This is a genomic window from Streptomyces sp. NPDC028722 (assembly GCF_040637655.1).
Taxonomy (GTDB): domain Bacteria; phylum Actinomycetota; class Actinomycetes; order Streptomycetales; family Streptomycetaceae; genus Streptomyces.
Window position 1 is genome coordinate 510,870 of sequence record NZ_JBEZWU010000001.1, and the last position, 98,917, is coordinate 609,786.

The 98,917-nt window shown below is 73.6% G+C and carries 75 protein-coding genes and 3 tRNA genes (1 of these 78 running past the window's edge); 44 read left to right on the plus strand and 34 right to left on the minus strand.

The genetic code is table 11. The features are described from left to right. Nucleotides 1-40, plus strand: the 3' end of a protein-coding gene (locus AB0F03_RS02310) for an aldose epimerase family protein (RefSeq protein ID WP_361985583.1). It extends 953 nt beyond the left edge of the window; 40 of the gene's 993 nt are visible here — the last part of the coding sequence; its start codon lies off the left edge, out of view; it ends in the stop codon at nt 38-40. An 82-nt stretch (nt 41-122) separates the two neighbouring features. Here the strand turns inward: AB0F03_RS02310 and AB0F03_RS02315 are convergent, their stop codons facing one another. After that, nucleotides 123-2,564 (minus strand): glycoside hydrolase family 3 C-terminal domain-containing protein, encoded by a 2,442-nt coding sequence (locus AB0F03_RS02315; RefSeq protein WP_361985586.1) that lies wholly within the window; start codon nt 2,562-2,564, stop codon nt 123-125. A 100-nt stretch (nt 2,565-2,664) separates the two neighbouring features. On the opposite strand from AB0F03_RS02315, the gene AB0F03_RS02320 reads away from it, so the two are divergent. Continuing rightward, nucleotides 2,665-3,246 carry a TetR family transcriptional regulator gene (locus AB0F03_RS02320; RefSeq protein ID WP_361985589.1) on the plus strand — a complete coding sequence of 194 codons (582 nt, stop codon included), beginning with the start codon at nt 2,665-2,667 and terminating at the stop codon, nt 3,244-3,246. Nucleotides 3,247-3,444: 198 nt separating this feature from the next. After that, entirely contained in the window at nt 3,445-4,710 is a 1,266-nt protein-coding gene (locus AB0F03_RS02325) for a pyroglutamyl peptidase (protein WP_361985591.1), read from the plus strand. A gap of 10 nt (nt 4,711-4,720) precedes the next feature. Here the strand turns inward: AB0F03_RS02325 and AB0F03_RS02330 are convergent, their stop codons facing one another. Both AB0F03_RS02330 and AB0F03_RS02335 read right to left on the minus strand, forming a co-directional pair. Beyond that, nucleotides 4,721-5,527, minus strand: a complete 807-nt coding sequence (locus AB0F03_RS02330; protein WP_361985594.1) for an EI24 domain-containing protein — start codon at nt 5,525-5,527, stop codon at nt 4,721-4,723. A 37-nt stretch (nt 5,528-5,564) separates the two neighbouring features. Next, the gene (locus tag AB0F03_RS02335) at nt 5,565-6,002 is read right to left on the minus strand and encodes a MarR family transcriptional regulator (protein WP_361985597.1); all 438 of its coding nucleotides are present in this window, start codon (nt 6,000-6,002) and stop codon (nt 5,565-5,567) included. An 88-nt stretch (nt 6,003-6,090) separates the two neighbouring features. Here AB0F03_RS02335 and AB0F03_RS02340 point away from each other — a divergent pair, with 88 nt between their 5' ends. Beyond that, a complete protein-coding gene (locus tag AB0F03_RS02340) occupies nt 6,091-7,125 on the plus strand; it encodes an NADP-dependent oxidoreductase (RefSeq protein WP_361985599.1) in 1,035 nt (344 codons plus the stop codon). 133 nt (nt 7,126-7,258) lie between these two features. After that, nucleotides 7,259-7,678, plus strand: a complete 420-nt coding sequence (locus tag AB0F03_RS02345) for an organic hydroperoxide resistance protein (RefSeq protein WP_361985602.1) — start codon at nt 7,259-7,261, stop codon at nt 7,676-7,678. Nucleotides 7,679-7,878: 200 nt separating this feature from the next. On the opposite strand, the gene AB0F03_RS02350 is transcribed toward AB0F03_RS02345, so the two are convergent. Continuing rightward, entirely contained in the window at nt 7,879-8,766 is an 888-nt protein-coding gene (locus AB0F03_RS02350) for a hypothetical protein (RefSeq protein WP_361985605.1), read from the minus strand. Nucleotides 8,767-8,966: 200 nt separating this feature from the next. Between AB0F03_RS02350 and AB0F03_RS02355 the strand changes: the two genes are divergently transcribed. The 8 genes from AB0F03_RS02355 (at nt 8,967) to AB0F03_RS02390 (ending at nt 19,372) form a co-directional block, all read left to right on the plus strand. Beyond that, a complete protein-coding gene (locus AB0F03_RS02355) occupies nt 8,967-10,124 on the plus strand; it encodes a mandelate racemase/muconate lactonizing enzyme family protein (RefSeq protein ID WP_361985608.1) in 1,158 nt (385 codons plus the stop codon). Then, nucleotides 10,121-11,125 (plus strand): alcohol dehydrogenase catalytic domain-containing protein, encoded by a 1,005-nt coding sequence (locus tag AB0F03_RS02360; protein WP_361985610.1) that lies wholly within the window; start codon nt 10,121-10,123, stop codon nt 11,123-11,125. The genes AB0F03_RS02355 and AB0F03_RS02360 overlap by 4 nt, the downstream gene beginning before the upstream one ends. A 131-nt stretch (nt 11,126-11,256) precedes the next feature. After that, entirely contained in the window at nt 11,257-12,255 is a 999-nt protein-coding gene (locus tag AB0F03_RS02365) for a hypothetical protein (protein WP_361985612.1), read from the plus strand. 4 nt (nt 12,256-12,259) lie between these two features. Then, nucleotides 12,260-13,369 carry a multiple monosaccharide ABC transporter substrate-binding protein gene (gene chvE / locus AB0F03_RS02370; protein ID WP_361985615.1) on the plus strand — a complete coding sequence of 370 codons (1,110 nt, stop codon included), beginning with the start codon at nt 12,260-12,262 and terminating at the stop codon, nt 13,367-13,369. A 41-nt stretch (nt 13,370-13,410) separates the two neighbouring features. Beyond that, nucleotides 13,411-14,961, plus strand: a complete 1,551-nt coding sequence (gene mmsA, locus AB0F03_RS02375) for a multiple monosaccharide ABC transporter ATP-binding protein (RefSeq protein WP_361985618.1) — start codon at nt 13,411-13,413, stop codon at nt 14,959-14,961. Then, entirely contained in the window at nt 14,958-16,202 is a 1,245-nt protein-coding gene (gene mmsB / locus AB0F03_RS02380) for a multiple monosaccharide ABC transporter permease (RefSeq protein ID WP_361985620.1), read from the plus strand. The genes mmsA and mmsB overlap by 4 nt, the downstream gene beginning before the upstream one ends. 25 nt (nt 16,203-16,227) lie before the next feature. Continuing rightward, nucleotides 16,228-17,382 carry an aldose epimerase family protein gene (locus AB0F03_RS02385; RefSeq protein WP_361985623.1) on the plus strand — a complete coding sequence of 385 codons (1,155 nt, stop codon included), beginning with the start codon at nt 16,228-16,230 and terminating at the stop codon, nt 17,380-17,382. 103 nt (nt 17,383-17,485) lie between these two features. Continuing rightward, nucleotides 17,486-19,372: an aminotransferase class I/II-fold pyridoxal phosphate-dependent enzyme gene (locus AB0F03_RS02390; RefSeq protein ID WP_361985626.1), complete on the plus strand. Its 1,887-nt coding sequence runs from the start codon at nt 17,486-17,488 to the stop codon at nt 19,370-19,372. 152 nt (nt 19,373-19,524) lie between these two features. Here AB0F03_RS02390 and AB0F03_RS02395 read toward each other — a convergent pair whose 3' ends face one another. Further along, on the minus strand, nt 19,525-20,175 hold the full coding sequence (locus tag AB0F03_RS02395; protein WP_361985629.1) for a DUF4360 domain-containing protein: 651 nt from the start codon (nt 20,173-20,175) through the stop codon (nt 19,525-19,527). A 300-nt stretch (nt 20,176-20,475) separates the two neighbouring features. Beyond that, on the minus strand, nt 20,476-20,934 hold the full coding sequence (locus AB0F03_RS02400) for an Rrf2 family transcriptional regulator (protein WP_361985631.1): 459 nt from the start codon (nt 20,932-20,934) through the stop codon (nt 20,476-20,478). Nucleotides 20,935-21,009: 75 nt separating this feature from the next. Between AB0F03_RS02400 and AB0F03_RS02405 the strand changes: the two genes are divergently transcribed. The 3 genes from AB0F03_RS02405 (at nt 21,010) to AB0F03_RS02415 (ending at nt 25,964) form a co-directional block, all read left to right on the plus strand. Next, the gene (locus AB0F03_RS02405) at nt 21,010-23,964 is read left to right on the plus strand and encodes a beta-galactosidase (protein ID WP_361985634.1); all 2,955 of its coding nucleotides are present in this window, start codon (nt 21,010-21,012) and stop codon (nt 23,962-23,964) included. A 117-nt stretch (nt 23,965-24,081) separates the two neighbouring features. Beyond that, nucleotides 24,082-24,738 carry a toxin-antitoxin system, toxin component family protein gene (locus AB0F03_RS02410; RefSeq protein ID WP_361985637.1) on the plus strand — a complete coding sequence of 219 codons (657 nt, stop codon included), beginning with the start codon at nt 24,082-24,084 and terminating at the stop codon, nt 24,736-24,738. Next, the gene (locus tag AB0F03_RS02415) at nt 24,735-25,964 is read left to right on the plus strand and encodes an MAB_1171c family putative transporter (protein ID WP_361985640.1); all 1,230 of its coding nucleotides are present in this window, start codon (nt 24,735-24,737) and stop codon (nt 25,962-25,964) included. Before AB0F03_RS02410 ends, AB0F03_RS02415 begins: the two co-directional genes overlap by 4 nt. A 37-nt stretch (nt 25,965-26,001) precedes the next feature. Here the strand turns inward: AB0F03_RS02415 and AB0F03_RS02420 are convergent, their stop codons facing one another. Next, the gene (locus tag AB0F03_RS02420) at nt 26,002-26,847 is read right to left on the minus strand and encodes an SMP-30/gluconolactonase/LRE family protein (protein WP_361985642.1); all 846 of its coding nucleotides are present in this window, start codon (nt 26,845-26,847) and stop codon (nt 26,002-26,004) included. After that, nucleotides 26,844-27,617, minus strand: coding sequence for an IclR family transcriptional regulator (locus tag AB0F03_RS02425; RefSeq protein WP_361985645.1), 774 nt, complete (start codon nt 27,615-27,617; stop codon nt 26,844-26,846). The genes AB0F03_RS02420 and AB0F03_RS02425 overlap by 4 nt, the downstream gene beginning before the upstream one ends. 157 nt (nt 27,618-27,774) lie before the next feature. On the opposite strand from AB0F03_RS02425, the gene AB0F03_RS02430 reads away from it, so the two are divergent. Beyond that, on the plus strand, nt 27,775-28,332 hold the full coding sequence (locus tag AB0F03_RS02430) for a hypothetical protein (RefSeq protein ID WP_361985648.1): 558 nt from the start codon (nt 27,775-27,777) through the stop codon (nt 28,330-28,332). A 9-nt stretch (nt 28,333-28,341) separates the two neighbouring features. On the opposite strand, the gene AB0F03_RS02435 is transcribed toward AB0F03_RS02430, so the two are convergent. Then, a complete protein-coding gene (locus AB0F03_RS02435) occupies nt 28,342-29,217 on the minus strand; it encodes a hypothetical protein (RefSeq protein WP_361985651.1) in 876 nt (291 codons plus the stop codon). A gap of 328 nt (nt 29,218-29,545) precedes the next feature. On the opposite strand from AB0F03_RS02435, the gene AB0F03_RS02440 reads away from it, so the two are divergent. Further along, a complete protein-coding gene (locus tag AB0F03_RS02440; protein ID WP_361985654.1) occupies nt 29,546-30,991 on the plus strand; it encodes an acyl-CoA synthetase in 1,446 nt (481 codons plus the stop codon). After that, the gene (locus tag AB0F03_RS02445; RefSeq protein WP_361985657.1) at nt 30,984-32,393 is read left to right on the plus strand and encodes a carboxyl transferase domain-containing protein; all 1,410 of its coding nucleotides are present in this window, start codon (nt 30,984-30,986) and stop codon (nt 32,391-32,393) included. The genes AB0F03_RS02440 and AB0F03_RS02445 overlap by 8 nt, the downstream gene beginning before the upstream one ends. Before the next feature lies 1 nt (nt 32,394). On the opposite strand, the gene AB0F03_RS02450 is transcribed toward AB0F03_RS02445, so the two are convergent. Then, nucleotides 32,395-36,054 carry a S8 family serine peptidase gene (locus AB0F03_RS02450; protein ID WP_361985660.1) on the minus strand — a complete coding sequence of 1,220 codons (3,660 nt, stop codon included), beginning with the start codon at nt 36,052-36,054 and terminating at the stop codon, nt 32,395-32,397. Between the two features lie 224 nt (nt 36,055-36,278). On the opposite strand from AB0F03_RS02450, the gene AB0F03_RS02455 reads away from it, so the two are divergent. The 5 genes from AB0F03_RS02455 to AB0F03_RS02475 all read left to right on the plus strand — a co-directional run bounded on the left by AB0F03_RS02455 (nt 36,279) and on the right by AB0F03_RS02475 (nt 44,803). Next, a complete protein-coding gene (locus tag AB0F03_RS02455; RefSeq protein ID WP_361985663.1) occupies nt 36,279-36,701 on the plus strand; it encodes a CU044_2847 family protein in 423 nt (140 codons plus the stop codon). After that, the gene (locus tag AB0F03_RS02460; RefSeq protein ID WP_361985666.1) at nt 36,701-38,458 is read left to right on the plus strand and encodes a trypsin-like peptidase domain-containing protein; all 1,758 of its coding nucleotides are present in this window, start codon (nt 36,701-36,703) and stop codon (nt 38,456-38,458) included. Before AB0F03_RS02455 ends, AB0F03_RS02460 begins: the two co-directional genes overlap by 1 nt. Before the next feature lie 41 nt (nt 38,459-38,499). Next, complete coding sequence (locus AB0F03_RS02465) at nt 38,500-39,588, plus strand: MoxR family ATPase (RefSeq protein ID WP_361985668.1); 1,089 nt, start codon at nt 38,500-38,502, stop codon at nt 39,586-39,588. Beyond that, entirely contained in the window at nt 39,578-43,597 is a 4,020-nt protein-coding gene (locus AB0F03_RS02470) for an SAV_2336 N-terminal domain-related protein (protein WP_361985671.1), read from the plus strand. Before AB0F03_RS02465 ends, AB0F03_RS02470 begins: the two co-directional genes overlap by 11 nt. 168 nt (nt 43,598-43,765) lie before the next feature. Beyond that, on the plus strand, nt 43,766-44,803 hold the full coding sequence (locus tag AB0F03_RS02475) for a rod shape-determining protein (protein WP_361985674.1): 1,038 nt from the start codon (nt 43,766-43,768) through the stop codon (nt 44,801-44,803). A 39-nt stretch (nt 44,804-44,842) separates the two neighbouring features. On the opposite strand, the gene AB0F03_RS02480 is transcribed toward AB0F03_RS02475, so the two are convergent. The 7 genes from AB0F03_RS02480 to AB0F03_RS02510 form a co-directional block, all read right to left on the minus strand. Continuing rightward, entirely contained in the window at nt 44,843-45,802 is a 960-nt protein-coding gene (locus AB0F03_RS02480; protein WP_361985677.1) for an anti-sigma factor RsbA family regulatory protein, read from the minus strand. Beyond that, nucleotides 45,799-46,110, minus strand: coding sequence for an STAS domain-containing protein (locus AB0F03_RS02485; protein ID WP_361985680.1), 312 nt, complete (start codon nt 46,108-46,110; stop codon nt 45,799-45,801). The genes AB0F03_RS02480 and AB0F03_RS02485 overlap by 4 nt, the downstream gene beginning before the upstream one ends. Nucleotides 46,111-46,482: 372 nt before the next feature. Then, nucleotides 46,483-47,802: a serine/threonine-protein kinase gene (locus AB0F03_RS02490; RefSeq protein WP_361985683.1), complete on the minus strand. Its 1,320-nt coding sequence runs from the start codon at nt 47,800-47,802 to the stop codon at nt 46,483-46,485. Nucleotides 47,803-47,912: 110 nt separating this feature from the next. Beyond that, on the minus strand, nt 47,913-49,175 hold the full coding sequence (locus AB0F03_RS02495) for a M20 family metallopeptidase (RefSeq protein ID WP_361985686.1): 1,263 nt from the start codon (nt 49,173-49,175) through the stop codon (nt 47,913-47,915). A gap of 681 nt (nt 49,176-49,856) precedes the next feature. Further along, a tRNA-Ile gene (locus AB0F03_RS02500) sits at nt 49,857-49,933 on the minus strand. 176 nt (nt 49,934-50,109) lie between these two features. After that, nucleotides 50,110-50,182 (minus strand) — tRNA-Asn (locus AB0F03_RS02505). A 6-nt stretch (nt 50,183-50,188) separates the two neighbouring features. Continuing rightward, nucleotides 50,189-50,261, minus strand: a tRNA-Asn gene (locus AB0F03_RS02510). A gap of 159 nt (nt 50,262-50,420) precedes the next feature. Here AB0F03_RS02510 and AB0F03_RS02515 point away from each other — a divergent pair. The 4 genes from AB0F03_RS02515 (at nt 50,421) to AB0F03_RS02530 (ending at nt 56,031) form a co-directional block, all read left to right on the plus strand. Further along, on the plus strand, nt 50,421-50,726 hold the full coding sequence (locus AB0F03_RS02515) for a YtxH domain-containing protein (RefSeq protein ID WP_361985689.1): 306 nt from the start codon (nt 50,421-50,423) through the stop codon (nt 50,724-50,726). Nucleotides 50,727-50,800: 74 nt separating this feature from the next. Continuing rightward, nucleotides 50,801-52,252, plus strand: a complete 1,452-nt coding sequence (locus AB0F03_RS02520) for an FGGY family carbohydrate kinase (protein WP_361985692.1) — start codon at nt 50,801-50,803, stop codon at nt 52,250-52,252. A gap of 117 nt (nt 52,253-52,369) precedes the next feature. Then, on the plus strand, nt 52,370-54,103 hold the full coding sequence (locus AB0F03_RS02525) for an ABC transporter ATP-binding protein (protein ID WP_361985695.1): 1,734 nt from the start codon (nt 52,370-52,372) through the stop codon (nt 54,101-54,103). Continuing rightward, nucleotides 54,103-56,031, plus strand: a complete 1,929-nt coding sequence (locus AB0F03_RS02530) for an ABC transporter ATP-binding protein (protein ID WP_361985698.1) — start codon at nt 54,103-54,105, stop codon at nt 56,029-56,031. Before AB0F03_RS02525 ends, AB0F03_RS02530 begins: the two co-directional genes overlap by 1 nt. 32 nt (nt 56,032-56,063) lie before the next feature. On the opposite strand, the gene AB0F03_RS02535 is transcribed toward AB0F03_RS02530, so the two are convergent. From AB0F03_RS02535 to AB0F03_RS02555, 5 genes are all read right to left on the minus strand, one after another. Next, nucleotides 56,064-57,281, minus strand: a complete 1,218-nt coding sequence (locus AB0F03_RS02535) for an RNA polymerase sigma factor (protein ID WP_361985833.1) — start codon at nt 57,279-57,281, stop codon at nt 56,064-56,066. Nucleotides 57,282-57,510: 229 nt separating this feature from the next. Beyond that, nucleotides 57,511-59,418 carry a DNA primase gene (gene dnaG, locus AB0F03_RS02540; protein ID WP_361985701.1) on the minus strand — a complete coding sequence of 636 codons (1,908 nt, stop codon included), beginning with the start codon at nt 59,416-59,418 and terminating at the stop codon, nt 57,511-57,513. A 47-nt stretch (nt 59,419-59,465) separates the two neighbouring features. Then, complete coding sequence (locus tag AB0F03_RS02545; RefSeq protein ID WP_361985703.1) at nt 59,466-60,731, minus strand: FAD-dependent oxidoreductase; 1,266 nt, start codon at nt 60,729-60,731, stop codon at nt 59,466-59,468. A 103-nt stretch (nt 60,732-60,834) separates the two neighbouring features. Continuing rightward, nucleotides 60,835-62,178, minus strand: a complete 1,344-nt coding sequence (locus tag AB0F03_RS02550) for a deoxyguanosinetriphosphate triphosphohydrolase (RefSeq protein WP_361985706.1) — start codon at nt 62,176-62,178, stop codon at nt 60,835-60,837. Between the two features lie 53 nt (nt 62,179-62,231). Next, complete coding sequence (locus AB0F03_RS02555; RefSeq protein ID WP_361985709.1) at nt 62,232-63,089, minus strand: sirohydrochlorin chelatase; 858 nt, start codon at nt 63,087-63,089, stop codon at nt 62,232-62,234. 154 nt (nt 63,090-63,243) lie between these two features. On the opposite strand from AB0F03_RS02555, the gene AB0F03_RS02560 reads away from it, so the two are divergent. The 3 genes from AB0F03_RS02560 (at nt 63,244) to AB0F03_RS02570 (ending at nt 67,049) form a co-directional block, all read left to right on the plus strand. Beyond that, nucleotides 63,244-63,924, plus strand: coding sequence for an ElyC/SanA/YdcF family protein (locus tag AB0F03_RS02560; protein WP_361985712.1), 681 nt, complete (start codon nt 63,244-63,246; stop codon nt 63,922-63,924). A 101-nt stretch (nt 63,925-64,025) separates the two neighbouring features. Continuing rightward, nucleotides 64,026-66,209 (plus strand): molybdopterin oxidoreductase family protein, encoded by a 2,184-nt coding sequence (locus AB0F03_RS02565; RefSeq protein ID WP_361985715.1) that lies wholly within the window; start codon nt 64,026-64,028, stop codon nt 66,207-66,209. Nucleotides 66,210-66,218: 9 nt separating this feature from the next. Then, complete coding sequence (locus tag AB0F03_RS02570) at nt 66,219-67,049, plus strand: arylamine N-acetyltransferase (RefSeq protein WP_361985717.1); 831 nt, start codon at nt 66,219-66,221, stop codon at nt 67,047-67,049. Between the two features lies 1 nt (nt 67,050). Here AB0F03_RS02570 and AB0F03_RS02575 read toward each other — a convergent pair whose 3' ends face one another. After that, the gene (locus AB0F03_RS02575; protein ID WP_361985720.1) at nt 67,051-67,512 is read right to left on the minus strand and encodes a gamma-glutamylcyclotransferase family protein; all 462 of its coding nucleotides are present in this window, start codon (nt 67,510-67,512) and stop codon (nt 67,051-67,053) included. A gap of 137 nt (nt 67,513-67,649) precedes the next feature. On the opposite strand from AB0F03_RS02575, the gene AB0F03_RS02580 reads away from it, so the two are divergent. From AB0F03_RS02580 to nirD, 6 genes are all read left to right on the plus strand, one after another. Continuing rightward, nucleotides 67,650-69,299, plus strand: coding sequence for a M4 family metallopeptidase (locus AB0F03_RS02580; protein WP_361985723.1), 1,650 nt, complete (start codon nt 67,650-67,652; stop codon nt 69,297-69,299). 244 nt (nt 69,300-69,543) lie between these two features. Then, nucleotides 69,544-70,059, plus strand: coding sequence for a hypothetical protein (locus AB0F03_RS02585; protein WP_361985726.1), 516 nt, complete (start codon nt 69,544-69,546; stop codon nt 70,057-70,059). Nucleotides 70,060-70,211: 152 nt separating this feature from the next. Beyond that, nucleotides 70,212-70,883 carry a class F sortase gene (locus AB0F03_RS02590; protein WP_361985728.1) on the plus strand — a complete coding sequence of 224 codons (672 nt, stop codon included), beginning with the start codon at nt 70,212-70,214 and terminating at the stop codon, nt 70,881-70,883. Between the two features lie 109 nt (nt 70,884-70,992). After that, on the plus strand, nt 70,993-72,207 hold the full coding sequence (locus AB0F03_RS02595; RefSeq protein WP_361985731.1) for an FAD-dependent oxidoreductase: 1,215 nt from the start codon (nt 70,993-70,995) through the stop codon (nt 72,205-72,207). After that, nucleotides 72,208-74,817, plus strand: a complete 2,610-nt coding sequence (gene nirB / locus AB0F03_RS02600) for a nitrite reductase large subunit NirB (RefSeq protein ID WP_361985734.1) — start codon at nt 72,208-72,210, stop codon at nt 74,815-74,817. Next, nucleotides 74,814-75,179: a nitrite reductase small subunit NirD gene (gene nirD / locus AB0F03_RS02605; RefSeq protein WP_361985737.1), complete on the plus strand. Its 366-nt coding sequence runs from the start codon at nt 74,814-74,816 to the stop codon at nt 75,177-75,179. The genes nirB and nirD overlap by 4 nt, the downstream gene beginning before the upstream one ends. A gap of 8 nt (nt 75,180-75,187) precedes the next feature. Here the strand turns inward: nirD and AB0F03_RS02610 are convergent, their stop codons facing one another. The 5 genes from AB0F03_RS02610 to AB0F03_RS02630 form a co-directional block, all read right to left on the minus strand. Beyond that, nucleotides 75,188-76,021 carry a carbohydrate ABC transporter permease gene (locus AB0F03_RS02610; protein ID WP_361985740.1) on the minus strand — a complete coding sequence of 278 codons (834 nt, stop codon included), beginning with the start codon at nt 76,019-76,021 and terminating at the stop codon, nt 75,188-75,190. Beyond that, nucleotides 76,014-76,916 (minus strand): sugar ABC transporter permease, encoded by a 903-nt coding sequence (locus tag AB0F03_RS02615; protein ID WP_361985743.1) that lies wholly within the window; start codon nt 76,914-76,916, stop codon nt 76,014-76,016. The genes AB0F03_RS02610 and AB0F03_RS02615 overlap by 8 nt, the downstream gene beginning before the upstream one ends. Beyond that, entirely contained in the window at nt 76,913-78,160 is a 1,248-nt protein-coding gene (locus AB0F03_RS02620) for a sugar ABC transporter substrate-binding protein (RefSeq protein ID WP_361985746.1), read from the minus strand. Before AB0F03_RS02620 ends, AB0F03_RS02615 begins: the two co-directional genes overlap by 4 nt. A 233-nt stretch (nt 78,161-78,393) precedes the next feature. Continuing rightward, on the minus strand, nt 78,394-81,114 hold the full coding sequence (ppdK, locus tag AB0F03_RS02625; protein ID WP_361985749.1) for a pyruvate, phosphate dikinase: 2,721 nt from the start codon (nt 81,112-81,114) through the stop codon (nt 78,394-78,396). Nucleotides 81,115-81,592: 478 nt separating this feature from the next. Continuing rightward, entirely contained in the window at nt 81,593-82,813 is a 1,221-nt protein-coding gene (locus tag AB0F03_RS02630) for an ROK family protein (protein ID WP_361985752.1), read from the minus strand. Between the two features lie 120 nt (nt 82,814-82,933). Between AB0F03_RS02630 and AB0F03_RS02635 the strand changes: the two genes are divergently transcribed. From AB0F03_RS02635 to AB0F03_RS02645, 3 genes are all read left to right on the plus strand, one after another. Continuing rightward, nucleotides 82,934-84,367: a hypothetical protein gene (locus tag AB0F03_RS02635; RefSeq protein ID WP_361985754.1), complete on the plus strand. Its 1,434-nt coding sequence runs from the start codon at nt 82,934-82,936 to the stop codon at nt 84,365-84,367. Beyond that, nucleotides 84,364-86,301 carry a glycogen debranching N-terminal domain-containing protein gene (locus AB0F03_RS02640; protein WP_361985757.1) on the plus strand — a complete coding sequence of 646 codons (1,938 nt, stop codon included), beginning with the start codon at nt 84,364-84,366 and terminating at the stop codon, nt 86,299-86,301. The genes AB0F03_RS02635 and AB0F03_RS02640 overlap by 4 nt, the downstream gene beginning before the upstream one ends. A gap of 601 nt (nt 86,302-86,902) precedes the next feature. After that, entirely contained in the window at nt 86,903-88,471 is a 1,569-nt protein-coding gene (locus AB0F03_RS02645) for a CDP-alcohol phosphatidyltransferase (RefSeq protein ID WP_361985834.1), read from the plus strand. On the opposite strand, the gene dusB is transcribed toward AB0F03_RS02645, so the two are convergent. Beyond that, on the minus strand, nt 88,472-89,602 hold the full coding sequence (gene dusB, locus AB0F03_RS02650) for a tRNA dihydrouridine synthase DusB (RefSeq protein WP_361985760.1): 1,131 nt from the start codon (nt 89,600-89,602) through the stop codon (nt 88,472-88,474). Between the two features lie 62 nt (nt 89,603-89,664). Next, nucleotides 89,665-90,543: a helix-turn-helix transcriptional regulator gene (locus AB0F03_RS02655; RefSeq protein ID WP_361985763.1), complete on the minus strand. Its 879-nt coding sequence runs from the start codon at nt 90,541-90,543 to the stop codon at nt 89,665-89,667. A 115-nt stretch (nt 90,544-90,658) separates the two neighbouring features. Here AB0F03_RS02655 and AB0F03_RS02660 point away from each other — a divergent pair, with 115 nt between their 5' ends. Together AB0F03_RS02660 and AB0F03_RS02665 are read left to right on the plus strand one after the other, a co-directional pair. Further along, the gene (locus AB0F03_RS02660) at nt 90,659-92,071 is read left to right on the plus strand and encodes an MFS transporter (RefSeq protein WP_361985836.1); all 1,413 of its coding nucleotides are present in this window, start codon (nt 90,659-90,661) and stop codon (nt 92,069-92,071) included. Between the two features lie 99 nt (nt 92,072-92,170). Further along, nucleotides 92,171-93,622, plus strand: coding sequence for an MFS transporter (locus tag AB0F03_RS02665; RefSeq protein WP_361985765.1), 1,452 nt, complete (start codon nt 92,171-92,173; stop codon nt 93,620-93,622). A 105-nt stretch (nt 93,623-93,727) separates the two neighbouring features. On the opposite strand, the gene AB0F03_RS02670 is transcribed toward AB0F03_RS02665, so the two are convergent. Further along, on the minus strand, nt 93,728-94,207 hold the full coding sequence (locus AB0F03_RS02670; protein ID WP_361985768.1) for an OsmC family protein: 480 nt from the start codon (nt 94,205-94,207) through the stop codon (nt 93,728-93,730). Between the two features lie 161 nt (nt 94,208-94,368). Here AB0F03_RS02670 and AB0F03_RS02675 point away from each other — a divergent pair, with 161 nt between their 5' ends. Further along, nucleotides 94,369-95,040 (plus strand): hypothetical protein, encoded by a 672-nt coding sequence (locus AB0F03_RS02675; protein ID WP_361985771.1) that lies wholly within the window; start codon nt 94,369-94,371, stop codon nt 95,038-95,040. 93 nt (nt 95,041-95,133) lie between these two features. Here the strand turns inward: AB0F03_RS02675 and AB0F03_RS02680 are convergent, their stop codons facing one another. Beyond that, a complete protein-coding gene (locus AB0F03_RS02680) occupies nt 95,134-95,733 on the minus strand; it encodes a TetR/AcrR family transcriptional regulator (protein WP_361985774.1) in 600 nt (199 codons plus the stop codon). Nucleotides 95,734-95,759: 26 nt separating this feature from the next. Continuing rightward, on the minus strand, nt 95,760-96,770 hold the full coding sequence (locus AB0F03_RS02685) for an aldo/keto reductase (RefSeq protein ID WP_361985777.1): 1,011 nt from the start codon (nt 96,768-96,770) through the stop codon (nt 95,760-95,762). 253 nt (nt 96,771-97,023) lie between these two features. Between AB0F03_RS02685 and AB0F03_RS02690 the strand changes: the two genes are divergently transcribed. Then, nucleotides 97,024-98,094: a chitinase gene (locus tag AB0F03_RS02690; RefSeq protein WP_361985780.1), complete on the plus strand. Its 1,071-nt coding sequence runs from the start codon at nt 97,024-97,026 to the stop codon at nt 98,092-98,094. Nucleotides 98,095-98,144: 50 nt separating this feature from the next. Here the strand turns inward: AB0F03_RS02690 and AB0F03_RS02695 are convergent, their stop codons facing one another. Beyond that, nucleotides 98,145-98,714 (minus strand): TetR family transcriptional regulator, encoded by a 570-nt coding sequence (locus tag AB0F03_RS02695; protein ID WP_361985783.1) that lies wholly within the window; start codon nt 98,712-98,714, stop codon nt 98,145-98,147. Between the last annotated feature and the right edge of the window lie 203 nt (nt 98,715-98,917).

Here is a 98,917-nt window from a genome sequence, read left to right on the forward strand (position 1 = left end):
CGGGTTCGGAGCACGGGGGCGGGACGGGGCCGGCGACTGATGTTGCCCCGGTCCAGGGGTCAGGTCCTGGACCGGGGCTGTTCTCGGGGGGTGTCCCGCCCGGTGGGGGGACTTGTCCCGGATCAGACGTTAATCGGTGCGGTGAGCCTGCGGTCGGCGATCGAGCGTCCGGCGGTGATCTCGTACGAACCCTTCACACATGCCCACGCCTTCGCCGTCTCGTCCCAGACCTCGAAGGCGCGGCGCTGGAGTTCGACGGTGACCTCGGTGCTCTCGCCGGGGCCGGCCCCGGCGGAGGCGAAGCCGGCCAGCCGGCGTGCGGGGCGTTCGGGGCCGGGGCCGGTCGGGGCGACGTAGATCTGGACGACCTCGCGGCCGGGCCGCTCGCCGGTGTTGCGCAGGCGGACGCGGACGGTGGTGCCGTCGACATCCAGGGACTCGTAGGCCCAGTCGGTGTAGCCGAGGCCGTGGCCGAAGGGGTACGACGGGGTGCGGCCGGCCTTCTCCCAGGCGGCGTGACCGATGAACACGCCTTCGTCGTAGCGGAGTTCGCCGTCGGTCGGGACGACCTGGGTGACCGGGGCGTCGGTGAGGGAGCCCCAGGTGGTGGGCAGCCGGCCGCCGGGCTCGTGGGCGCCGGTGAGGACGTCGGCGAGTGCGGCGCCGCCCTCCTGGCCGGGGAACCAGCCGAGCAGGACGGCGGCCACCTCGTCCCGCCAGGGCAGTTCCACCGGGGAGCCCGCGTTGACGACGACGACCGTGTTCGGGTTGGCGGCGGCGACCGCGCGGACCAGGTCGTCCTGGCGGCCGGGGAGCCGCAGGTCGCGGCGGTCGAAGCCCTCGGACTCCACGCGGTCGGTGGTGGCGACCATGACGACGGCCGTGTCGGCGTTCCGGGCGGTCTCGACGGCCTCGGTGATCAGCTCGTCGGCGTCGCGCTGGGGACCGGAGTGGGCGAGCGCGAACGCGACGACCTTCATCGGGAGGTCCTCGGGGAGCCGGACGACATGGGTGAGGGAGACGTCGACCGGCTCGCCCGCGGTGAGGCCGGGCCGGGCGCGGGGGACGGGGGCGCCGAAGAACGCCTCGAAGGGGTCGCCGTCGCCGGGGCGCTGGTCGTCGTCGTAGTACGTCGTCCCGCCGACGGTGAGGGTGAAGTCGCCGGTGCCCTTGATGCCGAAGGTGTGCGTGCCGGACTCGCGCGGGGTGAAGGTGCCGGTCAGCTCGATGGTGTGGAGGGTCTCGTGGGTGACGCCTTCGGGGAGGTCGGTGCCCATCCACTGGATCAGGCCGCCGGGGGCGGAACGGGTGCCGATGACCTCACCGGCGGCGTCGCGGCAGACGGCCCGCAGGGTGAAGCCGGCGTCGGCGACGGGGAGTTCGGTCGCGGGGTCGGCGCCGACGGCGTAGCGGAGGGTGCCGTCGGCGAGTGCGGCGGTGAGACCGTCGAGCGGGGAGACGACCCGGGCCGGGAAGACGGTCGCGGAGCCGCCGCCGAGGATGCGGGCGTCGCGGGCGGCGGCGCCGATCAGGGCGACGGTGCCGTGGGGTTCCAGGGGCAGGACGTGGCGCTCGTTGCGCAGGAGGACGAAGGAGCGGCGGGCGATCTCGCGGGCCAGGGCCTCCCCGTCGACCGGTGCGGGCAGTGCGGTGACCACGGGTTCCGCGCCGTCCAGGATGCCGGCGCGGGCGGCGAGCCGCAGTACCCGGCGGACGGCCGCGTCGACCGTGGCCTCGTCGACCCTGCCGTCCCGCACGGCCCGGGCGAGCGCCTCGCCGTAGACGGTCCGCGGTCCGGGCATGGCCACGTCCAGGCCGCCCTCGATGGCGCCCGTGGTGTCCCGGGCGGCGGTCCAGTCGGAGACGTTGACGCCGTCGAAGCCCCACTCGCCGCGCAGGACCTCGTTGACGAGGTGGTGGTGTTCGGTCATCGTCGTGCCGTTGACCGTGTTGTAGGCGGTCATGACGCCCCACGGGCGGGCGTCGCGCACGATCGCCTCGAAGGGGGCCAGGTACAGCTCGCGCAGGGCCCGCTCGGGGACCAGGTTGTTCACGGTGAGACGGTCGGTCTCGGCGTCGTTGGCGACGAAGTGCTTGACGGTGGTGCCGACGCCGCCGGACTGGACGCCGCGGACGTAGCCGGTGCCGATGGCGCCGGTCAGGTACGGGTCCTCGCTGTAGCACTCGAAGTGGCGTCCGCCGAGCGGGGAGCGGTGGAGGTTGACGGTGGGGGCGAGCAGGACGTGGACGCCCTTGCGGCGGGCCTCCTGGGCGAGCAGCACACCGGCGCGGCGGGCGAGTTCCGGGTCCCAGGTGGCGGCGAGCGCGGTCGGTGAGGGCAGGGCGACCGAGGGGTCGTCGACGGTCCAGCGCACGCCGCGGACGCCGATCGGGCCGTCGGACATGACCAGGGATTCCAGGCCGATCCCGGGCAGCGCGGGCAGGCTCCACATGTCCTGGCCGGCCAGGAGGCGTGCCTTGGTGTCGAGGTCGAGGGTGTGCAGGGCGGCCTCCACGACCGCCTCGCGGGCCTGGTCGGCCGGGGTGGACTGGGCTCCCGCCATCGGTTCCTCCTCGTCGGGTCCGTGCAGGTGCCTCCATCGTGCATCGCCTCCTGTGGCGCGGTAGGTTTTGTTATCCGGCCGTTATGTTCGGTTCGAGGGGATGTCGTACGGTGACGTCATGAGCGCGAGGGTGCGGAGCGAGGAGCGGCGCGCGGAGATCGTCGGCGCGGCCCTCGAGGTGATCGCCGAGCGCGGTTACCGGGGAGCGAGCCTGGCCGCGGTGGCCGAGCGGGTGGGGCTGACCCAGCAGGGCCTGCTGCACCACTTCCCCACCAAGGACGCCCTGCTGGTGGCCGTGCTCCGGGAGCGCGACCGGTGGGACGCGGTGCCGGGCACCCCGTGGCGGACGGACCTGCTGGCCGCGCTGGTCGAGTACAACGCGATGCGCCCGGCGATCGTCCAGACCTTCTCGGCGCTGCTCGGCGAGAGCGTCACCGAGGGCCATCCGGCGCGCGCCTACTTCACCGAGCGCTACGCCCGCGTCCGGGAGAGCATGGCCGCGGTCCTGCGCACCGAGTACGGTGACCGGCTGCCCAACGGACTCACCCCGGAACGCACCGCGCCGCTGCTCGTCGCCGTGATGGACGGCCTCCAGTACCAGTGGCTGCTGGACCCGGAGTCCGTCGACATGCCGGGCGCGTTCCGCGACTTCCTGCGGCTGCTGGGCGAGCCGGCGGCCTGAGCGGTCCAGGCCTTCCCGCGGCCGTCACGCTCGGCGGGCGGCCCAGGTGCGGTCGAGGAGGGGGAGCTACGCGGCCCCGGCCCGCGGCACCCGTGCCCGGCCCCGGCCGGCGGCATGGCGCGGGCCGCTCCCGCCGGGCCATACTGCCGCCGTCCACCGCATCACGCGCCCCACAGCGACGGAAGGACCCGAACTCCCTTGACCCGCATATGTCTTCGCCTCGGCATCGTCGGACTGGCCCTGCTGGCCGGCCTGTCCGCGCCCGCCACCGCGGCCTGCGCCGGTACGACGGCGCCCTCCCCCACCGTCGAGGAACAACGGCTCGACCAGGCCGTACCGCGGGAGATCCTGCGGCGCTCCGGGTTCGACGGGGTGGCGCCCGGGTTCCGCCGCGGGCTGGAGCGGGCCCACTCCTACGCGCGGGCCCGCGGCCTCGTCGTACGGGAGGGGACCGCGCTGTGGCGGCGGGCCGTGGCGCGGGCGCAGGGGCGGGGGCCGGCGGGGGGCGACCTGAGCCGGGACGACGACCGGCCGCTGTACTGGGCACGGCTGGGGATGAGCCGGGAACTGCGCCTCTGGGAGCCGGGGTTCACGCTCACGGACGGGCAACGGGACGCCCTGCTGAACGAGTTGGAGCGGACCTCGCGCGGGCAGACCGGCATCCACTACCCCGCGACGAGCCGGCTGCGGCGGGTGCTGCTCACCGGCTTCGACCCCTTCACCCTCGACCGGGACATCCGCATCTCCAACCCGTCGGGGGCGAGCGCGCTCGCGCTGGACGGCACGGTGATCGAGACGGACCGGGGGCCGGCGCGCGTCGAGACCGCCGTGTTCCCGGTGCGCTGGCAGGACTTCGCCGAAGGCACGGTGGAGCGCGCCCTGCGGCCTTACCTGCCGGAGGTGGACCTGTTCACGACCGTGAGCCAGGGCCGCGTCGGCCGGTTCGACATCGAGCGCACCAACGGGGCCTGGCGGGGCGGCTTCCCGGACAACGACAACGTCTCGCGGACGGAGCCCGTCCCGGTCGCCGATCCGGCCTCGCAGCCGCAGTGGACGAGCACGACCCTGCCGTACGCCGCCGTCGTGGCCGCCCGGACGGGACGCTTCCCCGTCTACGACCACACCGAGGTGACCGAGATCCCGGCGGGAGGCACGGACCCCGTCGTACGGCCGGACGGACCGACCCCCGGCTCCACCGCCCGCGCCGGGGGCGGCGGCGACTACCTCTCCAACGAGATCGCCTACCGGGCCACCCTGCTGCGGGACCGGCTCGGGCTGCACGACACCCTGCCCGGCGGGCATGTGCACACGCCGGTCCTGACGTTCGGCGCCGGCAACACCGATCCGGCGACAGGTGCGGTCACCGACCCGGAGTTCGTCCGCAACCGGCTGGACATCATCGCGCAGGTGCGGTCCATCGTGACGGTCGCGGTCGGCGCCGCGGCGCGGGCGGCGCACGGCTGACGCACCCGGGTCAGCGGGAGACGTCCTCCGTGTCCGGCAACCCGGCGGTGGCCGCGGACGCGCCGGCGGCGCTCTCCTCGCCCAGCAGGTCGCGGGCGAGGAAGGTGGCGCCGGCCACCGCGCCGGGCATCAGGAACACCGCGACGAACGGCACCAGGAAGGCCAGGCCCAGAGGGGTGCCGAAGCCCCAGACCAGGGTCTTGCGGGAGCGGAGCAGGGTGAGGCGGGTACGCAGGTCGACGCCCCGGCGCTGGAGCGCCACGGCGGCGAGTTCCTCGGTGAGGAAGAAGCCGGTGACGAAGAAGCCGAGCACGGGGACGACGGTCTGCCCGACGAACGGCAGGAAACCGAGGCCGAAGAGCAGCACGCCCCACAGGGCGGCGCGGACCAGGATGCGCAGGCTGTCACGGGCGGAGATCCACAGCTCGCGCCAGAGCGGGAGGTCCGAGCGGGGCGCCGTGCCGTCGGGCGAGACGTCGGCGTCGGCCTTCTCCGACAGGTTCTCGTAGAAGGGCTGGCCGACCAGCAGCGTGACGGCCGTGAACGTCAGCACGGCCAGCAGCAGGCCGAGGGCGAACAGGACCGCGGTCAGCAGGCCGCGGAACAGGCCCTGCCAGGGGCTGGACCAGTCGTCCGCGAACGGGGTCGCCCAGGTGACCGCGTCCTCGCCCCACACGGCGAGCGCGACCAGCGCGGCGGCGTACAGCACCAGCGTGATCAGTCCGGGCAGCAGCCCGAACCCGTACTGCCGCCCGTGCCGGACCACCCACCGCTGGCCCTTCAGCAGATAACCGAAACCCACCCCGAGATCGCGCATGACAAGGACTTTACTGGCTCGGCCCCGGGGCCGAGCCTCAGTCGTCGAGCATGCGGCGGAGCAGGTCCCGCAGGGAGCGGCGCTGCTCCTCGGACAGGCCGGCGAGGGGTTCGCGGGCGAAGTGCAGGCCCTCGCGGAGGTCCCGGGCCACACGCCGGCCCTCCTCGGTCGCGGCGGCCACCTTCACCCGGCGGTCGGCCGGATCGGGGCGGCGCTCCGCCAGCCCGCGGGCCTCCAGGCGGTCCACGATCCCGGTCACGTTCGACGGCTCGCACTTCAGCTTCTGCGCCAGCTTGCGCATGGGCAGCGGCTCCAGGGAGAGCAGGCTCAGGAGGCGGGCCTGCGGGCCGGTCAGCGCGTGCTCGCCCGCCGCCTTCTCGTAGTCCGCGTAGAAGCGGGCCACGACGTCCCCGATCAGCTCGACGACCTCCAGGGTGAGCGCGTCGGGTCGGGGGGGCTTCGGTGGGGTGGACATACCCACCAGGATACCCGGTTACTTGACATCATGAAATATCCATGAGCATGGTTGTTTCAGGTACTGAAGTAAAGAGAAAGGCGCTGTCATGATCAACCGCGAGTGGCACCTGCTCAGCCGTCCCGTCGGCTGGCCCAAGCCCGAGGACTTCGCCCTCGTCGAGACGCCGGTCCCCACGCCGGGTGAGGGCCAGGTGCTGGTGCGGAACAAGTACCTCTCCGTCGACCCGTACATGCGCGGCCGGATGAGTGCCGCGAAGTCGTACACCGCCCCGTTCGAGCTGAACAAGGTCATGCAGGGCGGTGCGGTCGGCGAGGTGATCGAGTCCCGCGCCGAGGGCATCTCCACCGGCGACCACGTCCTGCACTTCTTCGGCTGGCGCGAGTACGCGGTCGTGGACGCGCGCAACGCCGTCAAGGTGGGTCCGGCGGCCGTGCCCGCCGTCAAGGTCGACGCGGGCGCGGCGGACGTACCGCTCTCCACGTACCTCGGCGTCCTCGGCATGACCGGGCTGACCGCCTACGCCGGCCTGCTGCGCACCGCCTCCTTCAAGGAGGGCGACATCGTGTTCGTCTCCGGGGCGGCGGGTGCCGTGGGGAGCCAGGTCGGACAGATCGCCAAGCTCAAGGGCGCCTCCCGGGTCATCGGCTCCGCCGGGTCCGACGAGAAGGTCAAGCTCCTGGTGGAGGAGTACGGCTTCGACGCCGCCTTCAACTACAAGAACGGCCCGGTCGCCGAGCAACTGCGGCAGGCCGCGCCCGACGGCATCGACGTCTACTTCGACAACGTCGGCGGGGACCACCTCGAGGCCGCCATCGGCTCGCTCAACCAGGGCGGCCGGATCGCCGTCTGCGGCATGATCTCGGTCTACAACAACACCGAGCCCGCCCCCGGCCCGAAGAACCTCGCCCGCCTGATCCAGACCCGCGGCCGCATCGAGGGCTTCCTGGTCGGCGACCACTATGACCTCCAGCCCCAGTTCGTCCAGGAGGTCGGCCCCTGGGTCGCCTCGGGTGAGCTGAAGTACCGCGAGACCGTCGTCGAGGGCATCGAGAACAACCTGGAGGCGTTCCTCGGGGTCCTGCGGGGCGACAACATCGGCAAGATGGTCGTCAAGCTCTGACGGCCGCCGTCCGTGACGGCCGCCCCGTTCCCGGGCGGCCTTCCCGTTGCTTTCGGCATGCGGTAAATTCTTTCCGAAATCCGTCGGCGATCGTGGGCGCGAGTCGCGGCGGACCGAAGAGGAAGACAACCGCATGCCCATCACGCAGTCCGACGTCCTGTACACCGCCGTCGCCACCGCCGAGAACGGCCGCGACGGGCGGGTCGCCACCGACGACGGCGCGCTCGACGTCGTGGTGAACCCGCCCGAGGAGATGGGCGGCAACGGCGCCGGCACCAACCCCGAGCAGCTGTTCGCCGCGGGGTACAGCGCCTGCTTCCAGGGGGCGCTCGGTGTCGTCGCGCGGCAGGAAGGCGCCGACGTGTCCGGGTCCACCGTCACCGCGAAGGTCGGTATCGGCAAGAACGAGGACGGGTTCGGGATCATCGTGGAGATCTCGGCGAGCATTCCCGGCGCCGACGAGGCGACGGCGCGGGCGCTGGTCGAGAAGGCTCACCAGGTGTGCCCCTACTCGAAGGCGACGCGCGGGAACATCACCGTGACGCTGGTCTGACGGCCGCTGCGGGGGCCCTGCGGGGGCGGGGCGTCGTGTGCGGGGTGCGGTGAGCTGCCGGGCTCGGGTCGTGGTGGGCTGATCGCGCAGTTCCCCGCGCCCCTTAGGGGGTTGGGGGTGGCCGTTGGGCGGGGGGTGCGGTGAGCTGCCGGGCTCGGGTCGTGGTGGGCCGGTCGCGCAGTTCCCCGCTTGGGGGCGGGTCAGGTGCACCACCAGAGGAAGCGGTCGCAGGTTCTGGTGGGGGTGGGGGCCGGGGTGGGGGCCGTGGTCGTGGGGGTGGCCGTCGGGGTGACGGTGGGCTGGGTGGCGGCCGGGGGCGCGGGGTCGCCACCCGCGGCCGTACCGGAAGGTGTCGTCGTCGGCTGTCCGGACCCGTCCGTGTGCTGAGCGGACGGGGAAGCGGAACGCTCGTCCCGTGGGGACTCCGAGGCCGACGCGGAGGCCGACGCGTCGGCGGACGCGGAGCCGCGCGCGCCCGGGGTCGCGGCGGAGACGGCATCCGGCGGGGCCGCCGTGCGGGCCGGTGCCGCCGGTGAGGCGCCGCCGTCCGCCGCCGCGTCCCCGGCCGGGGCCGGCGTGTCCCCGGTGAACGGCGAGAAGGGCATGTCCGTGCCCAGTTCGGCGAGGCTGAGTCCGCCCGCCGCGAGGACGAACCCGGCGGCGACCAAGGCCGTACGGCGGCGCCTGCGGCGGTGTGCGGCGGCCTTGCGGTCCCGCCGGCTGTCCTCGGCCCGGCCACGGGCCCGCCGTCCGTCGGGCACGACCGCGTCCTCGGCGACCGCAACGCCCTCGAAGGCTTCGGCCGGTTCGGTGGGTTCGTCCGCGGGCTCCTGCTCCCCGTGAACGAAACCGTCGCCGGCTTCGGCGGGCCGGTCCGTGGGCTCCGGCGCGCCGTACGCGTGCCCGCCGGCAGCCGCGGCGCCCCCGGCGGCGTCGGCTTCGAACGGCTGGTTCGTGGCTTGCGGGGGCGTGTACGCGTATGCCTCGTACGCCGTCGGCGGCGCCTGCGCGTACGTGGCCGGTGTTCCGCACCCGGGGCAGGCCAGGGCGCCGTTGAGGTGCCGTTGGCACGGGTGACAGAAGTTCATGACGCCGGAAGACTAGAGTCCGCACGACCCGGCTTCCAGGTGAGACTGTGAAGGTTTCGTGCGGGACCGAAAAAGTTTCCGGTCGCCGTGCCGAAACCGTTACCTGTTCGACCCATTGACACCCCTACCGCACCGTCCTTACTGTCACGCCAGCATTTCGAACGTGTGACGAAATCTCGAACAGCTGAGGGGCAACTGTCGTGCGCATCACCGGAATCAGCACGCACGTGGTCGGTACACCGTGGCGGAATCTGACCTACGTCCAGGTGCACACCGACGAAGGGATCACGGGCGTCGGCGAGACCCGGATGCTCGGTCACACCGACGCGCTGATCGGCTACCTGCGGGAGGCCGAGGCCAACTACATTCTCGGTTCGGACCCGTTCGCCGTCGAGGACCTGGTGCGCCGGATGAAGTACGGCGACTACGGCCGCGCCGGCGAGATCGTCATGTCGGGCATCGCGGTCGTGGAGATGGCCTGCTGGGACATCAAGGGCAAGGCGCTGGGCGTGCCGGTGTGGCAGCTGCTCGGCGGGAAGGTCACCGACAGGGTCAAGGCGTACGCCAACGGGTGGTACACCACCGAGCGGACCCCGGAGGCGTACCACAAGGCCGCGCAGGGAGTCGTGGAGCGCGGTTACCGGGCGCTGAAGATCGACCCGTTCGGCACGGGGCATTTCGAACTGGACCACCGGGAGACCCTGTACGCCGTCTCGCTCATCGAGGCCGTACGGGACGCCATCGGCCCGGAGGCGGAGCTGATGCTGGAGATGCACGGCCGCTTCTCCCCCGCCACCGCCGTCCGGCTGGCCAAGGAGATGGCGCCGTTCACGCCGGCCTGGCTGGAGGAGCCGGTGCCGCCGGAGAACCTCAAGGCGCTGGAGAAGGTCGCGGCCAAGGTCGACATCCCGGTCGCCACCGGTGAACGCATCCACGACCGGATCGAGTTCCGCGAGCTGTTCGACAGCCAGGCGGTGGACATCATCCAGCCCGACGTCGGCCACATCGGCGGCATCTGGGAGACCCGGAAGCTGGCCGCGACCGCCGAGACCCACTACATGCTGGTCGCCCCGCACAACGTGGGCGGGTCCGTGCTCACCGCCGCCTCCCTCCAGGTCGGCTTCACCTCCCCGAACTTCAAGATCCTGGAGCACTTCAACGACTTCGCCGACGCGGAGATCAAGAAGGTGGTCAAGGGGGCGCCGGAGGTCGTGGACGGGTACTTCCACCTGTCCGACGCGCCCGGTCTCGGCGTGGAGCTGGACGTCGACGCGGCGGCCGAGTTCCCGCAGCAGCAGGCCCGGTTCGACCTGTGGGCCGAGGGCTGGGAGCAGCGCAAGCCGAAGGGCACGCAGTGAGTTCCCAGATCCTGGTCGAGGCGCCCGGTGTCCACCGGGTGGAGGCGCACACGCCCCGCGACCCGGGCCCCGGTGAGGCGCTGGTGGCCGTGCACGCGGTCGGGATCTGCGGCAGCGACCGCGAGGTGTACCAGGGCAACCGGCCCGAGGGGTACGTGCGTTACCCGCTCACCCCCGGACACGAGTGGTCGGGGACGGTCACCGCGGTGGGGCCCGGGGTGCCCGGCACGCTCGCCGGCCGCAAGGTCGTCGGCGAGGGCTTCCGCAACTGCCAGGTGTGCGAGCGCTGTCACGCGGGCGAGACCACGCTGTGCACGGCCGGGTACGAGGAGACCGGATTCACCCGGCCCGGCGCCATGGCGGCCACGCTGACCCTGCCGGCCCGGCTGCTGCACGTCCTGCCGGACGACGCCGACCTGACGGCCGCGGCGCTGCTGGAGCCGGCCGCCTGTGTGGCCGCCGCCGCGCTGAAGGCGGACGCCCGGCCGGGTGAGCAGGTCGCGGTGGTGGGCACGGGCACGCTGGGCATGTTCGCCGTGCAGTTCCTGCGGGCCGTCTCGCCCGCGGAGCTGCTCGTCGTGGGCACCCGGAACGACCGGGAGGCACTGGCCCGGCGGTTCGGGGCCACCGGTTTCCGGCTGAAGGACGAGGAACTGCCCGCCGGTTTCGACGTGGTGATCGAGACCGCCGGGTCCGCGTCCGCCGCGCGCACCGCCGCCGCACTGCTGCGACGCGGCGGCCGCCTGGTCCTCACCGGGATCCCGGCGCCGGGCGCGGACGGGCTGGACCCGACCGATCTCGTCGTACGGCAGCTGGAGGTGCAGACGGTCTTCGGGGCGCCGCCGGACGCCTGGGCGCACACCGTGCGGGTGTTCGGCGCCGGGCTGCTGGACCCGCTGCCGCTGGTCACGCACGAGCTGCCGCTGGCCGAGTTCTCGCGGGCCATCGAGCTGGCCGGGGCCGGCGACCCGGCGGTGGGCAAGGTGCTGCTCCGCCCCTAGGGGCTGCCGCCCGAACAGTCGTACGCCGGCCGGGACGCGACCTGACGGCGCCCCGGCCGGCGTACTACCAGCGCCTCGCCGTACCCAGAGCCGCGAACCTTGTCCGATATATCGAACACGAAGGACAGCTTGTGACCGACGCTTCCGCCCCGGCAGTCCGCAGGCCCGGCGAGCAGGTGCTCGCCGCACTCGGCCTGGGGGCGCCCGCCCTCGACCCCGCCGACGCCTCCGCCCGCAGCTTCCCGGGCGGTGGCCGCTGGCGCACCGAGATCCCCTCGTGCGAGGGTCCCGAAGCGCTGGCGGTCATCCTGAAGGAGGCCTCGCGCCTCGACGTGCCGATCCACCGGATCAGCCAGGGCAGCGGCGTGTGGATGCTCACCGACGCCGAGATCACCGAGATGGTGGACGCCACCGCCGAACGCGGCATCGAACTCTGCCTGTTCACCGGCCCGCGCGGCACCTGGGACATCGGCGGCTCGGTGCGGTCCGACTCGCGGGGGGCCGGACTGCGCGCCCGGGGCCACGACGCCGTGGCCGGCTGCGTCGAGGACGCCGTCCGCGCGACCGAACTGGGCGTCAAGTGCCTGCTCGTGGCCGACGAGGGCGTGCTGTGGACCCTGCACCGGGCCCGCGAGGCGGGGATCGTCCCGGCCGACACCACGCTGAAGGTGTCGGCACTCATCGGTCCCGTCAACCCGGCCTCGTACGCCGTCTACGAGCGGCTCGGCGCCGACTCCGTCAACGTGCCCAGCGACCTGACGCTGGACCACCTCACCGAGATCCGCCGGGTGTCCGGCGCCCCCATGGACATGTACATCGAGGCCCCCGACGACCTCGGCGGCTACATCCGGATGTACGAGGTCGCCGAGCTGATCCGGCGCGGCGCACCGCTCTACCTGAAGTTCGGCCTGTCCAAGGCCCCCGGTATCTACCCGTCGGGCACCCACCTCAGGGACCTGACCCTGCACACCGCCCGGGAGCGGGTGCGGCGCGGCCGGCTCGCCCTGGACCTGCTCGCCCGGCACGGCGCGGACGACGGCATGGCGCCCCTCGGCTCCCGGCTGCCCGGACCGCTCCACCGCTTCCCCGCCGAAGCATCCGCTCCCCTCCACGAGACCGACAAGGACTGATCCCATGCGCAACCGCAGAGCCGCACTCGCCGCCACCGCCGCGGCCGCCTCGCTCGCCCTGACCCTGACCGCCTGCGGACAGAGCGGCGACGGCGGCAGCAAGGAGAAGCCCGGTGACACTAAGGGCGCCACCATCGGCATCGCGATGCCGACGAAGTCCTCCGAGCGCTGGATCTCCGACGGCAAGAACGTCGTGAAGGACCTGGAGGCCAAGGGCTACAAGACCAAGCTGGTCTACGGCGAGGACGACCCCGAGCAGCAGGTCTCGCAGATAGAGAACCTGATCACGCAGGGCGTCAAGGGCCTGATCGTCGCGGCCATCGACAACAAGTCCCTGAACAGCGTGCTCCAGCAGGCCGCGGACGCGAACATCCCGGTCATCTCCTACGACCGGCTGATCCTCGGCACCAAGAACGTCGACTACTACGCCTCCTTCGACAACGAGAAGGTCGGCAGGCTCCAGGGCTCGTACATCGCGCACAGGCTCGGCCTGGACAGCGGCAAGAAGGGCCCGTTCAACATCGAGCTGTTCGCCGGCTCCAACGACGACAACAACACCCGGTACTTCTTCAACGGCGCGATGAGCGTCCTGAAGCCGTACATGGACAAGAAGCAGCTCGTCGTCCGCTCCGGCCAGACCGCGCTCAACAAGGTCACCACCCTGCGCTGGGACGGCGCCACCGCCCAGCGGCGCATGGACGACATCCTCACCTCCTCGTACAAGAGCGAGCGGGTCGACGCGGTCCTCTCGCCGTACGACGGCATCTCCATCGGCATCCTGTCCGCGCTGAAGTCGGACGGCTACGGCTCCGGGAACAAGCCGCTGCCGGTCATCACCGGCCAGGACGCCGAACTCGCCTCCGTGAAGTCGATCATCGGCGGACAGCAGACGCAGACCGTCTACAAGGACCTCCGCAAGCTCGCCGAGGTGGCCTCCACGATGGTCGACGACGTCCTGAAGGGCAAGAAGCCGCAGGTCAACGACGTCAAGTCCTACGACAACGGCAGCAAGGTCGTTCCCGCCTACCTGCTCCAGCCGGTCAGCGTCGACAAGACCAACTACGCGGACGTGCTGGTCAAGGGCGGCTACTACACGGCTTCTCAGCTGAAGTAGTCCCGGCCGCCCGATCCCACCACTGACTGAAAGGCACGACCATGGCGGGACCCGTCCTGGAAATGCGCTCGATCGTCAAGACCTTCCCCGGTGTCACAGCGCTCTCGGACGTCACACTGACGGTACGTCAGGGCGAGGTCCACGCCATCTGCGGTGAGAACGGCGCCGGGAAGTCCACCCTGATGAAAGTGCTCTCCGGCGTCCACCCGTACGGCAGTTACGAGGGCGACGTCCTCTTCGAGGGCGAGCCCTGCCGCTTCAAGGACATCCGGGCGAGCGAGCAGCACGGCATCGTCATCATCCACCAGGAGCTGGCGCTGGTGCCGTACCTCTCCGTCGCGGAGAACATCTTCCTCGGCAACGAGCACGCCACGCGCGGCTTCATCAACTGGAACGACACGCTCAGGCACGCCACCGAACTGCTGCGCCGGGTCGGCCTGAGCGACCATCCGGAGACCCGCGTCGCCGACATCGGCGTGGGCAAGCAGCAGCTCGTGGAGATCGCCAAAGCGCTGTCCAAGAAGGTGAAGCTGCTCATCCTGGACGAGCCGACGGCCGCCCTGAACGACGAGGACAGCGGCAAGCTCCTCGATCTGATCCTGGAGCTGAAGAAGCAGGGCATCACCTCGATCATCATCTCCCACAAGCTCAACGAGATCCGCAAGGTCGCCGACTCGGTGACGATCATCCGCGACGGGCACTCCATCGAGACGCTCGACGTGAAGTCGGCGGGGACGACCGAGGACCGGATCATCAGCGGCATGGTCGGCCGCGACCTCGACCACCGCTTCCCCGAGCGCACCCCGCACGAGGCGCAGGAGGGCACGGCCCCGGCCCTGGAGATCCGCGACTGGACCGTGCACCACCCGATCGACCAGCAGCGCAAGGTCGTCGACCGGGTGTCGCTCCAGGTGCGGCGCGGGGAGATCGTCGGCATCGCGGGCCTCATGGGCGCCGGCCGCACCGAACTCGCCATGAGCGTCTTCGGGCGCTCCTACGGCCGGTACGCGGGCGGCACGGTCCTCAAGGACGGCGCGGAGATCCGCACCCGGACGGTCCCCGAGGCCATCGGACACGGCATCGCCTACGTCACCGAGGACCGCAAGCACTACGGCCTCAACCTCATCGACACCATCAACCGCAACATCTCGCTGACCTCCCTGCACAAGGTGGCCCGGCGCGGTGTGGTCGACGAGCACGAGGAGCGGCGGGTCGCCGAGCGGTTCCGCACGTCCATGAACATCAAGGCGCCGACCGTCTTCGAGCCGGTGGGCAAACTCTCGGGCGGCAACCAGCAGAAGGTCGTCCTCAGCAAGTGGATCTTCGCGGGTCCCGACGTGCTGATCCTGGACGAGCCGACGCGCGGCATCGACGTCGGCGCCAAGTTCGAGATCTACACGGTCATCGACCAGCTGGCGGCCGAGGGCAGGGCGGTCGTCTTCATCTCCTCCGAGCTGCCGGAGCTGCTCGGCATGTGCGACCGCATCTACACGATGGCCGCGGGGCGGCTGACCGGCGAGTTCTCACGGGCCGAGGCATCCCAGGAATCGCTGATGCGCCAGATGACGAAGGACAAAGAGGTAACCCGATGAGCACGGACGTGACCGCCAAGACCCCGGCACCGGCGCCGCCCGGGAAGAGCGGCGGCCAGGCCACCGGCGGCCTGCTGCACCTGATCCTGGACGGCCTGCGCAACAACATGCGGCAGTACGGCATGCTGATCGCGCTCGGCCTGATCGTGATCCTGTTCTCGGTGTGGACCGGCGGCGATCTGTTGCTGCCGCGCAACGTCTCCAACCTGGTGCTCCAGAACAGCCACATCCTGATCCTCGCGATCGGCATGATGCTGGTGATCATCGCGGGCCACATCGATCTGTCGGTCGGCTCGCTGACGGCGTTCACCGGCGCGTTCGCGGCCGTCCTCACGGTGGAGCACGGCGTGGCCTGGCCCCTCGCCCTGGTGCTGTGCCTGCTGGTGGGCGCGGTGGCCGGCGCGGTACAGGGCTTCATGATCGCCTACTTCGGCATACCCTCGTTCATCGTCACCCTCGCCGGGATGCTGATCTTCCGCGGCCTGACGGAGATCTTCCTGGAGGGCCAGACCCTCGGCCCGTTCCCGGACGGGCTCCAGAAGATGGGCAACGGCTTCCTGCCGGAGACCGGCCCGGACACGAACTACCACAACCTCACCCTGCTGCTGGGCATCGCCCTGATCGTCTTCACCGTCCTGCGGGAGATCCGCGACCGGCGGCGCCAGCAGGAGTTCTCCCTCGACGTGCTGCCGGGCAACATCTTCCTGCTCAAGCTCGTCGCCATCACCGCCGCGATCCTCGTCGTCACGATGCTGCTCGCCAGCTACAAGGGCGCCCCGATCGTGCTGATCATCCTCGGTGTGCTGGTGGTCGGCTACGGCTACGTCATGCGCAACGCCGTCTTCGGCCGCCACATCTACGCCATCGGCGGCAACCTGCCGGCGGCCAAGCTGTCCGGCGTGAAGGACAAGAAGGTCACCTTCTACGTCTTCCTGAACATGGGCGTGCTCGCGGCCCTGGCGGGTCTGGTGGTCGCCTCCCGCCTGAACGCGGCCTCGCCGAAGGCGGGCCTCAACTTCGAACTCGAGGCCATCGCGTCATCGTTCATCGGTGGTGCCTCCATGAGCGGCGGTGTCGGCACCGTCCTCGGCGCCATCATCGGCGGTCTCGTCCTCGGCGTGCTCAACAACGGCATGAACCTCCTCAGCGTCGGCACCGACTGGCAGCAGGTCATCAAGGGCCTGGCCCTGCTGGTGGCGGTCGGGTTCGACGTGTGGAACAAGCGCAAGTCCGGTTCGTAAGCGCCCAGACAAGGGAGCCGCATCCATGGAACTGAACAGACGCACGGTCATCGCAGGCGCCGCCGCGGCGGGCCTCGCCGCCACCACCCTCGGCACGGGCAGCGCCCGGGCCGCCACCGGGGGCCGGAAACCGGTGAGGGAGCCCTTCGGCACGCTCACCGACGGCACGAAGGTCCACCGCTGGTCGCTGGAGAACGGCGGCACCCGGCTGAAGGTCCTGTCGTACGGCGGCATCGTCCAGTCGCTGGAGATACCGGACCGGCACGGCCGGCACGCCGACGTCGTCGCCGGCTTCGGCGACATCGCCGACTACGAGGCGAAGAGCCCGTACTTCGGCGCCCTGATCGGCCGTTACGGCAACCGCATCGGCAAGGGCCGGTTCACGCTGGACGGCACCAGCCACCAGCTGTCCGTCAACGACGGCGTCAACCACCTGCACGGCGGCGCCAAGGGCTTCGACAAGCACGTGTGGCACGTCGAGCCGTTCACCGAGGGTTCCGACGTCGGCCTGCACCTGCACTACACCAGCGTCGACGGCGAGATGGGCTACCCGGGCACCCTCCGGACGAAGGTGACGTACACCCTCACCCGGCACGGCGACTGGCGCATCGACTACGCGGCCACCACCGACCGATCCACCATCGTCAACCTGACCAGCCACGTGTACTGGAACCTGGCCGGCGAGGGCAGCGGCACGATCGAGGACCACGAGCTGACGATCGCCGCCGCCCGCTACACCCCCACCGACTCCGGCCTGATCCCCACCGGCGAGCTGGCCGGGGTCGCGGGCACTCCCTTCGATTTCCGCCGGGGCAAGCCGGTCGGCCGGGACCTGCGGGCGGGCCACGAGCAGCAGGTGACGGCCAAGGGGTACGACCACAACTGGGTCCTGGACAAGGGCGTCACCGCCCGGCCCGAACACGTCGCCACGCTCCGCGACCCGCGCTCCGGCCGCACCCTGCGGATCGCCACCGACCAGCCGGGCCTCCAGTTCTACTCCGGCAACTTCCTCGACGGCACCCTGACCGGCACCGGTGGCCGCACCTACCGCCAGGGCGACGCCCTCTGCCTGGAGACCCAGCACTTCCCGGACTCGCCGAACCACCCGGATTTCCCCTCGACGGTGCTCCGGCCGGGGCAGACGTACCGGACGACGACGGTCCACACGTTCGGGGCGTGAAGCGGCTCACACAGCCGCCGAGTTGAACGCCACTGACGCCTCCTGCGTACCAGTGGGCGGCCCGTGCTCCCCCCCGCACGGGCCGCCCCGGACGGAGGTTCCCTTGCCTGACAACGTCACCTCGTTGTTCCGCGACGCCGCCGCGCACAGCCCGTCGATGGCGGCGCTGACGCGGGAGAGCGACGGGTCGGGCCCGGTGGACTTCTGCATCCCGTGCAACCCGTACTTCCCCACCCCCGCCATGTTCGAGGAGATGGGGGCCCGGCTGCGCGAGATCATCACGTACTACCCGAGCAGCGCCGACACCATCACCGCGGAACTGTGCGGCCTGCTTCAACTGCCCCCGCAGTGCGTGGCGATGGGCAACGGTTCCACGGAGCTGATCACCTGGATCGACCACCTCCTCGTCCGCGAGTCCCTGGCGATCCCGGTGCCCGCCTTCGGCCGCTGGACCGACCAGCCGATGGAGACGGGCAAGCGGGTCGACATGTTCCCGCTCCAGGAGGCGAACGGCTTCGCCCTGGACCTCGGCCGGTACGCCGAGTTCATCCGCGCCCGGGGCACCCGGGTCGCGGTGGTCTGCAACCCGAACAACCCCGACGGCGGCTATCTGCACCGCCGGCAGGTCGTGGAGTTCATGGACGCCATGGCGGACCTCGACCTGGTGATCGTGGACGAGTCCTTCTTGGAGTTCGCCGACGCGGAGGCCGAGCCGAGCGTCGTCCAGGAGGCCATGCTCCGCCCCAACGTCGTCGTGCTGCGCAGCCTCGGCAAGAACTTCGGCCTGCACGGCGTGCGCTTCGGCTACCTCGTCGCGAACCCGGCGCTCGCGGGCCGGATCCGCTCGATGCTGCCGAAGTGGAACCTCAACTCCCTGGCCGAGCACGTGGTGTTCATGCTGCGCGAGCACGGGGCCGAGTACGCGCAGAGCCTGGAGCAGATCCGCCGCGACCGGCTGGACATGGCCGGCCGGCTCTCCGCGCTCCCCGGCCTCACGGTCTACCCCTCCCAGGGCAACTTCCTCTTCGTGCGCCTGCCCGTCGGTGCCGAGGGCACGGTGGTCCGGGACCGGATGCTCACCGAGCACCGGATCATGGTCCGCGAATGCGGCAACAAGATCGGATCCTCCAGCCGCTTCCTGCGGCTCGTGGTGCGCCCCCAGGTCGACGTGCGTCGCCTGGTGTCCGGCCTGGAACAGGTGCTCCACGGGTCCAGGAGGGGAGCCGCCGTACCCGGGCCGGGCGCCGGGACCAGCTACAGCTCGGGTACGGCGGCGGTCGACCGGCTGGTCAGCGAGACCAACGGGGCGGGTCTGCCGGGGCTGGCCGCCCGTGCCGTCGCCCCGGCCGCCCCGGCCACCGGCACGGGCGGGGCCGTCGCCCCGGCCGCCCCCGCCCCGGCCACCGGCACCGGCATGCCGCTCCCCGCCGCCGTACCGCCGGCCGGCACGGGAACACCGATCCCGGCGGCGGCCTCCCTCCCCCAGCCGTCCCCCGCTCCCTTCTCCCAGCCGACGTACCCCCCGGCCCCCCAACCGGTGTCGGCCCCGGCCCCCCAACCGGTGGTGACCCCGTCCCCCCAACCGGTGGTGACCCCGTCCCCCCAACCGGTGTTCACCCCGACCCCCCAACCGGTGTTCACCCCGGCTCCGCAACCGGCGTACGTCCAGATGCCGGCCCCTCTGCCGACACCGGCACCCGCACCGGCACCCGCGCCGCCCGCCTATCCCGCCCCGGCTCCGGTACCGCTGCCCACGCCGGTCCCGCTGCCCACCCCGCCCCCCGCGCCCGCGCCCCTGGCCCCCGCGGCGTTCGCCGCCCCCGGCCCCACTCCGCCCGGTGTCCCGGCCCGCGGCGGGCTCACCGCGGCACAGGTCCGCGGGAGGACGGCCCCGGCTCCGGCCACGGGCCTGACGCCCGCCCCCGCGACGGGCTGGCCCAACGCCCAGAGCTGGCCGAACGCGGCGGGCACGGGACAGGCGGCCGGTTAGCGGCCGTCCCCGGCCCGACGCGACCCGCCGGCAGGACCCGCCCGGCCGCGCCGCACGGCCCAGCCGCACCGCCCGGCCGCGCCGCGCCGCACCCGCCGGAGCCCGCGGTCCCTCTCCGTGAGGGCCGCGGGCTCCGGTGGTCTCCGTAGGGGTCAGGACTTCGGGCAGTCCTTCCAGGCCATGTGGTACACCGTGCTGATGTCCCCGTCGGTCGAGTCCATCGTCATGAAGCTGACCTTGTCGGGGGCCGCGGTGCCGGCGTTCACCCGCAGCTCGGTGTTGATGTTGAAGTTGCGCAGCACCCCGCAGGGCGCCCAGACGAGTTGGGCCCAGTCGGTGGAGTCGGTGGCCTGCCAGTCGTCGTTGTAGGGGCCGCCGAACGGGTGGGTCCGGGGCACGGTGCTGGAGGAGCCCTGGAAGTAGTACGACGCCTTCTGCGTGGCCGTGGCGCCCCGCTGGAGCGAGGCGAAGCCGCGGTAGTCCGCGCTGGCTATCGCGTAGGTGAAGCCCTGCGGGACGTGGACCACCAGGTTCAGCTGGCAGTTCTTGCGGAAGGCCGTGGGGTCGGAGTTGCCGCCGGCCTGGGCCAGGTAGGCGCTGTAGGTGACGGTGAAGGCCGTGTTGTCCGGTGAGACCGCCACGGCGGCCGTACCGGCGGGGCAGCCGGAGCCGTTCACCGTCGCCACATCGATGACGATCTTGTCCGGGGGCGGGTCGTCGAACACGGAGGAGGGATTCTGGGCGGGCAGTGCGGTGGTGAGCAGAGCGGCCACGGCGCCGCTCAGGAGGAGTCCACCGGTCATGGTTTCTCCCGGGTTGTCGGGTGGGGGGTGCGCCTCCCTCCGGAGTCCGTCCACAGGTGAAGGATCTGTGTGTCATCTGTGAAGCGGGGAGGGAGGCGTGGGCATCGTAGGGAGCCCGGCCCGGGCCCGGCAGGGTGAACTCCGGCCATTCACACCGGGGTTTTCACGGTGCCCGGCCCAGCGCTCACCCGCCCAGGACGCCCCGGGGCACCAGCGAATTTCTTGATCATGCCGGGTCCGACGACGGACATCCGCGGGGGGAAACCCGCGTGTCCCCCGGCTGGACGAGCGGCAGAGTCTCTAGGGGTTCTCCCAGGCGGCCGGTTCCGCCGCGAGCGTCCGGACGGGTTCGGGCAGGGTGTCCGCGGCGAGGTCGGCGAGGGTGACGCCCTCCAGGATGCGGCGGACGTTGGCGCGCAGGGCGATCCACAGGGGCAGCAGGGGCTGGGCCGTACCCGTGTAGGCGAGGCCGGTCGGGCGTTCGCCGCGTACCGACACGATCGGGCCGTCGACCGCGCGGATGACGTCCGCCACGGTGATCGCCGCCGGGTCCCGGGCGAGCCGGTAGCCGCCGCCCCCGCCGCGCCGGCTGTCCACGATCCCGGCCCGCCGCAGGTCGCCCAGGATGCCCTCCAGGAACTTGTGCGGGATCTCCTGTACGGCGGCGATCCGCTCCGCCTTCACCGGGCCGTCACCCTGCCGTACGGCCAGCTCCAGCACCGCCCGTACCGCGTAATCCGCCCGCGCCGAGATCCTCATGCGTCCATTGTGGGGCGTCCTTGCGTGCAGAATGGCCGCACCCGCGCCCCGTAAGATCGCCCGGGAGGATCCACCTTGGCGCTCAGCAGACGTACCTTCAGTGCCCTGACCGGCTCGGCCGCGCTCGGTCTCGCCATGGGCGGCAGCGGCGGCCCGGGGGCGCCCTCGGCGTACGCGGGCGCCGGTGTGCCGACCGGCCCGGCGCCGGCCCCGCCGGGCGCGGACGGTGCCCGGCACACCATCGGCTACGACCGCCACTCCCTGCTCGTGGACGGGCGGCGGCTGGTGGTCTGGTCCGGGGAGATGCATCCGTTCCGGCTGCCCAGCCCCTCCCTGTGGCGGGACGTGCTCCAGAAGATGCGGGCCCACGGCTTCAACGCCGTGAGCATCTACGTGGCCTGGAACTACCACTCCCCCGCGCCGGGCCGGTACGACTTCACCGGCGTCCGGGACCTCGGCCTGTTCCTGCGGACGGCCGCAGAGACCGGGCTGTACGTCATCGTGCGGCCGGGCCCGTACATCAACGCCGAGGTCGACGGCGGTGGCTTCCCCGGCTGGCTGACGGCGGCGAAGGGCACGGCCCGCACCGACGACCCGGCCTATCTCGCGCACGTCGACGAGTGGCTGACCCGGGTGAACCGGATCGTGCGCGAGCACCTGTTCACGCGGGGCACGGGGACGGTCCTGCTGTACCAGATCGAGAACGAGTACGACGCCCATGTGAGCGAGGCCGCCGGCCGGAACTACCTGGCCCACCTGTACCGGAAGGTGCGGGCCGACGGGATCGACGTGCCGCTGTTCCACAACGACAAGGGGCGCAACGGGTACTGGGTGCCCGGGTCGTTCGACACCGGCGGGGAGCGGGGCGGCTGGCTGTACGGGTTCGACGGGTACCCCTCGCCCGACCGGACCCCGCCGGACTGGGGGCACTACGGGCCCGGCGGGCCGAAGGGCGGGGCCACGGCGTCGCCGTCCACGCCCGGGTTCGTGCCCGAGTTCGGGGGCGGCTGGTTCGACCCGTGGGGCGGGGCCTGGTTCGACGGCAAGGGGTACGCCGAGTCGCGGCGCACCCGGGACGCGGCCTACGAGCGCCGCTTCTACCTGACCAACCTCGCCAACGGCCTCACCCTCCACAACGTGTACATGACGTTCGGCGGCACGTCGTGGGGCTGGCTGCCCGCGCCCGTCGTCTACACGTCGTACGACTACGGCGCCGCCATCGACGAGGCCCGCAACGTCACCGACAAGATCGCCCCGCTGCACCAGCTGGGGCACCTGCTGCAACGCGTGCCCGCCTTCGCCAGGCTGGACCGGGCGGCCGACGTGCGGGCCGAGGGCCTGAAGGTCTACCACCTCACCAACCAGGACACCGGCACCCACGTGTACGTCGCCCGCAACGACGGCACCGACGAGGTCACCAGCGACCTGCCGACCGACGCCGGCCGGCTGCGGATCACCGTGCCCGGCAAGGACGCCAGGCTGCTCACCACCGGACTGCCGCTGGGCGCGCGGACCCTGGACTACGCCACCGTCGCGCCCATGCTGTGCCTGACGGCGGGCCGCCAGGACATCGCCGTGTTCGCGGGCCGGCGCGGCGAGATGGCCGAGCTGGTGCTGAGGTGCCCGGCCGAGCCGTACGTGCAGCGGCTGGACCCGGAGGCCGCCTGGGTCTACGACCGGGACCGGCTCCACGTGAGCGCCCCGCTCGGCCGGGGCGGCCTGATCCGGGTGCTGGTGCGCAAGGGCGAGACCGACACCCCGCTGCTGCTGCTCTTCGCCGACGACGCCACCGCCGTCCGCCTCTTCCCGTACGACACCCCGTCCGGAACCCTGCTCGTGTACGGCCCGGCCCTGCTGCGCCACGCCGAGGTGCGCGGCTCCGAGGTCCATCTGACCGGTGACATCAGCGAGGCGTCCGGCCTGGAGGTGTGGGGTCCGCGCGGGATCGACACCCTGGTGTGGAACGGCCGCCGCCAGGCCACCCGGATCACCCTCTCCGGCAGCGTGAAGACCACCGGCGACCTGCCGGCCGTCCCCGAGGTCCGGCTGCCCGCGCTGGGCGGCTGGCGGATGCGCACGGAGAACCCGGAGGCGGGCCCGGGCTTCGACGACTCGACGTGGCGGGCCGCGGACAGGACCTCGTCGTACAGCACCACGGCCGTCCCGGCCGGGCAGCCGGTGCTGTTCGCCGACGACTACGGCTTCCACTACGGAGACGTCTGGTACCGGGGCACCCTCACCGGCACCACCGGCGTCGAGGCGGTCTCGCTCGCCTACAGCAGCGGCACCCAGGGCCTGCTGATGGCCTGGCTGGACGGCGAACCGCTCGGCACCCACCGCATGCCCGTGCCCGACAAGGAGACGACGATCCGCAAGGGCACCTGGACGGACACGGCGATCTTCCCGGTGCGCGCGCGGCTGCGCTCCCCCGGCCGGCACGTGCTGTCCGTCCTCGTCCGGCGCATGCAGCACGACCAGGACGGCAAGTCCCTCGACACGCACAAGGCGGCACGCGGGCTGACGGCCGTCACCTTCGAGGGGGCCTCCCCGAAGGTGCGCTGGCGCATCCAGGGCGAGGGCGCTCCCGACCCGGTGCGCGGGCCGATGAACAACGGCGGGCTGCACGGGGAGCGGAAGGGCTGGCACCTGCCCGGCTTCCGGGACCGGGACTGGGAGAAGGTCACCTTCCCGCGCGCCGTGCGACGGCAGGGCGTCACGTGGTACCGGACCGACTTCCGGCTGTCGGTGCCGGCCGACGTCGACGCCTCAGTGGGGCTGACCCTGGAGGACGACCCGTACCGCGCCTACCGCGCGCAGATCTTCCTCAACGGCTGGAACCTGGGCCAGTACATCAACAACGTGGGCCCGCAGCACACCTTCGTCCTGCCCAACGGCATCCTGCGCACCCGGGGCACCAACACCCTCGCGCTGGCGGTCCTCTCGGAGTTCACCACGCTGTCGGGGCCGGGGTCGGTGCGGCTGACCCTGCTGGGCACGGCGACGGGCGGAGTGCCGGTCACGCCCGTCTGACCGCACTGCGGAACAGATCGTTCCGCGCGGGACGGCGGTCACCGGATCGCATGACGCGGACACGCCCGGACGCGTACGCTCGGACCGGCCGGACACCGCGGACGGGAAGGGAGAGCGATGAGCTTCGGCGGCGCGCGAGAAGGAGCCGCACGCCTGGCCGCACGCCTGCGGCGCCCCCGTCCGCGCTCCGCGATGCGCTCCCTGGCCCGGGACCTCGCCACCGCCGTCCGCGCCCGGCCCCGGCAGCCCGACGGCGTACGCGAACTGTGCCTGGCACTGTGCGAGGAGATGGGCGCGCTGCGCGGCGGACGGCCGGTGGAGGTGCGCTTCGAACGGTTCCCGGACGAGATCGAAGTCACCGGACTGTGGGTGGAGTTCACCGACTTCGACCTGGTCATCGTGGAGGAACGCGCCGAAGCCGTGCAGCAACTGGTCATCCTCGGCCACGAACTGTGGCACCTGCACGCCGGACACCGCCACCAGCACCTGACCGGGGCCGCCGCCCGCGCCCTCGCCGGCACCCCCGGCTGGCGGGAGACGGCCCTCACGGTGGCCGCCCGCAATGGTTCCCGGGAGGCCGACGAGGCCGAGGCCGACGAGTTCGGGCACCGGCTGGCCACCCTCTTCCGGGACCGTCTCTCCCGCACCCGCGGCCTGCCCCTCGACCCCGTCCAGCGTTCCCTCGGCTACCGCGGACGGGAACGGGCGGGTGAGCGCGAAGGGCGTCCCCCGGAGGCGGACCACGCGGCGGGCACAGGTGGAGCCACGCGGTGACCCGGCTGGCGCTGGATCCCTCGGGACTCCTCGGCGAGTTCTACATCTCCTTCTGGGTCCCCACCGCCGTGCTCACCACCGCCCTGGTGATCAAGCTGCCCTCGATCATCCGGTTATGGCGGGACCCGCTGCTGCGCGCGGTCGGCGGCCTGCTGCTGCTCGCCTGTGCGGTGTTCGCGTTCTGCGCGCCCTCCACCATCGCCGGGGTGAACCGGCTGACCGGCGTGCCCAACATCTCGGCGCCCTGGTGCTACTCGCTGATCACCGCGTTCTGCGGCTCCTGCCTGCTGCTCATCATCACCTGGCGCAACGGCCTGTCCGACCGCTCGGCCGCCACCCGCCGCGCGAGGCGCTGGGTGATCGCGGTCTACTCCGGGGTGATCGCCGCCCTGTGGACGCTGTTCCTGCTCGCCGACGCCCCCGAGGAACGGCTGCGGGACCTCGACACCTACTACGCCACCACGCCGTTCATGCGCGAGGAGATCCTGCTCTACCTCCTCGCGCACTCCGCCGCCTGCCTGATCACGTCCCGCCTCGTCTGGAACTGGGTGCGCGCCGAGGGCCTGGACGCCTGGCTGCGGTGGGGACTGAAACTGCTGGGCGCCGGCTACGTGCTCAACCTGATCTTCGACGCGGCCAAGCTGACCGCCGTCGTCGCCCGCTGGTGCGGCCGTGACCTGGACTGGCTCAGCACGGACCTGGCCCCGCCGGTCGCCGCGCTGTCCGCCATCGTCATCGCGGCCGGCTTCATCCTGCCGCACGCCGGGCAGTACCTGCGCGACCGCTGGCGGATCCGGCTCGCCCACCGTGAACTGGGGCCCCTGTACCGGCTGATGCGCGCCGCGAGCGGTGACGGCGTGCCGTTCGTGCTGCGCGCCACCCCCGAACTCCGGCTCACCCGGCGGGAGACTTTCATCCGGGACGTGCTGCTGCCGCTGGCCCGGCACATCGACACCGGCCTGGGCAGCCGGTCCTACGACGCCGCGCTCGGGCTCGGTCATCCCCCGGAGCGGGCCCGGGCGCTGGCCGCCGCGGTGAGCATCCTCGACGCCGTCGGCGCCGGGGGCCGTACGCCGGCACCGCCCGGACAGGCCGCCGGGCCCGACACCACCGGCCTGCTCCAGGAGATCGGGGCCGTCTCCCGCGCCCTCGGCCGTCCCGGCGACATCGAGGCGGTCCGCGCCCGTGCCACCGCCCCGGCGAAGAGCGTCGCCGCACACGAGTGAGGGACGTCCTGCCCGGCGGACCCGCCGCCGGTCGGGCTCAGCCCGTGAACGCCGGCTGGGGCAGGCCCCGGCCCGCGTCCGGGATCACCAGGAGCGAGCCGGACAGGGGGTGCGGTGCCGGCAGGCCCGTACGGGCCGTCGTGATGTACAGGTCGGTCAGCGCGGGGCCGCCGAACGCGCAGGCCGTCGTGCGCGGCGCGGGCACCCGGATCACCCGGTCGAGCACCCCGTCGGGCGTGTACCGGCGCACCGCGCCGCCGTCCCACAGCGCCACCCACACACAGCCCTCCGCGTCGACCGTGAGGCCGTCCGGGTAGCCCGCGCCCTCCTCGATCTCCACCAGGGGGCGGCGGTCGCGCACACCGTCCGCGTCGTGGTCGAAGACGTCCACGCGGCGGGTCGGGGTGTCGACGTAGTACATGAGGCTGCCGTCGGGACTCCAGCCGGTGCCGTTGCTGACGGTGACGTCGGCGAGGACCGTGTGCACCGTACCGTCCCCGGTCAGCCGGGACAGGGTGCCGCCGCCCGTCGCCTCGTCGTAGCGCATCGTGCCCGCCCACAGCGAACCGTCGGGTGCCACCGCGGCGTCGTTCGCGCGGCGGCCGGCGACCGGCTCGTGGTGCAGCCAGCGGAAGGTGTCGTCGGGGTCCAGCAGGCCCACGCCGTCCCGCAGGTTCAGCACCAGGCCGCCGCCCGCCCGGGGCTTGACCGCGCCGACGTGCTGTTCGGTCGTACGGACCGTGCGCCGGCCGGTCACCGGGTCGTACGTGTGCACCCGCATGCCCAGGACGTCGAGCCAGATCAGCCGGCCCGTCGCCGGGTCCCAGGTCGGTCCCTCGCCGAGCGCCGCCCCGGCCCGCACCGCCACCTCGTACGCCGTCATGCCGCGCTCCGGTGGCCCAGGCGCTCCGACAGCTCCGCCGCGCCCTTCACGGCGAGCTGCTCCAGCTCGGCCCGGCGTTCCTCGCTCCAGCGGATCATGGGGACGGAGATGGACAGGGCGGCCACGACCTGGCCGGTGCGGTCGCGGACCGGCGCGGCCACGCAGGAGACGTCCGGGTTGGACTCGCGGTTCTCCACCGCGAGCCCGCGCTGCCGGATCTCCGCCAGGGCCTCGCGCAGGGCGGCCGGTCCGGTGATGCTGTTCGGGGTCATCGCGGCCAGCTCGGTGCCGTCGGGGATCCGCGCGGCCAGCTCCGGCTCCGGCAGGGAGGCCAGCAGCATCTTGCCCACGGAGGTGCAGTGGGCGGGGAGGCGGCGGCCGGCGGCGGAGACCATACGGACCGCGTGCGTGGAGTCGACCTTGGCGATGTAGATGACGTCGGTGCCCTCGAGGATGGCGACATGGACCGTCTCGTCGCAGGTCTCGGCGACGGAGCGGGCCACCTGCTGGCCCTCGGCGGCGAGGTCGAGCTGTTCGGCGTAGCGGCTGCCGAGCTGGTACGGCCGTACGCCGAGCCGGTACCGTCCGGGCTGTCCGGGCAGCGGCACGATGTACGAGCGGGCGGCGAGCGTGGTGACCAGCTCGTGCACGGTGGTGCGCGGCAGCTGGAGCCGGCGCACGATGTCGGGGGCGGACAGCGTCCCGTCCCCGTCGAGGAACAGCTCCAGAATGTCGAGAGCCCGGGTCACGGCAGGCACGAGGCGTCCCACGTCCGGCCCCCTCCCTTTGGGTCTAGGCGCCTGCGGGCGATATCCCCGACGTTCGAGATATCAACAGACGATCGGCATGACGAACACAGGCTAGTCAGGGAAGGGGGTGCGGGCAATGGCCGGGGACGGACGGAACGGACCGGGCACCATGGGTGCCATGCGACTCGACTTCCAGCTGGTGCTGCTGCGCCGGATGGCCGACCACAACCCCGGCCTCGTCGAGGAGGCCCGCCGCGAACTGGGCGCCTCGCTCGCACAGATGCGGGAGACGAACAAGCGCTGGCAGGCCATGGTCCGCTCGCCGCGGTCCCGGGGCGCCGCCGCGCGCTACCGCTCCGTCCTCGGCGGACCCGCCCGCGTGCTCCCGCGCCGGCTCGGTGACGTCGACTGCGAAGCCTGGCAGTGGGCCCTCCCGCTCTGGCCCGGCCTGCGCTTCGAGATCCTCGTCGGGCCCGACGGCGGGGTCTGGAACGAGTGGCTGGTGCGGGCGCCGGACGCCCCCGCCCCGGACCTGCGCGCCCTGGAGGACCTGACGCCCTGGTCGTGCACGGTGGACGAGGCGGCCCGCGCGTTCGCCCCCGCCCGCCCGCTGGAGGGCACGGCCCCGACCCGCTGGGGGCTGGCGTTCACCGCCCCCGACCGGGCCGGCACCCGGCACGAGGTGGTCGCCGAGTTCACCTGGGGCCTGCTCCAGCGCACGGCGGTCGTCACCTGAGCCGCGCGGCTATCCGGCGCCGGCCGCCGTCAGGACCGCCGCCGTCACACGCTCCAGCGAGCCCGGGTGGAGCCACAGGAAGAGGTTGGGCTCCACCAGCTCCAGTTCCATCAGGCGGGGTGCGCCGTCCTCCCCGTCCACCAGGTCCACGCGCGCGTACAGCAGCCCGAAGCCGCCGGGCACGGCCGCCAGCGCCCGTTCGGCGACGGCGAGTTCGGCGGCCGTGGGCCGCCAGGGCTCCAGGCCGGGATGGGCGACCTTGACGGCGTCGTACGGGGTGCCGGCGGTCAGCACGGCCCCCTTGCGGCTGGCGTGCAGCAGCCGGCCGCCGAAGAACTGGAGCGCCCGCTCGCCGTTGACGTCGATGCCCGGCATGTAGGGCTGCACCATCGCCGTGAGGCCCTCCGCGTGCATCCGCGCGAGCTGCCGCAGCGCCGTGTCGTGTTCGGCGGGCGTGTACCGGGCGGCGAACCGGGCGCCCGCACCTGACGTCGGCTTGATGACGAAGTCGTGGCCGTCGGGCAGGCCGGCCGGCTCGCCCGGCGCCGCGTAACGGGTCGGCACGGTGGGCACGCCGGCCGCCGCCAGCTCCCCGAGGTAGCGCTTGTCGGTGTTCCAGCGCACCACGGACGCCGGGTTGGCCAGCCGGGTCAGCGCGCCGGCCCGCTCCACCCAGGCGGTGAACTCCGCGGCCCGCCAGCTGTAGTCCCAGGTGGAGCGGATGACGACGAGGTCGTAGCCGCCCCAGTCCACCGCCGGGTCGTCCCAGTACGGTGCGTCCGTCCGCGCCCCGGCGTCCCTCAGCGCCCGCACCAGCAGGGGCAGGTCGGTGTCCCTGCTCGGCTCGGACCCGGGGTCGTAGGTGGCCAGGGCGATGCGGGGCACGGCGGGCTCCCTGTCGTACGGCGGTTCGATGGGCGGGCGCTGCGAGGCTAACAAGCACCACGCGACCCCGGCACGCCAGGTGACCTTCCCCCTCGGGGAGGCCCCGGCGCCGGTGGCGGACGACCTCCGGCGCTCCGACCGGGGTCGTACCCGGCGAGCGGGTCCGGGAGCCGCCGGCCGGCGGTCCCGACGACGTCAGTCGTGCGGTCGCCGATGTGGTGGACACCTCACCGGTCCGAGGGCGGTCGTGGGCCGGGGGTGTCTGGTGTAGGAAGGGTGCTGTCGTCCCCCGGCGGTCGGCAGTGTCGACAGTTAAGGAGTGCGCCAGGTGTCCTCTCTCTTCCCCGCTCTGACGGACGGTCCGGGTGGGCGGGCCGCCCTGCGGTTCGGCTCGCGGACCCTGACGTACGGCGGGCTCGCGGGCGCCGCCGGGGCCCTCGCCGGACGGCTGCGGGGCACCGGACGGGTCGCCGTGTGGGCCACCCCCGAGCTGGAGACGGCCGTCGCCGTCACCGGCGCGCTGCTGGCCGGGGTGGCCGCGGTGCCGCTGAACCCCAGGTCGGGCGAGAAGGAGCTGGCGCACATCGTGTCCGACAGCGCGCCGACACTGGTCCTCGCCGCACCCGGGGCTCAACTGCCGCCCGTCCTGGCCGCGTTGCCCAGGATCGAGGTCGACGCCTCCGCCACCGGCACCGTTCCCGGGCAGGAGGCCGCGGACGGTGATCCGGCGCTGGTCGTCTACACCTCCGGCACCACCGGCCCACCCAAGGGCGCGGTGCTGCCCCGCCGGGCCCTGGCCACCACGCTGGACGCGCTCGCCGACGCCTGGCGGTGGACCGCGGACGACGTGCTGGTGCACGCGCTGCCCCTGTTCCATGTGCACGGGCTGGTGCTGGGCGTCCTGGGCCCGCTGCGGCGCGGCGGCGCGGTGCGGCACCTGGGGCGGTTCTCCCCCGAGGGCGTGGCCCGGGAGCTGAACGACGGCGCGACCATGGTGTTCGGGGTGCCGACGATGTACCACCGCATCGCCGAGGCCCTGCCGGACGACCCCGCACTGGCGGAGGCGCTCGGGCGGGCCCGGCTGCTCGTCTCGGGGTCGGCGGCGCTGCCCGTGCACGACCACGAGCGGATCGCCGCGGCCACCGGGCGCCGGGTGATCGAGCGGTACGGCATGACCGAGACGCTGATGAACACCAGTGTGCGCGCCGACGGGGAGGCGAGGGCGGGCACGGTCGGGGTGCCGCTGCCGGGCGTGGAGCTGCGGCTGGTGGAGGAGGACGGCTCGGAGATCACCGCGTACGACGGGGAGAGCGTCGGCGAGATCCAGGTGCGCGGGCCCCACCTGTTCACCGAGTACCTGAACCGGCCCGACGCCACCGCCGCCGCGTACACCGCCGACGGCTGGTTCCGCACCGGTGACATGGCCGTGCGCGAGTCCGACGGCTATGTCCGCATCGTGGGGCGCAAGGCCACCGACCTGATCAAGAGCGGCGGCTACAAGATCGGAGCGGGTGAGATCGAGAACGCGCTGCTGGAGCATCCGGGGGTGCGGGAGGCGGCGGTCACCGGGGAACCCGACGCCGACCTGGGCGAGCGGATCGTGGCCTGGATCGTGCCCGCGGAGCCGGGGACCCCGCCCGGTGCCGAGGAACTGGCGGACCACGTGGCCCGGCGGCTGGCCCCGCACAAGCGTCCCCGGGTCGTCCGCTACCTGGAGGCGCTCCCCCGCAACGACATGGGGAAGATCATGAAGCGGGCGTTGCCCGGTGCCTGACCGGCTCTCGGCACGGCAGGTCCTGGCGCTGGTCACGGACGCCGGCAGCTTCCGTGACCTCCCCGCTCCGCCGGAGGAGTCCCGGCCGGACGGTCCGCTCGGCTGGCAGGGCTACGACGCGTCCCGCGCCCGCGCCACCGAGCGCACCGGTGAGCGGGAGTCGGCCGTCTGCGGCACCGCGAGCGTCGCGGGCACCCCGGCCGTGCTGATCGCCTTCGAGTTCGGCTTCCTGGGCGGCTCGCTCGGCGAACGCACCGGGGACCGGCTGGAGGCGGCGTACACGTACGCCCGCGCGCACCGGCTGCCGGTCGTTCCGCTCGTCGCGACCGGCGGCAGCCGGATGCAGGAGGGCATGCTCGCGCTGGCCCAGCTCCAGCGGGTCGCCCGTCAGTCCGCGCTCACCAGGGAGGCCGGCCTGCCCCAGATCGCCGTCCTGCGGGATCCGACGACCGGCGGCGGCTGGGCCACGCTGGGCGCGGGCGCGGACGTCGTCCTGGCCCTGTCCGGCGCTCAGGTCGGCTTCGCCGGCTCCCGCGTCCGCCCCCCGGACGCCGACCCGGCGGCCTACACGGCCGAGGCACAGGTGGCGGCGGGCTCGGCGGACGCGGTGGTGGAGCCGGCCGAGGTGCGCGGGGTGCTGGGCCGGTGGCTGCGGCTGCTGTCGCGCGGGACGCCCGGGGACGGCGGGCCGGTCGTGGCCGCGGACGTGCCGGCCGCTCTCGGCGCCGCCGAACTGCCCGGCACCGGCTGGGAGGCCGTCCGGCGGGCCCGTTCGCCGCGCCGGCCGCGCTGCCGGGCCTACCTGGACGCCTACTTCACCCACCGGGCCGGCATCAGCGGCGACCGGTGCGGCGGCACGGACACCCACGGCATGCTGTGCGGGTTCGGCGAGCGGGACGGCCGTACCGTCGCGTACGCCGCGCAGACCGGGGCGGCGACCCGCCCCGCCGGGTACCGCACCGCCGCCCGGCTGATCCGGCTGGCGGACCGGCTGGGGATCCCGGTGCTGACCCTGGTGGACACCCCGGGCGCCGCCAACGACGCGGAGGCGGAGCGCCAGGGCGCCGGTCCGGCGATCGCCGAGGTGTTCGGCGCGGTGGCCGCCGCCCGTGTGCCGGTCACCACCCTCGTCATCGGCGAGGGCGGCTCCGGCGGGGCCCTGGCGCTGGCGGCGCCCGGCAACACCTGGGCCGCGCCGGACAGTTACTTCTCGGTGATCGCCCCGGAACTGGCCGCGGCGATCCTCAAGCGCGGGCCCGAGGAGGTGGAGGCGACCGCGGGGCAGCTGCGGCTGCGCCCGCAGGACCTGGTTCAGCTGGGGGTGGTCCGGGGCATCGTGGCGCACGAGGGGCAGCCGGAGCACCGGGGTGGGGCCGGCCGCGGGGAACGGCCCCGGCCGTAGGTCAGCGCACCGCCACCGCCCGGACGATCTCCTGGCTCACCGAGCCACCGCGGTCGTCGTGGGCCGAGGCCCGCAGGGAGACGGCGGTCGCGGTGCGCGGCACCGCCAGGGTGCCGTGCCAGGAGGCGTCCCGGCCCGTCAGGGGCACCGGCCGCCAGGTCCGGCCGGCGTCGTACGACACCTCCAGCCGGCCGCCGCCGGGCGTGCCGGTGCCCGGGGCGTCCGCCACGTACTCCGCGCGCAGGGTGACCGGGGTCCGCCGTCCGCCGGGCACGGTCCCGGCGAGGTCGGTGCCGAGGCGGCAGGCGAGGTTGATCAGCGGCAGGGCGGTCCAGTGGTCCTCCGGGGTGGCCGCCGAACGGAAGGTCCACTCGCTGTGGCCCCGGGTGGGGAGCGGCCAGTGGCCGGCGTCCAGGGCGGTGTCGGTGACGACCGTGTAGGTGTGCTCGCCGGCGGGCGCGTCCTCCACGTGGACGGCGGAGCCGGTGCGCCGGTCGGCCGGGGCGCCGTCCACGCGGACGGCGGTGGTCTGCGTCATCCCGCTGCTCTCGCTCCATACGTCCCCGGAACCGGTGTGGTCGGGCCCGGAGTCGCCCCAGCCGGGGGTGTCCAGCCGGATCCGGTTCCCGGCGCGTTCCTGGCCCCCGCCGAGCGCGGTGCCCAGCCACGGATGCCACACGGGACCGAACCAGTCCAGTTCCGGCCGGGTGCCGCCGGTGTAGCGGACGGGGCCGCCGCGTTCCGTCAGGGCGCCGTCGGCGGCCGTGACGGTCTCCTGCCAGCGCTGACCGGGGCCGGTGGAGACGTAGTCGGTGCGCTCGGCGGGCAGGGTGACGCTCTCCTGGAAGCCGAGTGCGACCGGGAACGCGCCGGTGAGCGAGTACCGGAACTCGTCGCCGCTTCGCGGCCCGGCGGCGTGGAACCGGACGTGCACGGCGGCCAGTTCACGGCGGCCGGGCGCGTAGGTGAGGTCCCGGTCCGGGATCGCGCCCCGGTGGCCCTGCGCGAGGTCGTAGACGTACGGCGGGTCGGGCGTGCCGGTCATGTCGACGCGGCCCGCCGCCCGCAGGCGTGCCGCGTCCGCCCGGTTCACCGTGGCGATGGTCAGCGGCCGGTCGGTGTTGTCGTCGGTGCCCCACCAGGCCGTCAGCCGGCCGGGGGCGTCGTCCGTGACGAACAGGGCCCGGGCGCCGGCGTCCTCGGCGGCGCGGGCGAGCGCGGCCGGATCGGCGCCGTCGGTGAGACGGGCGAGGACCGCCTTGCCGGACACCCCGGTGACGGGTCCGTCGCCCACGTCCACCAGGGGCAGTCTCGTGCGGCCCGCGACGAGGGTGCCGCCCGGCTGGACGGTCGCCTCGCCGACGCCCCTGACCTCCAGCCGGGGCGCGGCCAGCCGCCACACCGTCCGGTACTCGAAGGTGCCCCGGGTGACCCGGGGCGTGGGCGCGGCGAGGACGCTGTCGTAGGTGAGGGGCACCTGGACGGCGCCGGACAGGTCGGCGCCGCCGGCCCGGCGGTCGTACTCCATGACGAGCTGGCGGGTCTCGGTGCGCCGGTCCACCCGTGCCGTCACCTCCCGCAGCCGGCGCCCGTCCAAAGTGACGTCGCGGTCCCGGTCCAGGACGGTCTCGGGCGCCGTGAGGAAGCCGAGGCCGAGGGAGTCGGGGCCGTGGCCGCCGGGCACGTCGAGGAAGGAGGCGAGGGCGTAGCTGCCGGGCGGCAGGCGCAGTGCGAGCGTGCCCGAGTCGTCCACCCGGACCTGCTGGGCGTCCTCGCCCGCGGCGAGCCGCTGGACGGTGAGGTCGGCGGGGGCCGGCGCTCCCGCGCGGTCCGCGACATGGACGGTGAGCGTGTACCGCTCCTCCTTGACCAGCCCGAACACGGTGTGCGCGACCGTGGCGCCGGACCCGTCCACGGCCACCACCTGCCCGCTGGTCGCACCGGCCGGTGCCCGGGAGGCGTCACCGGTGACGGTGGTGGAGGCGGTGCCGTGCGCGGGCACGGTGAGGGTGTCGTCGGCGAGGGTGACGACCCCGTCCGGGGCGCCCCGTACCGACAGTCTCAACTCGGCCGGGCTGTCGGACGTGTCGGTGTAGGTGAGGGTCCGGGTGACCGGTTCGTCGGCGCCGGCCGGCCGGCTGTGGAAGCCGAGGTCGGCGCTGCCGGTCGCGGTGACCGTCGCCCGCACCGCGTCCGCCACGCTCACCCGCCCGGCACCCAGCACGTAGGCGGAGGCGTCCAGTTGCCGCGCGCCGGACATCAGCGCGTCCTTCAGCCGGGCGCCGCCGAGACCGGGATGCTCCTCGGCGAGCAGCGCGGCGGCGCCCGCGACCTGCGGGGCCGCCATGGACGTACCGCTCATGGCCGTGTAGTAGCCGTCGCCGGGCGCGAGGTGGGAGCGGGCGGCGAGGACGCCGACGCCGGGGGCGGCGAGGTCGGGCTTCAGGGCGTTGTCACCGGAGCGGGGACCGGCTGAGGTGAAGGGGGCCGCCCGGTCACCGGCGTCGACCGCGCCGACGGTGAGGGCGGCGTCGGCGGCGCCGGGCGAGCCGATGGAGGACGGGGCGCCGGTGTTGCCCGCGGCGACGACGAACAGCGCGCCGGTCTCCCGGGACAGGGTGTCGAGCGCCCGGGCCATGGGATCGGTGCCGTCGCTCGCCTCCGCCGTGCCCAGGCTCATGGAGACGATCCGGGCGCGCACGTCCCGTGCGGCCCACTCCATGCCGGCGATGATCTGGGACTCGCTGCCCGAGCCCTGGTCGCCGAGGACCTTGCCGACGGCGAGCGTCGCACCCGGTGCCACGCCCCGCTCCCGGCCGCCGGAGGCGGCGCCGCTGCCGCCGACGGTGGAGGTCACGTGGGTGCCGTGCCCGTTGCGGTCGAGAACGTCCTGCCCGTCGACGAAACTCCTCGTCTCGCCCACCCGGCCCGCGAGGTCGGGGTGGCTCAGGTCGGCGCCGGTGTCCAGGACGGCGACGGTGACGCCCTTCCCGGTCAGGCCCGCGTCCCAGGCCACGCGGGTGCCTATCTGGGCGTTGGTCTCGGCCAGGCGGGCCGTCACCCGCCCGTCGAGCCACACCCGGTCGATGCCGGACGAAGCGGTGAACGACCGCCAGAAGGTACGCCCCCGTCCGGCCTCGACGGCAGCCCCGCGCACACTGGCCAGCGTCCGGATCCGCTCGGCGCCGGCCGGGATCACCGCCCGCGCGGTCCTGCCGTACGCCAGGATCAGCGGCAGCCCGCCGGTCCCGGCGTCCGTGAACCCCTGCCGGATCAGCGCGCTCACGTCGAACAGCCGCCGGTCCAGCGTCCCGGCCCGCAGATACGGCAGCGCCTCGTCCGGTACGACGGTCAGGTCCCCGTCGCTCGTCCGCGTCCGTACGGCACCGGTGGCCCCGGGCGGCCGTCGCACGGTGACCGTCCGCCTGCCGTGCCCAAGGCCGGTGACGGTCACCCGGTCGCCGGTGACGAGGGTGACGGTCCGGGCGGCGGCCGTCGTACGCGGGGCCGGCGGCGCACCGCCCACGGCGGCGGGCGCCGTCACGGTCACCGTCGGTGCCACCGTCGCCGGTGCCGCCGTCGCCGGTGCCACCGGTGACAGCGTCAGCACGAGCCCGGCCGCCAGCAGCGACGCCCCACCTCTGACTGGTTCTCCGCCCATCAGCGCCCTCTTCCGCGTCCGCGTGCGAGCCGGCTGCTGTGCAGAGTGCCGGGCGGGGCGCGCGAGAGGAAGGCCGGCCGGAGCCGGCGGTCCGGTGCGAAGGCGGGATCTCGCCAACCTCGGCCGATGCCCCGCCGCGCGCCGTCAACGGTGTGACACCCGAAGCACCGTCCGTAACATGGGAGTTCTCAGCGGTCAGGTACGACGGGGGAGCGAACGGCGCCATGGACGGGCTGATGGAGTTCACGACCGAGGACGGCGCGCGGGTGATGGTGGAGGACGTGGTCACCCGGTCCGGTGCCCGCCTCGTGTCGCGCGGCGACGGGCCGGCGCAGGCGGCGCGGACCTTCGAGGGCGCCCTGGAGGGCGTGCGGGCGGCGGCCTCGGCCGCGCTGCGGGTCTTCCGGGACGGCAGTCTGCGCCCCGACGCGGTGGAGATCGAGTTCGGTGTGCGGCTGTCCGCGGAGGCCGGTGCCGTCATCGCGAAGGGAACCACGGAGGGCCACCTGGTGGTCAAGCTCAGCTGGTCCCCCGGACAGCAGCCGGAGCGGACGGCGCCCGCGGAGCCCGCCCGGCCCGCGCAGCCCGCGCCGGAGCGGAGTGTGCCGGGCCAGGCCGCGCCGGCCCCGGAGGCCGCCGACCGGTGATGAGCAGTGCTGCCTGGCACGCCCGGATCGCCTGCGGCCACGAGGTGGGGGCCGGCTTCCTGATCACCGGCCGCCGGGTCCTCACGTGTGCCCACGTGGTCGGGGGCAGCGGCACGGCGGCAGTCACCGTCTCCTTCCCGCACGCCCGGGAGCTGGGCGAGCTGTCCGCCTCGGTCGTCGCCCACGGCGGCTGGGCGGGTGACGTCACCGACCCCGGTGACGTGGCCGTACTCGAACTGGAGCGGGAGGTCCCGCTCGCGCCGGCCGGCTTCGCACCGCCCGACGCCGCGTACACGGAGCCGTACCCCAAGCTGATCGCGTACGGCTTCCCCGAGGGCTACGACGAGGGCACCCTCGCCGAGTACCAGGCGGTCTCCGGGCAGTTGATCGCGGGAGAGTGGCTGGAACTGGTGGCATGGCACGGGCACGGGCAGCCGCTCGTGGCCGGTTTCAGCGGGGCGGCGGCGACCCTGCCGGACGGGAGGGTCGCCGGCATGGTCACCGCGGCCCTGGACGCCCCGGCGGTGCGCAAGGGCCGGATGCTGCCGCTGGACGTGATGGCCCGGTACTGGCCCGAACTGGGCGAGCTGGTGCCCACCCCCGGCCACCGGGACGACGCCCGCCGGCGGCTGTACGCCCTGCTGCGGCGGGCCACGGGCACCGGCCCCGGGGACGACTCGGGCGCCGGCCGCGGCTGTGATCCGAACCGGCTGTACGTGGACGCGGTGGGCGGGTTCGGGCCGCCCCTGCCCACGGGTGGCTTCCCCTCCCTGTGGGCGGCCGCCGCGTACGTGCAGTGGGAGGTACCGGACCCGGAGGCGGTGAACCGGTTCGCCGCCCGCCTCGGAGAACTGCTGGACACGACCCCGGCTCCCCCGGCCCCTCCGGCTCCTTCGGCGACGGTCCCCGCCGTGTCCGCGGTGGCGCCGGCCTGGGCCCCGGTCGTCGTCGAGATCGAGCACAGCGGCGCCGGTCCCGACCAGGTCACCGTGGAGGTGTCCGCGTACCGCGACGGACAGCGCCGGGCGGTGGGCGCGGGCCGGCTGCCGCGGACCGGTGTGCGGGCCTACGTCCAGCGCCGCATCGACGAGGCCGTCGCCCAGCTCGCCCCGGACGCCGAGGAGCTGGTGACGTTCGTCCTGCCGCGCGAGTGGCTCAACGAGGCGGTGGCGCACTGGGAGTGCGGCGCGGAGGACAGCACGCCCCTCGGGTGCGCCTATCCCCTGGTGGTGACCGACCGCGCACGCCATCACAGTGGCCGACTGCGCCACCAGCTGCGCAAGAAGTGGCAGAAGCTGGACGCCGCCGGGCAGGGGGTCGAGGTGCACCGCGTGGAGTGCGGCACCATGGAGCGCCCGCCGAGCCTGCGCAAACGGCTGTGGGACGGCGACGCCGGACTGGCGGGCTACGCCTCCCCGCCCACCGCGGTACGCGGACACTTCGAGGTGGGACTCAATGTGCCCGTCCCCGTCCTGCTGTGGTCCCGGAGCGGCTGCCCCCGCGCCACGCACACGGACCCGCACTGCCCGGGGCACGCGGAACCGCCCTGCCCGGGCAGCGTGTTCCTCGACCAGCTGGCCGTGTCGGTCGCCGAGGTCCCGCCCGCCGAACTCCCCCGCCACATCCTGTCCCTGCGGCTGGCCGCGGACGCCGCCGACGAGCCGGACCTGCACTGGGCGAGAGACCTCCAGCTGCTCTGGGACGACCCGCGCTGCTTCCCCGAGACCACCGCGAGCCTGCACTCCCCCGTCGCCTGACCGACCGCACCGACCGCGCCCCCCACGGAGAAGAAGAGCCCATGCCCCTGTGGCCCGTCTACACCGGTACGAACGAGCCGCACGACGGCATCGCGAAGCTGCCACCGCCGCCGCCGTGGCGGGCCTTCGACGGCGGGCCGGCGCTCCGGGCGCCCGACGCCGCCGCCGACGCCGCCGCCGTCTCCCCCGACCGCATGCACCGCGCCGAGACGTACCAGGCCACGGAGCAGACGGTCCAGCTGGTCAACGCGGCCCTGTACCTGCGCCGCCCGCTGCTGGTCACCGGCCCGCCGGGCACCGGCAAGTCCTCGCTCGTGTACGCGGTCGCCCGTGAGCTGCGGCTCGGTCCGGTCCTGCGCTGGAACATCACCAGTCGCAGCACGCTGCACGACGGCCTGTACCAGTACGACCCGCTGTCGCGGCTGTACGCGGCCCGGCAGGCGGTCACCCGCACCGGCCGGCCGGACCGGCCCGGTACCGACGACCGGGCGGGCCGGGACGGACGGGCGGAGGACGCGAGGGGGGCGGCCGGCGGGTCGGGCATCGAGGACCATCTGCGGCTGGGCCCGCTCGGCACCGCCCTGCTGCCGTACGACCGCCCCCGCGCCCTGCTCATCGACGAGATCGACAAGAGCGACCTCGACCTGCCCAACGACCTGCTGAACGTGCTGGAGGAGGGCCAGTACGAGATCCCCGAACTGGTGCGCGCCGCCCGCCTCGCACCGGGCGGCGTGGCCGAGGTGCTGGCCGACGGCGCCGACGAGCGGGTGCCGGTGGCACACGGCCGGGTCCGCTGCCGGGCCTTCCCGTTCGTCGTCCTCACCAGCAACGGCGAGCGCGAGTTCCCGCCCGCCTTCCTGCGCCGCTGTGTCACGCTGCACCTGCGGCAGCCGGACGACCGGCACCTCGCCGAGATCGTCCGCGCCCACCTGGGCGAACCGGACGCCTACGCGCGCACCCTGATCGACCGTTTCCTGTCCCGGTCCGGCGTCGGCGACCTGGCCACCGACCAGCTCCTCAACGCGATCTACCTGGCCCGCTCCGCCGACCTGGACACCGAGTCCCTCGACCGGCTGGCCGAACAGCTGATGCCGTACCTCGGGCAGGCGGCGCAGTCCGATGTCTTCTGACCGCGCCGGTTCCCCGGACCCCGTGGTCCGCCTGGCCGGCATCCTGGCCGAGGCGGCCCACGGGGTGCGCCCGACCCCGCTCGAACTGGCCGAACTGCTGTGGCTGGCCGGGCGGATGAGCCCCGCCACCACCGGCGCCGAGGCCACCGGGCAGTCGCCGGCCGAGGTCCCCTCCGGCGAACCGGCGGTCCCGGACCGGACACCGGCGCCCACGGACCGGCCGGCGCCCCGGCCCGCCCCCGCGGCGGTGCGGGCACCGGCGCCCGCACCGGCCGAGTCCCCCGGGCCGCCCTCCCGCGTCCCCCTGCGCCTGCCCTCCCGCCGCCCCGCCCCCGGCCCGGCGGGCCGTCCCCACACCACGCTCCTGGCCCCGGCGCCCCCGATGCTGCGCCACCCTCTCGCGCTCCAGCGCGCGCTGCGCCCGCTGGGGCGCCGCATCGACGCGCCCACGGGCCGCGAGCTGGACGAGCGTGCGACCGCCGACCGCATCGCCCGCCTGGGCGCCGCCCCCGAGTGGTGGCTGCCCGTGCTGCGCCCCGCCCAGGAGCGCTGGCTGCGCCTGAACCTGGTGTACGACGCCGGGCCCACGATGCCGGTGTGGCGGCCCCTGATCCGCGAACTGCACACGGCGCTGGCCCAGTCGGGCACGTTCCGCACGGTCGCCCTGTACCGGGCCGCCGCCGACGGCACCGTGCGCGGCACCGACGCGCACGCCCCCGGCGACGGCCGCACCGTCACCCTGCTGATCAGCGACTGCATGGGCCCGCAGTGGCGGGAGGGTTCCGCCGGCACCCGCTGGTACGCCACCCTGCACCGCTGGGCACGCCGCACGCCCCTCGCCGTCGTCCAGCCGCTCCCGGAGCACCTGTGGCGGGACACGGCGCTGCCCGCCACGCCCGGCCGCCTGTCGGCCCCGCACCCCGTGGCCCCGACGGCGGCGCTCACGTTCACCCCGTACGAGCAGGACGGGCCCGGGTCCGCTACGGCCCGGGGCGCCGTCCCCCTGCCCGTGCTGGAGCCGGAACCGCGCTGGCTGGCGCACTGGGCGGCACTGCTCACGGCGCCGGGCGGCGGGGAGGTGCCCGGCGCGGTCGCCGCACTGGGCCGGCCGCTCCCGGCGGACGCCGAGGACCGTACGGACGTCGGCGCACTGTCCGCCGAGGAACTGGTGCTGCGGTTCCGGGCGACCGCCTCCCCCGAGGCGTTCCGGCTGGCCGGCCATCTCGCGGTGGGGCGTCCCGACCTGCCGGTCATGCGTCTGGTCCAGGCCGCCGTCGAACCCGATCCCCGCCCGCAGCACCTGGCCGAGATCGTCCTCAGCGGCATGCTCACCACCGTCCCGGGCGGCCCGCCGGGCTCCTACGCCTTCCGGGACGGGGTGCGGGAGCTGCTCCTGCTCGGCCTGCCCCGCACCGCCCGCAACAGCACCGCCGGACTCCTGGAACGCGTGGGCGAGTTCATCGACCGCCGGGCGGGGCGGGCGCCGGGCGAGTTCCGGGCGTCGGTGCCCGCGGCGCGGGGTGCGGGCACGGCGGCGGAGGGCGACCCGTTCGCCACGGTCAGCGCGGCCAGCGTGCGCCGGCTCTCGGGAGCGCCCACGCCGTTGTTCGCGGGACGCTACCGGCTGCTGCGGCGGACGGGCCCCGAGGACACCGAGCACACCGAGGTCACCGAGGTCACGGACTGGCTCGCCCAGGACACCCGGCGGGACGACCGGACGGTCCTGGTACGGCAGTACGGGCTCCTTCCGCAGGGGCTCCGCGCCGGCTTCGCGGACCTCGCCGGGCGGCTCGGCGGCATCCGCCATCCGGGCATCGCGGCGGTCACCGACCACGGCATCGCGGACGACGTCCCCTACCTGGTCCGTGAGTCCGTCACCGGCCGCACGCTGAGCCGGCGGCTCGGGAGCGCCCCGCACGGCCTGCCCGCCGCGGAACTCACCGCCCTCCTGCCCCCGCTCGCGGCGGCCGTGAACGCGCTGCACACGCAGGGGCGCCCGCACGGGCGGCTGACGGCGTCGGACGTCGTCCTCACCCCGCACGGGCCCGTCCTGACCTGCCTGGACGTCAGATCCTTCGGCGGCGGGAGCCGCGTCGACGACCTGCGCGCGCTGGGGCACATCGTGCGCGCCATGCGTCACGGCCCGGACGTCGGGCAGCAGCGCACGCCCCAGCCGGCACCCCCGGCCCTTCCGGAGCCGATCGGAGCGGAGCTGGACAGGGCGGTGGCCGAGCTTCTCTCCGACCGTCCCCAGACCCAGCTGCGCGGCGCGGACCGCCTGCGCCGCCTGCCCCCGCACCGGGAGGACGGCCTCCACGCCGGGGCCGGGGTCCCCGCCGCCCCCTCCGGGATCCGGTTCTCGGCCGATGACCTCACCGGCCGGCCCGAGGTCCGCATCACGCTCGAAGCCGCCGTGCACGAGGTCCTGGCCCGCGGTTCCCTCACCCCCCGCCAGTACGCGGTGGACGTCCGTCCGGACGGCTACCTGGTGCGGACCGAGCCGGGCGCCTATCTGCTGCCCGCCCTCGTCGCCGTCCTGCGCGAACTCCCTCAGGCGCTGTCCCGGCTGACCGGCCCGCCCCGGCTCGACGTGACGTTCGGGCAGCCGCCGGTCCGGCCGCCGGAGGCCGCCGCGGACGTCGTGGTCGTCGTGCCGCCCGCGTTGTACGACGACTTCGCCGCCAGCTCCGCCGCCCGGCGCTCCCCGGCGTTCCGGCCCCTCTTTCGCGACAACGCCCCGGACAGCCCGCCGGCCGCCTGGTACTGCCTGCTGGGGCCGAGGTCCGCCGAGCCCGGCGAACGCGACCTGGTGCGGGGCCCGTTCATCACACCCGACCTGCACGAGCTGGGCGTCCCCACCCCGGGCCGCACGGCGATCGTGCACACGCGGCCCGACGGCCCGCTGACGCTGCTCGACCCGATCCAGCCGTACGGCACCCGCGCGCCCCGCCCGGAGACGTACTACTCGGTCGACCTCACCCCGCACGAGGCCCGCCACCTGGTGTCCCTGCCGAGTTCCGGTAAGGGCGCCTTCAAGGCCGCGGTCAAGCTGTCCTGGCGTGTCGAGGACCCGGTCGTCTTCGTCCGCGGGGAGACCACCGGTGTCCCGGGGCTCCTGCTGGCGCATCTGACCGCGGCGGCGGCCCCGCTCACCCGCCACCATCCGCTGCGCCGCGCGGGCGCGGCCCAGCGCGCGGTGAACGCGGGGATCGACGCCTGGCCGGTGCCGGGGCTGGCGGTGTCGTACACCGTGCAGCTGGTCCCCGAGTGGGCACCCGCACCGGAGGCGGAGCCGCCGGTCCCGTCGCGGCGCCGGCTGTCGGCGCTCCTGGCCGACGCCCAGACGGTGCTGGTCGGCTTCGACGGACCCCTCGCCCGGTTGTTCCCGGCGCAGCGGGCCCGGGAGGCCGTCCTCGACCTGCTGTCCGTCGTCGCCGACCACCGCGACCCGCAGGACGCGCTGACCGGCCGGCCGCTGCCCCTCGCCGGCCCGGCCGGCCGGGAGGCGTTCACGCATCCGCTGGACCTGCTGCGCGCCTTCGCCCACGACCGGCTCGGCCCCCTGCTGCGGGCCCGCCTGGACGACCTGGAACTGCGCGCCGTCCCCGACGCGCCCACGACGCACCGCTCCCTCGCGCTCGTGCGCGCCCTGCACCGCTCCGGCCGGCGCGTCAGCGTGGTCACGGACGTCAGCACCCCGGCCGTCCAGCGCTATCTGGAGCCCTGCCGGCTGCCCCTCGCCGGCGTCCACGGCCGCCGCGCCGACCTCGGCCTGCTGACCCCGCACCCCGACTGCCTGCTGCGTGCCCTGCGCGCCCGCGGCACACCGGCCCGCGGCGGCGTCCTGATCAGCTCCTCGGTCGCCGAGCTCACCGCCGCCCAGCAGCTCGGCCTCCGCTTCATCGGCTACGCCCCCACCTCGGCAGGGCGCCGGCGGCTGCGCGAGGAGGGCAGCGAGGTCACCGTGGCGTCCCTGGAACCGCTGCTGGAGGCCGCCCGCACCCTGTGAACGGGCGGGTTGTCCGGCCGACACTCCGGGACGGCCGGGAAATACCCCCGTTCAGCGGCGCCCCGCCCGGCCGCCCAGGACAGGCGCCCGCCCCCGGCGCCGCGCAGGATTCCAGTGAGCCCGCCGACCAGGCGGGACGCCGAGGCCCGCGCACCCGGAGGAGCTGCCGTGACCGTCAGCCTGGAGCAGTTGCGCCGCTGTCACTTCGCCGTCGACCTGGGTGCGGCGCGTACCCGTGTGTACGTGAAGGGCACCGGCCTGGTCGTCGACCAGCCGTCCGCCGCGGCCGTGAACACGCGGACCGGCGCGCTCATCGCGGTGGGCGAGTTCGCGGAACAGATGACGGGACGGACCCCGAGCTACATCAGGGTCGTCCGGCCCATCTCCGGCGGCACGGTGGTCGACATCCAGATGGCCCAGCGGATGCTGCGGCATCTGCTCGGCGACAAGATGCGCCGGGCGCTGCGCCGCAAGCCCCGGCTGCGCGCGGCGGCCTGCACCCCGCACGACGCCGATCCGCTGGCCCAGCGGGCGACGATCGAGACGCTGGTCGGGCTGGGGGCCAGGCGGGTGGAGCTGGTGGACACGCTCATCGCGGCAGCCGTGGGGTGCGGGCTGCCGGTGGAGCGGCCCGAGGCCACCATGATCATGGTGTGCGGGGCGGCGGCCACCCAGGTCGCGGTGCTGTCCATGGGGTCCGTCGTGGCCGCCGAGCGGGTCCCGGTGGGCGGCGAGGCCGTGGACCACGCCATCGTGCAGCACCTGCGGCACGAGCACGAGCTGATACTGCCCAGCCAGTCGGTACGGCCCCTCCAGCTCGCCCTGTCCGGCAACGGGCTCACCTCGCAGGGACCGGCGTCCGCCGAGATCCACGGCCGCGACGTGGTGACGGGCCTGCCGCGCAGTGTGCGGGTGGACACCGCCGCCGTGCGGGGCGCGATCCAGACCCCGCTGACGGCCGTCCTGGACGGCATCGGCAAGGTGCTGCGCGACTGCCCGCCCGACCTGGTGGCCGACCTCGCCGACCGTGGGATCACGATGGTCGGCGGCTCCGCGCGGCTGCCCGGCTTCGACCAGATGCTGCGGCAGGCCACGGGGATGCCGGTGCACATCGCCGAACGGCCCGACATCTGCGCGGCACAGGGCCTGGGCGACATGCTGGAGGGCCGGATAGAGCCGCTGGTGCTGAACCCCCTGGCCGCCTGAGGCCGTTGAGCGCCGCGCCGGCCTCGGACGGCGGCGGGCTCAACGGCCCAGGTAGGCCCGGACCGTCGTCCCCTCGGGCCCGGTGTGGACCCGCACCAGGTCCGCCACCAGGTTGACCAGCAGCAGACCGCGTCCGCCGCGCTGGTCGCGGGCGGCGGGCCGGCGGCCGGCCAGCGGATCGGCGAGGCGGCCCCCGTCACGGACCTGGCACAGCACGTACCCGCTGTCGGGCCACACCGTGAGCACGCCCGTGCCGCCGCCGTGGACCACGCTGTTGGTGGTCAGCTCGGCGGTGATCAGCGCCAGGTTCTCCAGCGCCGGGCCGGACAGGCCGAGGCGTTCGCCGTGGCCGGTGGCCGAGTGCCGGACGGCGGAGAGGAATCCCTCGTCGAAGCCGACGGAGAGCGAGTCCGGGCCGTCGGGCACCGGCGGCAGCGGCTCGTTGTAGCGGGCGACCACCCCGTCGGGGTCGTAGGCCGCGCCGGTCCGCCCGCCCCCGGAGCCGGCCGGGATGACGACCGGGTGGGTGGCGTGCGCGTCGGCGAGCGCCCGCTCGTCCAGGCTGGAGGTGTCGTAGGGGCACAGGATGGTGATCTCGCGACCCTGGAACGCGGCGTTGATCAGCGCCTCGTGCTGGGCGCAGGCCGGGTACTCGGCCGCGCTGCGGCCCGCCCAGACCGGCTCGCCGATGATGTGGACCCGCCGGCCGGGCGGCTGGGCGTCGGCGAAGGCCCGCAGTACGCCGGGGATGATCCGGCCCGGGTTGCGTCCGACCTCCCGCATGTCCAGGAACCGTACGGTGTCGCCGTCGGCGCCCAGCTCGTCCTGGATGCGGCGCAGGTTCTCGCCGGGCACCGCCACCGCGACGGGCTCCCCGGCCGCCAGCGCCGCCCGGACGAAGGGGACGGTGCCGGCCAGGTACTCCCGCGTGTCGCCGTAGAAGAGGGCGGGGTGCACGAACGGGTCGGCGGCTTCGGCGGCCTCGACGACTTCGGTCATGACGCCGACACCTCGATCCCCCGGAGTCCGGGCCACAGCAGGTCCAGTATCCGCGGCAGGGCGGCCGGGGGCCGGTCCAGCACCAGCCGCCGCCGCTCGCCCCGGCGCCGGGCCGCGTCCGCCAGGGCGCCGGCGCCCGCGACGTCGACGAAGGTCAGCGCGGAGAGCTCCAAGTGGTACACGTCATCGCCCTCGCGAACGGCCCGCTCCAGCGCGCGTTCCCAGATGCCGTGCGTGGGCAGGCTGACCTCGCCCGCCGCCCGCAGCCCGGCCCGCCCGCTCAACGGGTACACATCGAGTCGCGGCACCGCGGGCGGCGGCACGACAACGGCCCGCGGGGGCCTCCCCGGCTCGGTTCCGCTCACGCCGCCCCCCGGCTGCACAGGTACACGACTGCACAGTATGCGCCTTCCCCGCCCCGTTGGGGCGCGGGGCCGGACACACGGGGCCGCCGGGGCCGGCCGGGTCAGTACGGCAGGATGCGTCCCGAGGGCGTCCTGCGGTCGATCTCCTGCCCGCGCGGCGCGGCGGGCCGCCGGCTGACACGTACCCGGATCTGACGCTCCATGACGCCCTCCTCCTGCCACCCCCCGGCTGGACGCCGGTAGGAGGTCCGTGCCCACGACATGCCCCGTTCAAGCCTGAACGGGGCAAGTCGTGCCCGCCTGGGGGCCGTTGCCCTAACGGGTCAGGTACCGGGCGAGGACCGGGTCGAGCTGGGTCAGCCAGGTGCTCAGCCGGGCCTTGCGGCGGGCGTTCAGCTCGCAGGAGTACACACCGCCGCCCCACAGCCGCACGGTGACGGTGAGCCGGTTGCCGCGCCAGCTGCGTTCGACGTGCGCGATCTCGTCCCACGGGAAGTCCGCGGTGACGCCCGCGAGTTCCAGGAGCACCCCGGCGGCGTTGACGACCACGCCGGCCTGCGTGTCGGCGAGCACGGCCTCCGGGCTGCCGTACGGGACCGGCGGCCCGAACCCGTAGGGGGTGGGCGGCGCGCCGACGGGCGGGTGCGGGGGCGTGGCGGCCGGCACGGGCTGCTGGTACGGCGGTGTCGCGGGCGGCGGGGGCGCGCCGAACCCCTGCGGCGCCGGGAGGAACGCCGGCGGGGGCGCGGCGGGCAGGTGCGGGGGTGTGGCGGGCGCCGGCGGGGACACGGCAGTTACCTGCGGGGGCGTGGTGGGCGTCGTCGGCGGGTACGGCGGGGTCAGCGGGTGGGCCGGCGGCGGGGCGGAGCCGGTCAGCCGGTCCAGCAGCGCGCTGGGCGTGGGCCGGTCCGCGGGCTCCTTGGCCAGGCAGGCGGCCACCACGTCAGCCAGTGCGGCCGGTACGGCGGACAGGTTGGGCGGCTCGTGCACCGAGCGGTACATCAGCCCCATCGGGGTGCCCTCGCCCCAGGCGGTGCCGCCCGCCGCCGCCACCAGCACGGCTCCGAGGGCGAACACGTCGGCGGCGCCGGTCACGTCGTGCCCCAGGGCCTGCTCGGGCGCGAGGAAGCCGGGGGTGCCGAAGGCGGTGCCGGTGGCGGTGAGGCGGGTGGACTCCACGGCCCGGGCGATGCCGAAGTCCAGGACGCGCGGCCCGTCGTCGGCCATGATGATGTTGCCCGGCTTCAGGTCCCGGTGCACCAGGCCGCAGGAGTGGATGGACTCCAGGGCCTCGGCGAGGGCGGCCCCCAGGGCGCGCAGCCGCGGCTCGTCCATGGCGCCTTCGGTGGCGAGCCGGGCCGCGAGGGTGGGCCCGGGTATGTAGGCCGTGGCCAGCCAGATCGGGTCGCCGGTGACGTCGGCGTCCACCACCGGTGCCGTGTGGAAGCCGCCCACGGCCCGGGCGGCCTCGACCTCGCTGCGGAAGCGCTCGCGGAAGACCGGGTCGGCGGCGAGTTCGGCCTTGGCGACCTTCAGCGCGACGGCCCGTCCGCCGCGCGTCCGCGCGAGATGGACCGTGCCCATGCCGCCCTCGCCGAGCCGGCGCTCGATGAGGTATCCCCCGATGCGTTCCATGCGGACAAGTATGGCCGCCGGACCGGACGGTGCCGTACGGCGCATCCGGCTTCCGCGTACTGGTATCGGGTACGGCGCACTTGCCTTCTCCCTACGGGTGGCAGGCGCGGTCACCGGGCCGGCCGCGCTCCGCGACCCGTGAGGAAGGCGAGGGCCACGGCGGCCTCGCAGGCGATGCCCGTGGCGATGACGTCCTCGTCGATGCGCATGCGGGACGAGTGCAGGGACGGGGACCCGTCCGGGGCCAGGTCCGGCGGGCAGGCGCCGAGGAAGGCCAGGGCGCCGGGGACCTCCTGGAGGACGTAGGAGAAGTCCTCCGCCGTCAGCTGCGCGGCCGGCAGCACGCCCACCGCCCCGGTGCCGAGGGCCTTGCCGGCGGTGCGCAGGACGAATTCGGTGAACGCGGCGTCGTTGACGGTGACCGGGTAGCCGGGTGTGACGGTGGCCTCCGCGCTCGCCCCGTGCGCGGCGGCCACCCCGTGGGCGATCCGGGCGATCGCCTCGTGCAGCCGCCGCCGGGTCGGTCCGGTCAGGGTGCGCACGGTGCCGCCCAGCTCCGCGGTGTCCGGGATGACGCCGGGGGCGGTGCCCGCGTTCAGCTGCGTCACGCTGAGTACGGCGCTGTCGTCGGCGGCGAGGCCACGGCTGACCGCCGTCTGGAGGGCGAGCACGATCTCGCAGGCCACGGGCACCGGGTCGCACGTGGTGTGCGGTGCCGAGGCGTGGCCGCCGCGCCCGCGGACGAGGACCCGGAACCGGTCGGAGGCCGCCATCTGCGGCCCGGGGCGCAGCCGCACCGCTCCCGCGGGCAGGGTGGGCTGTACGTGCAGCGCGAAGGCCGCGTCGGCCCGGCTGCCGGACGCCTCCAGCACCCCTTCCCCGATCATGTGGCGGGCTCCGTGGTCGCCCTCCTCGCCGGGCTGGAACATGAACACCACGTGCCCGGCGAGTGCGTCACGCCGCCCGGCCAGCAGCCGTGCGGCACCCACCAGCATCGCCATGTGGGCGTCGTGCCCGCACGCGTGCATCAGCCCGGGGGTCCGCGAGGCGAACGGCAGCCCGGTGTCCTCGGTGACCGGCAGCGCGTCCATGTCGGAGCGCAGCAGGATCGTCGGGCCGTCGGCGGCCCCGGTGAGGGTCGCGGTCACGGAGGACAGGGCTCGGCCGGTGCGGATCTCCAGGCCGAGGCCGTCGAGGGCGTCGAGGACCAGGCGCTGGGTGGCGGGCAGGTGCAGGCCGGTCTCCGGGGTGCGGTGCAGGGCGCGGCGCAGGGCGACCGCGTCGGCGACCGCGCCGGGCAGGCCGGGCAGGTCCGGGCCGGAAAGGGCGGGGGCGTCGGGCCTGCGGGGCGGGGTCCGGGGCGCAGGGGGCATGTGACCGTTCTCCTTCCGGGACCGGCCCTGCCGGCGCGGCCCGCGAGGGGGTCTCACGAAGAGGCGGTACCCCTTCACCGTAGGGACGCCCCGGCCCCACCGCACCGCCCCGGCGGTCTCCGGGACTCCGCCCGTCCGGCTGAAGTCCGGCGGCGTCGGAGCCCGCGAATCATCGCCGGATACGCGACCCAGCTCTCCGCCCGTGAATCCGCGACAGCGTGAACACCCGTTCCGCGTCGCGCAGATGACGTGCGAGGCGCCGTACCCGTCCCGAAGGTTCGTCAGCAGGAGAGCGATCTCGCACTGTTGCTGGGCCGCGGGCTCTGTCGCAGCCATCGCCGTCGTCAGGCGCGTTGCGTCCCGCTGCTGTCCTTCCTTCAGGACCGCCGCCACAGTGGTGAAGTCGTTGTCCACATGGAGCACCGTGTGACCGTGGCGTACCGCAGTGGAGCATGACGTGCCCGACGAGCAGTGCCGCCGTCACGACAGGACGGCACCCTTGACGCCACGCCCAACCGGCCGTCGCGGCACATTTCGGCCGTGCCGCAGATGTCGCCCGGACCGTGTCCACTACGTGTGCACCGGAGCTTGGTCTGATCGAATGAAAGAGGGTCGCCAGCCTGGAGCGGCGACCCTCGTTCTCGCGTCTGTGCAGGTAGAAACGGTCCTGCCACCTGCGACTGGTGGGGCGGGTGGGACTCGAACCCACGGCCGACGGATTATGAGTCCGCTGCTCTAACCGGCTGAGCTACCGCCCCATAGCGGCGTGTCGCGTACACGTGTGCGCGCCGTCTGCCGCAGCATAGCCGCTCATACGATCTCCTGCTTCGGATGGTCGGCTTCCGCGCTGCTCATGATCCCGAGGACGGCGACGCCCGGTCCGGCGGTTCCCGCGGACATGAAAAAGGACCCCTGCGGGGGTCCTCGTTCAGCGCTCCCCCGACTGGACTCGAACCAGTAACCTGCCGGTTAACAGCCGGCTGCTCTGCCAATTGAGCTACGGAGGACCGAAGCTCCCCCGACTGGACTCGAACCAGTAACCTGCCGGTTAACAGCCGGCTGCTCTGCCAATTGAGCTACGGAGGATCGCCTCGATTGCATCGATCGTACCCGCCTGGGTATTCGCCAGGGGGCGGACGCTCGCTGCGACACATACATTAGCGCAAGCAGGGGGGTGCTCCGCCAATCGCTTCCCCTCGGGGTCAGCGCCGCACCAGCACACTACGCACGGAAAGGGTGGCAGCCATGCGCTACCGGCTCACGTTCCTCGCCGGACTGTCCCTCGGTTACGTACTCGGCACGAGGGCCGGACGCGAGCGCTACGAGCAGTTGAAGAAATCCGCCCGGCAGATCACGCAGAACCCTGCCGTGCGCAACACCGCGGAGACGGCAGCCCAGCAGGGCCGCGTCTACGCCGGCAAGGCGTTCCACACGGTCAGCGACAAGGTCGGCGACCGCGTCCCGGAGTCCGTCGCCCAGCGGGTGCGGTCCCTGCGCGAGCGCGGTGTCAGCGGCACGGGTGAGGACGACTGGGGCACCAGCACCACCTGAAGGTTCGTCGCGCGGCGCCGCGGCCGCCGCCCCCTGGCCGGACCAGCCCCGCCGATGCGGCAAAATTCGTAGGCATGGGGATAGTCGCCGGCTTGGACAGCTCGCCCGATTTCACGCGCATCGTGGTCTGCGACACGGACACGGGCGCCGTGCTGAGGCAGGGGTACGCCCCTCATCCGGTCGAGACACCGGACGGGGGGCGGCCCAGTGACGTCGATCCGCAGGCCTGGCTGCTCTCCCTGGGCGAGGCCGCGGGCGGCGGTCTGCTGGAGGGCGTGCAGGCCATCGGCGTCTCCTCGCAGCAGAACGCGCTGGTCCCGCTGGACGCCCAGGGCAACACCGTCCGCCCGGCCCTGGTCGGCGGCGACAAGCGCGCGCAGGTCGCGGCGGCGGACCTCGTGGACGCGCTCGGCGGCCGGGAGGCCTGGGCGCAGGCCGTCGGGAGCGTGCCGCAGGCCGCCCACCCCGTCACCAAGCTGCGCTGGCTCGCGAAGAACGAACCCGAGAACGCGCGGCGCGCCGCCGTCCTGCTCCAGGCCCACGACTGGCTCGTCTGGCAGCTGCTCGGGCGGCCGGTGCGCCGCACCACCGACCGCGGCGGGGCCTCCGGCACCGGGTACTGGTCGGCGGCCACCGGCGCCTACCGGCCCGAGCTGGTCGAGCTGGCCCTCGGTCACCAGGCGCTGCTGCCCGAGGTGATCGGCCCCTCGGACGCGGCCGGTACGACCCCGGAGGGGCTGCTGATCTCCGCCGGGACCGGGGAGACCATGGCCGCCGCGTTCGGGCTCGGGATCGGGCTCGGGGACGCCGTCGTGTCGCTCGGGGCGTCCGGCTCCGTGATGGCCGTGCATCCGGAGGCACTCGCCGACCAGTCCGGGATGATCACCTCCCTCGCCGACGCCACCGGTATGCACCTGCCGGTCGTCACCACCCTGAACGCCGTACGCACACTGCGCGGCGCCGCCGAACTGCTGGGGCTGGCGGACCTGGAGAGCCTGTCCGACCTGGCGGTGAAGTCCACGCCGGGATCGCACGGTCTGGTGCTGCTGCCCTATCTGGAGGGCGAGCGGACGCCGAACCTGCCGCACACCGCGGGGACCCTCTCCGGGCTGCGGCGGGAGTCGATGAAGCCGGAGCACCTGGCGCGGGCCGCGTTCGAGGGCATGCTGTGCGGACTCGCCGACGCGCTGGACGTGCTGCGCGGGCGGGGTGTGGCGGTGCGGCGGATCTTCCTGCTCGGCCCGGCCGCCGAGCTGCCCGCCGTGCAGGCCTCGGCGCCCTCGCTGTTCGGCGCGCAGGTCGTCGTGCCGCAGCCCGCGGACTACGCGGCGATCGGCGCGGCCCGGCAGGCGGCCTGGGCGCTCGGGGTGTCGCAGGGCACCCTCGACCCGCGGAACCCGCCGGCCTGGCAGGGCGCGGCGGCTCAGGTGCTGGAACCCGGCGAGGAACTGGCCGTGGGACAGGCGGTGCGGCAGCAGTTCACGGCGGTGCGGGAGCAGACCCATCCGGGGGCGTTCGGTCCCTGACGCCGTCGCGCACCGGACCGGTCGGGTTAATCGGTTGGGGTAACACGGGTCGGGTGCCCGACGATAGGGGCCAGGGGCAACCGTCCAGCCCCTGTCGCCGACCCGAAGAGACGTAGCGTGCTCATACGACTTCTGCGGACCTATCTCAGGCCCTACAAGAAACCCATCGCCCTGGTGGTGCTGCTCCAGTTCCTCCAGACCTGCGCCACCCTCTACCTGCCCACTCTGAACGCCGACATCATCGACAACGGCGTCGTGAAGGGGGACACCGGGTACATTCTGTCCTTCGGCGCCCTGATGATCGGCATCTCGCTGGCCCAGGTCGTGTGCAACATCGGTGCCGTGTACTACGGCGCCCGGACCGCCTCCGCCCTCGGCCGGGACGTGCGCGGTGCCGTCTTCGACCGGGTCCAGTCGTTCTCCGCGCGTGAGGTCGGTCACTTCGGGGCGCCCTCGCTCATCACCCGTACGACGAACGACGTGCAGCAGGTCCAGATGCTGGCCCTGATGACGTTCACCCTGATGGTGTCGGCGCCCATCATGTGCGTGGGCGGGATCGTGCTGGCGCTCGGCCTGGACGTACCGCTGTCCGGGGTACTGGCCGCGGTCGTCCCCGTGCTCGGCGTCTCCGTGACGCTCATCGTGCGCCGGCTGCGCCCGCTGTTCCGGTCCATGCAGGTCCGCCTGGACACGGTGAACCGGGTGCTGCGCGAGCAGATCACCGGCAACCGGGTGATCCGCGCCTTCGTCCGCGACGAGTACGAGCAGGGGCGGTTCGGTGAGGCGAACGCCGAGCTGACCGGGATGCAGCTGGCCACCGGCCGGATGCTCGCCCTGATGTTCCCGATCGTCATGACGGTGGTGAACCTGTCGTCCCTCGCGGTGGTCTGGTTCGGCGCCCACCGGATCGACAGCGGCGGGATGGCGATCGGTGACCTGACCGCGTTCCTCGCCTATCTGATGCAGATCGTCATGTCCGTGATGATGGCGACCTTCATGTTCATGATGGTGCCGCGCGCCGAGGTGTGCGCCGAGCGCATCGAGGAGGTCCTCGGGACCGAGTCCAGCGTCGTGCCGCCCGCCGCCCCGGTCCGGGAGCTGCGCGGGCACGGACACCTGGAGCTCCGGGACGCGGGCTTCCGCTACCCGGGCGCCGAGGAGCCGGTGCTCAAGGCCGTCGGCCTGGTGGCCCGGCCCGGTGAGACGACCGCCGTGATCGGCTCCACCGGCAGCGGCAAGTCGACGCTGCTCGGCCTCGTCCCCCGGCTGTTCGACGCCACCGAGGGCGAGGTGCTGGTGAACGGCGTCGACGTCCGGACCGTCGAACCGGCGCTGCTCGCGCGGACCGTGGGGCTCGTCCCGCAGAAGCCCTATCTGTTCGCGGGCACCGTCGCCACCAACCTGCGCTACGGCAACCCGGACGCCACCGACGAGGAACTGTGGCACGCGCTGGAGGTCGCGCAGGCCGGGAACTTCGTACGGAAGCTGGAGGGCGGCCTCGACGCGCCGATCGCGCAGGGCGGCACCAACGTCTCCGGCGGCCAGCGCCAGCGCCTGGCCATCGCCCGCACCCTGGTGCAGCGCCCCGGGATCTACCTGTTCGACGACTCCTTCTCCGCGCTCGACTACGCGACGGACGCGGCCCTGCGTGCCGCGCTCGCCCGGGAGACCGCCGAGGCGACCGTCGTCATCGTCGCCCAGCGGGTGGCGACCATCCGGGACGCCGACCGGATCATCGTGCTCGACGAGGGCCGCGTCGTCGGCTCCGGCCGGCACGCCGAACTGATGGCGTCCAACGAGACCTACCGGGAGATCGTGCTCTCCCAGCTGACGGAAGCGGAGGCCGCCTGATGGCCGGGCCCATGGGACGCATGATGGCCGGGGGCGGCCCCGACCAGCGCTCGATGGACTTCAAGGGGTCGGGCAAACGGCTCGTCACCCAGTTCAGACCGGAACGCGCCACGATCTACGTCCTGCTGCTCTGCGTGGTCGTCAGCGTGGGCCTGAGCGTGATCGGCCCGAAGATCCTCGGCCGCGCCACCGACCTGGTGTTCTCCGGCATCATCGGCCGGCAGATGCCGGGCGGCGCCACGAAGGAGCAGGTCCTGGCGAGGATGCGCGAGCACGGCCAGGGCCGGATCGCGGACATGCTCCAGGGCACCGACTTCACGCCCGGCCAGGGCATCGACTTCGACGCCGTCGGCCGTGTCCTGCTGATCGCGCTCGGTACGTTCCTGGTCGCCGGCCTGCTGATGGCGGTCGCGACCCGGCTGGTGAACCGGGCCGTGAACCGCACGATGTACCGGCTGCGGGAGGACGTGCAGAAGAAGCTGTCGCGGTTGCCGCTGTCGTACTTCGACAAGCGTCAGCGCGGTGAGGTGCTGTCCCGGGCGACCAACGACATCGACAACATCGGGCAGACGCTCCAGCAGTCGATGGGCCAGCTGATCAACTCGGTGCTGACCATCATCGGCGTGCTCGCGATGATGTTCTGGGTCTCCTGGATCCTGGCGCTGGTCGCGCTCGTCACCGTACCCCTGTCGTTCGTGGTCGCCACCCGGGTCGGCAAGCGGTCGCAGCCGCACTTCGTGCAGCAGTGGCGGTCCACCGGCAAACTGAACGCGCACGTCGAGGAGATGTACACCGGGCACGCCCTGGTGAAGGTCTTCGGACGGCAGGAGGAGTCGGCGCAGCAGTTCGCCGAGCAGAACGAGGCGCTGTACGAGGCCGCGTTCAGGGCACAGTTCAACAGCGGTGTCATGCAGCCGCTGATGATGTTCGTGTCGAACCTCAACTACGTGCTGGTGGCGGTCGTCGGCGGACTGCGGGTCGCGTCCGGCGCCCTGTCCATCGGTGACGTACAGGCCTTCATCCAGTACTCGCGGCAGTTCTCGATGCCGCTGACGCAGGTCGCGTCGATGGCCAATCTGGTGCAGTCCGGCGTGGCCTCGGCCGAGCGGGTCTTCGAACTCCTGGACGCGGAGGAGCAGGAGGCGGACCCGCTGCCGGGCGAGCGGCCCGCGGAACTGCGCGGCCGGGTGCGGCTGGAGCACGTGTCGTTCCGGTACGACCCGGAGAAGCCGCTGATCGAGGACCTGACCCTCGCGGTGGAGCCCGGGCACACGGTGGCGATCGTCGGCCCGACCGGCGCCGGCAAGACCACACTGGTCAACCTGCTGATGCGGTTCTACGACGTCTCCGGCGGGCGGATCACGCTCGACGGGGTCGACATCCGGAAGATGACCCGCGACGAGCTCCGGTCCGGGATCGGCATGGTGCTCCAGGACACCTGGCTGTTCGGCGGCACCATCGCGGAGAACATCGCGTACGGCGCCTCGCGGGAGGTCACGCGCGGGGAGATCGAGGAGGCGGCGCGGGCGGCGCACGCCGACCGGTTCGTCCGCACGCTGCCCGACGGGTACGACACCGTCATCGACGACGAGGGCACGGGCGTCAGCGCCGGCGAGAAGCAGCTGATCACGATCGCGCGGGCGTTCCTGTCCGACCCGGTGATCCTGGTGCTGGACGAGGCGACGAGTTCCGTCGACACGCGCACGGAGGTGCTGATCCAGAAGGCGATGGCCAAACTGGCCGCGGGACGCACGTCGTTCGTGATCGCGCACCGCCTGTCGACGATCCGGGACGCCGACGTCATCCTCGTCATGGAGAACGGGTCCATCGTGGAACAGGGCGCGCACGCGGAGCTGCTGGCCGCCGGCGGTGCCTACGCCCGCCTGTACCAGGCCCAGTTCGCCCAGGCCGTCGCCGAGGTGGACTAGCGCGAGGGGGCCGCCGCCCGGCGGCCCCCCCTTCAGTCCAGGTAGCCCCTGAGCTGGTCCGCGAAGGCGTGGTCGCGGAGTTTGTTCAGGGTCTTGGACTCGATCTGCCGTATCCGTTCCCGGGTCACCCCGAAGATGCGGCCGATCTCCTCCAGGGTGCGGGGGCGGCCGTCGGCCAGGCCGTAGCGGAGCTGGACGACCTTCCGCTCCCGCTCCCCCAGCGTGGACAGCACGGCCTCCAGGTGCCGGCGCAGCAGCAGGAACGCGGCCGACTCCACGGGGCTGGCCGCGTCGCCGTCCTCGATGAGGTCACCGAGGGCGACGTCGTCCTCCTCGCCGACCGGGGCGTGCAGCGACACCGGCTCCTGGGCGAGCCGCAGCACCTCGCCGATCCGCTCGGGCGGCAGGTCCAGATGGGCGGCGACCTCGTCCGCCGTCGGCTCGCAGCCGCGCTCCTGGAGCATCCGCCGCTGGACGCGGACGACCCGGTTGATCAGCTCCACGACATGGACCGGGACGCGGATGGTGCGGGCCTGGTCGGCCAGGGCCCGGGACATGGCCTGGCGGATCCACCAGGTGGCGTACGTGGAGAACTTGTAGCCGCGCGCGTAGTCGAACTTCTCCACGGCCCGGATCAGCCCGAGGTTGCCCTCCTGGACGAGGTCCAGCATGGTCAGGCCGCGGCCGACGTACCGCTTGGCGACGGACACCACCAGACGCAGGTTGGCCTCGATGAGCCGGCGCTTGGCCATCCGGCCCATGACCACCAGCCGGTCCAGGTCGTGCGCCAGCCGGCTGTCCAGGTCGGGGGTGCTGCTCAGCTTCTCCTCGGCGAACAGGCCGGCCTCGACCCGGCGGGCCAGCTCGACCTCCTCGGCGGCGGTGAGCAGGGGGATGCGGCCGATCTCACGCAGGTACTGGCGGAACAGGTCGGCCGAGGGCCCGCCGGACTCGGCCCGGGCGGCGGCCGGGACCTCGACGGGTTCGGCGGCCTCCTCGGCCTCCTCGGCCCGAGCCGGCTCGGGCGGTTCCGCCGCTTCGCCCGGTTCCGCCGGTTCGCCCGGGGCCTCCTGGAGCGCCCCGGCGGCCGGGGCCCGCGGGTGCCGGGCGGCGCGGCCCTGCGGGGGCACGGCCCGGAGGACGTCCGTCTCCGCGTCCGGTTCGTCCGCGGTGGTACTGGTGCTGGTGCTGGTGCTGCTGTCGGTCTGGGCGAGGGTCCGGGTCTGCACGGGGGCGACCTCCAGGATGATCGCTGCTGAAGGTGAGCGGCAGCGGTGCTTCGGAGCGGAGAGTCGACGGCCTGCGCTCCGAGGACTCGGGCACCGGCCCCCAGTGTGGAGTACGACACAACGCCGCCACGAGGGGCGTGCGGTGACTTTTTGCATCCGGTCCGTGACCGCCCGCTGACCGTGCCCGCACCCGCGGCCCCGGCTCCACCGCTGACCTGGCGGATTGGCGGGAGTCGGGGGACCGGCGCGGCTAGAGCGCTGCCGCGCCGCGTTCGCGCAGGGCCTGGTCGTACTGCTGGAGGACCCACACCTCGTTCTGGACGGCGGCCAGCCGGGCCGGGTCGCCGCCGGCGGCGAGGCGGGTCAGCTGGGACTGGATGTCGCGGATACGGCGTTCCACGGCCCGGCGGCGGATCTGCACCAGGACCGTGCCCGCGTACGTCTCGTCGACCGTGCGGCGCAGGATCGGCTCGACGGCCAGCTCGGTGACCATGGCGCGGACGGTGTCGTCGGGGGCGGCCTCCCGCACCCGGACGACGTACTCCTGCGGGTCGGAAACGCCGTACTCGGCGCCGCCCGCCTCCGCGACGGCCCGGCGCACGGCCGCGTACGGCGGGGCGGTGAACTCGTCCATGCCGTAGGCGTCGAAGGCCGGGGAGACCAGCTCGGGGCGCTGCAACGCGAGTTTGAGCAGCTCACGTTCGGCGGCGTGGACGGGGTTGCGCAGCGTCAGCGCGGGGCCGCCGGCGGGGCGGGGGGCCTCGGCCCACTGGGGACCGGCCTGGCGGGACGGGCCCTGCCGCGGCTCGCCCTTGCCGCCGCGGTCGCGGGCCCAGCGGGCCAGCTGGCCGACCCGGCGGACCACGAACTGGGTGTCGAGGATGCCGAGCATGCCGGCCAGTTCGACGGCGACCTCGTGCTGGGCGCCGCTGTTCTTGATCCGGGCGACGATCGGGGCGGCCTCGTCCAGGGCGGCGGCGCGGCCGGCGGGGGTGTCGAGGTCGTAGCGGCTGAGGATCTGGCGGAGCGCGAACTCGAAGAGCGGGGTGCGGGGCTGGACCAGGTCCGCAACGGCCTCGTCGCCCTTGGCGAGGCGCAGGTCGCAGGGGTCCATGCCGTCGGGCGCGATCGCGATGTAGGTCTCGGCGGCGAACTTCTGGTCGTCCTCGAAGGCGCGCAGGGCGGCCTTCTGGCCGGCCGCGTCGCCGTCGAAGGTGAAGATGACGCGGGCGCTGCCGTTGTCCATCAGCAGCCGGCGCAGGATCTTGATGTGGTCGCTGCCGAAGGCCGTGCCGCAGGTCGCGATGGCCGTCGTGACCCCGGCGAGGTGGCAGGCCATGACGTCGGTGTAGCCCTCGACCACGACCGCCCGGCTCGCCTTCGCGATCTCCTTCTTGGCCAGGTCGATGCCGTACAGGACCTGGCTCTTCTTGTAGATCGCCGTGTCGGGGGTGTTGAGGTACTTCGGGCCGTTGTCCGCCTCGTACAGCTTGCGGGCGCCGAAGCCGACGACCTCGCCGCCGATGTCCCGGATCGGCCACATCAGCCGGCCCCGGAACCGGTCGATGGGACCCCGGCGGCCCTCCTGGGACAGGCCGGACAGCAGCAGTTCCTTGTCGGTGAAGCCCTTGCCGCGCAGGTAGCGGGTGAGGTGGTCCCAGCCCTGGGGGCTGTAGCCGACGCCGAAGTGGACGGCGGCGGCCTGGTCGAAACCGCGTTCGGCGAGGAAGACCCGGCCGGTCTCGGCCTCGGGGCTGGTGGCGAGCTGCTCCGCGTACCACTGCGCGGCGATCTTGTGCGCCTCGACCAGGCGGATGCGCTCACCGCGCTGGTGGGCCGGGTTGTAGCCGCCCTCCTCGTACCGCAGGGTGATGCCGGCCTGGGCGGCGAGGCGCTCGACCGCCTCCGAGAAGGAGAGGTGGTCCACCTTCATCACGAAGGTGATGGTGTCCCCGCCCTCCTGGCAGCCGAAGCAGTGGAAGAGTCCCTTGCTGGGGCTGACCTGGAAGGACGGCGACTTCTCGTCGTGGAACGGGCACAGGCCCTTGAGGTTGCCGCCGCCCGCGCTGCGCAGCTGGAGGTACTCGGAGACCACGGCGTCGATCGGGACCGCGTCCCGAACCGCCTTCACGTCCTCGTCGTTGATCCGTCCTGCCACGCGTGAATTCTACGGGGGTGGTGCGGCGGTTCCGGTGCGCGCGGCGGTCAGGAGGCGAGGCCGTCGAGCGGTACGTGCGGGTCGGAGAGTGCCTCGATGTTCACCGGGGACTGGGAACGGACGAGCCGCTGGATGTGTTCTGTGACATCCCACACGTTCACGTTCATCCCGGCCAGTACGCGGCCCTGCCGCACCCAGAACGCGATGAACTCCCGTTTCCCGGCGTCGCCGCGGATGACCACCTCGTCGTACGAGCCCGGCGGCGCCCACCCGCTGTACTCCATGCCCAGGTCGTACTGGTCGCTGAAGAAGTACGGCACGCGGTCGTAGGTGACGTCCCTGCCGAGCATGGAGCGGGCGGCGGCCGGTCCGCCGTTCAGGGCGTTGGCCCAGTGCTCCACCCGCAGCCGGGTGCCGAACAGGGCGAGCGGGAAGGACGCCACGTCGCCGGCGGCGTAGATGTCGGGGTCGCTGGTGCGCAGCCGCTCGTCGACGACGATGCCGCCGCCCCGCGCCGGGCCGGCGGTCTCCAGACCCGCGGCCTCCGCGAGACCGGTGCGCGGGGCGGCGCCGATCGCGGCGAGGACGTCGTGCGCGGGGTGTTCCTCGCCGTCGTCGGTGCGGGCGGCGAGGACCATGCCGTCCTGCCCGACGATCTCCGTGAGCCGGACGCCGAAACGGAAGCGGACGCCGTGCTCGCGGTGCAGCTCCGCGAAGACGTTGCCCAGCTCGGGGCCGAGGACGCCGTGCAGCGGGGTCTGGGCGGGTTCGATCACCGTGACCTCCGCGCCGTACTCGCGGGCCGCCGCCGCGACCTCCAGGCCGATCCAGCCGGCGCCGGCGATCACGAGGTGCCCGTTGTCCCGGCCGAGCGCGGCCAGGACGCGTTTGAGCCGTTCGGCGTGGGGGAGCCGGCGCAGGTGGTGGACGCCCGTGAGGTCGGTGCCGGGGATGTCGAGGCGGCGGGGTTCGGCGCCGGTGACCAGGAGCAGCTTGTCGTAGTGGACGAGGGTGCCGTCGTCGCCGAAGCGGACCGTCTTCGCCGTACGGTCGAGGCGGTCGACGGTCTGCCCGAGGTGCAGCTCGATGTCGTTGCGCGCGTACCAGGCGGGCTCGTGCACGAAGACGCTGTCGCGTTCCTCCTTGCCGAGGAGGTAGCCCTTGGACAGCGGCGGGCGCTCGTAGGGGTGGTCGCGTTCGTCGCAGATCAGTATCACCCGGCCGGTGAAGCCCTCCGCCCGGAGCGTCTCGGCCGCCTTCGCACCGGCGAGACCGCCTCCGACGATGACGAATGTCTGATCCGCGTCGACCACGTGATGCCTCCTCATAAGGGTGCCGCCACCTGCGAGCGTCCCGCACGCAGCGTGATGCGGGAAGAGGGTGTGACCCGTTCAGGCCACGCAGGGTCACTTTTCTTCAGAGCCGTCCCGTCAGTCTCGCGTGCAGCGAGAGGGCGGAGGCGTCGGTGAGGGAGGCGATCTGGTCGACGATCACCCGCTTGCGCGCGTGGTCGTCGGCCGCCGCGTCGAACAGGGCCCGGAACTGCGGGTCCAGGCCTTGTGGGGCGCGGGCGGTGAGCGCCTCGGCCAGCTCCGCGACGATCACCCGCTGGTCGGCGCGCAGCCGTTCCTGCTCGGCGCGCTGTATGACGTACCGGTCGGCGACCGCCTTGAGCACCGCGCACTCCATGCGGGCGGCGCGGGGGACGACGAGTTCGGCGCCGTAGCGGGTGAGCCGGCCGGTGCCGTACGCGGCCCGGGTGGCGCCCTCGGCGGCCAGGCAGAACCGGCCGATGAGCTGGCTGGTGGCGTCCTTCAGACGGGCCTGTGCCACCGCCGTGCCGTCGTAGCCGTGCGGCCACCACTCCTGCTCCAGGAGGCGGTCCAGGGCCGCGGCGAGTTCGGCGGGGTCGGTGTCCGCGGGGACGTACCGGCCGACGGCGACCGCGAACACCGCCTGCCGTTCCGGTTCGGCGTGCAGACAGCCGGGGTCGATGTGGCCGGCGTGCAGGCCGTCCTCCACGTCGTGCACCGAGTAGGCCACGTCGTCCGACCAGTCCATCACCTGCGCCTCGAAGCAGGTGCGGCTGCCGGGGGCGTGCGCTCTGACCCAGTCGAACACCGGGCGGTCGTCCTCGTACACGCCGAACTTCCCCGACCCCGGGTCGGTGGGGTGGGCGCCGCGCGGCCAGGGGTACTTGGTGGCGGCGTCGAGGGTGGCCCGGGTGAGGTTGAGGCCGACGGAGCCCTCCGGGGTGAAGCGCTTGGGCTCGATGCGGGTGAGCAGCCGCAGGGACTGGGCGTTGCCCTCGAAGCCGCCGCAGTCGTCGGCGAACTCGTTCAGCGCGTACTCGCCGTTGTGCCCGAAGGGCGGGTGGCCCAGGTCGTGGGAGAGGCAGGCCGCCTCGACCAGGTCGGGGTCGCAGCCGAGGGCCGCGCCCAGTTCCCGGCCGACCTGGGCGCACTCCAGGGAGTGGGTGAGGCGGGTGCGGGGGCTGGCGTCCCAGACCAGGCTGCGCGTCCCCGGGGTGACCACCTGGGTCTTGCCCGCCAGGCGGCGCAGGGCCGCGGAGTGCAGGACGCGGGCGCGGTCGCGCTGGAAGGCGGTGCGGCCGGGGCGTTTGTCCGGCTCGGCGGCCCAGCGGTCGGCGGAAGCCGGGTCGTATGCCGACGCGAGCGCGGTGCCGGTGCCGGTGCCTGTGTCTGTGCCTGCGGTGCGTGCGATGCCTGCGGTGCCTGCGGTGCCTGCGGTGCCTTCCATGGTTCGACAGTACGGGCCGGCACCGACAAAAGCGGGCTGCCGCCTGCCGTGCGTCAGGCGGAGGCCAGTTCCGGCTCCCGGCTCGCGTGTGCCTGGTCGTAGCGGTGCAGGACCAGGCGGGCCATCGCCTCGTGCGCGCCCAGGGGGGCCGAGGCGAGCCACGGGGCCCGGTCCGCGCACTGGGTGGCGAAACGGCCCGGGGCCGTGAAGTACGACGCGACCGCCACCCGGTGCCGGCCGCGCGCCGCCAGGGCGCGCAGGGCGTCCGGGACGGTCGGTGCCGCCGCGGAGGCGTACGCGGGGAGCACGGGGACGCCGAGGCGGGCGGCGAGCAGGCGGGCGGTGCCGCGGGTGTCGGCGGCCGAGTCGGGGTCGCGGGAACCGGCCGCGGCGAGGATCACCGCACTGGTGCGGCGGGCGGCGGCGTCCATGGCCGCGGGCCAGCCGGCCTCCAGGAGCCGGTCGTGCAGGGTCCGGGCGAGGAGCGGGTGCGGGCCGAGCGGGGCGGCCACCCGGGCGCGTACCGGTGCGGCGGCGGCCATCGCGGGGATGTCCTGCCGGACGTGGTAGCCGCGGCCCAGGAGCAGCGGTACCAGGATGACGGTGCCGACGGGGGTGTCGCCCAGGGCGGCGAGGGTGTCGGGCAGCAGGGGCGCGTTCAGTTCGATGTGGCCCAGGTGGACCGGGAGGCCGGGGCGCAGGGCGCGGACCCGTTCGGCCAGGGCCCGGACGGTGGTGAGCGCCCGGGGGTCGCGGCTGCCGTGGGCGACCAGGACCAGCGCGGGCGGGGCCGGGCGGCCGTACCGGAGCGGGGGGACGAGCCGGAGCCGGCCGCTGCCGCCGGTCCTCGGGCGCGCCGTGTGACCGAGGGGGGCGCGGGGCTCGTCGCTGCGTGGGTTCGACGCCGTCATGGAACGATCCTGTCGGTCGGAGGTTGCGTCGCCGTTGCCGGCCCGTCACGGGTGTTTTCCGCCGTTTCACCGCGGGCGGACGCGGAGTGTGAGGCGAAACCGGAACGGGCGCCGGTGGCGTCCTCCCGGTCGGAAGCGATCTCTGGGGGGGCGTATGAGGATCCGTCGACCGCGGCTGCCGCGCACGCGTACCGGGCAGCGGCGGCTGGTGCAGGCCGTGATGGCCGGGTGCGTGCTGGCGCTGCTGCCGGTGACCTGGCTGTACGTGTCCACGGCGGACCGGCTGCGCACCACGGCCGACGTGCCGCACACCGAGGTGGCGATGGTGTTCGGGGCGGGCCTGTGGAAGCACGGGGAACCGTCGCCGTACCTCGCGCACCGGCTGGACGCGGCGGCCCGGCTGTACCGCGCGGGGCGGATCGAGGTCGTCCTCGTCACCGGGGACAACAGCCGCAAGGACTACGACGAGCCGGACGCCATGCGCACCTATCTGACCCGGCACGGGGTGCCGGACGCGCGCGTCGTCGGCGACTACGCCGGCTTCGACACCTGGGACTCCTGCGTCCGGGCCAGGAAGATCTTCGGGGTGGACCGGGCGGTGCTGATCAGCCAGGGCTTCCACATCCGGCGGGCGGTCGCGCTGTGCGAGGCCGCGGGCGTGGCGTCGTACGGCGTCGGGGTCGACGCGAAACACGACGCGACCTGGTACTACGGCGGCACGCGCGAGGTGTTCGCGGCGGGCAAGGCGGCGCTGGACGCGGTGTTCCGGCCGGACCCGCGGTTCCTCGGCCCGCGGGAGCCGGGGGTGGCGCGGGCGCTGGCCGACGGGCGGTGACCTGTCCTCACGGCTCCCGGACCGGCGCGGGGAGGTCGCCGTGCCGGGCGCGTAACGGGATCCGGCCGGGGGCGTAACACGCCGGACCCACGCTGGGCGGCATGGAGAACACCTCGGCGCCCACCCACTGCCCGTACTGCGCCCTCCAGTGCGGGATGACGCTCACGCCCCTGCCCCAGGGGGGCGTCGAGGTCACCGAGCGCCCGGACTTCCCCGTCAACCGGGGCGCGCTGTGCGGCAAGGGCCGCACGGCGGCGCAGGTGCTGTCGCCGGCGGTACGGCTGACCACACCGCTCGTCCGGGAGGGCGGCCGGCTGGTGGAGGCCGGCTGGCCCCGGGCGCTGGACCGGATCGCCGAGCGGCTCGGGGCGGCCCGGGAGCGGTACGGCGCGGACGCGCTCGGGGTGTTCGGCGGGGGCGGGCTGACCAACGAGAAGGCCTACGCGCTCGGCAAGTTCGCCCGGGTGGTGCTGGGCACCTCGCAGATCGACTACAACGGCCGGTTCTGCATGTCGTCGGCCGCCGCTGCGGGCACGAAGGCGTTCGGTCTCGACCGGGGACTGCCGTTCCCGCTGGAGGACATCCCGCGGACCGGCTGCGTGATCCTCGTCGGATCCAATCTCGCCGAGACCATGCCGCCGGCGCTGCGCTTCTTCACGGAGCTCAGGGAGAACGGCGGCACGCTGATCGTGGTGGACCCGCGCCGCACGAGGACCGCCGACCAGGCCGACCTGCACCTCGCACCGCGCCCCGGCACCGATCTCGCCCTCGCGCTCGGCCTGCTGCACCTGGTGGTCGCGGAGGGGCGGACGGACGAGGAGTACATCCGGGAGCGGACCACCGGCTGGGTGGAGGCCCGGGCGGCCGCGATGGCGCACTGGCCGGAGTACGTGGAGCGGATCACCGGCGTGCCCGTGCCGCAGCTCCGCGAGGCGGTACGGATGTTCTGCGCGCCCCGGGCGGCGATGGTGCTCACCGCGCGCGGGCCGGAGCAGCAGTCCACGGGCACGGACACGGTGGGCGCGTGGATCAACCTGTGCCTGGCCACCGGGCGGGCGGGGCGCCCGCTGTCCGGGTACGGGTGCCTGACCGGGCAGGGCAACGGGCAGGGCGGACGCGAACACGGCCAGAAGGCCGATCAGTTGCCCGGTTACCGCAAGCTCGACGACCCGGAGGCCCGGCGGCACGTGGCCGGGGTGTGGGGCGTGGACCCGGACGCCCTTCCCGGCCCCGGGCGCAGCGCCTACGAACTCCTGGACGCCCTTGGCACGGACGTGCGGACGCTGCTGCTGATGGGCTCCAACCCGGTGGTGTCCGCCCCTCGCGCGGCCCACATCGAGGAGCGGCTGCGCTCGCTGGACTTCCTGGCCGTGGCCGACGTCGTCCTGTCGGAGACGGCGGAGCTGGCGGACGTCGTGCTGCCCGTCGCCCAGTGGGCGGAGGAGACCGGCACGACGACCAGCCTGGAGGGCAGGGTGCTGCTGCGCCGCCGGGCCGTCGCTCCCCCGCCCGGCGTCCGCACCGACCTGTACGTCCTGCACGAGCTGGCCGCCCGGCTCGGCGTCGAGAAGGGCTTCCCGACCGACCCCGAGGAGGTCTTCGAGGAACTCCGCCGGGCCAGCGCGGGCGGCCCCGCGGACTACTCGGGCATCACCTACCGCCGCCTCGCCGAGGAGAACGGCGTCTTCTGGCCCTGCCCGACCGGCCCGTCCACCACGGAGACCCCGGGTACCGCGCCCGGTGCCGGCCCCGGACCTGAACCCGTCCCCGGGCCCGTCCCCGGGCCCGGGGTGCATCCGGGGTCGCCGCGGCTCTTTCTCGAGCGGTTCGCCACCGCCGACGGCCGGGCCCGGTTCGTTCCGGTCGTGCACCGGGCGACCGCCGAGGAGCCGGACGAGGAGTATCCGCTGCTGCTGACCACCGGCCGGGTGGTGGCGCAGTACCAGTCGGGGGCGCAGACCCGGCGGGTGGCGGAGTTGAACGCGGCGGCGCCGGGACCCTTCGTGGAGCTGCATCCGCGGCTCGCGGCCCGGCTGGGGGCGGTCGACGGCGACCCGGTCGCGGTGGTCTCCCGGCGGGGCCGGGCCGTGGCGCCGGCGCGGGTCACCGCCACCATCCGCCCGGACACCGTGTTCATGCCCTTCCACTGGCCGGGCGAGGGCCGCGCCAACACCCTCACCAACCCGGCCCTGGACCCCACGTCGAAGATGCCGGAGTTCAAGTCGTGCGCGGTGCGGCTGGAGGTCCTGGGGCCGCGGACGCGGCCGGGGGACGGTCTCGCGTAGGTTCGGGGTATGGCCGGCACCGAGCAGTACGACCTCGACGCCTATCTCGACCGCATCGGCTGGCAGGGCGAGCGGCGGCCCTCCCTGGACACCCTGCGGGGTGTCCACCTGGCGCACGCGCTGTCGCTGCCGTTCGAGAACCTGGACCCGCTGCGCGGATCGGTGCCCTCGCTGGCGCCCGCCGACCTGATGGCGAAGATGGTGCACGGCCGGCGTGGCGGCTACTGCTACGAGCACAACACCCTGCTCCGGCTGGCGCTGGAGGCGCTCGGCTTCCGGGTGACCCCGCTGGCCGGCCGGGTGGTGCTGGGCGCCGAGAGCCCGGACAGCCGGCCGCGGACGCACACCATGCTCCAGGTGGAGGTGGCGGGCGAGGCCGGTCCCTGTCTGGCGGACGTCGGTTTCGGCGCCCCGGGGGCGCTGCTGCTGCCGGTGCCGCTGGTCCCCGGCGCCGAGTACGAGGGTGCCGGGCGCCGGCACCGGCTGGCCCGACTGCCGCACGAGGGGCCGCTGGAGCTGTGGGAGTTGCAGGCGTACGACCGCCGGGACGGGGTGTGGGCCGGGCAGTACGCGTTCACGCGCGAGCCGTTCACCGCCGTCGACCTGGAGGTGTTCAACTGGTTCGTCGCCACGCACCCGCGTTCCCCGTTCACCCGCCGCCCCTATCTCCAGCGGACCACCGCCGAGCGTCATCTCGCTCTGGACGGCGCGCGGTTCACGCAGACCCTCGCCGACGGCACGGTCACCGAGCGCACGCTGACGCGGGAGGCGGAGGCGCGGCGCGTGGTGGCGGAGGAGTTCGGCATCGAGGTACCCGAGGGGCTGGCCCTGCTGGGCTGAGTCAGCGGCCGTCCGGCCACTCGCCGCCCGGGATCGGCCGGCCCCGGACGCGCAGCCGGTCGGCGACGCGCGGGGCGGCCAGGTACACCCAGGCGCGGACGGTGGTGCCGTCGGCGCGTTCGACGTCCCGGGCGACGCGTTCGTAGAGGTTCCGGGGGTCGCCCGGCACATAGCCCTCCAGCCGGTCGAGGTCGGTGAGCAGACTCTCGTACGCCTCCGGGAGCGCGGTCACCAGTTCCCCGCGCACCTGTCCGCCGGGCCGCTCGACGGCGTAGGGGTAGCCGGGGCCGTCGTACAGCACGGCGCCGGTGAGCCGGGCCGGTTCCCCGGGGAGGGTGCGTCCGCGCAGGAACCGGTCGTGGTTCGCCGCGCCGGCGCGCAGGGTGCCGTAGACGAAGAACGGGCGGGGGCCGCGGGGGGCACCGGGGCCTGAGCTGCGGGGCGGGAGGTCCTCGGCGGTCACGGAACCGATTCTGTACCCCCGCCGGTTCCCCACACACCTCCATGAAGACGCTATGGACATGACATGTCATGGCCCCTTAAATCTCAGTGACATCCGCGCCACCCCCACGCCTGCCGGGCGCCTTCCCGAGGAGACAGATGAGCCGGATACGGCACCACGTCCGAGGAACCCGTCGCATCGCCACCGCCGGCGCCGCCGTCACCAGCGCGGCCCTGCTGACCGTCACCCTCTCCCCCGCCGCCCACGCCGACGGCAGACCGACCCAGGCCGCCGCGATCCGCAACGGGGCCTCCGCCCTCCTGGCCCACGCGGCCGGCCTGGGCCTCACCGCCGGCCAGGACACCAGCGTCCGGGACGTCGTCGTGGACAAGGACGGCACCCAGCACGTCCGCTACGACCGCACCTATCACCGGCTCCCCGTCCTCGGCGGCGACTTCGTCGTCCACCTGGCCAGGGACGGCCGTTACCGCGGTGCCGACCGGGCCACCCGGCAGCCGGTCTCCCTGCCCTCCGTCACCCCGGAGGTCTCCGGCCCGAAGGCCGCCGGTCTCGCGGTGAGCGCCCTGCGCGCGGCCCACCCCGGCGACCGGATCGAGCAGGTCAAGGCCAAGCCGCGGCTGGTGGTCGACGCCTTGCACGGCCGCCCCCGGCTGGCCTGGCGGACCGACGCCGTCGGCCTCGACACACTCGGCAACCCCGTCGCCCGCACCGTGCTGACCGACGCCCGCTCCGGCACCCGGATCGACGCCTGGGACAGCATCGAGACGGCCGCCGGTGACGGCGCGTCCCTGTACAGCGGGACGGTGCCGCTGGAGACCACCCCGTCCGGGTCGTCGTACCAGCTCAAGGACCCGACGCGCGGGAACACCTACACCGGCGACGCCGCCGGCAAGACCGACCTGTGCATCTTCGGCATCTGCGTCAGCCGGGCCCCCGCGACCCTGTTCACGGACGCCGACAACCACTGGGGCACCGGTACCGCCGCGGACCGCTCCTCGGCGGCGGTCGACGCGCAGTACGGCACCGACGCGACCTGGGACTACTACAAGAACGTCCAGGGCCGCAACGGCATCGGGAACGACGGCAAGGGCTCGTACAACCGCGTCCACTACGGCAGCAACTACAACAACGCCTTCTGGGACGACAGTTGCTTCTGCATGACGTACGGCGACGGTGACGGCACCACCTTCGGCCCGCTGGTGGCGCTGGACGTCGCCGGGCACGAGATGACGCACGGCGTGACGGCCAAGTCGGCGGCGCTGGCCTACTCCGGGGAGTCCGGCGGGCTGAACGAGGCCACCTCCGACATCCTCGGCACCATGGTCGAGTGGTACGCGGGCAACTCCTCCGACCCGGGTGACTACCTGATCGGCGAGAAGATCGTCCGCCCCGGCTTCGGCAAGGCCGCCCTCCGCTTCATGGACCGGCCCTCCCGGGACGGCAGTTCGGCCGACTACTGGAGCGCGTCGGTCGGCAACCTGGACGTCCACTACTCCTCCGGCGTCGCCAACCACTTCGCCTACCTCCTCGCCGAGGGCAGCGGGGCGAAGACGATCAACGGTGTCAGCTACGACTCGCCGACCGCGAACGGCGCCACGCTCACCGGCATCGGCCGCGACAAGGTCGGCAGGATCTGGTACCGGGCGCTGACGGTCTACATGACGTCCTCCACGAACTACGCGGGCGCGCGCACCGCCACCCTGAACGCGGCCAGGGACCTGTACGGCGCCGGCAGCACCGAGTACGCCGCGGTCGCCGCCGCCTGGAGCGCGGTCGACGTGAACTGAGCCGCGCCGGCACCGGCCGCACCCCGTCGCGGGTGGAGGCCAATCGTGTGCTCTTCGTACCCGGCCCCTCACCCGGCCGTGACCTGCCGGAACACACCCCGGCTGGGCCGTGTGGGGGGCCGCCCGCGCCACCCGTTCACCGCATCCGCGGCGGTGCCCGGGAAGCGGATCCCCGCGAGTGCGACTTATCTCGGTAGGGCAGGGGCGCACCCCTGGACGAGTCGGACAAGCTCTGGGGAGCACCATGCGACGCACTGCCCGTCTGCTGGCCGGTACGGCGCTCGCCGTGACCGCCGCGGCCCCCGCCCACGGCCTGGCCGGGGGCACCGGCCGCCTGGACGTGTACCCGTCCACCGTGGCGCCCGGCGGTCAGGTCACGGTGAACACCGCCGTGTGCGGGGACCGGGGTTCGGCGACCGGGGACGCGGGCGCGGTCGGCGCCGGCGTCTTCACGCTGGCGCCCACCGCCCACGACGGCGAGGCGATCGGCCAGTTCCGGGTGCCGCCGAGCGCGCAGCCCGGGACGTACGAGATCGTCGCCAGGTGCGCCGAGGGCAGCCGGCAGGTGGCGGGCGACCTGGTGGTGGCGTTGGGCGCGGCGCACGAACAGGTGCAGCCGCGGGGAAGTGTGAAGACGGGGGTCGGCGGCGGACTCGGTCCCGACCCCGTGCAGACCACGGCGGGTGTGGCGGCGCTGGCCGTCGCCGCCGTGGGCGGTACCTGGCTCCTGCATCGCCGGGCGAGAGGCGACGGGATCTGACGGACACCCTCCGCTGTCCGTCCGCCGGTACCGCACGTCCCGCCCCCTCCGGGTCCGACGCCCCTCGCGGCCCGGAGGGGGAGGGGACCGGCCCCGAGGCCGGTCCCCTGCTCAGTCCCGTTCGGGGGCGCGCCCCCGGGAGAGGGGTTCGCATGCGCAGGAGAGCCAGGCTCGGCGACACCGCCATAGCCGCCGTCACCGTCGTCGCCCTCGGCTCGGGCGTATGGCTGCTGGACGGTGGCACCGGCCGCCACACACCCCCGCAGCCGACGGCCGCCGAGGGCCGCCCGGACCCGCGGGACGAGCGGTTCGCGGCGCCCGCCCTCACGCCGTCCCTGCCGGTCCGCATCCGCATCCCCGCGATCCGCGTGGACGCCCCGCTGACGGGCCTGGCCCTCACCCGCTCCGGCAATCTGGAGGCGCCGCCCGCCGGGCGGAAGAACCTGGCCGGCTGGTACGAGGCCGGCACCGTGCCAGGCGAGACGGGTACCGCGGTCGTCGCCGGGCACGTCGACAACACCGACGGCCCGGCCGTCTTCTACGACCTGGGCGCGCTCAAGCGGGGCGCCACCGTCGAGGTGGACCGCCGGGACGGCAGCGTGGCCGTCTTCACCGTGGACGCGGTGGAGGTGTACCCGGCCCGCGGCTTCCCCGACGACAAGGTGTACGGCGCCGCGCCCCGCCCCGAACTGCGCGTCATCACCTGCGGCGGCGGCTACTCCAGGACGACCGGCTACCAGGGCAACGTGGTGGTGTTCGCGCACCTGACGGGCAGCCGCCACGGCACCGGGCAGCCGCCGAGTGGCCGTCGACCGGCCGGGTGAGCCAGGCACGCGGGCCTCACACTCCCGGTGTGCCGCCACTGAGGGCAGCGTTCCCCGTGGGAAACAGGAGTGATGCCACCGGGTAACGTCGGGGACGCACGCTCGGGACATGACCTCGAATACGCGTGTGGTGGTGATCGGCGCCGGCCTCGCGGGCGTACGGCTCGCCCGGCGGCTCGGCGAGCTGGGTACGCCCGCGCTGCTCGTCGGCGAGGAGGAGCACCCCCCGTACAACCGCGTCCTGCTGGCCGAGGTGCTGGCCGGCCGGTACGCCCCGGAGGTGATCGCCCTCCCGCCGCCCGCCGGCCTGCTGCGCGCCCGGATCACCGGCATCGACCGGACGGCCCGGACCGTCACCCGCGCCGACGGCATGCCGATCGCCTACGACACGCTGGTCCTGGCCACCGGTTCCAACCCCGTACTGCCGCCGCTGCGCGGCCTGTTCACGGCCGGCCACCGCCTGCCCGAGGGCGTGCACGCGTTCCGCACCCTGGACGACTGCCTGGGCCTGGCGAAGGCCGTCCGGCCGGGGGTGCGCGCGGTCGTCATCGGCGGCGGCCTGCTGGGGGTCTCCGCGGCCCGCGCGCTCGCCGTGCGCGGCGCGCAGGTGGTCCTCGCCCAGCAGTCCGAACGGCTCATGGAGCGCCAGCTCGACCCGGACGCCTCCCGGCTGGTGCTGCGGCACCTGACGGACCTGGGCGTCGAGGTGCACACCGAGTGCCGGGTGCGGGACGTGCGCTGCGTCGCGGGCGCCGTCCGCTCGGTGGAACTGGCCGACGGCTACGCCCTGGACGCCGACCTCGTGGTGGTCGCCTGCGGGGTGCGCCCGCGCACCGGCCTGGCCGAACAGGCCGGGCTCGCCGTCCACAAGGGCGTCCTCGTGGACGACGCGCTGCGCACCTCGGACCCGCACATCCACGCCGTCGGCGACTGCGCCCAGCACGACGGCACGGTCTACGGCCTGGCCGCCCCCGCGCTGGAACAGGCCGACGTACTCGCCCGGCTGCTCGCCGGCGACCCGGGCGCCCGCTACCGCGGCACCCGTTCCCTGACCCGGCTGACCCTCACCGGCCCCGGCTCCCCGTTCGACCTCGCCGCGTTCGGCGACACCGAGGTACGCCCCGGCGACGACGTGGTGCGGCTCGCCGACGCCACCCGGGGCACCTACCGCAAGGTCGTCGTCCGTGACGACCGCCTGGTCGGCGGGGTCCTCGTCGGCGAACTCGGCACCGTGGGCACGCTCGCCCGCGCCTGGGAGGGAGCAGAGCCGCTCCCCGGTGACGGCCCCCTGCTCCACCTGCTCACCCATGATGGAGGCTCCTGAATGTCCGCCACCCCTCAGGCCACCCCCACGATCGTGCTCGTCGGCCACGGCATGGTCGGCCAGCGCTTCCTCGAAGCGCTCGCCGAGCGCGGCCTGACCGCCACGCACCGCGTGGTCGTGCTGTGCGAGGAGCCACGTCCGGCGTACGACCGCGTCCAGCTGACCTCGTACTTCTCCGGCCGGACGCCGGAGGACCTGTCCCTGACCGACCGGCGGTTCATCGAGGACCACGGCATCGAACTGCACCTCGGCGACCCGGCGGAGACGATCGACCGCGAGACACGGCGGGTCACCGCCCGCTCCGGTCTGGTGGTCGGCTACGACGTCCTGGTCCTGGCCACCGGCTCCTACCCGTTCGTGCCGCCGGTGCCGAACAAGGACGCCACCGGCTGCTTCGTCTACCGCACCATCGAGGACCTCCTCGCCATCGAGGAGTACGCGGCGCGGAAGGCCTCGACGGGCGCCGTGGTCGGCGGCGGCCTGCTCGGGCTGGAGGCGGCGGGTGCCCTCAAGGGCCTCGGACTCGACGCCCACATCGTGGAGTTCGCGCCGCGCCTGATGCCGGTGCAGGTGGACGAGGGCGGCGGCGCGGCACTCCTGCGGACCATCGAGGACATGGGCCTGACGGTCCACACCGGCGTGGGCACCCAGGAGATCGTGACGGACGCCTCCGGTGCCGTCACCGGCATGCGGCTGTCCGACGGCTCCGAACTCGCCACCGACCTGGTCGTGTTCAGCGCCGGTGTCCGCCCCCGCGACCAGCTGGCCCGCGACTGCGGTCTGACGGTCGGCGAGCGCGGCGGCATCACGGTCGACGAGCAGTGCCGTACCGTCACCGACCCGCACGTGTTCGCCATCGGCGAGTGCGCGCTGGCGGCGGACGGCCGGGTGTACGGCCTGGTGGCGCCCGGGTACGAGCAGGCGGCGACCGCCGCGGCGACGATCGCGGCCGACGAGGCGTCCTTCACCGGCGCCGACCTGTCCACCAAGCTGAAGCTGCTCGGCGTGGACGTGGCGTCGTTCGGCGACGCGCACGGCACCACCGCGGACTGCCTGGACGTCGTCTACTCCGACTCCCGCGCCGGCCTGTACAAGAAGCTGGTCATCGGCCGGGACGGCACGCTGCTCGGCGGTGTCCTGGTCGGCGACGCGGAGGCGTACGGCACCCTGCGGGCGCTCACCGGCTCGGTGCCGCCCGTCTCCCCCGAGTCGCTCGTGCTGCCCGCCGGCGCCGGCCCGGCGGACCGGCTCGGCCCGTCCGCGCTGCCGGACGACGCGGTCATCTGCTCCTGCCACAACGTCACCAAGGGCACGATCCGCGGCGCGGTCACCGACCACGCGTGCACCACCGTGCCCGAGGTGAAGAAGTGCACCCGGGCCGGCACCGGCTGCGGCTCCTGCGTGAAGGTCCTCGGCCAACTGGTCACCGCCGAGCTGGAGGCGTCCGGCGTCGAGGTCGACAAGGGGCTGTGCGGCTGCTTCCCCCAGACCCGCGAGGAGCTGTACGAGATCGTCCGCGCCCTGCGGGTCACGTCGTACCGGGAGCTGCTGGACCGGTACGGCCGCGAGGGCGCCCGGGGCGGGGACGGCTGCGAGGTGTGCAAGCCGGCCGTCGGCTCGGTCATCGCCTCGCTCGCCCCGGCGATCGGCGCCAGCGGCTACGTCCTGGACGGCGAGCAGGCGGCCCTCCAGGACACCAACGACCACTTCCTCGCCAACCTCCAGAAGAACGGCTCGTACTCGGTGGTGCCGCGCATCCCCGGCGGGGAGATCGCGCCCGAGAAGCTGATCGTGATCGGCGAGATCGCCCGGGACTTCGGCCTCTACACGAAGATCACCGGCGGTCAGCGGATCGACATGTTCGGCGCCCGGGTCGAGCAGCTGCCGCTGATCTGGGCGCGGCTGGTGGACGCCGGCTTCGAGTCCGGGCACGCGTACGGCAAGTCACTGCGCACGGTGAAGTCCTGCGTGGGCTCCACCTGGTGCCGCTACGGCGTGCAGGACTCGGTGCGGATGGCGATCGACCTGGAGCTGCGCTACCGGGGGCTGCGGTCCCCGCACAAGCTGAAGTCGGCCGTGTCCGGGTGCGCCCGCGAGTGCGCGGAGGCCCAGTCGAAGGACTTCGGGGTGATCGCCACCTCCAACGGCTGGAACCTGTACGTCGGCGGCAACGGCGGTGCCACCCCGCGCCACGCCGACCTGCTGGCCCAGGACCTGTCCGACGCCGAACTGGTGCGCCTGATCGACCGGTTCCTGATGTTCTACATCCGTACGGCCGACCGTCTGGAGCGCACCAGCACCTGGCTGGAGCGCATCCCGGGCGGCCTGGAGCACGTACGGGACGTGGTGGTGCACGACTCGCTCGGCATCTGCGACGAGCTGGAGAAGCTGATGCGGGCGCACGTCGCGCACTACCGCGACGAGTGGGCGGAGACCGTCAACGACCCCGAGCGGCTGGCCCGGTTCGTGTCCTTCGTGAACGCCCCGGACACCCCCGACCCGGTCGTCTCCTTCGTCCCCGAGCGCGATCAGATCAAGCCCGACCTGCCGCTGCTGAAGATCGGCCTGCGGCCCGCCGACGACGTCCTGGAAGGAAGCGCCCAGCGATGACCCTGGCACTCGAGACGACCGACCTGACCGTACAGCTCCAGCTGGCGGACGGCTGGTTCACGGTCTGCGACCTGAGCACACTGGTCCCGGGCCGCGGGGTGGCGGCCCTGCTGCCGGACGGCCGCCAGGTGGCCGTCTTCCGCGACCGCGCGGACCGGCTGTACGCCGTCGACAACCGCGACCCCTTCACCGGGGCGGCCGTCCTCTCGCGCGGCCTGACCGGCAGCCACGAGGGCCGCCCGTTCGTGGCGTCCCCGCTGCTCAAGCAGCGCTTCGACCTGGCCGGCGGCCGGTGCCTGGACGACGGGACGGTACAGCTGGCCACGTACGAGGTCCGCGCGGCCCCGCCCTCGCTCGACTGAGCGTGCCGTCAGTCGATCCCGGACCGTTCCACCCCCGCCACGATCCACCGCTGGAAGCACAGGAACACCAGCAGCAGCGGCAGCACCGACACGGCGGCGGCGACGAACAGCTCGTGCAGCCGTACGACCTGGGCGGTGGTGAACGTGGACAGGGCGACCTGCACCGTCCAGGCGTTCTGGTCCTGCCCGATCACCAGCGGCCACAGGAAGGAGTTCCAGGCGCCCAGGAACACGATGGTCCCGACGGCCGCGAACACCGGCCGGGCGTTGGGCACGACGACCAGCCAGTACGTCCGCCAGTACCCGAGCCCGTCCACCTGCGCCGCGTCCTCCAGCTCGTGCGGGAACCCGAGGAAGTACTGCCGGAAGACGAAACAGGCGAACGCCGGGAACAGCGTCGGGACGATCAGCCCTCGCAGCGTGGAGATCCAGCCCAGCGACGACACCAGCACGAAGCTGGGGACGAAGGTGACGGCCGCCGGGACCAGCAGGGTGCCCAGGACGGCGTAGAACACCTTGTTCGCGTGCCGGTAGGGGATGCGGGCCAGGCCGTACCCGGCGAGGGAGGCCAGGAGCAGGGTGCCCAGGGTGGTGGCGACCGCGATCAGCGCGGAGTTGAGCAGGGACCGGGCGAACGGCACGGACGGATCGGCGAACAGCTCGCCGACGTTCCCCCACCGCACCTGACGCGGGAAGAACGTCCACCGCGGGGAGGTGATGTCCCGCTCGGCCGACAGGCCGTTGCGCAGGAGCAGGTAGAAGGGGATCAGGAAGAGCAGGGCGAGCGCGATCAGCAGCACCAGCCGCAGCGCCCGGCCCGCCCGCACCAGGGCGTCATCCATCGCCGTCCGTCCTTCCCAGCCGCAGCCAGCGCGCCTGCCCCACCGTGACGACGGCGACGACCAGCGCCAGGATCACCGCGCCCGCGCTGCCGAGCCCCAGGTTCTGCCCCTGCCCGAGCGCCGTGTAGTACAGGTAGACCAGGGGCGGCCGGGCGTACGGCGGATAGCCCCGCGCGTCCGACAGCAGGTTGTAGAACTCGTCGAAGGCCTGGAAGGCGTTGACGACGAGCAGCAGCACGACCGCGACCGAGGTGGCCCGCAGCTGGGGCAGGGTGATGTGCCGCAGCACGGTCCAGCCGGGCCGGGCCCCGTCCACGGCCGCCGCCTCGTACAGCACCGGGTCGATCCGCTGGAGCCCGGCGAGGAACAGGATCATGTAGAACCCGGCCTGGAGCCACAGCCGTACGGTCACGATGACCAGCCAGTACCAGGGCGGGTCGGGCGAGGCCAGCCAGGCGACGGGGTCGGCGCCGAACCAGCCCAGCACGGTGTTCGCCAGCCCGAACCGCACCCCGCTGAAGACGGACATCTTCCACACGAGCGCGGCCACCACGTAGCTGCACGCGGCCGGCAGGAAGAACACGGACCGGAAGAAGGCCCGGGCGCGCCGGACCCGGTTGACCATCAGGGCCAGGGAGAGGGAGCACCCGTAGGTGACGGGCACGATGAAGGCGGTGAAGACGAGGAAGGTGCGCAGGCTGTCGAGGAAGGCGTGATCCCCGAGCATCGCCGTGTAGTTGTCCAGCCCGGTGAAGTGCGTGGGCGTGACGGTGTTGCGCGCGTCGAAGAAGCTGAGCGCCACGCTCCACAGCAGCGGTACGTACGTGAACAGGGCGAGCCCGAGGGCGAACGGCCCGACGAACACCCAGAACCACAGCGCCCGCCGCCGCCTCACGGCTTCTTCTTCACACGGTCGAGTTCGGCCGACACCTTCCCGACGACCGGCCGCAGCTCACGCGCGGGATCGGCGCCGTTCCTGATGATCCGGCTCAGCGCGTCCTGGTAGGCGGTCTGACCCGCCGGGGTCCACAGCAGCGGCTGGGCGTAGCCGTGGTCGGTGGTGAACCGGACGGCGTCGGCGGCGGCCCCCGACCTCAGCCGGTCCGCCTTCTTCGCGAGGGAGATCCGGGCCGGGATGTGGAAGCCGTAGGACAACGCGAAGTCCTGTTGGTAGTCGGTCCGTTCGACCCACAGCCACTTCACGTAGTCCGCGGCGGCCTCCCGGTGCCTGCTGCGCGCGCTGACGGCGGACCCGTACGCGCCGACGGGTACCGCGGGCCGGCCGCCGGGCCCGTCCGCGGGGAACGGCAGCACCCCGAAGTCGTCGCCGAGTTCCTTGCGCACCTGCGGCAGCGCCCACAGCCCGGACCACTGCATCGCGGTCAGCCCCTGGACGAAGGCGGACGGGTCGGACCAGTCGCTGGGCGCGCCCAGGAGCAGCGATCTGTCGGCGTACAGCCGGTGCAGCTTGCCGAGGGTGCGGGCGGCGGCAGGGTCGTCGAAGCCGGGCTTCCCGTCCTCGGTGACGAGGCTGAGTCCCGCCGCGTACAGGGGTGTGCCGCCGAGCACGCCCGCTCCCCCGTCGTTGCCGAGGAACAGCCCCTTGGTCCTGCGGTCGGTGAGTGCGCGGGCCGCGTCGACCAGGGCGTCCAGGGTGGTGGGCGGCTCCACGCCGGCGTCCTTCAGCAGGCTCTTGCGGTAGTAGAGCAGCTGCGTGTCGATGACCTGCGGGACGGCCCAGATCCGGCCGTCGTACGTCTTCGGCGCGAGCGCGGCCGGCGCGAAGTCGTCCTTGACGCCCTCCAGCAGCGCGGTGAGGTCGACGACCTGGCCGCCCCGGATCTGGTCGAGCGTCGGCCCGTTGACCTCGAAGACGTCGGGTCCGGCGCCGGTGAGCAGCGCGGCGGCGGTCTGCTGGTCGTAGTTCCCCGGCCGCCACTGCACGTCGACGCGTGCCTTCTCGTACGCGCCGGCGTAGCGCCGCACGGCCTGTTCGGTGCCCTGCTCGCCGTACTGGTGGTACCACTGCGACAGCGACGGCCCCGAACCGCCGCCCCCGCGCCCGGTGTTGCCTCCGCACGCGGTGAGCAGTCCGGCGCCCGCACCCGCGGCCAGCAGGGTCCTGCGGCTGATCGTCATCCTGTGCCCCCAGACATCCGTCATCGATGCACGGCCCAACGATCAACCATCCACGACGATTACGAAAGGGGTGTTGCACGCACATGTCACGGCCGGAGCGTCTCGCCGCCGGCCGCACGCGAAGCGGCGGCACCCCCCGCACAGGGATGCCGCCGCCTCTCTTTTCGTGTGCCGGAGCCGCCGCCGATCGGCTGAGGGTCGGGGACCGACGACGGCTCCGGGGTCCGGGGTGCCTAGCGGTGGTCGCTGCCCGTCGACTGCGTGGCCGCGCGGCCGGCCTCCAGGCGGGCGACCGGGATGCGGAACGGGGAGCAGGAGACGTAGTCCAGGCCGACCTCGTGGAAGAAGTGCACCGACTCCGGGTCACCGCCGTGCTCGCCGCAGACGCCGAGCTTCAGGTCGGGGCGGGTCCGCCGGCCCGCTTCCGCCGCCGACTTCACGAGGGAGCCGACACCGTCCCGGTCGATCGTCTCGAACGGGGAGACGCCGAAGATGCCCTTCTCCAGGTAGGCCGTGAAGAAGGAGGCCTCCACGTCGTCGCGGCTGAAGCCCCACACCGTCTGGGTCAGGTCGTTGGTGCCGAAGCTGAAGAACTCGGCGGCCTCCGCGATCTGTCCGGCGGTCAGCGCGGCGCGCGGCAGCTCGATCATCGTGCCGATCGCCAGCTTGAGTTCCGTACCGGTCGCCGCCTGGACGTCGGCGATGACCTGGTCCGCCTCCTCACGGACGATCTCCAGCTCCTGGACCGTGCCGACGAGCGGGATCATGATCTCCGCGCGCGGGTCGCCCTTGGCCGCCTTGCGCTCCGCCGCGGCCTCGGCGATCGCCCGGACCTGCATGGTGAACAGGCCGGGGATGGCCAGGCCCAGGCGTACGCCGCGCAGGCCCAGCATCGGGTTCTGCTCGTGCAGGCGGTGGACGGCCTGGAGCAGGCGCAGGTCGTTCTCGTGCGGCTCCTGGCGGGACTCGGCCAGGGCCACGCGGACCGACAGCTCGGTGATGTCGGGGAGGAACTCGTGCAGCGGGGGGTCGAGGAGGCGGACGGTGACGGGCAGGCCGTCCATCGCCTCGAAGAGCTCCACGAAGTCCTTCTTCTGGAGCGGCAGCAGGGCCTTGAGGGACTCCTCGCGCTCCTGCTCCGTGTCCGCCAGGATCAGGCGCTCGACCAGCTCGCGGCGGTCACCGAGGAACATGTGCTCCGTGCGGCACAGGCCGATGCCCTGGGCGCCGAAGCGGCGGGCGCGCAGCGCGTCCTCGGCGTTGTCGGCGTTGGCGCGCACGCGCAGGCGGCGCTTGCGGTCGGCGAAGGCCATCATGCGGTGGACCGCCTCGACCAGCTCGTCCGCGTCGTCGGCGCCGGGGTGCATCCGGCCCTCGAAGTACTCCACGACCGGGGAGGGCACGACGGGGACCTCGCCCAGGTAGACCTTGCCGGACGAGCCGTCGATGGAGATCAGGTCGCCCTCCTCCACCACATGGCCGCCGGGGACCGTCATCCGGCGGCGCTTGGTGTCGACCTCCAGCTCCTCGGCGCCGCAGACACAGGTCTTGCCCATGCCGCGGGCGACGACGGCCGCGTGGGAGGTCTTGCCGCCGCGCGAGGTCAGGATGCCCTCGGCGGCGATCATGCCGTCGAGGTCGTCGGGGTTGGTCTCGCGGCGGACCAGGATGACCTTCTCGCCGGAGCGGGACCACTTCACGGCGGTGTAGGAGTCGAAGACGGCCTTGCCGACCGCGGCGCCCGGCGAGGCGGCGATGCCCCGGCCGACCTGCGCGGTCTTGGCGTGCTCGTCGAAGCGCGGGAACATCAGCTGGGCCAGCTGGGCGCCGGTGACGCGCTGGAGCGCCTCGGTCTCGTCGATCAGGCCCTGGTCCACGAGCTGGGTGGCGATGCGGAAGGCGGCGCCGGCGGTGCGCTTGCCGACGCGGGTCTGGAGCATCCAGAGCTGGCCGCGCTCGATGGTGAACTCGATGTCGCAGAGATCCTTGTAGTGGTTCTCCAGGGTCGCCATGATCTGCATGAGCTGGTCGTACGACTTCTTGTCGATCTGCTCCAGCTCGGCCAGCGGGACGGTGTTGCGGATGCCCGCGACGACGTCCTCGCCCTGCGCGTTCTGGAGGTAGTCGCCGTACACGCCCTGGTGGCCGGAGGCGGGGTCGCGGGTGAAGGCGACGCCGGTGCCGGAGTCCGGGCCCAGGTTGCCGAAGACCATGGAGCAGACGTTGACGGCGGTGCCGAGGTCGTGCGGGATGCGCTCCTGGCGGCGGTACAGCTTGGCGCGGTCGCCGTTCCAGGAGTCGAAGACCGCCTTGATGGCGAGGTCCATCTGCTCGCGCGGGTCCTGCGGGAAGTCGCGGCCGGCCTCCGTCTTGACGATCTTCTTGAAGGTCGCGACCAGCTTCTTCAGGTCGGCGGCCTCCAGGTCGGTGTCGATCGTGACCTTCTTGGCGTGCTTGGCCTTCTCCAGGGCCTCCTCGAAGAGGTCGCCGTCGACGCCGAGGACGGTCTTGCCGAACATCTGGATCAGGCGGCGGTAGGAGTCCCACGCGAAGCGGTCGTCGCCGGCCTGCTCGGCCAGGCCCTTGACGGACTTGTCGGAGAGGCCGATGTTCAGGACGGTGTCCATCATGCCGGGCATGGAGAACTTGGCGCCGGAGCGGACCGAGACCAGCAGCGGGTTGTCGGGCTGGCCGAGCTTCTTGCCCATCTTGTGCTCGAGGGCGTCGAGGTGCGCACTGACCTCGTCACGCAGTGCCGCGGGCTCCTCACCGCTGTCCAGGTAGACCTTGCAGGCCTCCGTGGTGATGGTGAAGCCGGGAGGGACCGGAAGACCCAGGTTGGTCATCTCGGCGAGGTTGGCACCCTTGCCACCGAGGAGGTCCTTGAGGTCCTTGTTGCCCTCGGTGAAGTCGTAAACGAACTTCGCTGCGTGGGGATCTTTGTTTTCCGACACGGGTCTCGACTCCTTGAGGCCACGGTGGCTGCCCTGACGGCCAGGAACATACCCAGATCGAAGGCCCATGGGTACGTCCACTTGCGCGTCACACGCCTGTAACCACCTGTCCGCCAGCGGATCGAAAGTCAAGGCTTGGCAAGCCAAGCGCGCTCAGTGTTTTCACTTCTTGAAGACAACAGCTCCCTTGAGGTAAGTTTCACGCTCACATGAGCACCACCCAGCACGACTGAGTTCGATCGATGAACGATCAAAGGGTGGCACCCAGTGCCACCCTTTGGAGAAGTGCAGTCGTGCATGATCCGCTCATCTGAGCGCGACCCTCCTCAAGGGTGGCGAGAATCACGCTGCCACAGAGCGGCCCGTTCCACCATGCGGACCCGGCCCCGGACGGGCCCCGCCCCCGGAAACACCCGCGTCACAGACCCACCGTCCACGTCACACACCCACCGTCCACGTCACAGGCCCATCGCCCGTGTCACACGCCCATCGCCGTGAGCCGCTCCTCGACCCGCTCCGGCGCGTACAGGTGCTCCACGACCAGCGCACCGGCCCCCAGCAGCCCGGCCCGCTCGCCGAGCCGGGAGGTGACGACCTCAAGGCGGGCCGTGGAGCGGGGCAGCGCCCGCTGGTAGAGCAGCTCGCGCACACCGGTGACGAACGGCGTCCCGGCCAGGTCGCCCGCGATCATCAGGACGCCCGGGTTGAGCAGCGTCACCACGGTCGCCAGCACGTCCCCGACCCGGCGGCCGGCCTCCCGGGCCAGTGCGGCGGCCTCCGGGTGGCCGGCGGCCAGCAGGTCCCGTACGTCCGAGCCGGAGGCCGCCGGCACCCCGGACGCGGCCAGCCGCCGGGCCACCGCGCCACCGCTCGCGACGGCGGCGAGACAGCCGTACGAGCCGCACCGGCACAGCGCCTCGGTGCCCACCCTTATGTGCCCGATGTCGCCGGCTCCGCCGTCCACGCCCCGGTAGACCGAGCCGTGCACGACCACCCCGGCGCCGATGCCGGTGGAGACCTTGACCAGCATGAAGGCCGTGCAGTCGGGGTGCCCGGCGCGCTGTTCGCCGTAGGCCATCAGGTTGGCGTCGTTGTCGACCAGGACCGGGACCGCGTGGGCGCCGGTGTGCTCGGTGAAGGCGCGGGAGAGCCGGCCCCGTATGTCGTAGCCGTCCCAGCCCGGCATGATCGGGGGCTGCACGACCCGGCCGGTCTCGCTGTCCACCGGTCCCGGTACGCCGAGTCCGATGCCGCAGACCTCTCCGGCGCGGTGCCCCGCCTCGGCCAGCAACCGGGCGAACCAGCGCCCGAGTTCACCGAGGACGGCCTCCGGGCCGTCGTCGACGGCGAGCGTGCCGGAGTGTTCGGCGAGGAGGTCGCCGGCCAGGGTGAGGACGGCCGCGCGGGCGTGCCGGGTGTCGAGGTCGGCGGCGAGGACGACGGCGTGGGAGTCGTCGAACTCCAGGGTGACGGCGGGTCGTCCGCCGAGCGGGGAGCCGACCGGGCCGCCGGCGCCCTCCCGCAGCCAGCCGGCCCGGAACAGCCGGTCCAGGCGGTGGCCGACGGTGGCCCGGGACAGTCCGGTCACCTGCTGGAGCGCACCCCGTGTCACCGCCCGTCCGCTGCGCACCAGTTCGAGCAGATCGCCGGAGCTGGCCTGTCCCGCGCCCCTGCCCGTCCGTCCCGGCCGCCCGGTCATGCGCACCCCCTTGTGTTCATCAAGCTTCCCTTACATATTGGGTTTTGCGTGTTAAATAGACGTAACCCTGCGGTAGCCGTAGCCAAACCCGGTCGGCCGGACGTCTTCGGGGAGTCCCGAGTGGATCGCACTGCCCAGCTCACAGCCCGTCCCGCACCCGGCGGGATCGCATACGATCCGCCCGACTCGGCGGCGTCCGTGCACGTCAGAGCGGCCCGGGTGCTGGACGCCAACTGGACGGGCAGCTCGACGGTCCCGTCCCGCAACCTGTATCCGCACCAGTGGTCCTGGGACTCGGCGTTCATCGCCGTCGGGCTGCGGCACATCTCGCCGCTGCGCGCCCAGACCGAACTGGAGACGCTCCTGACGGCCCAGTGGGCCGACGGGCGCGTCCCGCACATCGTGTTCAACCCCTCCGTACCGTTCGGCGCGTACTTCCCGAGCCCCGACTTCTGGCGCTCCGCCACCGCCGGGCGCGCCGCGGGCGCCCCGCGCACCGTACAGACGTCCGGGATCGTGCAGCCACCCGTGCACGCGCTGGCGGCCTGGCTGGTGCACCGCGCCGACCCCGTGCTCTCCCGGGCCCGCGGCTTCCTGGCCCGGCTCCACCCGCGGCTGGCCGCCTGGCACCGGTATCTGCTCCACCGGCGGGACCTGGGCGGCGGCGGCCTGGTGTCCGTCGTCCACCCCTGGGAGCAGGGCATGGACAACAGCCCCTGCTGGGACGCCCCGCTCGCCCGGATCACCCCGGCCCCGGCCCGCTCCTTCCGCCGCGCCGACCTCGACCACGGCGCGCCCGGGGACCGGCCGACGGACCTGGACTACGGGCGGTACGTGCGGCTGGCCGCCGACTACCGGGACCGCGGATACACCCGGGAGGACGGGGAGTTCGCCGTCGAGGACCCGTCGTTCAACGCGCTGCTCATCGCCTCCGAGTACGCCCTCGCCCGGATCGCCGGGGAACTGGGCGCGGCCGGCACCGGCCGGTACGCCCGCGCCGAACGGCTGACGGCGGCGCTGGTGGAGCGGCTGTGGGACCCTCGGGCCGGGATGTTCCGCTGCCGGGACCTGCGGGGCGGGGGCCTCGTCGCCGAGCGCGGGGTCTCCGGCCTGGTCCCGCTGCTGCTGCCGGGCCTGCCCCGCGACATCGCCGCCGCGCTCGTCCGCACCCTGCGCGGGCCGCACTTCTCGTTCGGCGACCGCACCCGGCTCGTGCCCAGCTACGACCTCCTCGGCGAGGCGTTCGACCCGCGCCGGTACTGGCGCGGCCCGGCCTGGTTCAACACCGGCTGGCTGGTGGAGCGCGGGCTGCGGACGCACGGCGAGACGGCGGCGGCCGACGCCCTGCGCGCGGCCGTGGTGCGGCTGGCCGACGCCTCCGGGTTCGCCGAGTACGTCGATCCGTTCACCGGTGAGGCCTGCGGTGCGACCGGCTTCGGCTGGACCGCCGCGCTCGCGCTCGACCTGCTGGCCGCGGACCGCCCGGAACCGGGCGTGTCCCCGACGGGCAGTGGCGCGTTCGACAGGAGTGACAAGGGAGGGGACCGGAGATGACGGAACGGCATCATCTGCTCGTGCACGGTGCGACGTTCGCCGCCGTGGGTGACCGGGGTGACATCGGCGGAGTGCGGGGCGGGTGCGTGCCGGACGGCCTGTTCGTCCGGGACGCCCGGCATCTCAGCCGCTGGCAGCTCACCGTCGACGGCGCGGTGCCCGAGGTGCTCGCGCCGGTCACGGACGGGGACGCGGCCCGCTGCGTGCTGGTCCCCCGCGTGGGCCGGCAGGAACCGCCGGCCCACACCCTCTTCCGTGAACAGGCGGTCGGGGACAGCTCGTTGGTGGACTCGGTGAAGGTGACCAGCAACCGCCCGGTGGCCACCACCGTACGGCTCGCGCTCACCGTCGACGCCGACTTCACCGACCAGTTCGAACTCCGCTCCGACCACCGCACCTACGTCAAGGCCGGTGCCGTACGCTCCCGCGAGATCCTCGACGACGGCATCGAGTTCACCTACCGGCGCGCCGAGTGGCGCTCCAGTACGACGATCACCGCCGACCCGCCCCCCGACTCCGTGGAGGAGACCGGCACCGGCGCCCGCCGACTGGTGTGGACCCTCGGCCTCGCACCGCACGGCACGACGGAGCTGGTGCTGCGGGTGATCGCCCGGCCGCACGGCGAGAAGCGGGCCCTGCGCGTGCCCCGGGACCCGGCCGCCGTGCACGCGCAGATGCTGGAGCTGGAGGGCGAGTTCATGGAGGGGGTCGCCTTCCCGACCGGCTGGCCGGAGCTGGCGGCGGCCTGCGCCCGGGGCCTGGCCGACCTGGCGGCGCTCCAGGTCCCGGCGCGCGGGCCCGACGGGGAGGAGCTGCGGGTCCCGGCGGCCGGCGCCCCCTGGTTCCTCACTCTGATCGCCCGCGACGCGCTCCTCGCCTCCCTCTTCGCCCTGCCCTACCGCCCCCGGCCGGCCGCCGCCACCCTCCTCGCCCTCGCCGCCACCCAGGCGACCGGCGGCGGCATCTCCCGGGTCGCCCAGCCCGGCAAGATCGTGCACGAGGTCCGGCACGGCGAACTGGCCCACTTCGGACAGGTGCCCTACGGCCGCTACTACGGCTCGGTCGACGCCACCCCGCTGTTCCTGATCCTGCTCGGCGCGTACGTCGAGCGGACCGGCGACACCGCCCTGGCCCGGCGTCTGGAACCGCACGCGCGCGCCGCCGTCGGCTGGATGCTCGACCACGGCGGCCTCACCTCGCGCGGCTACCTCGTCTACCGCGCCGACGAGGGCGGCCTCGCCAACCAGAACTGGAAGGACTCCCCCGGCGCGATCTGCTGCGCCGACGGCACCCGGCCCAGCGGCGCGGTGATGGCGGCGGGCGCCCAGGGCTACGCGTACGACGCGCTGCGCCGCACGGCCGCGGTGGCACGCGGGGTGTGGGCCGACGAGACGTACGCCGCGCTGCTGGAGCAGGCGGCGGCCGACCTCCGCGACCGGTTCCAGCGCGACTTCTGGATGCGTGAGCACTCCTTCCCGGCGCTCGCGCTGGACGGGCAGGGCCGCCGCATCGACGCGCTGGCGTCCGACGCCGGACATCTGCTGTGGTCGGGACTGCTGGACAAGGAGTACGGGGAGGTGGTCGGCCGGCGGCTGCTGGAGCCCGACTTCTTCTCCGGCTGGGGCGTACGCACGGTCGCCTCCGGACAGCCGGCGTACCACCCGCTGTCCTATCACCGCGGCTCGGTCTGGCCGCACGACAACGCGCTGATCACGCTGGGGCTGGCGCGGTACGGGCTGCACGACGAGGCCCGTACGGTCGCGCACGCGCTGGTCGACGCGGCGGCGGCGACCGGGCACCGGCTGCCGGAGGTGTGGGCGGGGTACGGCCGGGACACGCACAGCGAGCCGGTGCCGTACCCGCACGCCTGCGTACGGGAGGCCCGCTCGGCGGCGGCCCCACTGGCCCTGCTGACGGCGGTCGGCGGCGCGTAGCGCCTGCCGGCGGGTGGGCGAGCGGGGACGGGGGCCGGCGGACGGGAGGGGAGGCCGGCGGACGGCCGAACGCGGGGCGGACCACATGGGTCCCGGCGGGCGCGCACGAGCGGGAACCGGGGAGTGTTCCGGCAGACGAGGGCGTGCGGGAGCGGGGGGCCTGACGGACGCACGCACGCCGGGAGCGAGGAGGTGTCCCGGCGGGGGCCGGCGGTGACGGACCGCGGGAGGTGTCGGCCGGGGCTCGTCCCGGCGGGCGGCGGGACTCCCCCCTCGCTCCCGGCGGGTGCGTGAGAAGGAGCGGGGCGGCGCGCGCACGGACCACCGGGGGACCGGCGCGCGCTGTTGACCAGGTGTTTGCCCGGCGGGCGTGAACGGCGGTCCCCGGTGGGCCGTAACGGTGGGCATGAGCTCGCTCCAGTCAGCCGAGGAGGCGGTTGCCGCCGAGGTGGCCGCACCCGTCCCGCGCCCCTTCCGCCGCCCCTGGACCCTCTGGTCGGCGTGGCGACAGCGGTGGCGGGAGGAGCATCCGGCCGCCGCCCGGGCGCTGTCCGTCACCGTCACGGTGCTGGCCGCCGCCCTCGTCGTCGCCGCGCTCGTGATGCCCGACAAGGTGGTGGGGCTGGGGCCGGCGAAGTTCCTGCGGATTCCCGCCGAGGCGGTCGTCGGGGCCGCCGTGCTGCTCGCGCTGCCGCGCCGGCCCCGGGTGGTGCTGGCGGCGGTGTCCGGGGTCGCGCTCGGGGCGATGACCGTGCTCAACGCGCTCGACATGGGCTTCAACCAGTACCTGGGCCGCGGCTTCAACGTGATCCTCGACTGGGAGCTGTTCGGCGACGCGGAGTCGTATCTGGAGGACTCCCTCGGCCGCACGACGACCCTGGCCGCCGTGGCCGGGGTGATCGTCGCCGTCCTGCTCCTCCTCGTCCTGCCCGCGCTGGCCATGGTCCGGCTGAGCAACCTGCTCGCCCGGCACACCGGCGCCGCGACCCGCGGCACGCTGGTCGCCGGGGTCGTCTGGATCACGTGTTCCTCGCTCGGGCTGGAGGTCGCCGGCGTGCCGGTCGCCGCCGACCGCACCGCCACCGCGCTGAAGGCGCAGGTCCGCCAGGTCTCGGCCACACTGCGCGACGAGGCGGAGTTCCGGAAGGTGGCCCGCGTCGACGCGTTCGGGAACACCCCGGGCAGCCAGCTGGTCCCCGGCCTGCGCGGCAAGGACATGATCTTCACGTTCATCGAGAGCTACGGCCGCAGCGCCATCGAGGACCCGGTCATGGCCCCGGGCGTCGACGCCACCCTCGACACCCGCACCAAGGCCCTCGCCAAGGCCGGTTTCCACGCGAAGAGCGGCTGGCTGACCTCGGCGACCTACGGCGGCAGCAGCTGGCTCGGCCACTCCACCACCATGTCGGGCCTGTGGATCAGCAACCAGCAGCGCTACCGCACGGTCATGGCCAGCGACCACCTCAGCCTGACGGAGGCGTTCAGGAAGACCGGGGCGTTCGACACGGTCGGGGTCATGCCGGGCGTCCAGAAGGGCTGGCCGGAGCAGAAGTGGTACGGCCTGGACAAGGTCTACAACGCCTTCCAGCTCGGCTACCGGGGCCCGAAGTTCAGCTGGTCGACCATGCCCGACCAGTACGCCCTCCAGCAGTACCAGGAGCGGGTGCACAGCAAGCGGCCGGCCGACGGCAGGTCACGGATGTCACTGCTCATCCTGACCTCCAGCCACCAGCCGTGGGCGCCGATCCCGAAGATGGTCGGCTGGGACCGGCTGGGTGACGGCTCGGTCTTCAAGGGCATCGAGGCGGCGGGCAACGACCCGGCGGACGTCATCGCCGACACCACCCGCTCCCGCGAGGAGTACGGCAAGTCGGTGCAGTACTCGGTGACCGCGCTCACCCAGTGGCTGGAGCGGTACGGCACCAAGGACACCGTCCTGGTGTTCCTCGGCGACCACCAGCCCATCGCCCGGGTCAGCGGCAACCACGCCAGCCGGGACGTGCCGGTCTCGATCGTCGCCAAGGATCCGAAGGTGCTGGACAAGGTCGCCGGCTGGGGCTGGACCGACGGGCTGCGGCCCGCGCACGACGCCCCGGTGTGGAAGATGAGTTCCTTCCGGGACCGCTTCCTCAGGGCCTACGGCTCCACACCGCACCCGAAGAAGGGCTGATCAGCCGCCGGACGTGTCAGTTTCCGCGTCCTCGCTCACGCCCGAGCAGTCGTACGGGTCCTTCAGCCAGCCGTCCGGCAGCACCACCCGGTTGTTGCCGGACGTACGGCCGCGCGGCCCGTCCGCGCCGGTCGGCCAGCCCTGGCCGAGGTCCAGCTCGTCCAGGCCGGCCCGCAGCTCCGCCAGCGAGGACGTCACCGCGAGCCGCTTGCGCATCTCGGAGCCGACCGCGAACCCCTTGAGGTACCAGGCCACGTGCTTGCGGAAGTCGACGACACCGCGTGCCTCGTCACCGAGCCACTCCCCGAGCAGGGTGGCGTGCCGCACCATGACGTCGGCCACTTCGCGCAGGACCGGCCGGCGGAAGTCGTCGCGGCCCTCGAACGCCGCCACCAGGTCCGCGAACAGCCACGGCCGCCCCAGACAGCCGCGGCCCACGACCACCCCGTCGCAGCCCGTCTCGCGCACCATCCGCAGGGCGTCCTGCGCGGACCAGATGTCACCGTTGCCGAGCACGGGGATCTCCGGGACGTGCTCCTTCAGGCGGGCGATGGCGTCCCAGTCGGCGGTGCCGCCGTAGTGCTGGGCGGCCGTGCGGCCGTGCAGGGCGATCGCGGTGACCCCCTCCTCGACGGCGATGCGTCCGGCGTCGAGGTAGGTGATGTGGTCGTCGTCGATGCCCTTGCGCATCTTCATGGTCACCGGCAGGTCCCCCGCGCCGGCGACCGCCTCGCGCAGGATGGCCCGCAGCAGGTTCCGCTTGTAGGGCAGGGCCGAGCCGCCGCCCTTGCGCGTGACCTTCGGGACGGGGCAGCCGAAGTTCAGGTCGATGTGGTCGGCGAGGTCCTCCTCCGCGATCATGCGGACGGCCTTGCCGACGGTCGCCGGGTCGACGCCGTACAGCTGGAGGGAGCGCGGCCGCTCGCTCGCGTCGAACCTGATCAGCTGCATCGTCTTGTCGTTGCGCTCGACCAGCGCCCGGGTCGTGATCATCTCGCTCACGAACAGGCCCTTGCCGCCGCTGAACTCCCGGCACAGCGTGCGGAAGGGCGCGTTGGTGATCCCCGCCATGGGGGCGAGCACGACGGGCGGCACGACGGCGTGCGGGCCGATGGTCAGCGGGTGGGTCATCGCGGGGCTCCGGAACGGACGTACGGCACAGGGCGAGCCCCCATTGTCCCTCACCGCGCGCGTCACCCGTCCGCCAGTGCCGCCAGCCGCTCCAGCCGCTCCTCGCTGTCCTCGTCGGCGGGCAGGTAGGCGACGACGCGGTGGGCCGGCGCCCGCGGGGCCAGCCACATGTTGCGGTGCTCCAGCCGGACCAGGCCGACCTGCGGGTGCCGGTACCGCTTGACGTGCGGGGACATCGGCGCGACCTCGTGCCGCTCCCACAGCTCGCGGAACTCCGCGGAGGCCGCCAGCAACCGGTGCAACTGCGACTTCCAGGCGGGCTCGGCCACGTGCTCGGCCATGGCCGCCCGGTACTTGGCGATCATGTCGCGCAGCATCTCGTCCCGGTCGAGGAAGTCCCGCTTCCAGCGCTCGCTGACGGCCAGCAGCCACACGCAGTTCCGCTCGGCCGGGGGCAGCTCGGCGGGGTCGCCGAAGAGCTGGGCGAAGGGACGGTTGGCGGCGAGGAGGTCGTAGCGGGCGTTCTGGAGGCTGGCCGGGTAGGGCGCGAGCCGTTCCACGACCTTGAGCACGCCTGCGGAGGCGACCGGGCACGCGGCGTCGGTGCGCGGGTCGGCGGTGCCGGCGAGGGCGAAGAGGTGGGCCCGCTTGGTGGGGTCCATCAGCAGGGCGCGGGCGACCGCGTCGAGGACCTGCGCGGAGACGTGCGCGGCGCGGCCCTGCTCGATCCACGTGTACCAGGTGACGCCGACCGCGGAGAGCTGGGCGACCTCCTCACGGCGCAGGCCCGGTGTGCGCCGGCGCGGGCCACGGGGCAGCCCGACCTGCTCCGGGCTGACGCGTTCGCGCCGGCTGCGCAGGAAGGCGGCCAGTTCCCGGCGCCGGACGTGCTCGCCCCTCGTCCGGGGCTCCGCCGGGTGCGCCGGCCCTGCGATGGTCATGGCACCCAGGGTGCCGTGCCGCCGTACCCCGGTTCCAGTTGGTGCCGGTACCTGGATGAGCACCGTCTGGTACACCGCTGGGCGCTTCCCCACAGTCGGGGACGTGACCACGACAATGACCTCCGCGACGACCGGCGCCCCGCCCCGGCCCCTGGGACCGCTGGGCCTGTTCACCCTCCTCCTCGGCAGCGCGCTCCCGATGATCGACTTCTTCGTCGTCAACGTCGCCCTGCCGGCGATCGGGAGCGATCTGCACGCTTCCGCGGCGACGCTGGAGATGGTCGTGGCGGCTTACGCGGTGGCGTACGCCGTCCTTCTCGTCCTCGGTGGGCGGCTCGGCGACGGCCACGGCCGACGCCGGCTGTTCCTGTGGGGCGTGGCCGGCTTCGGGCTGACCTCGCTGGCCTGCGGGCTGGCGCCCGGCGCGTGGTGGCTGGTGGCCGCGCGGGCCGCCCAGGGGGCCGCGTCGGCGGCGCTGCTGCCGCAGGTGCTGGCCACCCTGCACGCCACGACGTCCGGTGAGCGGCGGGCCCGCGCGGTCGCCCTGTACGGCTCGGTCGGCGGCGTGTCGGTGGTGCTCGGACAGGTGCTGGGCGGGGTGCTGGTCGCCGCCGACCTGGCGGGCACGGGCTGGCGTGCGGTGTTCCTGGTGAACGTGCCGGTCGCGGTGGCGGCCTTCGGGTGTGCGCTGCGTACGGTGCCGGAGAGCCGGGCGGCGCGGCCCGCGCACGGGGACCTCGCCGGTACGGCACTGCTGGCGGCCACGCTGACCGCGCTGCTGCTGCCGCTGACCGAGGGCCGGGCCGCCGGCTGGCCGCTGTGGTCGGTGCTGCTGCTGTGCGCCGCCCCGGTACTGGCCGGGGTGTTCCACGCGGTGGAGCGGCGCGGTGAGCTGGCCGGCGGGAGCCCGCTGCTGCCACCGTCCCTGTCGGCCGCCCCGGAGATCCGCCGGGGGCTGCTGCTGGGGCTGCCGGTGTTCACCGGCTTCGCGGGCTGGATGTTCGTGAGCGCGGTCACGCTGCAACAGGGCCTCGGGTACGGGGCATTGCGGGCGGGGCTGACGCTGGTGCCGATGGGTGTGGCGCAGTTCGCCGCGTCGATGCTGGCGCCGCGCGCGGTGCGGCGGTTCGGCGGGCGGGCGGTGACTCTGGCGGCGGTGGTGCACCTCGCGGGCCTGGCGACGGTCACGGCCACCGTGCTGCTCGGTGACTGGCCGCGGCTGAGTCCGCTGCTTCTCGCGCCCGGCCTGGTGCTGTGCGGCGCGGGCCAGGGGCTCGAGCTGCCCCTGTACTACCGGTTCCTGCTGGCGGCGGTCCCGGCCCGGCTGGCGGGCGCGGGCAGTGGTCTGGCGGCCACGCTCCAGCAGTCGTGCCTGGCCCTCGGGGTGGCGACGCTCGGCTCGCTGTTCCTGTCCCTGGTCCCCGGTCCAGGCATGCCGCAGGCGCTCGCGGTGGTGCTGTCGGTGCAGATGGCGGGCCTGGTGGGGCTGGGCGTGCTCGGCCTGCGGCTGCCCCGGGTGCCGGACTGAACGGGAGCCGAGGCCACCCGGGCGGCGGGAGACGACGCACCGCTCGATGTATGTCTCATTAGTTAGCCGCACTATCGAGTTCGGCGTACGATGGAGCGCATGCCCGAGCTGAGCCATCGCCGACGTCTGCTCGTGCTCGCGATCTGCTGCATGAGCCTGCTGATCGTGAGCCTCGACAACACCGCGCTGAACGTGGCGCTGCCCTCCATGCAGCGCGATCTGCACGCCGCCACGTCCGGTCTCCAGTGGACGATCGACGCGTACACGCTCGTCCTGGCCTCCCTGCTCATGCTCGCCGGCTCCACCGCCGACCGCATCGGCCGCAAACGCGTCTTCATGGCCGGCCTGGTGGTGTTCTCCATCGGCTCGCTGCTCTGCTCCCTCGCCCCGAACCTGGAACTCCTCATCGTGTTCCGCATGGTCCAGGCGGTGGGCGGCTCGATGCTCAACCCGGTCGCCATGTCGATCATCACCAACACCTTCACCGACGCCCGGGAACGCGCCCGCGCGATCGGCGTGTGGGGCGCCGTGGTCGGCATCTCCATGGCGGCCGGCCCACTGGTCGGCGGCCTGCTGGTGCAGTCGGTGAGCTGGCGCGCGATCTTCTGGGTCAACCTCCCCGTCGGCCTCGCCGCCCTCCTGCTCACCCTCCGCTTCGTCCCCGAGTCCCGCGCGCCCAGGGCCCGCCGCCCCGACCCGGTCGGCCAGCTGCTGGTGATCGCCCTGTTCGGCTCGCTGACGTACGCGATCATCGAGGCGCCGGACGCGGGCGCCGGCACGGTGGTGCCGTTCGCCGTGATCGCCGTGGCGGCCCTGCTGGCCCTGCTCAGGTACGAGCCCCGGCGCGACGAACCCCTCATCGACCTGCGCTTCTTCCGCTCGGCGCCGTTCAGCGGGGCCACCGTGATAGCGATCAGCGCGTTCGCGGCCCTGGGCGGCTTCCTGTTCCTGTCCACCCTGTACCTCCAGAACGTCCACGGCCTGGACGCGCTGCACGCCGGCCTGTGGATGCTCCCGATGGCCGTGCCGACGTTCCTGTGCGCGCCCCTGTCCGGCCGCCTGGTCGGCAGCCGCGGCCCCCGCCTGCCCCTCCTGGTGGCCGGTACGGCGATGACCGCGAGCGCCGTCCTGTTCGCCGCGTTCGACGCGCAGACCACCGACGCCACCCGCCTGGCCGGCTACGTCCTCTTCGGCATCGGCTTCGGCTTCGTGAACGCGCCCATCACCAACACGGCCGTCTCGGGCATGCCCCGGGCGCAGGCCGGTGTCGCCGCGGCCGTCGCCTCCACCAGCCGGCAGCTGGGCCAGACGCTCGGCGTCGCGGTGATCGGCGCGGTCCTGGCGTCCGGCATCGGCTCGTCGTCGTACCGGCACACGTTCGTCTCCGCGGCCCGCCCCGGCTGGTGGATTCTCGCCGGCTGCGGCCTGGCCGTCCTGGTCCTCGGCCTGCTGACCAGCGGCCGGTGGGCCCGCCGCACCGCCGAACGCACGGCCGGCGACCTGGAGCCGGCGGAAGCACGCGAGCCGGTGGGAGTTCCGGGCCGAGCCTGAGCCCCGGCCCGGCTCCGGCTCCGGCTCCGGCTCCGGTGCTTCGTGGACGGAGTCGCGGCCGGTCCACTCCTGCGGGTCGTGCGCCGCGGGCTGCCGGAATGTTCCTCAGCTCTCCTGGACACGCATGACGGGGCTGTGGGTGATGGGGAAGTTCACCGAGCGGGCGATGAAGCACACGGCGGGTACGTCGCCGTGCAGCGAGCGGGCCTTCTCCACCATCGACGCGTCGGCGACCGTCACCTCGGGACGCAGGACGACCTCCGTGATCCGGCCCCCACCGCCGCTCTCGTCCATGGTCATGACCCCGTGGGCGTGATCCTCGTAGTCGGTCACGGTGACTCCGCCGACAGCGCACAGGTGGAGGTACCAGAGCATGTGGCACTGCGCGACGGAGGCCACGAGCAGTTCCTCGGGGTTCCACCGCGCGGGGTCCCCGCGGAACGCGGGATCCGAGGAGGCGGCGATCCCGGCCTTGCCGTCCGCCAGCACCTCGTGATCCCGGCTGAAGGACCGGTAACCGTCCGTCCCCGCCCCGAGGTTGCCCGTCCACTCGACCGTCACGTCGTAGGTATGCGTCGCCGTCATGGGGCCAGAGCCTAGAAGGTGCCCGGCCGCCACAGCCACCGGTGGTGACTGCCGGCAGTGGGCTGGTACGTCCGTCGACGCGGACAGGCATGTCCTCTCGGAGTGTCCCCCTACGCTGTGGCCCACGAAGGAACGCCGCCGTCACGGCCAGGGGGAACCTCATGGAGCAGCTTCGGGAACTTGTCGTCCGCCACGGGGATTGCGCACAGGAGCCCGTGCGCTTCCGTCCAGGGACGTGGCGCTCACGGTTGGAGCCGCACGGGGCGGAACACGTGCTCGACATCGGCGTCAGGGCTGAAGGCAGGCCGAGCGGTGACCGTCTCGTCGGCCGCGGCGACCTGGCTCTCCTCCGTGACCGCGTCGGAGACGACGATCCCGACGGCCTGCGCGACCTGTTCGTGGCCGTCATGATCTGGGGTTCGGGCACCACCAACGGACGCGGGCCGCGGTACACCGAAGCGGCCCTGTGCGACCCGCGCCTGCCCACCGTCCTGCGGACCACGCGCGAAACGGTCCGGAGGGGCGACCTGAGCAGGGCCTACCGGCAGTTCGTGATCAGGGGAGTGGGGCGGTCCTTCTTCACCAAGTGGTTCGCGGCCGTGGACGACCGCGACGCCACGTGTGACCGGGCCCTGATCCTCGACGACCGGGTCTTTCGTTCGCTGAACGCCCTCGGGTGGTCCAGTTGGCAGGCGGCCGGCACTCACCACTGGCCCACCCGCTACGCCACCTACGTCAGCTCCGTGCACGGCTGGGCCGCGTCCCTGGGAGTCACGGCGGGTCGGCTGGAGTGGCTTCTCTTTCATCTGAACGGTCGGGTGGACGAGCAATGAGCTCGTGAAGCCGCGACCCGGCGACCGAAGGTCCTGCGCACCAGCTCTGCGAACGGCGAGCTGCGCCGGCGTGACGGCTCACCTTCTGCCGGGTCACCGCGTGCCGGGTGTCGACAGGCCGCGTACCAGCAGGTTCACCACGGCCTGGAACTCCTCCTCGGCGCCGGGGCGCCGCCACTCCCCCGCGTGGCAGGGGTCGTGGAAGCGGCTGGTGGCCTGGAAGACGGCGCGGGCCGCGGCGGCCGGGTCGGGCACCCAGAAGACGTCCGACGCGGTCCCGGCGGTGATGATCCCGGTCAGCTGGGCGGTCAGATCGGCTATGTGCTGCCCGACCACCGTCCCGTTCTCCGTCGCCAGCACCCCGTACGTCGCGAACAGTTCGGGATCGTCGTGCGCCTTGCGGCGTTTGGCGTCGAACAGTTCCGTGAGCCAGGCGCGCAGCCGCGCCTCCGGGTCGCGGTCCTCGGCGGCGGTGCCGGCGAGCGACCGGCACGTACGGTCCAGCCACCGCTTCGTGACCGCTTCGCGCAGCGCCGCCTTGGTCCGGAAGTGCCGGTAGACGCTGCCGTGGCTGACGCCGAGCGCGCGGGCCACGTCGACCACGGTGGCCTTGGCCGGGCCGTGCCGGCGCAGCACCTCCTCGGTCGCCTCGAGGATGCGCTCGGCGGTCAGGATCTCGCTGGTCGGTGGCATGCTCTAGACCGTACCCGCCGGGGGATTCAGCGCTCGCTGTCGAGGTGTGCCATCTGCGCGGCCGGGTAGCGCTCGCCGGCCGCCGCGTCCGCCGGGATCGCCTCCTCGATGGCCGCGAGGTCGGCCGCGTCCAGGGCGACGTCGAGGGCGCCCAGGGATTCGGTCAGCCGCTCGCGGGTGCGGGCACCGATCAGCGGCACGATGTCCTCGCCGCGGGAGAGGACCCAGGCGATGGCGATCTGCGCGACGGTGGCGTCCTTCCGCCCGGCGATCTCACGGAGGGCGTCGACCAGGTCGAGGTTGTGCCGGAGGTTGTCGCCCTGGAAGCGGGGCGCGTGGGCGCGGAAGTCGTTCGCGGCCAGCTGCCGGTCGCGGGAGAAGTGGCCGGAGATGAGTCCGCGGGAGAGCACGCCGTACGCGGTGATGCCGATGCCCAGTTCGCGGGTGGTGGCCAGGATGTCCTGCTCGATGCCGCGCGACAGGAGCGAGTACTCGATCTGGAGGTCGGCGATCGGGGCGGTGGCGGCGGCCCGCCGGACGGTCTCGGCGCCGACCTCGCTGAGGCCGACGTGCCGGACGTACCCCTTCTCGATCAGTTCGGCGATGGCGCCGACGGTCTCCTCGATCGGCACGTCCGGGTCGAGGCGGGCGATGCGGTAGACGTCGATGTGGTCGACGCCCAGGCGCTGGAGGGAGTAGGCGGCGAAGTTGCGGACGGCGGCGGGGCGGCCGTCGTAGCCGCTCCAGTTGCCGTCCGGGTCGCGCAGGGCGCCGAACTTCACGCTGACCAGGGCCTGTTCGCGGCGGGCCGGCGGGGCTGTGCGCAGCGCCTCGCCGACGAGCATCTCGTTGTGGCCCATGGCGTAGAAGTCGCCGGTGTCGAGCAGGGTGACGCCCGCTTCCAGTGCGGCGTGGACGGTCGCGACGGACTCCGCGCGGTCGGCGTCGCCGTAGAGCGCGGACATGCCCATGCAGCCCAGGCCGAGGGCGGAGGCCTGGGGACCGGTGGTGCCGAGGTTTCGGGTTCGCAGCGTCATGCCGCCACCTTGCCATGACAAATGACAGATTTCAATTTCTGTCATCTGTTACTTGTTGTCAGGTGTCAGCCGTCGCGCCATCGCCCTTCCGGCTCCCTCTCCCCTCAGGCATCTGGTCCAGACCTCTTGACGAAAGGTCTGGACCAGACGCACTGTCGTAACCCCCGACTGTCATGCCTACGACATTCCGCCGCACCCCCACCGCACCCCCACCGCACCGCACCACCTCACCGCACCCCACCGGGAGGACCGCATGCTCCGCCGCACGTTGCGCCTGCTCACCGCCGCCGTCACCACGGCCGTCCTGGCTCCGCTCGCCGCCGCCACCGCGCCGGCCGCCTCCGCCGCCCCCACCACCGCCACCGCCGACACCTGCGCGGTGAAGTCGCGGCCGGCGGGCAAGGTGCTCCAGGGCTACTGGGAGAACTGGGACGGCGCCGCCAACGGCGTCCACCCGCCCTTCGGCTGGACCCCGATCACCGACTCCCGCATCCCCGCCCACGGCTACAACGTGATCAACGCGGCCTTCCCGGTGATCCGTTCGGACGGCACGGCCCTGTGGGAGGACGGCATGGACTCCGGCGTGAAGGTGGCCACGCCCGCCGAGATGTGCCAGGCGAAGGCGTCCGGGCAGACGATCCTGCTCTCCATCGGCGGCGCGGCGGCCGGCATCGACCTGTCGTCCTCGACGGTCGCCGACCGCTTCGTGTCGACCGTCGTGCCGATCCTGAAGAAGTACAACTTCGACGGCATCGACATCGACATCGAGACGGGCCTCACGGGCAGCGGGAACATCGGGCAGCTCTCCGCCTCCCAGGCGAACCTGATCCGCATCATCGACGGCATCCTCGCCCAGATGCCGTCCAACTTCGGCCTGACCATGGCCCCGGAGACCGCGTACGTCACCGGCGGCAGCATCACCTACGGCTCGATCTGGGGCGCGTACCTGCCGGTCATCAAGAAGTACGCGGACAACGGCCGCCTGTGGTGGCTGAACATGCAGTACTACAACGGCAGCATGTACGGCTGCTCCGGCGACTCCTACTCGGCGGGCACGGTGCAGGGCTTCACCGCGCAGACCGACTGCCTGAACAAGGGCCTGGTGGTGCAGGGCACGACGATCAGGGTGCCCTACGACAAGCAGGTCCCGGGGCTGCCCGCCCAGTCCGGCGCGGGCGGCGGCTACATGTCCCCCTCCCTGGTCTCCCAGGCGTGGAAGCACTACGGCACCTCGCTCAAGGGCCTGATGACGTGGTCGCTCAACTGGGACGGGTCGAAGAACTGGACGTTCGGTGACAACGTCAAGGCGCTCCAGGGCCGTTGACCCGACCGTTCGGCCGCCGTCACCGGCTCCCGGTGCCGGCGGCCGGCGCGTCACCGCTCCCGCGGTTCCGCCAGCGCTTTGAGGGCCGGCCGGAGCAGCGCGGCCGTGCGGTCGGCCGGGGCGTCCTTCAGCGGGGGCAGGCCGAGGAACTGCCGGCCGACGGTGACGCCCAGCAGGGTCGTGACGACCAGCGCGGCACGCAGCTCGGGGTCCGCGCCCGCGGGCAGGGCGGCGGCGACGGTGTCGATCTGCCGGCCGAGGGTGTCACGGACCTGGTCGGCGGCTGCCGGGTCGGTGAGCATGGACCGCATCATCGCCACCGCGCCCTCGGGGAGGCCGCCGAGTCCGGGGCCGACCGTGGCCAGCAGCTGTTCGACGAGCGCGTCGGTGCCGGCGGCCGCCGGCAGCGCGGGGAGCGTCTGCGCGACCCGGGTGAACAGCTCGCGCTTCGAGCCGAAGTACTGCATGACCAGAGCCGGGTCGACACCCGCCGCGGTCGCCACCGCGCGGATGGTGGTGCGGTCGAACCCCTTCTCGGCGAACAGCTCCCGCGCGCCGTCGAGGATGCGCGCCTCGGTGGCGCGGCGGCGGTCGCCGCGGGGCCGGTGAGGGCTGGACACGCCTTCACTCTACGATCGTTGACCGGACGTCGCCCGGTGGCCGGGTGTGGCCCCCGCGCGGACCCGGACAGCGGACCCGCCGGACGGCCTGAGCAGCGCAGAGGCCCGCCCCTCCGCCCGGGTTCGGGCGGAGGGGCGGGCCGGGGTGGCCGGTTCGGCCGGGGTCAGCAGCCCAGCAGGCGGCTGGCCAGGTAGCCCTCGAA

What these genes read in the sequence shown, in the direction of transcription:
- AB0F03_RS02315 (WP_361985586.1), bottom strand. Translation starts at nt 2,564, where the DNA reads ATGGCGGGAGCCCAGTCCACCCCGGCCGACCAGGCCCGCGAGGCGGTC.
- AB0F03_RS02320 (WP_361985589.1), top strand. Translation starts at nt 2,665, where the DNA reads ATGTCGTACGGTGACGTCATGAGCGCGAGGGTGCGGAGCGAGGAGCGG.
- AB0F03_RS02330 (WP_361985594.1), bottom strand. Translation starts at nt 5,527, where the DNA reads ATGCGCGATCTCGGGGTGGGTTTCGGTTATCTGCTGAAGGGCCAGCGG.
- AB0F03_RS02335 (WP_361985597.1), bottom strand. Translation starts at nt 6,002, where the DNA reads ATGTCCACCCCACCGAAGCCCCCCCGACCCGACGCGCTCACCCTGGAG.
- AB0F03_RS02340 (WP_361985599.1), top strand. Translation starts at nt 6,091, where the DNA reads ATGATCAACCGCGAGTGGCACCTGCTCAGCCGTCCCGTCGGCTGGCCC.
- AB0F03_RS02345 (WP_361985602.1), top strand. Translation starts at nt 7,259, where the DNA reads ATGCCCATCACGCAGTCCGACGTCCTGTACACCGCCGTCGCCACCGCC.
- AB0F03_RS02350 (WP_361985605.1), bottom strand. Translation starts at nt 8,766, where the DNA reads ATGAACTTCTGTCACCCGTGCCAACGGCACCTCAACGGCGCCCTGGCC.
- chvE (WP_361985615.1), top strand. Translation starts at nt 12,260, where the DNA reads ATGCGCAACCGCAGAGCCGCACTCGCCGCCACCGCCGCGGCCGCCTCG.
- mmsA (WP_361985618.1), top strand. Translation starts at nt 13,411, where the DNA reads ATGGCGGGACCCGTCCTGGAAATGCGCTCGATCGTCAAGACCTTCCCC.
- mmsB (WP_361985620.1), top strand. Translation starts at nt 14,958, where the DNA reads ATGAGCACGGACGTGACCGCCAAGACCCCGGCACCGGCGCCGCCCGGG.
- AB0F03_RS02385 (WP_361985623.1), top strand. Translation starts at nt 16,228, where the DNA reads ATGGAACTGAACAGACGCACGGTCATCGCAGGCGCCGCCGCGGCGGGC.
- AB0F03_RS02395 (WP_361985629.1), bottom strand. Translation starts at nt 20,175, where the DNA reads ATGACCGGTGGACTCCTCCTGAGCGGCGCCGTGGCCGCTCTGCTCACC.
- AB0F03_RS02400 (WP_361985631.1), bottom strand. Translation starts at nt 20,934, where the DNA reads ATGAGGATCTCGGCGCGGGCGGATTACGCGGTACGGGCGGTGCTGGAG.
- AB0F03_RS02410 (WP_361985637.1), top strand. Translation starts at nt 24,082, where the DNA reads ATGAGCTTCGGCGGCGCGCGAGAAGGAGCCGCACGCCTGGCCGCACGC.
- AB0F03_RS02420 (WP_361985642.1), bottom strand. Translation starts at nt 26,847, where the DNA reads ATGACGGCGTACGAGGTGGCGGTGCGGGCCGGGGCGGCGCTCGGCGAG.
- AB0F03_RS02430 (WP_361985648.1), top strand. Translation starts at nt 27,775, where the DNA reads ATGCGACTCGACTTCCAGCTGGTGCTGCTGCGCCGGATGGCCGACCAC.
- AB0F03_RS02450 (WP_361985660.1), bottom strand. Translation starts at nt 36,054, where the DNA reads ATGGGCGGAGAACCAGTCAGAGGTGGGGCGTCGCTGCTGGCGGCCGGG.
- AB0F03_RS02455 (WP_361985663.1), top strand. Translation starts at nt 36,279, where the DNA reads ATGGACGGGCTGATGGAGTTCACGACCGAGGACGGCGCGCGGGTGATG.
- AB0F03_RS02460 (WP_361985666.1), top strand. Translation starts at nt 36,701, where the DNA reads ATGAGCAGTGCTGCCTGGCACGCCCGGATCGCCTGCGGCCACGAGGTG.
- AB0F03_RS02465 (WP_361985668.1), top strand. Translation starts at nt 38,500, where the DNA reads ATGCCCCTGTGGCCCGTCTACACCGGTACGAACGAGCCGCACGACGGC.
- AB0F03_RS02470 (WP_361985671.1), top strand. Translation starts at nt 39,578, where the DNA reads ATGTCTTCTGACCGCGCCGGTTCCCCGGACCCCGTGGTCCGCCTGGCC.
- AB0F03_RS02480 (WP_361985677.1), bottom strand. Translation starts at nt 45,802, where the DNA reads ATGACCGAAGTCGTCGAGGCCGCCGAAGCCGCCGACCCGTTCGTGCAC.
- AB0F03_RS02490 (WP_361985683.1), bottom strand. Translation starts at nt 47,802, where the DNA reads ATGGAACGCATCGGGGGATACCTCATCGAGCGCCGGCTCGGCGAGGGC.
- AB0F03_RS02495 (WP_361985686.1), bottom strand. Translation starts at nt 49,175, where the DNA reads ATGCCCCCTGCGCCCCGGACCCCGCCCCGCAGGCCCGACGCCCCCGCC.
- AB0F03_RS02515 (WP_361985689.1), top strand. Translation starts at nt 50,421, where the DNA reads ATGCGCTACCGGCTCACGTTCCTCGCCGGACTGTCCCTCGGTTACGTA.
- AB0F03_RS02520 (WP_361985692.1), top strand. Translation starts at nt 50,801, where the DNA reads ATGGGGATAGTCGCCGGCTTGGACAGCTCGCCCGATTTCACGCGCATC.
- AB0F03_RS02530 (WP_361985698.1), top strand. Translation starts at nt 54,103, where the DNA reads ATGGCCGGGCCCATGGGACGCATGATGGCCGGGGGCGGCCCCGACCAG.
- AB0F03_RS02550 (WP_361985706.1), bottom strand. Translation starts at nt 62,178, where the DNA reads ATGGAAGGCACCGCAGGCACCGCAGGCACCGCAGGCATCGCACGCACC.
- AB0F03_RS02555 (WP_361985709.1), bottom strand. Translation starts at nt 63,089, where the DNA reads ATGACGGCGTCGAACCCACGCAGCGACGAGCCCCGCGCCCCCCTCGGT.
- AB0F03_RS02560 (WP_361985712.1), top strand. Translation starts at nt 63,244, where the DNA reads ATGAGGATCCGTCGACCGCGGCTGCCGCGCACGCGTACCGGGCAGCGG.
- AB0F03_RS02565 (WP_361985715.1), top strand. Translation starts at nt 64,026, where the DNA reads ATGGAGAACACCTCGGCGCCCACCCACTGCCCGTACTGCGCCCTCCAG.
- AB0F03_RS02570 (WP_361985717.1), top strand. Translation starts at nt 66,219, where the DNA reads ATGGCCGGCACCGAGCAGTACGACCTCGACGCCTATCTCGACCGCATC.
- AB0F03_RS02580 (WP_361985723.1), top strand. Translation starts at nt 67,650, where the DNA reads ATGAGCCGGATACGGCACCACGTCCGAGGAACCCGTCGCATCGCCACC.
- AB0F03_RS02585 (WP_361985726.1), top strand. Translation starts at nt 69,544, where the DNA reads ATGCGACGCACTGCCCGTCTGCTGGCCGGTACGGCGCTCGCCGTGACC.
- AB0F03_RS02590 (WP_361985728.1), top strand. Translation starts at nt 70,212, where the DNA reads ATGCGCAGGAGAGCCAGGCTCGGCGACACCGCCATAGCCGCCGTCACC.
- AB0F03_RS02595 (WP_361985731.1), top strand. Translation starts at nt 70,993, where the DNA reads ATGACCTCGAATACGCGTGTGGTGGTGATCGGCGCCGGCCTCGCGGGC.
- nirB (WP_361985734.1), top strand. Translation starts at nt 72,208, where the DNA reads ATGTCCGCCACCCCTCAGGCCACCCCCACGATCGTGCTCGTCGGCCAC.
- nirD (WP_361985737.1), top strand. Translation starts at nt 74,814, where the DNA reads ATGACCCTGGCACTCGAGACGACCGACCTGACCGTACAGCTCCAGCTG.
- AB0F03_RS02610 (WP_361985740.1), bottom strand. Translation starts at nt 76,021, where the DNA reads ATGGATGACGCCCTGGTGCGGGCGGGCCGGGCGCTGCGGCTGGTGCTG.
- AB0F03_RS02620 (WP_361985746.1), bottom strand. Translation starts at nt 78,160, where the DNA reads ATGACGATCAGCCGCAGGACCCTGCTGGCCGCGGGTGCGGGCGCCGGA.
- AB0F03_RS02630 (WP_361985752.1), bottom strand. Translation starts at nt 82,813, where the DNA reads ATGACCGGGCGGCCGGGACGGACGGGCAGGGGCGCGGGACAGGCCAGC.
- AB0F03_RS02640 (WP_361985757.1), top strand. Translation starts at nt 84,364, where the DNA reads ATGACGGAACGGCATCATCTGCTCGTGCACGGTGCGACGTTCGCCGCC.
- AB0F03_RS02645 (WP_361985834.1), top strand. Translation starts at nt 86,903, where the DNA reads ATGCCCGACAAGGTGGTGGGGCTGGGGCCGGCGAAGTTCCTGCGGATT.
- dusB (WP_361985760.1), bottom strand. Translation starts at nt 89,602, where the DNA reads ATGACCCACCCGCTGACCATCGGCCCGCACGCCGTCGTGCCGCCCGTC.
- AB0F03_RS02655 (WP_361985763.1), bottom strand. Translation starts at nt 90,543, where the DNA reads ATGACCATCGCAGGGCCGGCGCACCCGGCGGAGCCCCGGACGAGGGGC.
- AB0F03_RS02660 (WP_361985836.1), top strand. Translation starts at nt 90,659, where the DNA reads ATGACCTCCGCGACGACCGGCGCCCCGCCCCGGCCCCTGGGACCGCTG.
- AB0F03_RS02665 (WP_361985765.1), top strand. Translation starts at nt 92,171, where the DNA reads ATGCCCGAGCTGAGCCATCGCCGACGTCTGCTCGTGCTCGCGATCTGC.
- AB0F03_RS02670 (WP_361985768.1), bottom strand. Translation starts at nt 94,207, where the DNA reads ATGACGGCGACGCATACCTACGACGTGACGGTCGAGTGGACGGGCAAC.
- AB0F03_RS02675 (WP_361985771.1), top strand. Translation starts at nt 94,369, where the DNA reads ATGGAGCAGCTTCGGGAACTTGTCGTCCGCCACGGGGATTGCGCACAG.
- AB0F03_RS02680 (WP_361985774.1), bottom strand. Translation starts at nt 95,733, where the DNA reads ATGCCACCGACCAGCGAGATCCTGACCGCCGAGCGCATCCTCGAGGCG.
- AB0F03_RS02685 (WP_361985777.1), bottom strand. Translation starts at nt 96,770, where the DNA reads ATGACGCTGCGAACCCGAAACCTCGGCACCACCGGTCCCCAGGCCTCC.
- AB0F03_RS02690 (WP_361985780.1), top strand. Translation starts at nt 97,024, where the DNA reads ATGCTCCGCCGCACGTTGCGCCTGCTCACCGCCGCCGTCACCACGGCC.